Annotated in this window: 106 protein-coding genes, 1 riboswitch and 2 other annotated features (2 of these 109 cut by a window edge); of the genes, 84 read left to right on the top strand and 22 right to left on the bottom strand. The window is 40.4% G+C overall.

Annotation, left to right across the window (positions count from 1 at the left end; translation table 11 throughout):
• The 11 genes from IGI44_RS04915 to IGI44_RS04965 form a co-directional block, all read left to right on the top strand.
• Positions 1 to 976: the 3' portion of a DUF871 domain-containing protein gene (locus IGI44_RS04915; RefSeq protein WP_438786696.1), read on the top strand. 116 nt of this gene lie to the left of the window's left edge; only the last 976 of its 1,092 coding nucleotides appear in the window; the start codon falls outside the window, past its left edge; it ends in the stop codon at positions 974 to 976.
• A gap of 80 nt (positions 977 to 1,056) precedes the next feature.
• Positions 1,057 to 1,282: a binding site (T-box leader), on the top strand.
• Positions 1,283 to 1,482: 200 nt separating this feature from the next.
• Positions 1,483 to 2,124 (top strand): amino acid ABC transporter permease, encoded by a 642-nt coding sequence (locus IGI44_RS04920; protein ID WP_438786697.1) that lies wholly within the window; start codon positions 1,483 to 1,485, stop codon positions 2,122 to 2,124.
• Between the two features lie 13 nt (positions 2,125 to 2,137).
• Complete coding sequence (locus IGI44_RS04925) at positions 2,138 to 2,773, top strand: amino acid ABC transporter ATP-binding protein (RefSeq protein ID WP_438786698.1); 636 nt, start codon at positions 2,138 to 2,140, stop codon at positions 2,771 to 2,773.
• A 25-nt stretch (positions 2,774 to 2,798) separates the two neighbouring features.
• Entirely contained in the window at positions 2,799 to 3,626 is an 828-nt protein-coding gene (locus IGI44_RS04930) for an amino acid ABC transporter substrate-binding protein (RefSeq protein WP_438786699.1), read from the top strand.
• 106 nt (positions 3,627 to 3,732) lie between these two features.
• Positions 3,733 to 6,144 (top strand): DNA translocase FtsK, encoded by a 2,412-nt coding sequence (locus tag IGI44_RS04935; protein WP_438786700.1) that lies wholly within the window; start codon positions 3,733 to 3,735, stop codon positions 6,142 to 6,144.
• Between the two features lie 135 nt (positions 6,145 to 6,279).
• Positions 6,280 to 7,584, top strand: coding sequence for an IS91 family transposase (locus IGI44_RS04940; protein ID WP_438785899.1), 1,305 nt, complete (start codon positions 6,280 to 6,282; stop codon positions 7,582 to 7,584).
• 43 nt (positions 7,585 to 7,627) lie between these two features.
• Positions 7,628 to 7,762 (top strand): hypothetical protein, encoded by a 135-nt coding sequence (locus IGI44_RS04945; RefSeq protein WP_002302374.1) that lies wholly within the window; start codon positions 7,628 to 7,630, stop codon positions 7,760 to 7,762.
• A gap of 311 nt (positions 7,763 to 8,073) precedes the next feature.
• Positions 8,074 to 10,020 (top strand): BglG family transcription antiterminator, encoded by a 1,947-nt coding sequence (locus IGI44_RS04950; RefSeq protein WP_438786701.1) that lies wholly within the window; start codon positions 8,074 to 8,076, stop codon positions 10,018 to 10,020.
• A gap of 4 nt (positions 10,021 to 10,024) precedes the next feature.
• On the top strand, positions 10,025 to 10,486 hold the full coding sequence (locus IGI44_RS04955) for a PTS sugar transporter subunit IIA (RefSeq protein ID WP_438786702.1): 462 nt from the start codon (positions 10,025 to 10,027) through the stop codon (positions 10,484 to 10,486).
• A 23-nt stretch (positions 10,487 to 10,509) separates the two neighbouring features.
• A complete protein-coding gene (locus IGI44_RS04960) occupies positions 10,510 to 10,821 on the top strand; it encodes a PTS fructose-like transporter subunit IIB (RefSeq protein WP_438786703.1) in 312 nt (103 codons plus the stop codon).
• 117 nt (positions 10,822 to 10,938) lie between these two features.
• The gene (locus tag IGI44_RS04965; RefSeq protein WP_438786704.1) at positions 10,939 to 12,030 is read left to right on the top strand and encodes a PTS fructose transporter subunit EIIC; all 1,092 of its coding nucleotides are present in this window, start codon (positions 10,939 to 10,941) and stop codon (positions 12,028 to 12,030) included.
• Positions 12,031 to 12,061: 31 nt separating this feature from the next.
• Here the strand turns inward: IGI44_RS04965 and IGI44_RS04970 are convergent, their stop codons facing one another.
• Complete coding sequence (locus IGI44_RS04970; protein WP_438786705.1) at positions 12,062 to 12,820, bottom strand: DeoR/GlpR family DNA-binding transcription regulator; 759 nt, start codon at positions 12,818 to 12,820, stop codon at positions 12,062 to 12,064.
• Positions 12,821 to 12,994: 174 nt separating this feature from the next.
• On the opposite strand from IGI44_RS04970, the gene IGI44_RS04975 reads away from it, so the two are divergent.
• The 5 genes from IGI44_RS04975 (at position 12,995) to IGI44_RS04995 (ending at position 18,905) form a co-directional block, all read left to right on the top strand.
• The gene (locus IGI44_RS04975; RefSeq protein ID WP_438786706.1) at positions 12,995 to 15,343 is read left to right on the top strand and encodes a formate C-acetyltransferase; all 2,349 of its coding nucleotides are present in this window, start codon (positions 12,995 to 12,997) and stop codon (positions 15,341 to 15,343) included.
• Positions 15,344 to 15,359: 16 nt separating this feature from the next.
• On the top strand, positions 15,360 to 16,142 hold the full coding sequence (locus IGI44_RS04980; RefSeq protein WP_438786707.1) for a glycyl-radical enzyme activating protein: 783 nt from the start codon (positions 15,360 to 15,362) through the stop codon (positions 16,140 to 16,142).
• A gap of 174 nt (positions 16,143 to 16,316) precedes the next feature.
• Positions 16,317 to 17,384, top strand: a complete 1,068-nt coding sequence (gene rlmN / locus IGI44_RS04985; protein ID WP_438786708.1) for a 23S rRNA (adenine(2503)-C(2))-methyltransferase RlmN — start codon at positions 16,317 to 16,319, stop codon at positions 17,382 to 17,384.
• 273 nt (positions 17,385 to 17,657) lie between these two features.
• The gene (locus IGI44_RS04990) at positions 17,658 to 18,473 is read left to right on the top strand and encodes a prenyltransferase (protein WP_438786709.1); all 816 of its coding nucleotides are present in this window, start codon (positions 17,658 to 17,660) and stop codon (positions 18,471 to 18,473) included.
• A 102-nt stretch (positions 18,474 to 18,575) separates the two neighbouring features.
• Complete coding sequence (locus tag IGI44_RS04995) at positions 18,576 to 18,905, top strand: hypothetical protein (protein WP_438786710.1); 330 nt, start codon at positions 18,576 to 18,578, stop codon at positions 18,903 to 18,905.
• 82 nt (positions 18,906 to 18,987) lie between these two features.
• Here the strand turns inward: IGI44_RS04995 and IGI44_RS05000 are convergent, their stop codons facing one another.
• From IGI44_RS05000 to IGI44_RS05030, 7 genes are all read right to left on the bottom strand, one after another.
• On the bottom strand, positions 18,988 to 19,860 hold the full coding sequence (locus tag IGI44_RS05000) for an IS3 family transposase (protein WP_438786459.1): 873 nt from the start codon (positions 19,858 to 19,860) through the stop codon (positions 18,988 to 18,990).
• Complete coding sequence (locus IGI44_RS05005) at positions 19,860 to 20,555, bottom strand: transposase (RefSeq protein WP_438786461.1); 696 nt, start codon at positions 20,553 to 20,555, stop codon at positions 19,860 to 19,862. Before IGI44_RS05005 ends, IGI44_RS05000 begins: the two co-directional genes overlap by 1 nt.
• Before the next feature lie 96 nt (positions 20,556 to 20,651).
• On the bottom strand, positions 20,652 to 21,131 hold the full coding sequence (locus tag IGI44_RS05010) for a DUF2798 domain-containing protein (protein WP_438786711.1): 480 nt from the start codon (positions 21,129 to 21,131) through the stop codon (positions 20,652 to 20,654).
• 182 nt (positions 21,132 to 21,313) lie between these two features.
• Positions 21,314 to 22,141: an NUDIX hydrolase gene (locus tag IGI44_RS05015; protein ID WP_438786712.1), complete on the bottom strand. Its 828-nt coding sequence runs from the start codon at positions 22,139 to 22,141 to the stop codon at positions 21,314 to 21,316.
• A gap of 101 nt (positions 22,142 to 22,242) precedes the next feature.
• Positions 22,243 to 23,172: a peptidylprolyl isomerase gene (locus tag IGI44_RS05020; RefSeq protein WP_438786713.1), complete on the bottom strand. Its 930-nt coding sequence runs from the start codon at positions 23,170 to 23,172 to the stop codon at positions 22,243 to 22,245.
• Between the two features lie 155 nt (positions 23,173 to 23,327).
• Positions 23,328 to 23,711, bottom strand: coding sequence for a YtxH domain-containing protein (locus tag IGI44_RS05025; protein ID WP_438786714.1), 384 nt, complete (start codon positions 23,709 to 23,711; stop codon positions 23,328 to 23,330).
• On the bottom strand, positions 23,712 to 24,146 hold the full coding sequence (locus tag IGI44_RS05030) for an HIT family protein (RefSeq protein ID WP_438786715.1): 435 nt from the start codon (positions 24,144 to 24,146) through the stop codon (positions 23,712 to 23,714). It abuts the gene before it with no gap.
• A 256-nt stretch (positions 24,147 to 24,402) separates the two neighbouring features.
• Between IGI44_RS05030 and IGI44_RS05035 the strand changes: the two genes are divergently transcribed.
• The 16 genes from IGI44_RS05035 (at position 24,403) to IGI44_RS05110 (ending at position 35,924) form a co-directional block, all read left to right on the top strand.
• Complete coding sequence (locus IGI44_RS05035) at positions 24,403 to 25,140, top strand: ABC transporter ATP-binding protein (RefSeq protein ID WP_438786716.1); 738 nt, start codon at positions 24,403 to 24,405, stop codon at positions 25,138 to 25,140.
• Positions 25,133 to 26,341, top strand: coding sequence for an ABC transporter permease (locus IGI44_RS05040; RefSeq protein WP_438786717.1), 1,209 nt, complete (start codon positions 25,133 to 25,135; stop codon positions 26,339 to 26,341). The genes IGI44_RS05035 and IGI44_RS05040 overlap by 8 nt, the downstream gene beginning before the upstream one ends.
• Positions 26,342 to 26,344: 3 nt before the next feature.
• Positions 26,345 to 27,214: a D-amino-acid transaminase gene (dat, locus tag IGI44_RS05045; protein ID WP_438786718.1), complete on the top strand. Its 870-nt coding sequence runs from the start codon at positions 26,345 to 26,347 to the stop codon at positions 27,212 to 27,214.
• A gap of 89 nt (positions 27,215 to 27,303) precedes the next feature.
• Positions 27,304 to 28,086, top strand: a complete 783-nt coding sequence (locus tag IGI44_RS05050) for a phosphotransferase family protein (RefSeq protein ID WP_438786719.1) — start codon at positions 27,304 to 27,306, stop codon at positions 28,084 to 28,086.
• Between the two features lie 100 nt (positions 28,087 to 28,186).
• The gene (trmB, locus tag IGI44_RS05055) at positions 28,187 to 28,837 is read left to right on the top strand and encodes a tRNA (guanosine(46)-N7)-methyltransferase TrmB (RefSeq protein WP_438786720.1); all 651 of its coding nucleotides are present in this window, start codon (positions 28,187 to 28,189) and stop codon (positions 28,835 to 28,837) included.
• Positions 28,838 to 28,929: 92 nt separating this feature from the next.
• Positions 28,930 to 29,880: a competence type IV pilus ATPase ComGA gene (gene comGA, locus IGI44_RS05060; protein WP_438786721.1), complete on the top strand. Its 951-nt coding sequence runs from the start codon at positions 28,930 to 28,932 to the stop codon at positions 29,878 to 29,880.
• Positions 29,858 to 30,853, top strand: a complete 996-nt coding sequence (comGB, locus tag IGI44_RS05065) for a competence type IV pilus assembly protein ComGB (protein WP_438786722.1) — start codon at positions 29,858 to 29,860, stop codon at positions 30,851 to 30,853. The genes comGA and comGB overlap by 23 nt, the downstream gene beginning before the upstream one ends.
• Complete coding sequence (comGC, locus tag IGI44_RS05070; protein WP_438786723.1) at positions 30,850 to 31,116, top strand: competence type IV pilus major pilin ComGC; 267 nt, start codon at positions 30,850 to 30,852, stop codon at positions 31,114 to 31,116. Before comGB ends, comGC begins: the two co-directional genes overlap by 4 nt.
• Entirely contained in the window at positions 31,079 to 31,555 is a 477-nt protein-coding gene (comGD, locus tag IGI44_RS05075) for a competence type IV pilus minor pilin ComGD (RefSeq protein WP_438786724.1), read from the top strand. Before comGC ends, comGD begins: the two co-directional genes overlap by 38 nt.
• Positions 31,533 to 31,814 carry a competence type IV pilus minor pilin ComGE gene (comGE, locus tag IGI44_RS05080; RefSeq protein ID WP_438786725.1) on the top strand — a complete coding sequence of 94 codons (282 nt, stop codon included), beginning with the start codon at positions 31,533 to 31,535 and terminating at the stop codon, positions 31,812 to 31,814. The genes comGD and comGE overlap by 23 nt, the downstream gene beginning before the upstream one ends.
• Positions 31,801 to 32,226 (top strand): competence type IV pilus minor pilin ComGF, encoded by a 426-nt coding sequence (gene comGF, locus IGI44_RS05085; protein ID WP_438786726.1) that lies wholly within the window; start codon positions 31,801 to 31,803, stop codon positions 32,224 to 32,226. The genes comGE and comGF overlap by 14 nt, the downstream gene beginning before the upstream one ends.
• Positions 32,174 to 32,539 carry a competence type IV pilus minor pilin ComGG gene (gene comGG, locus IGI44_RS05090; RefSeq protein WP_438786727.1) on the top strand — a complete coding sequence of 122 codons (366 nt, stop codon included), beginning with the start codon at positions 32,174 to 32,176 and terminating at the stop codon, positions 32,537 to 32,539. The genes comGF and comGG overlap by 53 nt, the downstream gene beginning before the upstream one ends.
• 165 nt (positions 32,540 to 32,704) lie before the next feature.
• Positions 32,705 to 33,712, top strand: a complete 1,008-nt coding sequence (locus IGI44_RS05095; RefSeq protein WP_438786728.1) for a class I SAM-dependent methyltransferase — start codon at positions 32,705 to 32,707, stop codon at positions 33,710 to 33,712.
• Between the two features lie 48 nt (positions 33,713 to 33,760).
• Complete coding sequence (locus tag IGI44_RS05100) at positions 33,761 to 34,957, top strand: acetate kinase (protein WP_438786729.1); 1,197 nt, start codon at positions 33,761 to 33,763, stop codon at positions 34,955 to 34,957.
• 173 nt (positions 34,958 to 35,130) lie between these two features.
• Complete coding sequence (locus IGI44_RS05105; protein ID WP_438786730.1) at positions 35,131 to 35,481, top strand: BMC domain-containing protein; 351 nt, start codon at positions 35,131 to 35,133, stop codon at positions 35,479 to 35,481.
• Positions 35,482 to 35,483: 2 nt separating this feature from the next.
• The gene (locus IGI44_RS05110) at positions 35,484 to 35,924 is read left to right on the top strand and encodes a EutP/PduV family microcompartment system protein (RefSeq protein ID WP_438786731.1); all 441 of its coding nucleotides are present in this window, start codon (positions 35,484 to 35,486) and stop codon (positions 35,922 to 35,924) included.
• A 24-nt stretch (positions 35,925 to 35,948) separates the two neighbouring features.
• Positions 35,949 to 36,122, top strand: a riboswitch (cobalamin riboswitch).
• A gap of 212 nt (positions 36,123 to 36,334) precedes the next feature.
• Here IGI44_RS05110 and IGI44_RS05115 read toward each other — a convergent pair.
• The gene (locus tag IGI44_RS05115) at positions 36,335 to 37,231 is read right to left on the bottom strand and encodes a PocR ligand-binding domain-containing protein (protein ID WP_438786732.1); all 897 of its coding nucleotides are present in this window, start codon (positions 37,229 to 37,231) and stop codon (positions 36,335 to 36,337) included.
• Positions 37,232 to 37,514: 283 nt separating this feature from the next.
• Here IGI44_RS05115 and IGI44_RS05120 point away from each other — a divergent pair, with 283 nt between their 5' ends.
• The 18 genes from IGI44_RS05120 (at position 37,515) to IGI44_RS05205 (ending at position 52,730) form a co-directional block, all read left to right on the top strand.
• A complete protein-coding gene (locus IGI44_RS05120) occupies positions 37,515 to 37,793 on the top strand; it encodes a BMC domain-containing protein (RefSeq protein ID WP_438729117.1) in 279 nt (92 codons plus the stop codon).
• Positions 37,794 to 37,810: 17 nt separating this feature from the next.
• Positions 37,811 to 38,620 carry a propanediol utilization microcompartment protein PduB gene (gene pduB, locus IGI44_RS05125; RefSeq protein WP_016181455.1) on the top strand — a complete coding sequence of 270 codons (810 nt, stop codon included), beginning with the start codon at positions 37,811 to 37,813 and terminating at the stop codon, positions 38,618 to 38,620.
• A 19-nt stretch (positions 38,621 to 38,639) separates the two neighbouring features.
• Positions 38,640 to 40,301, top strand: a complete 1,662-nt coding sequence (locus tag IGI44_RS05130) for a propanediol/glycerol family dehydratase large subunit (RefSeq protein WP_016181456.1) — start codon at positions 38,640 to 38,642, stop codon at positions 40,299 to 40,301.
• A 12-nt stretch (positions 40,302 to 40,313) separates the two neighbouring features.
• The gene (locus IGI44_RS05135; protein ID WP_438786733.1) at positions 40,314 to 40,982 is read left to right on the top strand and encodes a propanediol/glycerol family dehydratase medium subunit; all 669 of its coding nucleotides are present in this window, start codon (positions 40,314 to 40,316) and stop codon (positions 40,980 to 40,982) included.
• 13 nt (positions 40,983 to 40,995) lie between these two features.
• On the top strand, positions 40,996 to 41,508 hold the full coding sequence (locus IGI44_RS05140; RefSeq protein WP_438786734.1) for a diol dehydratase small subunit: 513 nt from the start codon (positions 40,996 to 40,998) through the stop codon (positions 41,506 to 41,508).
• A 38-nt stretch (positions 41,509 to 41,546) separates the two neighbouring features.
• Positions 41,547 to 43,382: a diol dehydratase reactivase subunit alpha gene (locus tag IGI44_RS05145; RefSeq protein WP_438788919.1), complete on the top strand. Its 1,836-nt coding sequence runs from the start codon at positions 41,547 to 41,549 to the stop codon at positions 43,380 to 43,382.
• Positions 43,372 to 43,749 (top strand): glycerol dehydratase reactivase beta/small subunit family protein, encoded by a 378-nt coding sequence (locus IGI44_RS05150; protein ID WP_438786735.1) that lies wholly within the window; start codon positions 43,372 to 43,374, stop codon positions 43,747 to 43,749. Before IGI44_RS05145 ends, IGI44_RS05150 begins: the two co-directional genes overlap by 11 nt.
• Entirely contained in the window at positions 43,746 to 44,357 is a 612-nt protein-coding gene (locus tag IGI44_RS05155; RefSeq protein WP_438786736.1) for a BMC domain-containing protein, read from the top strand. Before IGI44_RS05150 ends, IGI44_RS05155 begins: the two co-directional genes overlap by 4 nt.
• Before the next feature lie 131 nt (positions 44,358 to 44,488).
• Positions 44,489 to 44,779, top strand: a complete 291-nt coding sequence (locus tag IGI44_RS05160) for a BMC domain-containing protein (RefSeq protein ID WP_316402534.1) — start codon at positions 44,489 to 44,491, stop codon at positions 44,777 to 44,779.
• Positions 44,772 to 45,404 carry a phosphate propanoyltransferase gene (gene pduL / locus IGI44_RS05165; protein WP_438786737.1) on the top strand — a complete coding sequence of 211 codons (633 nt, stop codon included), beginning with the start codon at positions 44,772 to 44,774 and terminating at the stop codon, positions 45,402 to 45,404. The genes IGI44_RS05160 and pduL overlap by 8 nt, the downstream gene beginning before the upstream one ends.
• Positions 45,405 to 45,419: 15 nt before the next feature.
• The gene (eutJ, locus tag IGI44_RS05170; RefSeq protein ID WP_438786738.1) at positions 45,420 to 46,256 is read left to right on the top strand and encodes an ethanolamine utilization protein EutJ; all 837 of its coding nucleotides are present in this window, start codon (positions 45,420 to 45,422) and stop codon (positions 46,254 to 46,256) included.
• Positions 46,257 to 46,324: 68 nt separating this feature from the next.
• Positions 46,325 to 46,861, top strand: coding sequence for a PduM family microcompartment protein (pduM, locus tag IGI44_RS05175; protein ID WP_438786739.1), 537 nt, complete (start codon positions 46,325 to 46,327; stop codon positions 46,859 to 46,861).
• Positions 46,812 to 47,075 (top strand): EutN/CcmL family microcompartment protein, encoded by a 264-nt coding sequence (locus IGI44_RS05180; protein ID WP_438786740.1) that lies wholly within the window; start codon positions 46,812 to 46,814, stop codon positions 47,073 to 47,075. Before pduM ends, IGI44_RS05180 begins: the two co-directional genes overlap by 50 nt.
• Positions 47,076 to 47,092: 17 nt before the next feature.
• Complete coding sequence (locus IGI44_RS05185; RefSeq protein WP_438786741.1) at positions 47,093 to 48,085, top strand: cob(I)yrinic acid a,c-diamide adenosyltransferase; 993 nt, start codon at positions 47,093 to 47,095, stop codon at positions 48,083 to 48,085.
• A gap of 1 nt (position 48,086) precedes the next feature.
• Positions 48,087 to 49,472 carry an aldehyde dehydrogenase family protein gene (locus IGI44_RS05190; RefSeq protein ID WP_438786742.1) on the top strand — a complete coding sequence of 462 codons (1,386 nt, stop codon included), beginning with the start codon at positions 48,087 to 48,089 and terminating at the stop codon, positions 49,470 to 49,472.
• Positions 49,473 to 49,486: 14 nt separating this feature from the next.
• Positions 49,487 to 50,605, top strand: coding sequence for a 1-propanol dehydrogenase PduQ (locus IGI44_RS05195; protein WP_438786743.1), 1,119 nt, complete (start codon positions 49,487 to 49,489; stop codon positions 50,603 to 50,605).
• A gap of 141 nt (positions 50,606 to 50,746) precedes the next feature.
• The gene (locus tag IGI44_RS05200; RefSeq protein ID WP_438786744.1) at positions 50,747 to 51,463 is read left to right on the top strand and encodes an MIP/aquaporin family protein; all 717 of its coding nucleotides are present in this window, start codon (positions 50,747 to 50,749) and stop codon (positions 51,461 to 51,463) included.
• Between the two features lie 82 nt (positions 51,464 to 51,545).
• Complete coding sequence (locus IGI44_RS05205; protein WP_438786745.1) at positions 51,546 to 52,730, top strand: acetate/propionate family kinase; 1,185 nt, start codon at positions 51,546 to 51,548, stop codon at positions 52,728 to 52,730.
• 44 nt (positions 52,731 to 52,774) lie between these two features.
• Here the strand turns inward: IGI44_RS05205 and IGI44_RS05210 are convergent, their stop codons facing one another.
• The 5 genes from IGI44_RS05210 to IGI44_RS05230 all read right to left on the bottom strand — a co-directional run bounded on the left by IGI44_RS05210 (position 52,775) and on the right by IGI44_RS05230 (position 57,247).
• Complete coding sequence (locus tag IGI44_RS05210) at positions 52,775 to 53,332, bottom strand: BMC domain-containing protein (RefSeq protein ID WP_438786746.1); 558 nt, start codon at positions 53,330 to 53,332, stop codon at positions 52,775 to 52,777.
• Positions 53,329 to 54,678 (bottom strand): 4Fe-4S dicluster domain-containing protein, encoded by a 1,350-nt coding sequence (locus IGI44_RS05215; RefSeq protein ID WP_438786747.1) that lies wholly within the window; start codon positions 54,676 to 54,678, stop codon positions 53,329 to 53,331. The genes IGI44_RS05210 and IGI44_RS05215 overlap by 4 nt, the downstream gene beginning before the upstream one ends.
• 17 nt (positions 54,679 to 54,695) lie before the next feature.
• Positions 54,696 to 55,907, bottom strand: coding sequence for a phosphotransferase (locus tag IGI44_RS05220; RefSeq protein WP_438786748.1), 1,212 nt, complete (start codon positions 55,905 to 55,907; stop codon positions 54,696 to 54,698).
• A 239-nt stretch (positions 55,908 to 56,146) separates the two neighbouring features.
• A complete protein-coding gene (locus IGI44_RS05225; protein ID WP_438786749.1) occupies positions 56,147 to 56,623 on the bottom strand; it encodes an MGMT family protein in 477 nt (158 codons plus the stop codon).
• Positions 56,624 to 56,719: 96 nt separating this feature from the next.
• A complete protein-coding gene (locus IGI44_RS05230; RefSeq protein WP_438786750.1) occupies positions 56,720 to 57,247 on the bottom strand; it encodes a CDP-alcohol phosphatidyltransferase family protein in 528 nt (175 codons plus the stop codon).
• A gap of 126 nt (positions 57,248 to 57,373) precedes the next feature.
• On the opposite strand from IGI44_RS05230, the gene IGI44_RS05235 reads away from it, so the two are divergent.
• On the top strand, positions 57,374 to 57,940 hold the full coding sequence (locus IGI44_RS05235; protein ID WP_438786751.1) for an NAD(P)H-dependent oxidoreductase: 567 nt from the start codon (positions 57,374 to 57,376) through the stop codon (positions 57,938 to 57,940).
• A 45-nt stretch (positions 57,941 to 57,985) separates the two neighbouring features.
• On the opposite strand, the gene mgrA is transcribed toward IGI44_RS05235, so the two are convergent.
• Positions 57,986 to 58,987, bottom strand: coding sequence for an L-glyceraldehyde 3-phosphate reductase (mgrA, locus tag IGI44_RS05240; RefSeq protein WP_438786752.1), 1,002 nt, complete (start codon positions 58,985 to 58,987; stop codon positions 57,986 to 57,988).
• A 276-nt stretch (positions 58,988 to 59,263) separates the two neighbouring features.
• On the opposite strand from mgrA, the gene IGI44_RS05245 reads away from it, so the two are divergent.
• The 14 genes from IGI44_RS05245 to IGI44_RS05310 all read left to right on the top strand — a co-directional run bounded on the left by IGI44_RS05245 (position 59,264) and on the right by IGI44_RS05310 (position 83,005).
• Entirely contained in the window at positions 59,264 to 60,115 is an 852-nt protein-coding gene (locus IGI44_RS05245) for a DUF368 domain-containing protein (protein WP_438786753.1), read from the top strand.
• A gap of 318 nt (positions 60,116 to 60,433) precedes the next feature.
• Entirely contained in the window at positions 60,434 to 61,873 is a 1,440-nt protein-coding gene (gene proS / locus IGI44_RS05250) for a proline--tRNA ligase (RefSeq protein WP_438786754.1), read from the top strand.
• 1,013 nt (positions 61,874 to 62,886) lie between these two features.
• The gene (locus tag IGI44_RS05255) at positions 62,887 to 64,272 is read left to right on the top strand and encodes a sensor histidine kinase (protein WP_438786755.1); all 1,386 of its coding nucleotides are present in this window, start codon (positions 62,887 to 62,889) and stop codon (positions 64,270 to 64,272) included.
• Positions 64,262 to 65,314 carry a hypothetical protein gene (locus tag IGI44_RS05260; RefSeq protein ID WP_438786756.1) on the top strand — a complete coding sequence of 351 codons (1,053 nt, stop codon included), beginning with the start codon at positions 64,262 to 64,264 and terminating at the stop codon, positions 65,312 to 65,314. Before IGI44_RS05255 ends, IGI44_RS05260 begins: the two co-directional genes overlap by 11 nt.
• 279 nt (positions 65,315 to 65,593) lie before the next feature.
• Positions 65,594 to 72,538, top strand: coding sequence for an InlB B-repeat-containing protein (locus IGI44_RS05265; protein WP_438786757.1), 6,945 nt, complete (start codon positions 65,594 to 65,596; stop codon positions 72,536 to 72,538).
• 210 nt (positions 72,539 to 72,748) lie between these two features.
• Entirely contained in the window at positions 72,749 to 73,858 is a 1,110-nt protein-coding gene (locus IGI44_RS05270) for a hypothetical protein (RefSeq protein WP_438786758.1), read from the top strand.
• Positions 73,859 to 74,517: 659 nt separating this feature from the next.
• Positions 74,518 to 75,198, top strand: a complete 681-nt coding sequence (locus IGI44_RS05275; RefSeq protein WP_438786759.1) for a response regulator transcription factor — start codon at positions 74,518 to 74,520, stop codon at positions 75,196 to 75,198.
• A gap of 74 nt (positions 75,199 to 75,272) precedes the next feature.
• The gene (locus tag IGI44_RS05280) at positions 75,273 to 75,968 is read left to right on the top strand and encodes a WxL domain-containing protein (protein WP_438786760.1); all 696 of its coding nucleotides are present in this window, start codon (positions 75,273 to 75,275) and stop codon (positions 75,966 to 75,968) included.
• Positions 75,969 to 76,030: 62 nt separating this feature from the next.
• Complete coding sequence (locus tag IGI44_RS05285) at positions 76,031 to 77,074, top strand: DUF916 and DUF3324 domain-containing protein (RefSeq protein WP_438786761.1); 1,044 nt, start codon at positions 76,031 to 76,033, stop codon at positions 77,072 to 77,074.
• An 11-nt stretch (positions 77,075 to 77,085) separates the two neighbouring features.
• Complete coding sequence (locus tag IGI44_RS05290) at positions 77,086 to 77,451, top strand: hypothetical protein (protein ID WP_438786762.1); 366 nt, start codon at positions 77,086 to 77,088, stop codon at positions 77,449 to 77,451.
• Complete coding sequence (locus tag IGI44_RS05295; RefSeq protein ID WP_438786763.1) at positions 77,444 to 80,803, top strand: WxL domain-containing protein; 3,360 nt, start codon at positions 77,444 to 77,446, stop codon at positions 80,801 to 80,803. Before IGI44_RS05290 ends, IGI44_RS05295 begins: the two co-directional genes overlap by 8 nt.
• A 70-nt stretch (positions 80,804 to 80,873) precedes the next feature.
• Complete coding sequence (locus IGI44_RS05300; RefSeq protein WP_438786764.1) at positions 80,874 to 81,104, top strand: hypothetical protein; 231 nt, start codon at positions 80,874 to 80,876, stop codon at positions 81,102 to 81,104.
• A 113-nt stretch (positions 81,105 to 81,217) separates the two neighbouring features.
• Entirely contained in the window at positions 81,218 to 81,904 is a 687-nt protein-coding gene (locus IGI44_RS05305) for a winged helix-turn-helix domain-containing protein (RefSeq protein WP_438786765.1), read from the top strand.
• A gap of 135 nt (positions 81,905 to 82,039) precedes the next feature.
• Entirely contained in the window at positions 82,040 to 83,005 is a 966-nt protein-coding gene (locus IGI44_RS05310) for a D-2-hydroxyacid dehydrogenase (protein WP_438786766.1), read from the top strand.
• 44 nt (positions 83,006 to 83,049) lie between these two features.
• Here the strand turns inward: IGI44_RS05310 and IGI44_RS05315 are convergent, their stop codons facing one another.
• Complete coding sequence (locus IGI44_RS05315) at positions 83,050 to 83,985, bottom strand: aldo/keto reductase (protein ID WP_438786767.1); 936 nt, start codon at positions 83,983 to 83,985, stop codon at positions 83,050 to 83,052.
• Positions 83,986 to 84,226: 241 nt separating this feature from the next.
• Positions 84,227 to 84,433 (top strand) — a binding site (T-box leader).
• Positions 84,434 to 84,697: 264 nt separating this feature from the next.
• Between IGI44_RS05315 and hisS the strand changes: the two genes are divergently transcribed.
• The 4 genes from hisS to IGI44_RS05335 all read left to right on the top strand — a co-directional run bounded on the left by hisS (position 84,698) and on the right by IGI44_RS05335 (position 91,058).
• Positions 84,698 to 85,996 (top strand): histidine--tRNA ligase, encoded by a 1,299-nt coding sequence (gene hisS / locus IGI44_RS05320; RefSeq protein ID WP_438786768.1) that lies wholly within the window; start codon positions 84,698 to 84,700, stop codon positions 85,994 to 85,996.
• Between the two features lie 60 nt (positions 85,997 to 86,056).
• A complete protein-coding gene (gene aspS / locus IGI44_RS05325; RefSeq protein WP_438786769.1) occupies positions 86,057 to 87,829 on the top strand; it encodes an aspartate--tRNA ligase in 1,773 nt (590 codons plus the stop codon).
• A 155-nt stretch (positions 87,830 to 87,984) separates the two neighbouring features.
• Positions 87,985 to 88,863 (top strand): YitT family protein, encoded by an 879-nt coding sequence (locus tag IGI44_RS05330; protein ID WP_438788921.1) that lies wholly within the window; start codon positions 87,985 to 87,987, stop codon positions 88,861 to 88,863.
• 326 nt (positions 88,864 to 89,189) lie between these two features.
• On the top strand, positions 89,190 to 91,058 hold the full coding sequence (locus IGI44_RS05335) for an acyltransferase family protein (RefSeq protein ID WP_438786770.1): 1,869 nt from the start codon (positions 89,190 to 89,192) through the stop codon (positions 91,056 to 91,058).
• Between the two features lie 32 nt (positions 91,059 to 91,090).
• Here IGI44_RS05335 and IGI44_RS05340 read toward each other — a convergent pair whose 3' ends face one another.
• Positions 91,091 to 91,366, bottom strand: coding sequence for a GIY-YIG nuclease family protein (locus IGI44_RS05340; protein WP_438786771.1), 276 nt, complete (start codon positions 91,364 to 91,366; stop codon positions 91,091 to 91,093).
• The gene (locus tag IGI44_RS05345; protein ID WP_438786772.1) at positions 91,356 to 92,090 is read right to left on the bottom strand and encodes a tRNA1(Val) (adenine(37)-N6)-methyltransferase; all 735 of its coding nucleotides are present in this window, start codon (positions 92,088 to 92,090) and stop codon (positions 91,356 to 91,358) included. The genes IGI44_RS05340 and IGI44_RS05345 overlap by 11 nt, the downstream gene beginning before the upstream one ends.
• A 75-nt stretch (positions 92,091 to 92,165) precedes the next feature.
• On the opposite strand from IGI44_RS05345, the gene IGI44_RS05350 reads away from it, so the two are divergent.
• The 4 genes from IGI44_RS05350 (at position 92,166) to IGI44_RS05365 (ending at position 100,441) form a co-directional block, all read left to right on the top strand.
• Positions 92,166 to 92,801, top strand: a complete 636-nt coding sequence (locus IGI44_RS05350; protein WP_438786773.1) for a lysophospholipid acyltransferase family protein — start codon at positions 92,166 to 92,168, stop codon at positions 92,799 to 92,801.
• Positions 92,802 to 93,005: 204 nt separating this feature from the next.
• Entirely contained in the window at positions 93,006 to 94,139 is a 1,134-nt protein-coding gene (locus IGI44_RS05355; protein ID WP_438786774.1) for an exonuclease SbcCD subunit D, read from the top strand.
• Entirely contained in the window at positions 94,139 to 97,261 is a 3,123-nt protein-coding gene (locus tag IGI44_RS05360) for an AAA family ATPase (RefSeq protein WP_438786775.1), read from the top strand. The genes IGI44_RS05355 and IGI44_RS05360 overlap by 1 nt, the downstream gene beginning before the upstream one ends.
• Positions 97,262 to 100,441: an SNF2 helicase associated domain-containing protein gene (locus IGI44_RS05365; protein WP_438786776.1), complete on the top strand. Its 3,180-nt coding sequence runs from the start codon at positions 97,262 to 97,264 to the stop codon at positions 100,439 to 100,441.
• A gap of 34 nt (positions 100,442 to 100,475) precedes the next feature.
• Here IGI44_RS05365 and IGI44_RS05370 read toward each other — a convergent pair whose 3' ends face one another.
• Positions 100,476 to 101,195 carry an HAD family hydrolase gene (locus IGI44_RS05370; protein WP_438786777.1) on the bottom strand — a complete coding sequence of 240 codons (720 nt, stop codon included), beginning with the start codon at positions 101,193 to 101,195 and terminating at the stop codon, positions 100,476 to 100,478.
• Between the two features lie 781 nt (positions 101,196 to 101,976).
• Here IGI44_RS05370 and spxA point away from each other — a divergent pair.
• From spxA to IGI44_RS05400, 6 genes are all read left to right on the top strand, one after another.
• Positions 101,977 to 102,375 carry a transcriptional regulator SpxA gene (spxA, locus tag IGI44_RS05375; protein ID WP_010739854.1) on the top strand — a complete coding sequence of 133 codons (399 nt, stop codon included), beginning with the start codon at positions 101,977 to 101,979 and terminating at the stop codon, positions 102,373 to 102,375.
• 235 nt (positions 102,376 to 102,610) lie between these two features.
• Positions 102,611 to 103,255 carry an adaptor protein MecA gene (locus IGI44_RS05380; RefSeq protein WP_438786778.1) on the top strand — a complete coding sequence of 215 codons (645 nt, stop codon included), beginning with the start codon at positions 102,611 to 102,613 and terminating at the stop codon, positions 103,253 to 103,255.
• Between the two features lie 182 nt (positions 103,256 to 103,437).
• Complete coding sequence (locus IGI44_RS05385; RefSeq protein WP_438786779.1) at positions 103,438 to 104,436, top strand: competence protein CoiA; 999 nt, start codon at positions 103,438 to 103,440, stop codon at positions 104,434 to 104,436.
• Positions 104,437 to 104,537: 101 nt separating this feature from the next.
• The gene (gene pepF, locus IGI44_RS05390) at positions 104,538 to 106,355 is read left to right on the top strand and encodes an oligoendopeptidase F (protein ID WP_438786780.1); all 1,818 of its coding nucleotides are present in this window, start codon (positions 104,538 to 104,540) and stop codon (positions 106,353 to 106,355) included.
• A gap of 379 nt (positions 106,356 to 106,734) precedes the next feature.
• Complete coding sequence (locus IGI44_RS05395) at positions 106,735 to 107,916, top strand: class C sortase (protein WP_438786781.1); 1,182 nt, start codon at positions 106,735 to 106,737, stop codon at positions 107,914 to 107,916.
• Position 107,917: 1 nt separating this feature from the next.
• Entirely contained in the window at positions 107,918 to 109,096 is a 1,179-nt protein-coding gene (locus IGI44_RS05400; RefSeq protein ID WP_438786782.1) for a class C sortase, read from the top strand.
• A 31-nt stretch (positions 109,097 to 109,127) separates the two neighbouring features.
• On the opposite strand, the gene IGI44_RS05405 is transcribed toward IGI44_RS05400, so the two are convergent.
• Both IGI44_RS05405 and IGI44_RS05410 read right to left on the bottom strand, forming a co-directional pair.
• A complete protein-coding gene (locus IGI44_RS05405; RefSeq protein WP_438786783.1) occupies positions 109,128 to 109,775 on the bottom strand; it encodes a DsbA family protein in 648 nt (215 codons plus the stop codon).
• Between the two features lie 18 nt (positions 109,776 to 109,793).
• Complete coding sequence (locus IGI44_RS05410; RefSeq protein WP_438786784.1) at positions 109,794 to 110,381, bottom strand: CYTH domain-containing protein; 588 nt, start codon at positions 110,379 to 110,381, stop codon at positions 109,794 to 109,796.
• Between the two features lie 203 nt (positions 110,382 to 110,584).
• Between IGI44_RS05410 and IGI44_RS05415 the strand changes: the two genes are divergently transcribed.
• From IGI44_RS05415 to IGI44_RS05435, 5 genes are all read left to right on the top strand, one after another.
• Positions 110,585 to 111,250: a GTP pyrophosphokinase gene (locus IGI44_RS05415; protein ID WP_438786785.1), complete on the top strand. Its 666-nt coding sequence runs from the start codon at positions 110,585 to 110,587 to the stop codon at positions 111,248 to 111,250.
• A complete protein-coding gene (locus tag IGI44_RS05420) occupies positions 111,222 to 112,025 on the top strand; it encodes an NAD kinase (RefSeq protein ID WP_438786786.1) in 804 nt (267 codons plus the stop codon). The genes IGI44_RS05415 and IGI44_RS05420 overlap by 29 nt, the downstream gene beginning before the upstream one ends.
• A gap of 4 nt (positions 112,026 to 112,029) precedes the next feature.
• On the top strand, positions 112,030 to 112,932 hold the full coding sequence (locus IGI44_RS05425) for an RluA family pseudouridine synthase (protein WP_438786787.1): 903 nt from the start codon (positions 112,030 to 112,032) through the stop codon (positions 112,930 to 112,932).
• Positions 112,933 to 113,384: 452 nt separating this feature from the next.
• The gene (mgtE, locus tag IGI44_RS05430) at positions 113,385 to 114,755 is read left to right on the top strand and encodes a magnesium transporter (protein WP_438786788.1); all 1,371 of its coding nucleotides are present in this window, start codon (positions 113,385 to 113,387) and stop codon (positions 114,753 to 114,755) included.
• Between the two features lie 41 nt (positions 114,756 to 114,796).
• On the top strand, positions 114,797 to 115,243 hold the full coding sequence (locus tag IGI44_RS05435) for an NUDIX hydrolase (protein ID WP_438786789.1): 447 nt from the start codon (positions 114,797 to 114,799) through the stop codon (positions 115,241 to 115,243).
• A gap of 21 nt (positions 115,244 to 115,264) precedes the next feature.
• On the opposite strand, the gene IGI44_RS05440 is transcribed toward IGI44_RS05435, so the two are convergent.
• Positions 115,265 to 115,343: the end of a copper homeostasis protein CutC gene (locus IGI44_RS05440; protein WP_438786790.1), read on the bottom strand. It continues 557 nt past the right edge of the window; 79 of the gene's 636 nt are visible here — the last part of the coding sequence; its start codon lies off the right edge, out of view; the stop codon is at positions 115,265 to 115,267.

A 115,343-nucleotide genomic window follows, 5' to 3' on the forward strand; every position in this document is an offset into this window, starting at 1 on the left:
GGAAGTAACTGAAGGCAAAGAAAAGGTTAGCGAAAAATTCGGCAGCATTATTCATTACGCGAAGGATCTTGGCTTTGAAACAGTCTTGGATATTGCCCCATCAATTTTCGATGATTTAGGCATTTCTTACGATGATTTAAGCTTCTTCGCGGAGCTTGGTGCTGAAGGAATTCGTTTAGACGAAGGCTTTGATGGCAACAAAGAAGCGATGCTGAGCTTCAATCCTGAAGGCTTGGCGATCGAATTGAACATGAGTAACAATGTGGCTTATCTTGATAATATTTTGTCTTATGAAGCCAATGAACCATTTATTTATGGCTGTCACAATTTTTATCCACAAGAGGGTTCGGCATTGCCATATGATTTCTTCATTAGTTGTAGTGAGCGCTTCAAGGGTCATGGGATCAAGACAGCGGCGTTCGTTACCAGTCATGATGCAGAATATGGTCCGTGGGATGTGAATGATGGGTTGCCAACTTTGGAGATGCATCGCCATTTACCAATTGACTTGCAGGCGCGTCATATGTTCGCGACAGGGCTGATTGATACCGTGATTATCGGAAATGCCTACGCTTCTGATGAGGAACTAGAAAAAGTAGCCGCAGTGGATCGTTACAAAGTTAGCTTAGGAATCGAATTTGTACCAGAAGCAACGGAGATCGAGCGTAAGATCGTCGCTGATCCGAAGCATTTCCGTCGTGGCGATATTACTTCTACCGCTGTTCGTTCAACAATGGTTCGGGTGAAATACGCAGATGTCGCAAATCCAGTTCATGATAATACTCAAGAATTTCTGGTGGGTGATGTCGTAGTTGGTAATGATGAATTCGGCAAATACAAAAATGAATTGCAAATCGTCCTAGAACCTCATAGCGATTCACGAAAAAATTTAGTCGGCAGGATTCCGCAAGAAGAACTGATTATGCTGGATTTCTTGAAGCCTTGGGCGAAGTTTCAGTTTGTTCCTAAAAACTAAATTTGAGACGGATGAAAAAAAGATGAAGGTTCGTTATTGACAAACCCTGAAAAGGCGTGTAAAGTATGACTCAACTTAATCAAACGACAATGAAAAGAAGAGTAGCAGTTCATTTGTTCTCAGAGAGTCTCTGGTAGGTGAGAAGAGACAGCAATGTTTTGTGAACCACATCTTTGAGTCGATCAGTTGAATCTAGTAGGCTGATCCGGGAGCGCCCGTTATAGCAGAGGTCAGATTGACCAGTTGAGATCGCTTGTTGTGAGACGGCGATGAAAAAAGGTGGAACCACGTAATTACGTCCTTTAGTCCTAGCGACTAAAGGACTTTTTTTATTTTCACCTGCTGGAACGGCTGACCCGTAGAGGTTCTTTTTGCGAAAAAAGAACAAAGATGAGGTGGAACCGCGTATTTAACGCCCTCTGGTAGAGATACCAGGGGGCGTTAGTTGTTTTTTGAGAAAGATTCGAAAGGCCGTGTAACTTTCGAAAAAATGGAGGGATATTGGGATGAACTATTTGATCGACGTCATGCCGCAATTATTACAAGGGGCAACGACAACACTGAAATTATTTGCTTTTACGATATTGGGCTCATTGCCGCTGGGGATTTTATTATCCTTCGGGTTAGCGAGCAAGTTTAAACCACTACAATGGATTTTGCGTTTTTATGTTTGGATCATGCGAGGCACGCCATTGCTATTACAATTGATTTTTGTCTTTTATGGATTGCCGTTAGTTGGAATCATTTTTGATCGTTTTGATGCAGCGTTGTTTGCTTTTGTATTGAACTATGCTGCTTATTACGCTGAAATTTTCCGTGGCGGGATTCAATCAATTCCTGTTGGACAATATGAAGCTTCAAAAGTGATTGGCTTAACACCGATTCAAACGATTACCCGAATCATTATTCCGCAGGTCGTAAAAATTGTTTTACCTTCTGTAGGGAATGAAGTGATCAATCTGGTTAAGGATACGTCACTTGTGTATATTCTAGGCCTATCAGACGTGATGCGCGCCGGGAAAATTGCGATGGAGCGTGACACAACCTTACTTCCATTATTTGGAGTAGCGATCATTTATTTAGCGCTGACAGGAGTTACGTCAGTTATCTTGAAACAACTAGAAAATCGTTTGAATTATTATCGTTAGGCAGGTGGAAAAAATGATTGAATTAAAAAATGTAAACAAATCCTTCGGCAGTAAAAAGGTAATCAATAATTTGGATTTAGTTATTCCTGATGGACAAATTTTGGCAATCGTTGGGCCATCTGGGGGAGGGAAGACAACGCTATTGAGAACCTTAGCTGGATTAGAAACAGCGGATAGCGGGACATTTTTACTAGATGGTAACCCTTTTGATCCAACCTCTTCGAAGCAACAAGAGCAGGTCGTTGGCGTGGTTTTCCAAGATTTCCAATTATTTCCGCATTTAAGTGTACTGGACAATATCACGATCGGTCCTCGATTAGTTTTAAAACAGGACAAAGATACGTATACCGATAAAGCCAATCATTTGGCGAAATTATTGGATATCGAAGAGTTATTAAATAATTATCCTTACCAATTATCTGGTGGACAAAAGCAACGTTTGGCGATTGCCCGGGCGATGGCGATGAATCCGAAGGTACTGGCATATGATGAACCAACTAGTGCATTAGATCCTGCATTACGTCAGCAAGTAGCGAGTTTGATCTTAGGTTTAAAAGCGGATGGTGTGACTCAGATTGTTGTTACTCATGATTTGGATTTCGCGGAACAAATTGGCGACAAGGTATTGAAGGTAGAACCTATCAAATAAATAAAAAAACATTGGAGGAGTAAGTATGAAATTGAAAAAATTTGTTTTGGGAATGGTAGCTGTTTTAACACTAGTAACATTAACTGCTTGTGGAAAGAAAGAAGCCAGCGGTGACGACAGCTGGAAAACCATTGAGAAGGATAAAAAAATCACGATCGGTTTAGATGATACCTTTGTGCCAATGGGCTTCAAGGATGAAGATGGAAAGATCGTTGGTTTTGATATTGATTTAGCGAAAGCAGTCTTTAAACAATATGATATCAAAGCGGATTTTCAACCAATTGATTGGTCCATGAAAGAAAATGAATTGGACAACGGTACAATTGACTTGATTTGGAACGGGTATACGGTGACAAAATCGCGGGAAAAGAAAGTATTGTTCTCTGATCCTTACGCGCAAAATGAACAAGTCTTGGTTACGAAAAAAGACAGCGGGATCAGTAAAGCAGCAGATATGAAGGATAAAGTCTTAGGTGCTCAAGAAGGTTCTTCTGGCTATGAAGCCTTTAACAATGAGACAAAAACCTTGAAGGACATTGTTAAGGAGAACGATGCCACTTTGTACGCCAGCTTCAATGAAGCGATGATTGATTTGGAGAACGGTCGGATTGATGGTGTGTTGATTGATAAGGTATATGCGGATTATTATTTGAAGAAGGCGAATAAACTAGATGATTACAACATCTTCAGCGTTGGCTTCAAGAATGAGAACTTTGCAGTTGGCGCACGTAAAGGTGATAAGGAATTAGTAAGCAAAATCAACAGTGCCTTCAAAGAATTGCAAGATAACGGTAAATATGCTGAAATCTCTAAGAAGTGGTTTGGTGAAGAATGGTCTTTACCAAAAGAGTAATCAGAACGTCCCCTTAAATTTTAATTAACCAAAAAGAAAAGGCGAGCAAAACTTTTGTTCGCCTTCTTTTTTTTGTATAATGGTACAGAATGGAAAGAGGGATAACATGGCGCAAAAAAAGCGTACAAAGAAAAAAAGAAAAACGAAAAAGCAAAAACAACTACAAGAACAGCGCCTGATAATCGGGCTTGGGCTTTTATTTATTTTATTCACCGTCTTCGCCATATTTAAGTTAGGCTTCTTGGGGAATTTAATTGCGAACGTTTTGCGAATGATTGGCGGCAATACTTACCAATTCTTAGCATTGCTGTTAGGTGGTTATGGCGCGCTACTTGTAGCGAAAAATACGAAGTTGCGGATAACCAAACCGCGTCGTTGGATCGGCATTGGTGTCTTTTACTTAGGAATTTTATTAATTCTCCACGCTCGATTATTTATGAAAGTGGAGAGCCAAGATCCTAATATATTGAAAACCACTTGGGATCTTTTGATGATCGACTTTTTAGGTAACCAAATTAGTCAAAATGTCGGCGGCGGAATGCTCGGAGCGGCACTCTATAATTTGACCCACTTTTTAGTGTCTCAAGTGGGCAGCTATTTGATTGCCATACTTTTATTGACTCTTGGAGTGTTTTTGTTCAGTCAGTTGGAATTCAATCAAGTGACAGATTACTTAGGGCATGTTGTTGATAGAATGCGTGAGAAGTTTTCTGAATCTGATGAGAAAAAAGCACTAAAAGCTGCCAAGAAAGAAGAACGTCAAGCACAAAGAGCACAAGCAAAAGCAGAAAAACAAGCGGCTGAAAAAGCGAAGATGGAAGCTGAACTGGCAGAGCGTGAAAAAAATAAAGTGCGTTCGTTAACACCAGGAGAACAGCTGGCAAAAGAAAGCCAAGAGCATATAGAGAAAGAACCGGAGCAAATGACTCTGGTGCCAATCGAAGGCTTCCAAGAGAATTTAGAACCATTGACAGCAGCGACGGCGCCAATTTCTCCTAAGAAAACAGAGTTTGATGAAGAGGAAATTGATGATCCTGGGGATTTGGAATTTGAAATTAATGCCGAACCAGAGGATCATGATTATCAATTGCCACCTTCAACTTTATTGGATTCGATACCAGCAGCTGATCAAAGCGATGAATACAAAAAAATCGAACAAAATATCAAGGTGCTGGAAAAAACCTTCAACAGCTTTGGTGTGGATGCAAAAGTTGTCAAAGCCAGCTTAGGTCCATCCGTGACGAAATTTGAAGTCCAGCCTGCTGTTGGTGTTAAAGTAAGTAAGATTGTCAATTTAACAGATGATATTGCTTTAGCATTGGCTGCCAAGGATGTGCGGATGGAAGCACCGATTCCTGGTAAATCATTGATTGGGATCGAAGTACCAAACAGCACCATCAGTATGGTTTCCTTCCGTGACATCATTGAGGCACAGCCTAACCATCCGGACAAATTATTGGAAGTTCCATTAGGTCGAGACATTTCAGGAATGGTTCAAACCGCTGATTTATCAAAAATGCCTCACTTGCTAGTTGCCGGTTCAACTGGTAGTGGGAAGTCCGTTTCTATCAATGGGATCATCACCAGTATCCTGATGCGGGCAAAACCCAATGAAGTCAAATTAATGATGATCGACCCGAAAATGGTGGAGTTGAACGTCTATAATGGCATTCCACATTTACTGACACCTGTGGTTACCAACCCGCGAAAAGCAGCACAAGCATTGCAAAAGGTTGTTCAGGAAATGGAAGAGCGTTACGAAAAATTTGCGGCAACGGGTGTACGGAATATTTCCGGCTTCAATGAATTAGTCATTCAGAAAAATTTAGAAGACGGACAAAATCGCCCTATCTTGCCATTTATTGTGGTTATCGTGGATGAATTGGCTGACTTAATGATGGTAGCTAGTAATGAAGTTGAAGATGCGATTACTCGCTTAGCCCAAATGGCACGTGCGGCTGGTATCCATATGATTCTTGCCACTCAACGTCCAAGTGTTGACGTTATTACCGGGATCATCAAAGCCAATGTGCCATCACGAATCGCCTTTGCTGTATCTAGTGGTACAGACTCACGGACGATTATTGATAGCAACGGAGCTGAAAAACTTCTCGGTCGCGGAGACATGCTATTCCTCCCAATGGGGGAAAATAAACCGATCCGTGTCCAAGGAGCTTTCATCTCAGATCACGAAGTAGAACGAGTAGTAGAGTTCGTTTCTGATCAGCAGGAGGCCCATTACGAAGAAAAAATGATGCCAACAGAAGAAACCTCTTCTTCACCTTCAGATACACCGCAGGACGATTTATACGAAGAAGCCAAAGCCTTAGTAGTCGAAATGCAGACAGCCAGCATTTCTCTGCTGCAACGACGTTTCCGTATCGGGTATAATCGAGCGGCTCGTATTGTAGATGAACTAGAAGAACGTGGAGTTATCGGTCCATCAACTGGTAGTAAACCACGAGAGGTCCTCTTACAAAAAGCAGAAGAGGAACCGGAAAATCCTTTAGATGAATAGAGAAAGCTTTGCCAAGTAATTTTGGCAAAGCTTTTTTAACATTAAAGGGAGTATAACATTTTAAGCGGTCAAAGGATTGATACATCAATCTTTTGACCGCTTTTCATCTGGTCTTTTTCCTATTAAACTAGAGACATGAAACCCAATATTTTACACGCCATTTTCTTTGATGAATATCAGAACTGGGAGAAGTTCAATCAAAGGTACACGAGAAGGATTCGATCCGTTGTGAAAAGAGAAGTGAAGAAGTTTCGCGATTGTGGCGACCTTAAAAAAGGTTACCGCCTATTTGTCTGTGAAGGATGCCATGATGTAAAGAAAGTTGCTTTTCGCTGTAAAGGGAAATTTTGTCCAACTTGTGCAACAGGGGAAAGTCAACGGTGGGCAGAGGTTGCGGCGAATGATCTGTTTACAGTGACACATCGGCACGTCATCTTCACGATCGATGAAGGTTTACGTGAGATTTTTCTGAAGGAGAAGTATCGTAGGGAGCTTTTAAAAGGATTAATGGACGAAGCTGCACGGATACTATTAGATTTTTTTAGAAAACACCATATACAAGCTGGGGTTGTGGCAACACTCCACACCTTCGGTTCTCAGCTAGAATACAATCCGCATGTTCATTTAGTCGTCACCATGGGTGGACTGACGAAGGATGGAAAATGGAAGGACTATGACTATTTTCCGTTCGCAATGTTGAGGAAATATTGGCAGAATGCGGTCCTAAAGCTTATTCGAAGAACCTTATCCCAATGGGATAAGGCACGAGTCCAGCCGCTTTTACAAGCGGCGTACACGAAAAATGCAGAGGGCTTTTACGTGCATGCACCCAAAAGGAGCCGAACTTCTCTCAAAAAAATATTAGAATATATCAGTCGTTATATGAAACGTGGTCCCATTGCTTTAAATCGTATCCTTTTGTACGATGGGAAAATAGTGATGTTTCAGTATCACGATAAACGAACTAACACGGATAAGATAAAGACGATGTCGGCAGAGGAATTTATTGGTGCACTGATTCGTCATATTCCAGAGAACCAGTTCAAAACAATTCGTAGATACGGCATTTATAGTCGGCGGATCAAGACAATCATGAAAAAAGTAGTAAGTAATTACCAGAAAGAGATTCAACGAATGCTTGTGAATGTGAAGAAAGCACTTAAACCAAAATCATGGTGTGAACGAATAGCCGAAGAATTCGGAGTAAATCCATTGGAATGTACTAGATGTGGCGAATATTATGAATTTAGTGGAGTTAGTGTGTCTAAAAATGGACGACTTGTAGTGAAATATGCGAAGAATAAAGAATCGGAACGATTCATGCGAGAGGAGAATAAAAAAATTGGGGAAGAAGCATCGAAACGTAAGTATGAAAAAGAAAAAGAAGCAGCTTTTAAAAGCCTTCGATTCCAATGGAGTGGTTCATTACATTTGTCTTGAATGTGGGATAAAGGAAAAAATTCCAAAGGAAGTGGTTCAATTTTTGGATGCAGGAGATGTTGCATTTGATCCTGAGAACGCTCCGCAATTTGATTGCGAAAAATGCGGTGGAGAGATGTATCCAGAATATTATAAGAACGTACTTGGATACGAATTTAGAATCAGTGATCGACAATAAAATGATTCATCTAAACAAAAAGTCCTCAGGAGCGGTTTTCTCCTGAGGTTTTCTTATATGCACATATGTGCAGAATAAAATTGAATTTCACCTGTTTGATTTTTCTCGTTGATCCTTTCAACTATTCTCTATTCAAGAAAGAAGCTTGATACTACAGCTTTTTCGTGAAATCAATGTCTTTTATCTTGCAGAGAAAGGCATAAATGAATCAATTTCAACATTAATGTGTAACGTGTATGTGTTATACAATAGAAAAACCCTGTGCTATCTTTTTGTTAGATTGATAAGCGCTTACAATTGGAGGAATAAAAATGAAGGGATTGAATCAACGGCAGAAAAAATTAATCCATTTGCTTGTACAGAATGAAAACTATTTGCCAGTGGCTTTTTATTCCGAGAAATTAGGAAAATCAAGTCGAACCATTTATTCTGATTTGGAAAAGATTCAGGTCTTTTTAACAAAGGAATCACTGATTTTAGAGAAGAAGCCGCGAGTGGGGATTCAATTACAAGGAACCATTTCGGACAAAATGCAGCTTTTGGAAAAAATTAAAGACAAGGCAACCGAAGGAACTGTTGAAACTCAGGAGCGGCAATGGCAAATCGCTAAGCGTCTTTTGATCGATGATGAAACAGTGACCCAACAGAAGCTTGCTCAACAATTTCATGTGAGTCCAAGCTCGATTGCAAGTGATTTAGAGAAAACGATTGAGCGGTATCGTATCACGCTTATCGCATCAAATCGTGGAACGAACGTTACCGGCAGCGAAGAAGAAATTCAAAACGGTATTTTTCGTTTTTGCGAAGATTACCTGGATTCCCATGGAGTCGATACTGAGGACTTATTTTATGAAGCAACGCAGGAGATTTTGTTTCAAGTATTTCCCCCAAAAATAGTTAAGGCAGTATTTGCTCAGTTAGAAATTATGAAGAATCAAACAGAATTTTATTTCTCGGCTCATTATCTGAAATCGTTACTCATTCGTTTGTTGGTATTCTGTTTCCGCTTAAGCAAGCAAAAGCATATCGAAGAAAAAGAATTTCTATTTGATCAAATCAAAATGATCGATACGTATTTGATTGCGAATGAGTTATTGGCCAATATTGCGAAGAAAACGGCGCTTGATTATAACGAAGACGATATTTCTTACATAAATCGTCAACTAGTCGGTTATGGGGTGAAGCCTGCCACAAAAGAACCAGAAAGCTATGAAAAGTATGCTGTGACGATCCATAAAATTTTAAAAAGTATGAGTGAGATCATGCAGGTTGATTTTTTAGCGGATCATCAATTAGCGGAACGCTTTACGAGTCATTTTATCCCCATGATCTATCGCTTGAAAATGGGTATCGTGATCACAAATCCCTTAGTAGAGGAAATCAGGAATCAGTATGCAATTACGTTCAGTGCTACTTGGTATGCGCTAGCGAATGTGGAAGAAAAATTAGGTGTGCAATTTAATGATGAAGAAGTAGCTCTGGTGGCAATGTATTTTCAAGTTTCACTAGAAAAAAGTCAAAACGGAAAAAAGATTTTGATTGTTTGTCCAAACGGTATAGGAACTTCCGAATTGATCTTTAATAAAATTAAACGCATTCTACCAGCGCAGGACATTGCAGAAGTCACCACAGTCGACAAGCTCTATAAGAAAAATCTAGATAACGTAGACTTGATCATTACGTCAATTAAGCTCAAGGAACTGAATAAACCAGTTATCCAAGTATCTACGCTAGTTACACAAGAGGATATCATCAATATTACTTCGCTTTACTCAAATTTATTTTATTCAGAGGAACCGGATGAACCTGAAATTATAGAGTTCCCATTTTTGAAAGAAGTAATCGATCTGGCATTTATTCACACCCAAAAGTGTTTCTCGGACAAACAGACTTGTCTGCACTGGATAATTGATCAATTAGAGAAACAAAAAATCGTCACAGCCGAGTTTCGTAAAGAAGTTTTTGATCGTGAGGCAATTGGCGAGACCGCACTAGCAACAGGAATAGCGATTCCTCATGCCGCACCGCAAAATGTCTTACAGTCAAAAATTGCGATCGTCACACTGAAGCAGCCGATTATTTGGGATCAAAGGAAAGTTCAATACGTCCTATTGATGTGTATTGCCAAAAGTGATCGAAAACTTGTTCGTGGCGTCATCACGGATATTCATAAAATTGTGCAATCGGAAAAACAGCTGAGTCGTTTTTTTGCCGGAAAAGCAGCGCTAGAAATTTATCACGATATTATTAGGAGGTAGAAATATGCAAGTCATCAATGAAAAGTTAGTCGATTTAGCGATAGAGGCTGATTCAAAAATGACAGCCATCAATGTCTTAGCAGAACGAATCAATCAGGAAGGACGTTTGCACGACTATGCGGGTTACGTCGAAAGCGTAATAGAACGTGAGAATTTAACAACTACCGGAATCGGATTTGGCATTGCGATTCCTCATGGGAAAAGTCGTTATGTGAAAGAAACAACAGTAGCATTTGGTCGCTTAACGGACAAAGTCGATTGGCAGAGTTTGGACGGGGAAAATGTCGGATTGGTCTTTTTACTAGCCGTACCAGAAGAATGTCAAGGAGATCAGCATTTGAAGATCATTGCGGGATTATCAAGAAAACTAGTTCATCAGGAATTTCGCGATACTTTACAACAGGCCGCAAGTGATCAAGAAATCGTCAACTTATTAAACGATAGCCTAGCTGGCGTCGTTGCCTAAAAAAACATGAGGAGAGAGAAATTATGAAATTAATCGCTGTAACAGCTTGTCCATCAGGGGTTGCGCATACGTACTTAGCTGCAGAAAGTTTAGAAGTCGCAGCTAAGAAGAACAATGTCGAAATCAATGTAGAGACACAAGGTTCGATTGGTATTGAGAATGAATTAACGCCGGAACAGATTAAAGAAGCAGAAGCGGTAATCTTGACCAATAATATCGGCATTAAAAATGAAGAACGCTTCAAAGGAAAACCGGTTATTCGAGTGAGTGCTGGCGACTGCATCAATAAAGGAGAAGCAATCGTCAAAAAAATTCAACAAAAATTAGCAAAATAGGGCGTTGCTTCCGTTTTGGGAAAAAGTAATACTTTGGCGGAGTAGTAGGGGTGTTGAAAAGAGGCTCATTTTTCTTTGGAAGATTGAATATTTTAAAGTGAACTAGGAGGAACCGGAATGATTGAACTATTAAAAGATACTAGAAAAAACATGATGACGGGTGTTTCATATATGATTCCATTTGTTGTTGCAGGCGGTATTTTATTAGCGCTGAGCGTCTTGCTTTCAGGAAATGCGTCAGTACCTGATAAAGGATGGTTAGCTGATATTGCCAATATTGGGATCGCAGGACTGGGAATGATGGTACCGATTTTATCTGGTTATATCGCATTTTCAATGGTGGATCGACCAGGACTTGCCCCAGGAATCATCGGGGGCTTGATTGCAAGCAATATTGGCGCAGGCTTTTTAGGTGGAATTTTATCTGGGATCGTGGCAGGCGTCGTCGTTTTTTATTTAAAGAAAATTAAACTGCCTTCAAGCTTACGCTCGCTTGGCCCAATTTTTATTATTCCTTTATTTGGAACCTTAATTGTCGGCGTATTGATGTATTGGGTGATTGGTCAGCCAATCGCCTCACTAATGACCGCTTTAACCAAATGGTTAGAGTCGATGGGAACAGGGAACTTGGTTGTCTTAGGCCTTATTTTAGGAGCGATGATCGCTTCTGATATGGGCGGACCGATCAATAAAGTAGCGTTTAGTTTTGGTTCGGCAATGGTGGGAACGATCAATCCGGCGACAGGCTTACCAAGCGATACTGCCTTGACGATCATGGCAGGAATCGGCGCGGCAATCTGTATCCCGCCACTAGCGATGGGCTTAGCGACGATTGTTGCTCCGAAAAAATTTTCGGTGGAGGAAAGAAATTCTGGTAAAGCTGCGATTGTAATGGGGTTGGTAGGAATATCAGAAGGTGCGATTCCATTTGCTGCGGCTGATCCTCTTCGTTGCATCCCGGCAAATATGATCGGTAGTGCGATTGGTGCTGCTATTGCGATGGTTTTAGGCGCAGGAAATCCAGCACCCTGGGGTGGATGGATTGTTGCTCCGGTAGCGCAGAATCCATTAGTTTATATCCTGGGTACCTTGATTGGCTCGATCATCACCGCAGGTATCGTGGTCATTTTGAAAAAACCAGTCGTTGAGGAAGACTTGCAAAGTATTGGACAGGATGATGATTTCGATTTAGATATTGAGATTATGTAAGGAAATGTGCCGGATTTTTCGGCACATTTTTTTACACCAATAATAATTTTGCGTAGGCGCTGATCATGCGTTCATAATCTAAAGGCAGCCCTTTGCTAGTGATAACGACATCGATTTCGGACCAAGGAGCTACTTGTACCAAAGAGGTTTTTTCAAATTTTGTATGATCAAGCAAAACGATTTTTTTAGTTGTTTTTTTCAACATTTGTCGTTTGGTTTCGGCATCAATCAAAGAAGAAGTACAAAAGCCCTTGCGATTTTTAACACCGCTAGAGCCAAAGAAGCAGAGATCGAATTGAATGTCAGGATAACTCTCGTTCCCGCTATTGCGAAAGGCCATATCCGCGGGAGAGTATTCACCACCAAAACAAAAAAGCTGATGAGGTCCGTTTGCCAATTGGAGGACGGCTGCTAATGAGCTGGTAAAAATTTGTTTCTTTTCTAACGGCATCATTTTTTTTGCCAAAAGCGCTACGGTACTGCCTTGATCCAAACCAAGCGTAAAATCTTCCTCAGAAATAAAGGCTAAAGCGGCGTTTGTAATACGCTCTTTTTCTGAAAGTTGAGTGGTTCGTTGAAAGACAGGTGCTAATTCTTTTTCTTTAACTAGAACGGCTTTGCCATGATGTTTTTCTAAAATACCTTCTTGGGCAAGATAGGCTAAATCTTTACGAATCGTTTCGTCGGAGACATGAAATTTTTTCACTAATTCGTGAACCTTAAGTTCATTTTGTTGATACAAAAGCTCAGTAATCTCTTTACGTCGCTGGGCAATTTCAATGGCTTTCATGGACTTTTCTCCTTTTTGACAAACGTAGCATGAGAATCCAATAAAAACAAGAAAAAACTTGGGAAAAAGTGAACAAATCCAACTTTTCCTGTGATATTCAAAGAATTCTATAGTTTCAAACGAAAAACCTTTCTATACTAAAAGTGAATAAGAGAGAACGAGGAGGAGTTAGAAATGAGCGCAGGAGTTATTAATCAAGATAAAAATATCGCAAATATCGTGGTTAAGGGGAATCCGCGAATTCAACTGATGAAGGAGCATTTATTTAAAGAAAAACGACAGATTTCATTAGAACGTGCGTTGCTTTATACAGAAAGTTACCGTCGGACAGAGGGTGAAGCAACGATCCTTCGGCGTGCAAAAGCAGTAGCACATATTTTAGCAAACGTAGAAATCAGTATTCGAACAGGCGAATTATTGGTGGGCAATCGAACCGTTCGCCCACGCTCAGGAATTCTCTCACCAGAGATGGACCCGTATTGGATCATGCAGGAAATTGACACGATCGCCACACGTCCGCAGGATCAATTTGATTTTACCGAAGCGGACAAAAAGATTTATCGTGAAGAACTGTACCCGTATTGGGAAAAGTGCTCGATGAAGGATTTTATCAATGGAGAGCTGACAGAAGAAGTTACAAATGCCTTAAAAGACGATGTATTCAAATTGAATCAAACGGATAAGGGGCAAGGGCACATTATCATGGATTTTCCTGGTATTTTGTCACGAGGACTAGGAGGCTATCTTGATTTATTAAATAAAAAAATCCACGAGGAACCTGAAAATCTTTTTTTTCAAGCAGGTAAAATTATTTTTAGTGCGATGCAGGCTCATTTTTTACGCTATGCAGATTTAGCAGAAGTGATGAGCAGCCAAGAAAAAAATACTCAACGCCAAGAAGAGTTATTAACCATTTCGTCAATGTGTCGCAAACTGAGCAGCGAAAAACCGACTTCTTTTTATGAAGCATTGCAATTATTATGGATGACCAGCATTGTTGGCCAATACGAATCGAATGCCTCGTCCCTTTCGCTAGGACGAATGGATCAGTATCTATATCCGTTTTACGAGACCTCGTTGCAATCAGGTGTTGATAAAGAGTTCCTATATGAGGTATTAGGTGATTTTTATATTAAGACAAATGACGTAGTACTTTTACGTTCTGAAAGCAGTGCGAAATGTTTTGCCGGTTTCCCTACTGGCTACACAGTTGTTCTAGGCGGTCTAGATGAACTGGGACATGCGGCGGTCAATCCATTGTCGTTCATGATGCTGGAGCTTTATCATGAGATTTTGCTTCCTCAACCAAATTTATCAGTCCGTATGAACGAATTGATCCCGCGTCGTTTTTTATTGAAGACAGTAGAGACGATTCGTTTAGGGACAGGGATTCCTCAGTTATTCAATGATGAAGTTTGTGTTCCGGCTTTTTTAAGTAAAGGTGTGTCCCTTGATGACGCACGGGATTATGCGACAGTCGGGTGTGTAGAAACTTCTATCCCGGGTAAAACATATGGCCTGCACGATATCGCGCTCTTTAATTTATTGCGAATCATGGAATTAACAATGTACGAGTTAAGGTATGACAAGGACTTGACCTATGATCGTTTAGTTGAAAAGATCGAGGAGAAGATCGATTATTATGTGGCATTAGTGGTCAAGGGATCAAATATTGTAGATTTAGGGCATCGTCATTATGCACCAACACCTTTCTTATCTGTTCTAATTGATGATTGTTTAGTAAAAGGGAAGGATGTCACAGAAGGTGGTGCTCGATATAACTTTTCTGGGGTGCAGGGGATCGGTGAAGCCAACCTGAGTGATTCTCTTTATGTGGTAAAAAAAATGGTCTTTGAAAATAAAGAAATGACGTTTAGTGAGCTAGTTGATGCGTTAGAGAAAAACTATTCAGGAGAATATTCAAAACTGCAAAATCATGTAATTCAAGATTTTGAAAAATTTGGCAATGACGATGAAGAACTGGATAGTATCGCAGCAAAACTCTTTCGGCATTATGCGAAAGAATTGGAGAAATATGAAAATGTTCGAGGAGGGAAGTTTATTCCCGGTGCTTATACAGTCTCAGCGCACATTCCATTAGGTGAAGCAGTTGGCGCAACACCAGATGGTCGGAAGGCGCAAGAGCAATTAGCGGACGGCGGTCTATCCCCGATGGTTGGGCGTGATCATTTAGGTCCGACCGCTGTGTTGAAATCCGTCAGTAAGCTGGATAACTATTTAACTGTGAATGGTAGTCTCTTGAATTTGAAGTTTCAACCAAATACCTTGAAGGGTCAGCAAGGCTTAAATAAATTTGCGGACTTCTTAATGGCTTTCACGAAACTGAAGATTCAACACGTTCAATTCAATGTTCAATCAAAGGAAACATTGGTAGCAGCTCAAAAGAATCCAGAAAAATACTCTGGCCTACTGGTTCGGGTTGCCGGATATAGTGCCTTCTTTGTTGATCTAAATAAACAAATTCAAGATGATATTATTGCACGTGTGGAGCATCAATTGTAGAACGAGGGGATACGAAATGAAGCAGGGACTAATTTTTAACATACAACGTTATTCTGTTCATGATGGTGGCGGAATTCGCACATTGATCTTTTTGAAGGGCTGTCCTTTACGTTGTCCTTGGTGTTCGAACCCTGAATCACGAAAAAAAGTTGAACCAACGACTTGGATTAAAAATGGAAGAACCGAAAAAATCGGAGACTGGCGATCAGTAGACGAGATACTAGACGAAGTACTGAAAGATGAAATTTTTTATCGGACATCTGGTGGTGGCGTAACGTTATCAGGTGGAGAAGTTTTACTACAGTCAGAATTCGCAGGAGAATGTTTAAAGGAACTAAAGAAACTGGGAATTCATACTGCCATAGAAACAACTGGCTGTTTTCCCGTTGAACGATTGAAAGAAATTACACCCTATATTGATCAAGTACTGTTCGATTTAAAAATAATGGAGCAGTCTGAAGCACAAAGAATAATTGGGATTGATCCTGAACGGGTTCGCGAAAACTTTGATTACCTTTTAAAACAAAAACAGCTTCAAGTGATTCCCCGCATTCCGTTGATTCCTGGATATACGACTAGTGAAGCAAATATTCAACGTATGATCGAATTTTTGACTGTTCGTCAAATAAAGGAAGTTCACTTGCTGCCTTTTCATCAATATGGCAGCAGCAAATATGACTATCTGGGCTGGGAATACACGATGCGAGATGTGGAGACTTTAAGTCAAAATGAGATATCTGAGATTCAGGATAAGTTCGAAGCAGTAAACATTGCTGCAAATATCGATGGATTAGAATGAGCGGTTAAAGTCGCTCATTCTTTTCTTTTTTCCAAAGTAGATTGTTTTCTCTTTGTGAATCGGTTATAGTATGTAGCGAATGTCTGCCTGTTTTGCATCTATTAACCGGCAAACGTAGTGATAAATTAATCATTGAGAAAATGATTTCGTTTAAATGAATTAGGAGGAAACACCTTGGAAAAACCCTCAATTTATGGTTTAAGAAGAGAAGAATTAGTTGAATGGTTTCTAGAACACGGCGAGAAGAAATTTCGTGCTACCCAAGTTTGGGAGTGGCTTTATCGCAGTCGTGTCAGCGAATTTTCAGAAATGAGCAACCTGTCTAAACAAACGATCGCACTGCTCGAAGAAAATTTCATTATTAATCCTTTAAAGCAATTAGTTGTGCAAGAAGCAAGTGACGGGACAGTCAAATATTTATTTGAATTGCCGGATCACTTAATGATCGAGACGGTCCTAATGCGTCAGGAATATGGTTTGTCTGTTTGTGTGACAACTCAAGTTGGCTGCAATATCGGTTGTACATTTTGTGCATCAGGTCTTTTGAAAAAGCAGCGGGATCTGACTGCTGGCGAGATCGTGGCACAAATTATGCTAGTTCAACATTATTTTGATGAACGTGGTGAGGAGGAACGTGTCTCTCACGTTGTGGTCATGGGAATCGGTGAGCCGTTTGATAATTACACTAACGTTATGGACTTCCTACACGTCATTAATGATGATAAAGGCATGGCGATTGGAGCTCGACACATCACTGTTTCAACCAGTGGATTGGTTCCAAAAATCAAAAAATTCGCGGAAAATGGTCTACAGGTGAACTTGGCAATTTCATTGCATGCGCCAAATAATGAAGTCCGTTCATCGATTATGCGAATCAATCGCAGCTTCCCAATCGAAAAATTAATGGAAGCAGTAGATTATTATATCGAAGAAACGAATCGTCGGGTGACCTTCGAGTACATCATGCTCTCAGGCGTGAATGATCGTCCAGATCACGCACAGCAATTGGCGGATCTGATGAAGAATAAGAAAAAGCTGGTTTATGTGAATTTGATTCCGTATAATCCAGTAAGCGAGCACGATCAGTATTCTCGCAGTAGTAAAGCGGATGTTTTACGTTTCTATGATGTATTGAAGAAAAATGGAATCAATTGTGTGATCCGTAAAGAACATGGTACAGACATTGATGCCGCGTGTGGTCAATTACGCAGCAAGCAAATGAAAAAAGCTACAGTAAAATAAATTAAAATAAATTTCTCTAACTCTCTCAAATTTTTTTGGGAGAGTTTTTTGTCAGTCGAACTTTTACAGTTATTATTTGTTTGAGTTCAATTTTGTTAGCTAAATCAAAAGTTACGCAACAAACAGTTTAGGGCGAGGATAGGGGGAATGAGAATGACGTTGTATACGAAAATACGTTCCCCATTGTTAACTGTTTATGATACACTTAAAAAGAAAGTACTTTGGGCATGGAAAACTAGTTGAACATTAAACTAATTAGAAAAGGAGAAAGAAATGAACGAGGCAGATATCCAAACGATTTTAGGGCATCGTTATGATCAAGGCTGGGACTATTGGACGACAGAGGATAGGCGCTTGGGTAAAGGAGCACCCTTTTCGTGTATAGAATCGGCGGAGTATTTATTGGAGTTGGGGATGGACCCGCAAACGGAAATTTTGCAAAAAGTAGCGGAACTTTTATGGGAAAGCTGGCGTGAACCAGGAGAATTTAAACTTTATCCAAAAGGGGCGGTTTTTCCTTGTCAAACTATTCCAGCGGCGACACTGTTAGTGCGTTTAGGTCATGGAGAAGATCCCCGAATGAAGCAAACATTAGAACATTTACTAGCAACACGCTACAAAGATGGCGGTTGGTGGTGTAAGAAATTCTATTTTGGCAAAGGGTCAGAAACAGAATTTTCTAATCCTTTGCCCACTCTGAATGCGCTAGAATTATTCCGACGGATAAACTTTGTTGAGGAAAATGAGTTAGACGATGCGGTGGAATTTCTCTTGAGCCATTGGGAAACCAAACTACCTCTAGGTCCGTGTCATTACGGCATTGGGACGCTGTTTATGCAAGTAGAATATCCATTTCGCGGGTACGATTTATTTTATTATCTGTATGTTTTGTCTTTTTACAAAAAAGCCCGAGAGGATACCCGTTTCAAAGAAGCCTTTAGGGCATTGCAGAAAAAAACGGTAGACGATCAAATTATAGTGGAACGGGTTGTCCCAAAATTACGCAAATTAAACTTCTGCAAAAAAGATCAGGTTAGCCTATTAGCATCTGAACGGTATCAAGAAATTTTGGCGAATATGGCTGAATAAAAGCTCGTTACATTTTTATGCGTATCTTTCTTAACAAAGGCAGAGGAGGTACGTTATGAAATTAATCAAACTACGTTTTACGGCTGGTTAAAAGAAAATCAAATGATCGTCAAAGAGGTGACGGGGTATGTTGTTGGTCCTAAAGCCCTTGAGGGTATGGAGACAAGGACAAGTCGAAGAGTCAATGATGATGGTGAAGTTTTGATCACGACTCAAGTTATTATTGATAATCAAAAAATCCCTCAATTATTGGAACAGTATGAATCCTCTGGGTTACCAAGACTTTACTCGAACCGAAGAGCGGAGAATGAGCGACAGCGAGCTTCTAATGGTGAATTAGAAAAACGTGTCGAAATTCTAGAGAACCAGCTCGCGATCTTAACGGGACAATTAGCCGTCTATGTAAATCAAAATAACCGAGAGCACCTATGAAGTGAAATGCACCCTGTCAAGTAGACAGCTAAAAAACAAAAATAATGCTATTCAGGAATCGAGTCCTTCGATTCCTGTTTTTTTATGCGGCTTGCTTTCTAAACTCGTTTGGCGAAAGCTCGTTCAACGCTTCGGAATAGCGATAGTTATTGTAGTAACGCATATAACTACTAACAGATTTCTTTAGTTCATCAAAATTTTGATAGCTTTCTTGATAAAATTTCTCTTCTTTAAATGTGCCCCAAAAGTGTTCGATCGGTTGATTATCCAGACAGCGACCAACTCGGGACATGCTTTTGGTGAACCTATAGTTCGTTTCGAGTGCTTTATAGTCATAAGAGGTATATTGAAACCCACGATCACTATGAAGCAGCGGTTTGACGCCAGGATTCTTGCGCATGGCTTTTTTAACAGTAGTCATGACAAGGAGGTTATTATTGGAATGATCGAGCTCCCAAGAAACGATCGAGTGATCATAAAGATCGATGATGGCACTCAAATACGCCTTTCGACCGTTACCGTATCTCAATTCAGTAATATCCGTACACCATTTTTGATTGGGCTTCTCAGCGGTAAACTTCCGGTTTAATACATTTTCTGCGACGTGTGCTTCTGTTGCTTTTACATAGGTCGGACGCTTTTTCTTGATCACTGCTTTGATCCCAAGTGCTTTCATTAAACGGTAATAACGTTTCCGAGAATAGCGCTTCTTAAGTTTTATGTTGAGTTGCATTCGAATTTGTCGATAGCCGATCGCGCCTTTCTTACTGTCGTATTTCTTTTTAATTTCTTTGGCTAGTTTTCGATTCTCAAGTTCTTTCTTGGAGGGTTTCCACTTTAACCATTTATAGTAAGAGGAGCGTGCGACCCCAGCTAATCGACAGAGTTGCGTGATTGAATAATGCTTTTCTTCATGCAATTCAGAAATGGCTTGGTAGAGTTCAACGTTTCTCACTAATGTGAGGGTCGGTTTCGCCGCTGAATCTCTTGTAACTTTTTTGCGAAGTCATTCTCCATTTCTAAATGCCTGTTTCGTGCTTCTAGTTCTTTTACTCGTAATTTCAGCCGTTCTTCTTCGGTTAAGAACTCGCTTGATCTGTTTCGTCCACGGTTATCTTTTAGTGCTTCTTCTCCGTGTTGTTGGTATTTTTTTACCCAAGAATAGACTTGTTGGTATGAAACATCATATTTTTCAATCGCTTGCGTGTAATTCAGCTCGTTAGCGATTGTATATTGAGCGATCTCGATACGCTCTTGATAGGTGGTTTTACGTCCTTTTTTCATGGTTTTGGGTACACAGCCTTTACTGGTAGATTTTGTCGGTTCCCCAGTAGTATAACGTGAAATCCAGTTTCTTAACACAGAAGTCGAAGAAATTTGAAAGAACATTGTGGCTTCTAAAACGGACATCTTCTTATTAATGACAGCCAAAACAGCGGCTTGTTTCAGTGCCTGATCATATCGTTTCCATGTGTTTGATTCTTTCAGCCCTTCTAGACCACCATCCTTATATTTGCGAATCCAATCATTTATAGTTTTCCATGAAAGGGAATGTTTCTTAGCGATACTGTTCATACTACGACGGTCATCTATTACCTCTGAAATGACATAATACTTTTCTTCTGGAGAATAAAGACTTCTCTTAGACATACAAAAACTCCCTATAAAGTAGATTTGGAATTTTTGTTTTTCCTTGTCTACTTTATAGGGAGCATATCAAAGAAGGTGCTCTCGGTTATTTTTGTATTACGCTAAAATTGTGCCGACAGGGAAAAGTCTTCTGAACACTTTTCGAACAAGAGGTCCGGCGATGATTATTTGGAATGGCAATGCCATTCCAAGGTTTTTCAAGATATTTGTGCCCCAAATAATGAACAATTTGTTCCATTCATGTGTATGGCTTAAAATTTCAATAGAACCGTAAAGCGACATGAAAAAGACCATCGGTAAAACCATACAACAAGAAACGGTAATAACCTTACGTACGGGACTAGCGAATGTCGGCATTAATTTGAATGCGACTTTCTTTGCTGTAGTCGAAACGACAAACCAGTCTAAAATTAAGGCGCAGCAATAACCTAAGGGTAATCCAAGCCAGGCAGATTTAAGCACCTCTAAAGTGAGCGTTCCCGAATGTAAATAAATATTGTACAAACTCATCCAGAACACCATCACAAAACACATCATAATCGTATAAACAAAACTTTCTCTTTTATTACTTGGCATAAAAATCCTCCTAAAATTAAATATGGCTAATTCATAAATTAGATATGAATTCCCAGACGCAAAAAAGTGGCAATCGTATAACTCGCTACGATTGCCACTTGGGATCTTCACTGCGTTATGGAAAGCTCTTTTTTGCTTTTTCCATTATATACAGATTTTTATGATTCATGTAAGTAAAATTTTTATTTTTTTTCGCCGATTTCCTCTTTTAAGCGATAAATCTTGGAAGGACGACCGATTCCGACAGGACGTTCGCCAATCTCGTCAAAATATTGCAGCATCGCTTTTTTGAAATTCGAGTGATCAACGGTTTTAAAATCAACTCCTAAGAATTTCGCAAAGACTTTACGTGCTTCAGTGATTGTAAATTCCTCGCCTAAAACCTGCAAGATCAGTGGCTCATGATCCATTTTATTTAGGACACGATTGAAAGCTTTGCGGATAATCTCATTATGGTCAAAGGCTAACGTGTCTTTCCCAATTGATTTTCCAGCTTCCAGCTCAATTTCAATTGAGATATCATCACTCGTTAAGCAAATCGTATCGCCGTGCCGTTCCAGGTTGAACCAGCGGGCATCTTGGGTATCGTCACCAGCTGTTGGTGGCACTTGACCGATAAAGGCGAGATAGCTTACAGTGATTACCCAGCCACGCGGGTCACGGTTCGGTGTACTGAAGGTATGAAGCTGTTCGACACTTTTACGCCCGATGGTTAAGCCGGTTTCTTCAGCTGTTTCCCGACGTACGCTGTCATTTGTTGATTCGTTGCGCTCCACAAAGCCTCCTGGAAGTGCCCATGAATTGCGATAGGGGTTGCCGCGGCGTTGAATCAGCAAGATTTTTAATTGATCCTCTTCTTTGTTATAGCCCATAATAACAATGTCAACTGTGACAGAAGGCTTGTCATACTCAGGATGATCCTGTTCTTTATACCAAGCGATGAATTCTGCTTCATCTGCTTCGTGCTCATAGTAATCTTTTTCTGCTTCTTTAGAGGCAAATTGTTTCATCTATTGTTCACCTATTTTCTTATAAGTATTCGCTACCTTATTGTAGCATGAATCATAAGAAAAGGGGAACTCCGCTTGGAATTCCCCTTGGTTACTCATCATTATTTTGAAGAGTCAGTTGCTTTTTTATTTGAACTATTTGTTGTTAAGAAATCAGACAAGATATTTTCGAATGAATCGTCTTTAATCTTCACATTGGCTTTCTTCAATTCTTTTGCGATTACTTCAGAAGAGAAGGTTTGATCTGCCATTTTAGTATCTTCAGCAATTTGTTTCAATTCTTTTTTGTATTTGTCCATGTCATTACCTTTAGATGAATTTTTTTCCATCTTCACAATGTAGTAGCTTGACTGGTAAGTCGATGAATCCATTGCTGTAATCACATCTGAAACTTCTCCGTCCTTTAACTTGAATGCTGCTTCTTTAACTTCTGAAGGAACGGTAGATGATTGTGAATCAAATTTGATTTCGCCGCCATCTTTTTTCGTTGTTGAATCTTGTGATTTTTCTTTTGCGATCTTCGCAAAATCACCTTTGTCATCCAATTGTTTCTTGATTTCTTTTGCTTCATCTTCGCTGCTAGCTAAAATAATACGTGCAGTTACTTCTGGATGGAATGAATCCCAGGCAGCTTTTGTATCTTTATCAGTAATCTTCACATGCGATTTCAAGCCTTCTTGGAAAGCTAAAGATTGTTTCAAATACTCTTTATATGATTTTTTTGTATAGCCAGCTGATTTTAATTGGCTTTCAAAGCTGTCACCTAATTGTTTTTCTTGTTTCTTGTATTCTTTGTCGATTTGCTTATCGGTTACTTTATCCCCATAGGCATTTTCAAAAACTTTATAGATAATCATGTTTCGTACTAGACTTTGGTTCGATTGTTCTTTTTTCGCTTCATTATAAAAATCTTCGACGGTGATTTTTCCGCCTTTCATTGTTGCGATATCTTGACTAGAACTTCCTGAACAAGCCCCCAACACAATTACACTAAGTAAGCCAGTAGTGGCTAAAAGAATCTTTTTCTTCATTTCTATGCTACAACTCCTAAATTTATAATTTACATCCGTTTGTTATTCCTGTTCAACTATAACACACCTAAAAATGTAAAGGAAAGGGGGTTAAAAATAGTTTCCGAGAAAATTCACAATAAAAGCACAATTATTTAAATGAAATGATTTGATTACTATTCTTCAACGGGACGCTCTAAAGAAAAGCGGCCTTTTTTGATTACCTTTTTTTCTTCTACTTCAGGTAACGCTTGATTGATTTTGTCTAATTGTGCTTGGATCTGCTGGATACGTGGTTCTGCTTGGAAGCGAAATTCCTCGATATCTTTTTCGACTCCCGTCTTAAAGGCCGGAATTAAGGTATCAAAAGTCTCTTTTAAGTTCGATACAGATTCGCGGAAATCTGCTAAATTATCGTTTAATTCGTCTGTTAATACTACGAGTTCGCGTGTGTTCGTGACCAGTTTTTCCCGTGTTTCTTCACCTTTACGTGGTGCTAAGAGGAGTCCGCCTAGTGTCCCAAGACCGGCACCAAATAGAATTCCTTTAAAAAAACTCATTTATTTCACCTGCTCCTTGATCTTATCGGCAATGGCCTGCATTTCCTCTGGGTTCTGTTGCTCCGCGTGATTACCGAAATGAATCGAAAAATCGTCTTTCTTGCTATAGCGTGGCACCAAATGAATATGTGAATGGAAGACAGATTGATAAGCTAATTCTTTATTATTATTTAAAATATTTAAGCCTTCCATTTCAGGAAAAGCCTGCTCAAGTGCACGGGCAATTTTAGGAATGCGTGCAAAGACATCTGCGGCTAAATTTTCGTCATAGTCAAAAATATCATTGACATGTTGTTTTGGTACGACGAGTGTATGCCCTTTAGTAGCTTGTGAGATGTCTAAAAATGCATAGACTTTTTCGTCCTCATAAATTTTGTAGCTAGGGATTTCTTGATTGATGATTTTACAAAAAATACAATTTTCCATTGCAAACATCCTTTCTGATTCACTTGTATTGTTTTATTTTGTGTCGTTACTGCAAAAAGCAAACGACTGTAAATGCTCCTTTTACTTTACCATAACTTGGAATACTTGTGCTGGAAAAGGTCAGGAGAAGATTAATTATTTACGGGATTCTGCTATAATGTTAACTATGAAAATGGATGCTGCTTTATCGTTGTCATATCTGTTACTAAATTTGGCAATTGAGCGGCTTTCTTAAATAGAGTGAAATCGAACTAGGAGGAGAAGTATGAGCTTAGTAATCCAGCATGTTACAGGCGGCTATGGACATTTGCCTGTTTTGAAAGATATTAATTTTGACGTCCACAACGGAGAAATGATCGGTTTGATCGGGTTGAATGGGGCAGGGAAATCCACGACGATCAAAAATATTATTGGTTTGTTGACTCCTCAGAAGGGAACGATCACGGTAGACGAACTGACACTGCAGCAAGATCCAGAAAACTATCGTAAAAAAATCGGCTATATCCCTGAGACTCCTTCTTTATATGAAGAGTTGACATTACGTGAACATATTGAAGTAACCGCCATGGCTTATGGTATTCCAAAAGAGGAGGCAATGAAACGGGCGGAATCATTATTAAAGACTTTCCGTTTAGAAAACCGTCTAGAATGGTTTCCGGTGAATTTCTCTAAGGGAATGAAACAGAAAGTCATGGTCTTATGTGCCTTTTTGATTCAGCCTAGTTTGTATATCATTGATGAACCTTTTTTAGGCTTGGACCCTTTAGCGATCAATGCCCTACTTGAGTTGATGGTAACGATGAAGGAACAGGGGGCAGCGATTTTGATGTCCACGCACATTTTAGCGACAGCAGAGAAATATTGTGATCGTTTTGTCGTATTGCATGAAGGTGAGGTACGAGCCCAAGGAACCTTGCAAGAACTACAGACAGAATTTAAGTTGCCAGGCTCTTCTTTAGATGAAATCTATATCGCGTTAACAAAGGAGAAGGAACATGCATGATTTTTTTCTATTAAGGCGGCAGCGCCATCAGAAAAAAATGATGAAATATATGCGTTATGTATTGAATGATCATTTTGTTTTGGTGTGCTTATTTTTAGTCGGAGGACTAGCCTTCTACTACTCGAATCTATTAAAGCAATTACCTTCGGATTTTCCGTGGAGTCTGCCGATTGTCGGAGTTATTTGGTGGCTTGTCTTACCTTTTGGAAAACTTGCGACGTTAGTGGAACCGGCCGATATGACCTTTCTTTTACCTAAAGAAAGGGAGATGGGCAGCTACTTATCTCGTGGATTGCGCCATTCTATTGCTTTTCCGTTCGTTGTTGAATTACTTGTTTGTGGGGCATTATTACCATTAGTCGTTTTAGCCAAACAAGCGAGTTTTGTAAGCTTTTTCTTTTACTTACTTATGCTTTGGGGCTTAAAATTAGGAAACCTAAGAATACAACGCTTGGCATGTTATCAAAAAACGCGTGAGCAAACACAACGCTTGAGTCTAGTGTGGTTCTGTGTGAGTGGAGTAACCATTTTCATTAGTTTATATGGAACAGCTTGGATTGGTACGCTTCTAGCAATAGCAGCAGCCTTTGGATTCACATCAATCACGCAAGAAGGCGATCGATTGTTGGATTGGAGTAAGATGATTGATCAGGAAAATGCTCGTTTGCATCGAATTTATCAATTCATCAATTTATTTACGGATGTTCCGGAAGTTGAAGCGAAGGTCCGACGTAGAAAGTATCTAGATGGAGTATTGGCAAGAATTCCTTTTAAACAGGAGAATACGTATCTTTATTTGTTTGCACGTAGAGCTTTGCGGGGAGCAGAGTTCGGTGGCTTATTCTTTCGGTTGCTGATTGTTGGCGGTGTTTTATTACTCTCATTGAATGATTTTCGCTTTGTGGTGGGTGTCAGCATGCTCTTTATCTACCTGATTGGTTTTCAAATGATTCCTTTGTATGGCCAATTTGATTACATCAGCGCGGTACAGCTCTATCCTGTTTCTAAGAAGTTCAAAAAGACGGCCTTGCAGCGGTTAATGGTGATGTTATTGTTTGCTGCGGCGATTATTTTTACACTTTGTAGTATGGTCCACTTGTCGATTGTTGGAAGTTTCGCTTTACTTGTGGTACTTTTAAGCGAAATTGGCTTGTTTGCTTGGTTTTATCTCCCAACCAGAATAAAGAAAATGGAGGATTAGTAAATGAAAGTATTATGGAATGAACAAATTGTCGATGAATCAGAAGTGAAGATTGATATAGAAGATCGCGGGTACCAATTTGGTGACGGTATATATGAAGTAATCCGGATTTATGACGGGTACATGTACATGGAAAAGGAGCATTTGGATCGTCTTTGGGTCAGCGCTGAGAAAATTCGCATGACACTTCCATTTACAAGAGAAGAATTGAGTCAACGGCTGCATCGTTTAGCACGAGAAGTTGGACTTGAAAATGCTCGAGTGTATTTCCAAGTCACTCGTGGTACTGCAAAACCGCGGTTGCACGATTTTCCCGATCCGAAAGAAGTTCAGCCGGTCTTGATGGCTGATATTCAACCTGCGTCTCGTCCAAGTGCGAAACAAACGATTGGTATTCGAGCTGGCTTTGTTCAAGACAAGCGGTGGCTCCACTGTGATATCAAATCTATTAGTTTGCTAGGGAATATTTTGGCCTTAGACGAAGCAAAGCAAAAGGGCTATGATGAAGCAGTTTTAGTGCGTGATGGTATTGTAACAGAAGCGTCAGCTTCAAATTTATGGATGGTAAAAGACAACGTGCTTTATACTCATCCAGATGGAAATTTAGTTTTACCGGGGATCGCAAAAATTAAAATTCGCGAACTGGTAAAAGCTTTAGGTATCGAATTGAGAGAAGAGACTTTCACTGAAAAAGAATTATTAGCGGCGGATGAGTGTTTCAAAACGAGTTCAGTAGCAGAAATCATGCCGATCATTGAAATCGATGATCAAAAAATCGGTGATGGGACGCCTGGGAAAATGACCAAGAAGCTTCTAAATGCGTATATTGAAGCAGTGAATTTAGCGGTTCAGGCGCATCGGGATGAAAAATAATCAAAGAAGAACATACATGCCCTTGACGAAGCGACTTTCCCCGACTAAAATAGGAAATACGTTTAAAATGCTAGGGGAGGGCCTTGGGAATGGAGTTTCAGTTGGATAGTGACTGGCGTGTGCAGCCGATCAAAGGCGATACGGGAAAAACGTATATCGGCTACCGTGACGAAGATCGCGTCTTCATTAAACGAAATACCACCCCAATGTTGGCGGCTTTATCTCGTGAAGGAATCGCACCAAAGCTTGTCTGGATCAAACGGACAGGAAATGGTGACACACTGACTGCTCAAGAATGGTTAGATGGTCGAATTCTTGAACCAGAAGAAATTCCGCGTCGAAATGACGTGGTTGATGTATTATATCATCTACATCACTCGCCATCATTGAAAGTGATGTTAAAGAAAATGGGGGGACGTCAAGTCTCACCTCAACAGCTTTTAGCTGATTATGAAGCAAATTTACCAACAATGATTGAGCAAAATGGGTTCATTGAATTGGTGTATGATTATTTGAAAAAGAATATTCCAAGCTATGCCAAGAAAAATTATACCGTCGTTCACGGCGATGTGAATCATCGGAATTGGTTGGTCTGTTCCAATTATTTATATTTAGTTGATTGGGATTCAGTGATGTTTGCAGATCCCGCATTAGATATTGGGACTATCTTGGGGAATTATGTGCCGCTTTCTAGTTGGAGTAAATGGCTTGTCCGATACGGGATTCGCCCAACAGATGAAAATATGGAGCGGGTCTATTGGTATGGCTTGATGAGCTTGCTGTTAGAGATCGCCCGCCAGTATAAGCGTGAAGAGTATCATCATATGAATCAATCGATTTTACAATTAAAACGAATTTTTGCCGGAAGCTGAACGTTTTGTTCAGCTTTTTGTAAGCTCTAGCAACGGTGTATAAAATGGCTAGAATTATTCGAATTGAACAAAATATAGAAGAGATTTTTGGAGGAAAAGAATGCGCGTAAGAAACCGTCCAGGTGCTGCAGAAATGTTAGCAGCTCGTCCTGATTATGTTGTACAAGAACCGGAAGCATGGAAAGGCCGCTGGTCTGAGCGTTTTGGAAATGATCATCCGATTCATATTGAAATTGGTATGGGAAAAGGTCAATTCATCACTGGAATGGCTGCTGCCCATCCGGAAATCAATTATATTGGTGTGGAAATGCAGGTGAGTGTCATTTCTCTTGCATTAGATAAATTAATCGAAGCAGAATTACCGAATTTACAATTATTACATGTGGATGGCTCAGAGCTGACAAATTATTTTGCCGATAGCGAAGTTGATCAAATTTACTTGAACTTTTCTGATCCTTGGCCCAAGAAGAAACATGAGAAGCGTCGATTGACTTCACCAAGCTTTTTAGCGGTAGATGAAGAAATTTTACGACCAGCGGGCGAGATTCATTTTAAAACCGATAATCAAGGATTATTCGAGTACTCATTGAGCAGCTTTTCAAAATATGGCATGACACTTGAACAAGTTTGGCTGGACTTACATGAGAGTAATTATGAAGGAAACATTATGACCGAGTATGAAGAAAAATTTTCAAACAGAGGTCAGCGAATCTATCGAGTGGAAGCTCGGTTCCAAGATAAAACAAAATAATCTAAGAAAGAAGAGGAACCTTTTTGGGATTCCTCTTCTTTTTTTTGAAGCCTTGAAAATTATCTGCGTATATTATTTTCGAGGTGAAAGGAATGGAGATTGAACAGCTTTCAGACGAATTGATCCAATATGGATTCGATCATCAGATGCAGGATTTATATTTATTGCCTCAAGGAGAAAAGTACCGCTACTTTTTTCGTCGAGGTCCCTTCTATGAGCATAAAAACTCAAATCTATCCTATGTTAATAATGAATTGTGTGTGGTTTCTGCCCTGCAACTAATCAATCGTTTCAAATATTTGGGACAAATGGACGTCAGTGAGAAACGAAAAGCTCAACTTGGTGCAATCTCCTACTCCTTGCCTCATGGAGAACAACGACTGCGTCTTTCGACTGTTGGAAATTATTTACAACAAGAAAGCTTAGTTGTTCGTTTTCTGCATCAATTTGGACGTAGTCCTGAAGTCTATCACTTGCCAGAGCAGGTCAAAATCCTGCAGCAGCAGACAAAAAAGCGAGGGCTTTATCTATTTTGCGGGCCAGTCGGTTCAGGGAAAACGACTTTGATGTATAAGCTGGCGCGGGGAATGGAGGGACAGGTGATTACAATTGAAGATCCTGTGGAAATTGAAGAAGCCGCGTTTTTACAATTACAGGTAAATGAAAAAATTCATCAGAGCTATGACGAGCTGATTAAATTGTCCTTACGGCATCATCCCGATGTGTTGATTATCGGCGAGATTCGTGACACAAAAACGATTCAAGGAGCAATTAGAGCTGCTTTGACCGGCCATTGTGTTTATGCGACACTTCATGCGGCTAGCTTAGAATCCGCTCATGCGCGAATTTTTGAACTAGGAGGCGAGGCATCGCTACTTGCTGAGTGTTTGCAAGGAATTGTGTATCAGGAATTACTACCAGTGGATGGAACAGTCGGACTATTGACCAGTTATCGCTTCTATAAAGAGAATTTGGAATTAACTTGGGAAGAAGGGTTAAAACGTGTGGCGCAAAGGCAACATGACAAGAAAACAACGGATTGATTTTGTGCACCTCTTAGGAGATCTGCTGGAAAACGGCTTTAGTTTACACCAAGCATTTGCCTTTTTTGCTAATGCGAATCTTTTTAAACCAGCGATTTTGGAGACGGTACAGCAAGACTTGCATCAAGGTAAAAACTTAGCACTATGCTTTGCCCCATTGCAGTATTCAAATGATCAACTATTACAGATTGAGTTGGCGGAGACTCATGGTGATCTCGCAAAAACGTTATTAGGAATTGCTGAACAAATGCGTTTAGTCCAACGTCAACGAGAGAATTTTTTTAAGGCAGTGTCCTATCCACTACTTTTACTCGTTTTTTTAATTGTGATTCTTATCGGCATGCGCTTATTCCTACTACCTCAGCTATTGACCAGCGGTATGATTCGTGCCGATGATCTTTCTGTACAGCTAATAACACTAGTTCCCATAATTGGCTTGGGAATCATTTTTTTGCTGCTTTTATTAATTTTTGCATGGCAGACTTGGGGCAAGAGACATACATACTTAGTCCGTTTTCGTTTTTTAGCAAAAGTCCCCCTAATTGGGAATTTATTCAGTAACTATTATTCTGCGTATTTTGCACTGGAATGGGGCAAGTTGTTTCAGCAGGGCCTAGAACTGAATCAGATTATTGAATGTTTATTGGTAGTAGATGGAAAATCTTTGATGCAAGAGCTGGCCGCGGATCTGAAAATCCGCTTGGCACAGGGGAATACTTTGGCAGAAGAATTGGAACGTTATCCTTTTTTGACGAAAGAGTTTAGTCGGATTGTGTTTCAGGGCGAAGCACGAGGAAATTTAGCAAAAGAGTTGTTAACTTATAGTCAATTAGTATGGCGTCGCTTTTTTAATCAATTGGAATTTTTAGTCTCTTGGTTGCAACCACTTGTTTTCTTGATTGTCGCACTTTTGATTGTCAGTTTGTATTTAACGATGCTGCTGCCTTTGACAAATATGGAGGGAATACTGTGAAAAAGAAGCTTTCTGGGTTCACTTTGCTGGAAATGTTAGTCGTCTTGTTTATTATCAGTCTGCTTTTACTGCTATTTGTACCAAAATTAATGAATCAAAAGGATAGCGCAACTAATAAGAGCGATGCTGCTATTGTCAAAGTTGTTGAGACACAAATTGAAGTTTTTGAACTGGATTATGGACGTAAGCCAGAGGAAGGTGAATTAGTCAGTAAAGGTTATGTTAGTGAAGAACAGTACAAAAAATATGTACAAAAGAAATAAATTTAGTGGCTTCACCTTACTTGAGACGTTAATTGTCTTAGCTTTGGTCTGTGCTTTTGTATGGCTTCCGACGATCGCCATCAAAAGTTGGCAAAAACAGTTGGAGAAGACTTTTTTTTATTATCAATTCGAAAAATCTACTTTACATTTACAGCAGGTAGCTATCGCTGATCATCAAAGAACACAAATTCATCTCTATGATAGATCTCAGCTGATTGATTTTTATACGAGTCATACTGAGTTACCTTGGAGAAAGTTAGATGTTCCGGAATCAATCACCTTAGGCAGTGGGTATTCAATCTTCTTTAAAGCAGGTAGTGGGAATATTTCTACAAATCAGCCCGGTAATGGAAGCATTCCAAAAGTTGTTTTTATTGATGAGGGAGAAGTTATTACTTATCAGTTTCAGATGGGGAGTGGTCGTTTTGAAAGGAAGTAAAGGATATATTCTATTAGAGAGTTTAGTCAGTTTAACCATTTTATTGATTATTGTAGCCAGTTATGTCGGTGTTACCGTTCAAATGCAAAAAGAAAGTCGCCAACGATTAGCCAGTCTTGAAAATTATCGTGATTTATATACTGAGACAAGACGTTGCCGTTTACATTCTCTGGAATTGCACAGTTCACAAATGGAGATATCCCTAGAACAAGGGAGAGCTATACACCGGCAAGGAGGAATCGTGATTGTCAAAAAATAGCGGCTTCACTTTGTTAGAAAGTTTAGTGGCTCTTTTAATGCTTAGCGGCATCTTACTATTGCTCTCGGGTCTCATCCAACATGCCCATAAAATGGAACAGGCACTCAGCGGCTATCATCAATTGGAATGGGAAGTTTTTTTACTTCAGTTAGATAACGAGTTGGAAGATGTTAATTATTTATCCAGCACGACATATGAAATCAATGGAGAAGTTGAGAATACAGAAGGGAAATTAGTTCCTATAGTAATTAAGAAAAGCAATCATCGTATCGTAAAAAGCCAATCAAACGGCTACCAACCATTATTGACAGGAGTGAAGCAATTTGTCTGCCAAGAAAATAATTACGGAGTGGATTTCGTTGTCACCTTTACCGATGGAAAACAGAAGGAGGGGACATGGATCTTTAAATAGCCGAGGTGGAGTGTTGCTCTCCGTCTTATTGGCTATTTTTTTGTTTAGTTTTTTATTATTGAATTTAACTACAAGTTATCATCAAACTGCTGATTTAGTGGCACGCACAGAACAACTGTATCAAGCTAAAATTGCAAAAGAACTTTTTTTAGCTGATTATCACAAATTAAAAGATAAGAAGGGTGTGTGGAAATTCAATAAAGGTGAACTGACCTACGAAACTGAGCAAGATCATGTGAAAATAATTGTGAAAATTAAAAAGAAAACATATCAATTCTATGAAAAAAATAGCACATCAAATTCGTCTGATTGATATAGTTTGTGGTATGACGCAAATTTGGGGGAATCTCTTGGAAAAGATACCCTATGTTGAATTAGGAAATCAATGATAAAAGAAAGAAAGCGATTGATTAATTGCAATATGTCCGCTAAAATAGAACAGGTATCGTGAGTGTTATATTAGTTTGTGAGGTGCAAGATGAATCCAGAGAAAATTGAAACAGCTTTTTCCCTGATGGAAGAAGCGATCATCGCATTGCAGCGTTCACTAGGAACTTCTTTTTTTGACGCTTACATCGAAAATACGGAGAACTTAGTTGATAATGCAAAAGTACGCGTGCTTGATCAACAACCAGATGCGGATACTGTAGCAAGAGTAGAGGCATTGTATCAGAAATTATTAGAATTAGAGCTTGAGAAAGAAGATTGGCGTAAATTAACCCAATTGATTTTGCTTAAAGGATCAAAAACGGAAGGGTTGCAACCAAACCACCAATTAACGCCAGATAGCATTGGCTTTCTATTTGTTTTTCTGATTGAACAGCTAACGTTGAAAAAGGATCAGTCATTAGAAATCTTAGATATTACTGTCGGTATGGGGAATTTATTGCTCACGACGTTGATTAATTTGCAGGCAGCAGATTATTCCGTCAAGGGAATTGGCGTGGACAATGATGAGACGCTGCTGGCTATTGCAGCTTCAGATAGTTTATTGATGGAAGAAGAAATGAAATTATTCCATCAGGACAGTTTACAGGATTTGTTAGTTGATCCAGTTGATTATGTGATCGGTGATCTTCCAGTAGGTTATTATCCGAATGATCAGCAAGCGGAGAAGTTTGCTACGCACTCTGAAAAAGAGCACAGTTATGCGCATCATTTATTAATGGAACAAGCGATGACCTACGTGAAGCCGGATGGTTTTGGCCTTTTCTTAGTGCCAAGTAATTTTTTAGAAACAGAACAAGGTCCATTGTTACAAAAATGGTTGAAAGATGAAGTATTGTTGCAGGGAATTATTCAATTGCCAGATGAATTGTTTAAGTCTGAACATTCACGCAAAAGTATTTTGCTGTTACAGAAAAAAGGGGAGACAGCAGAGCAGGCTGAAAAAGTCTTACTCGTGCACTTACCTTCACTAAAAGATCCCGCCCAAGTAACAGAATTTTTCAAAAAATTCGAAGACTGGAAGTCTTCTAATTTATAAACTGCTCAAGTGAGCGAAAAAGCAATTTAATTAAAAAGGAGAGTAAAAATGTCAAAAACAATTGCAATCAATGCAGGTAGTTCAAGTTTGAAATGGCAACTTTATCAAATGCCGGAAGAATCAGTTATCGCAAAAGGAATCGTTGAACGAATTGGTTTGAATGATTCAATTTTCACGATCAAATACGGCGACGGACAAAAGTTTGAACAAATTTTAGATATCAAAGATCATGAAGTAGCCGTTCAAATGCTATTAGACCAATTGATTGAACTAAAAATCATTGGCTCATTTGATGAGATTACAGGTGTTGGTCACCGTGTCGTAGCTGGTGGAGAATACTTCAAGGATTCTGTGTTGATTGATGACGATGTCTTAGCAAAAATTGAAGAGCTAAGTGAATTTGCGCCATTACACAATCCAGCGAATGCAATGGGAATTAAAGCCTTCCGTCATATTTTGCCAAACGTGACAAGTGTGGCTGTTTTTGATACTTCTTTCCACGCGACAATGCCAGAAGTAAATTATCTATATAGTATTCCGAAAGAGTACTATGATAAATATGCTGCGCGTAAATACGGTTTCCACGGAACAAGCCACCGCTATGTGTCGGCTCGTGCTGCAGAACTATTAGGCAAACCAATTGAAGAAACAAAAATCATTACGGCTCACATTGGTAACGGAGGGTCTGTAACTGCCGTTGAAGCTGGGAAATCCGTTGATACCTCAATGGGCTTCACACCATTAGCTGGGTTGACAATGGGAACTCGTGCTGGTGATATCGATGCGTCATTATTGCCGTACATCATGGAAAAAGCGGGTATCTCAGACATTAATGAAATGATTGACGTATTGAACAAAAAATCTGGTGTCTTAGGATTAACGGGTATTTCTAGTGATATGCGTGACATTGAAAACGGAGCAGACGAAGGCAATGAAGCAGCAATTTTAGCTTTAGATATCTATTGCGATCGTATCCGCAAATACATCGCTCAATATATTTCAGTGATGAATGGTGTAGATGCTATCGTCTTTACAGCGGGTGTTGGTGAAAATGCTGATCCTGTTCGTCGTATGGTCTTAGAAAAAATGACTTGGTTTGGAATTGAAATCGATGAAGAAATCAATAAGAGCATTCACGGAAAAGAAGCGGAACTTTCAACTGAAAATTCTCGCGTAAAAGTTTACGTGATTCCAACAGATGAAGAAGTAATGATCGCTCGTGATGTTGAGCGTTTAAGTAAATAATTAACCGAAGCCTTTGCCAAACATGGTGAAGGCTTTTTTTATTCTGTGATATGACAAGAGCAAACATTTTTATAGACAGTCAATAAAATCTGAAGGCATAATTTTGTTGTATTAGAACAAAACTATGCTATTTTTTTGTGCTAAACTTTTTTATGAAAGTGAGAGTGACTTTTATGAGTGAAAAGAGAAATATCGAGCGTTCGATTCAAGAATATGTTCCTGGTAAACAGGTCACGCTTGCTCATTTGATCCCCCATGCGAATAAAGAGGTTTTTGAAAAATTAGGACTAGAGCACACAGGTGATGCCATTGGAATTTTGACGATCACTCCGAGTGAAGCATCCATTATCGGTGCGGATATCGCCAAAAAGTCAGGAAATGTATCGATTGGCTTTATGGATCGCTTTAGTGGAGCGGTTGTGATTATTGGTGAAGTATCATCCGTCGAATTTGCTTTGAAGCAGGTAATAAATTCACTTGCAAGCATCTTGAATTTTGATGTTGCGGAAATCACTAGGACTTAATGATGAAACGAGTCATTTTAATTGGAGAAACCGGATCAGGGAAAACCACTTTGATGCAGCTTTTAAACGAATGGGAGATCAAGTATCATAAGACGCAGCAAGTCTACTTTTCAGATAATGTGATTGATACGCCGGGCGAGTTTATGGAAAACCGTTTCTATTATAATGCGTTAGTCAGTTCAGCAGTTGGTGCAGATTGTGTTGCACTTGTTCAAAGTATTACCAATCGTCAGAATTATTTTCCGCCTTGCTTTTCCTCTCGATTTACTAAACCGATGATTGGAATCATCACTAAAACGGATCTTAATCATGGCCCAGCTGATTTGGATTTAGCGGAGAAGCGTTTGCGTTTGGCAGGTGCTAAGAAAGTATTTTCGATATCTAGTGTCAATTTAGAAGGGATTACCGATTTAAAAGAATTTTTGTTAGCAAAAGATTTTTGACAGCGGATACATTCTGCGTTACTATAAGTGTGTGAAAAATTGAATAAGGCAAAAGCATTTGGAACAGGGAACAAGGTGTGAATCCTTGGCAGACCCTTTCTACTGTATGCGCAGACGAAATCTCAAGTAGCCACTTTCGGGAAGGCGAGATGGAGGATGAAGCGAAGTCAGGATACCTGTCCGTTTGCTGAAATAATTGTATTGGGAGAATTATTTCACCATTGAAATAGTCAATTGACGTTTATTTGGTGAGGGGTCTTCCAGACGCCTCACCTTTTTTGCGTATACTACTTTTCACAATTTCTGAAATAGGCTATTAACAGAATCCGATGAGGTTGAAAGATGGCCTTTCTTCAGGGGACAATACGGGCAAATAAAAAACAGCCGTCATCCGACTGTTTAGAATAAAACTACTTTATTTTTCGATAATTAACGGGCGTCATACCAACAAGTTCTTTAAATATTTTACAGAAATAGCTCGTTTGTGAATAACCGATATTTTGCGAAATTGATTTGATACTTAGATTTGATTGCGTTAAAAGAACTTTTGCTTGCTCAATTCTTTGTTGATTCAAATAGGTAATGAAGCTGACACCGATCTCCTTTTTGAACAAACGGCTAAAATAGAATTGGCTAAGATAAACATGATTGGCAACATCTTCAAGTGTCAAATTTGTGGTTAAATTCGTATCGATATAGGAGATGGCTTTACGAATCTCATCATTTTTAGAATTGATGGAATCCTTGGTTTCTTTTTTGCTTGGATGAAAGTTAAATCTAATTTGTTCACGAGGGTCAGAATCACTGAAGTGGTAATCACCAATCGTTTTTAGTAAAGCAGCCGCGGATTCGATTTGAGTCGTGCTGACTGTCTTCACCTTTTTTCTCGCTTGACGTAGCTCTGGAGAAGTTTCCCAATGTGTGACGATTGGATGGATGCGAGTATACGGATTTTTGTCATCGTCAGTAATCTCTACTTGACCAAAAAGAGCAAATCCAATTAGTTGATTATTGCTAATGATAGGTAGGGAAATATCAGTGAGACCGGCATGACAACGATAAATACAAGGATCGCCATTTTTTGAAGCCTCAAGACCGCCAAACGCATCACATTTTTGACAAAGGGATTTGAACTCTGGATTAGAACGCATCAACTGGCAAAAGGGAGAAAAATTATACAGGTCAGAAGTTTCCTTCCCATGTATATCAACAAGGACTGAGCCAAAATCTGCTGCAAGAGCGAAATCCTGGATTGTTTTGGAAAGTTGCAAGGAACTGTGCGAATTCAATGTACTAATATTTTCCATGTAAGCGCCTCCTAGTCATCTATCATTTTACCAGAACATAATTTTATTTTAAATCTTGTTTAGACCAATAACATTATTTTGACCAGCAGAAGACAAAATATTGATATTTTTTGAACTTAATTGACCATCCATTAAGGCTTATTTAGTAGTGTCTTGACACTTTTGCGCAACAAAATTTTTACATTCGAAATTATCCGACTAAAAGATAGGACAAATTTGTTCTATCTTTTTTGTTTATCATTATAAATGTAAGTGCTATCAAAATAATTAGGAGGAATGTTTTATGCAACAGGAAGCGTTAGGAATGATTGAAACTAGGGGGTTGATTGGTGCTATTGAAGCGGCTGATGCAATGGTAAAGGCTGCGAATGTTTCCTTAGTTGGGACGGAAAAAATTGGCTCTGGATTAGTCACTGTGATGGTACGAGGAGATGTAGGTGCAGTTAAAGCAGCAGTTGATGCAGGTGTTTCTGCGGCTAACGCGGTAGGAGAAGTAGTTTCTAATTATGTTATTCCACGGCCACATACTGAAGTTGAAGGCTTGCTCCCTAAGTCAGAATAGAAAGGGTGGGATAGCTGATGGCAAACACAGATCAAAAGATCGAAGAGATCATGAAGCGCGTGCTCGCAAAAATGGAAACCGGAAATGAGATGAAAAACACTAACGGAGGAGATCGAAAAATGATTGAAAAGCAATGTGCATTAACTGAATTTGTAGGAGCAACAGAGTTTGGAGACACAATTGGGTTAGTAATTGCTAACGTCGATTCATCTTTACTAGAAACAATGAAGTTAGAGAAAAAATATCGTTCAATCGGAATTGTTGGTGCCCGTACTGGTGCCGGTCCTCATATTATGGCTGCGGATGAAGCAGTGAAAGCAACAAATACGGAAGTGATTTTAATTGAAATGCCTCGTGATACAAAAGGCGGCGCTGGTCATGGATCAATCGTGATCTTCGGCGGCGATGATGTATCGGATGTGAAGCGTGCCGTAGAGGTTACGTTGAAGGAAGTAGATACACGCACATTTGGTGATGTATATGGAAATGAAGCTGGACATATTGAGTGTCAATATACCGCTCGTGCTAGTTATGCCTGCAACAAAGTTTTTGGTGCTCCAGTTGGTAAAGCATTTGGTATCTTAGTTGGTGCTCCTGCCGCAATTGGTGTTGTGATGGCTGATACGGCGTTGAAATCTGCAAATGTAGACGTTGTTTCTTACGCAACTCCGCAAAATGGACAAAGTTTCTCAAATGAGGTAACGATGACAATCACCGGCGATTCTGGTGCGGTACGTCAAGCGATTATTTCAGCGCGCGACATCGGTTGCCAATTATTGGGAACAATGGGAAGTACGCCGAAGAATGATCAACCATCATACATTTAAGAGTGGGAGTGAAAAATAGATGAAATCAAAACGATTTGAAGAACTAGAAAAAAGACCGGTCAATCAAGATGGTTTCGTAGATGAATGGGTAGAAGAAGGATTAATTGCGATGCAAAGTCCCAATGACCCTAAGCCAAGCATCAAGATCGTTAATGGCGAAGTGGTTGAGCTCGATGGAAAAGACAAAGCGGACTTTGACTTGATCGATTCTTACATTGCTCAATATGGGATCGATTTGACTCGTGCAGAAGAAGTAATGACTATTCCTTCTAAAGAGTTAGCGAATAAAATCGTTGATCCAAACATTTCACGTGAAGAAATCGTTCAATTAACCACAGCAGCTACACCTGGGAAATTGAATGAAGTTGTCGGCTATATGAATGTTGTTGAAATGATGATGGCCGTACAAAAAATGCGCGCTCGTCGTCGTCCTACGACGCAATCTCACGTAACCAACGTTCGAGACAATCCAGTTCAAATCGCGGCTGACGCAGCAGAAGGAGCGTTGCGTGGATTTGATGAACAGGAAACAACCGTTGCCGTAGCTCGTTACGCACCATTTAACGCAGTAGCGATCATGGTTGGTTCACAAACTGGACGCCCAGGTGTGTTAACGCAATGTTCATTAGAAGAAGCAACCGAGCTTGACTTAGGGATGCGCGGATTTACTGCGTATGCGGAAACAATCTCTGTCTATGGTACGGAGCAAGTATTTACCGATGGGGATGATACGCCATGGTCGAAAGGCTTCTTGGCTTCTTGTTATGCTTCACGCGGATTGAAAATGCGCTTTACTTCGGGAACAGGGTCAGAAGTACAAATGGGTTATGCCGAAGGGAAATCTATGCTGTATCTTGAAACGCGCTGTATCTTCTTAACGAAAGCAGCCGGAGTTCAAGGCCTGCAAAATGGGTCAATTAGTTGTATTGGTGTGCCGGGAGCTGTTCCTTCAGGAATTCGGGCAATTTTAGCAGAAAACTTGATTGCGATGTTGCTTGACTTGGAAGTGGCTTCAGGAAATGACCAAACCTTCTCACATTCGGATATTCGTAGAACCGCTCGTTTGCTGATGCAGTTCTTACCAGGAACAGACTTCATTTCATCTGGCTATTCTGCAACACCTAACTATGACAATATGTTCGCGGGTTCAAACTTCGATGCAGATGATTTCGATGATTACAATATCATTCAACGTGACTTGAGAGTAGATGGCGGATTACGACCAGTTAGCGAAGAAGACGTGGTGGCTGTTCGTAATAAAGCAGCAAGAGCGTTGCAAGGCTTGTTTGACAAGTTAGGCTTGCCAACGATTACAGATGAAGAAGTGGAAGCAGCAACGTATGCTCGCGGATCACAAGATATGCCAGAACGTGACATGGTTCAAGATATTAAAGCGGCGCAAGAATTATTAACGCAAGGCGCAACTGGTTTGGATCTGGTAAAAGGATTATCAGAAAGTGGCTTCGAAGATGTAGCAACAAGCTTGCTCAATCTATTGAAACAACGTGTAGCTGGAGATTTCTTACAAACTTCTTCAATATTTGATGCGGATTGGAATGTAATCTCTGCTGTCAATGACAAGAATGATTATGCTGGACCAGGTACTGGGTATCGACTTGATGGTTCAGAATGGGAAAAAGTAAAAGCGATCCCTAAAGCAATCAATCCGAAAGATATTTAAGGAGGAGTAAAAATGACAGAACTAAATGAAAATCTTTTACGCTCCATCATCAAAGAAGTTCTAAGTGAAATGGAAGCGAACACAGGAGATCAACCAGTTGCTTTTGAACAACAAGTAAAATCAGAGCCTGCAGCATCATCCGATTGGTTTAAATCTGTCGGTGTTGCCCAGCCAGGAAACTCTCAGGATGAAGTAGTTATTGCAGTGGCACCAGCGTTTGCAGAATCACAAACAACCAATATTCTTGGTGTCCCTCACAAGGAAATTTTGAAACAAGTGATTGCCGGAATTGAAGAAGAAGGGTTAAAAGCCCGAGTGGTTAAAGTTTATCGTACATCGGATGTGGCTTTTGCTGGGGTCGAAGGGGACAAATTATCCGGCTCAGGTGTTTGTGTGGCAATCCAATCAAAAGGAACCTCGATTATTCACCAAAAAGATTTGCAGCCATTATCGAATCTTGAGCTGTTCCCACAAGCGCCACTGATTACGTTAGAAACGTATCGTGCGATTGGGAAAAATGCTGCAAAATATGCTAAAGGTGAGTCTCCAAATCCAGTACCGATGATGAATGACCAAATGGCTCGTCCAAAATATCAAGCATTGTCAGCTTTGCTCCACATTAAAGAAACGAAGCACGTTGTAATCGGTAAGCCAGCAGAAGAAATTTCTGTAACTTTATAGTGAGGTGACTAGAATGAATGAGCAATCTATCGAAAGTTTGGTTCGAGGAATCTTAAAAGATATGAATAATGGTGCCAGCAGCGCAGCACCAGAAACATCCGTAAGTTCAGGATCGGCAACTGTTGCTGATTATCCAATCGCGAAAAATCATCCAGATTGGATCAAAACAAAAACAGGTAAAACATTAGACGACATTACGTTAGAAAATGTTTTAAATGGCTCGTTGACACCCGATGATCTGAAAATTACGCCACGTATTTTGAAAGCGCAAGGAGAAATTGCGACAAGCGCAGGCAGAAAAACAATCTCTAATAACTTTGATCGCGCGTCTGAGTTGACTGCTGTTCCTGATGCACGCGTATTGGAAATGTACAATGCGTTACGTCCTTACCGTTCAAGCAAACAAGAATTGCTGGATATTGCGAATGAATTAGAAAATCAATACAGTGCAAAAATCAGTGCTGCCTATGTTCGTGAAGCAGCTGAGCATTACGAAAAACGGAAAAAACTTAAAGGTGATAACTAGTTTCTAGTTCGGAATTTCAGGAAGAGGAGCAATGAATGATGAAACGTGTAATTGGGATTGATATTGGAAATTCCTCAACTGAAGTTGCTTTAGTTGAAATTGATAACCATCAACATGTCCGATTCCTAGAATCAGCAATTGCGGAGACGACTGGAATAAAAGGAACGAAGAAGAATCTGTTTGGTATCTATAAAGCGATTAATGAGGCGTGTTCTAAAAATCATTTAAAAATTGAAGACATCGATCTGATTCGAATCAACGAAGCGACACCAGTGATAGGGGATGTGGCGATGGAAACAATCACAGAAACCATCATCACTGAGTCAACCATGATCGGACACAATCCGAAAACACCTGGTGGATTAGGCTTAGGAGTCGGAACCACGCTTCGCTTTGCTGAACTTGAAAAGAGCGGAAAGAAAGCGATCCCCTACATTTTGATTATTGAGAAGTCCTTTGACTTTGACGACGTGGCTCGGAAAATCAATCAATTTGTAGCGAATGGGTACCTTATTACTGCTGCGATCATGCAATCTGATGATGGGGTTTTGGTCAATAATCGTTTGAACAAGAAGATTCCGATTGTTGATGAAGTTTCTTATATCGATAAAGTTCCTGTTAATATGCTGGCGGCTGTCGAAGTGGCTGAGACAGGTCGGGGTGTTTCACAATTATCAAATCCGTATGGAATTGCTACTGTCTTTGATCTTGATTCAGAGGCGACTAAAAATATCGTCCCAGTTGCCCGGGCCTTGATTGGAAATCGCTCGGCAGTTGTCATAAAAACACCAAAAGGCGATGTCAAAGCACGGACAATTCCTGCAGGGAAAATCGAGATTACTGGTGGAAATCGCCGAAGTACTGTTGGAATCTCAGCCGGGGCTGAAAAAATCATGGAAGCTGTATCTGCGTTTGAAGTGATTGACAACGTAACTGGTGAATCGGGAACGAATGTCGGCGGTATGCTGGAGAAGGTCCGCCTGACCATGGCTGAGTTAACCGATCGACCAGTCAATCAAATCTTCATTCAAGATTTATTAGCTGTTGATACCTTTGTACCAATAAGCGTCAAAGGTGGATTAGCAGGTGAATTTTCAATGGAGCAGGCGGTCGGAATCGCTTCGATGGTTAAATCAGACCATTTGCAAATGTCAAAAATCGCTGATGAAATCCAGCAAGATTTAGGAATCAGAGTTGAAATTGGCGGTGCGGAGGCGGAAGCAGCGATCTTAGGCGCACTAACGACACCAGGGACCTCAGCGCCGTTAGCAATTCTGGATTTAGGTGCTGGTTCTACCGATGCGTCTATTATTAAAAAGGACGAGACCATCGTGGCGACTCATTTAGCCGGTGCTGGTGATATGGTAACGATGCTGATTCAATCGGAGTTAGGACTAGAAGATGTTTATTTAGCTGAGGATATCAAGAAATATCCTTTGGCAAAGGTTGAAAATATTTTCTACATCCGTCACGAGGATGGGTCCGTTCAATTCTTTGATCAGCCATTAGATCCTTCTTTATTTGCGAAGGTCGTCGTAGTGACACCAGATGGCTACGTGCCGATCCCAGGCGATGATTCCATTGAAAAAATCCGTTTGGTACGACAAACTGCAAAAGAACGAGTATTTGTCACCAATGCATTGCGAGCACTGCGAAGAGTAAGTCCAACAGGAAGTATTCGTGACATTCCATTCGTGGTTATTGTGGGCGGCTCGGCGTTAGATTTTGAGATACCACAAATCGTGACGAATGCACTCTCTCATTACGGATTGGTCGCAGGACGCGGGAACATTCGTCAAATCGAAGGACCGCGGAATGCGGTGGCAACCGGATTGATTCTTTCTTATTTGAGGGAGGGGTTTGATGGAGCTTGATCTAAATGTTCGTCCTGTAGTCTTGATCTATCTTGATAAACGGGCATCGGCTGAGGATATTCAATATATCTTTTATGGTTTGGAAGAAGAGAAAATTCCCTTTACCTTGGAACAAAAGGATTTTTCCACAGCGACAGAGGCTGCTTATATTGCAGCAAATACCTCCTCGCTAAATGTTGGAATTGGCTATGTAAACAATGAAGTCGCTCTTCATTATAAAAATTTGGCACCAGAAACTCCTTATCAATCGATTCAACGAGTTGTAACTTGTCCACCATTGGTTTTAAAAAGCTTTGGTGGGAATGCGGCACGTTTAGTAAAGGGTGTGCCATTCAAATCAATTGATCCTATGGAGGTGAAAGCATGAAACAAGCAATTGGCTTAGTTGAAGTAAAGGGCCTAGCCAGTGCAATCGAAGTATCGGATACGATGGTCAAGGTAGCCAACGTGGAGCTTTTAGGTGTAGAAAAGGCCAAAGGTTTTGGTTGGATGACTGTGAAAGTGGCTGGCGATGTTGGTGCTGTCAAGGCGGCGGTCGATGCGGGTAAAGCCAAGGCAGTTCAAAATAATGTGTATCTTTCGTCATTGGTGATTCCTCGTCCAGCGAATAACTTGGAGAACTTCTTTTTTAAAAAGGAAGAAAAACCAACTGCTACTCCTGCTGAGAGTATAGAAAAACCAGAAGCAACGATTGATTCGGTTTCTGTGGTCGAGACGGTTGAGGAAAAAACTCAACCGACTGAAAAAGCGGAAATTACAGAGACGATGAAAGAAGAACCAGTGAAAGAAGCTCCAATAGAAAAAGAATCAATAGAGGAACCGATCAAGAAAGAACCGGTGGAAGAAAAACCAATCAAAAAAGAACCGGTGGAAGAAAAACCAATCAAAAAAGAACCGAGCAAAGAACAGCCTAAGAAGAAAAAGAATCCACCGAAAGGATCGAAAAAAGCTTCAGAACCGAAAAAGAAAAAGTAACGACAGACGTTAATAGGATATCTGTCCAACGGCGCACAGATTTACAGAGGATGATGAAATCACTTCTTGCAAATGAGAAAAAAGGGTTCACTTGTTTAGTTGGATGATAGACGAACTTAGGAGGAATAGACATGAATGATGCATTAGGAATGATTGAAACAAAAGGTTTGGTTGGCGCTGTTGAAGCAGCCGACGCAATGGTAAAGGCAGCGAATGTAACATTGGTAGGAACGGAGAAAATCGGTTCTGGATTAGTTACCGTTATGGTTCGTGGCGATGTTGGAGCAGTCAAAGCAGCCGTTGACGCTGGCTGTGCAGCAGCAGAAAAGGTTGGGGAAGTGGTTTCCGTTCACGTAATCCCAAGACCGCATCGCGATGTTGACGATATCTTAGTACCTAAGCCGAAAGTAGGCAATGAATAATTATAGTATTGAGGAAATTAGAAAAATTGTTCGTGAAGTGTTATTGGAGATGCAGGCAGAAACATTTCCAATCGGCATCTCTAACCGACACATACATTTAACGGAAGAACATTTTACCATTCTATTTCCTAATGAAACAATTGAACCTTTGAAACCGTTGAAACAACCGGGTGAATTTGCCGCAAAGCAAACCGTCACGTTAGTTGGACCAAAGGGTGAGATCAAAAAAGTTCGTATTTTGGGACCGTTGAGAAAACGATCGCAGGTTGAACTCTCTAAAACCGATGCACGAAATTTAGGGATTCAACCACCGATTCGCTTGTCAGGAAATTTGGATGATGCGGTTGAGATTACGCTGCGTAGCGAAGCGGCAGAAGTCACTATTCCAGCAGCGATCGTGGCAAAACGCCACATCCATTTGAATGATCAAGATATGAAACGGTTGAACTTAAAAAAAGGCCAGGTTGTTTCAGTCGAAATTTTTGAAGGCTCGCGAAAAACGATCTTTAACGATGTCGAGTTGCGCCCGGGAAAGAATTTTGTTTTAGAAATGCATGTAGATACAGATGAAGCAAATGCTGCGGATATTCAGCCAAATACAAGAGGAAGGATTATACAACTATAATCCAAAGGAGGAAGTATGGAATCAATCGAAAAAGCCAATCAATTATTAACATCTTTTCATGAACTTGTAAATACAAAGCAAGCACAGGCGTTTGATCCTGAAGATGGGTATAAAGTTGGAGTTGATTTGGGTACTTCCTCTATTGTTTTGGTTGTTTTAGATGGAAAGAATCGACCGATTTTTGGAGCTTTTGAGTACGCCGATGTCATTCGTGACGGTTTGGTCGTTGATTACCAACGATCTGTTCAAATCGTCAATCGTTTGCGGGAGCAGGCGGAAGAAACATTAGGCTTTTCCTTAAAGGCAGCATCGGGGGCGATTCCGCCGGGAACGGTCGGAAATAACAAACGTGTAGTGGCAAATGTCATCGAGAGTGCGAATATGCTGGCGGATCAGCTTGTCGATGAGCCAACAGCGGCGGCCTTAGTCTTAAGTGTCGATGATGGGGCTGTAGTGGACGTTGGTGGCGGAACGACAGGAATCAGTATCTTTGAAAATGGTCAGCCGATCATCGTAGAAGATGAACCAACTGGTGGGACGCATATGACCTTGGTGATTGCTGGGAATAATCGAATTTCGATCGAGGAGGCAGAGAAGATCAAACGTGATCCTGCTCGTGATCGAGAGAATTTCATTATTTGCCGTCCAGTCATTCAGCGTATGGCGAACATTACCGCGAACGTTTTAAGGAAACATCCAACGGAACCGATCTATGTCGTTGGCGGTGCTTCCTATCTATCTGAATTTGAAAACGAATTTTCAAATTATTTGAATCAAACAGTAGTTAAACCAAAATATCCTCAATTTGTAACACCCATTGGAATTGCGATGTCGTCTACACCCATTATTTAGTAAACAAGAATTCGCAAACCTCCAATGAAATAGAAACGATATCTGCAATAAGAATTGGGAGTAAGAATATGGACGAGTTAGTGGAGCGTATTATTTCAATTATTAATCAGCGTGAACACAATACCTTATTTCTTTCTTGTCGTACACCTTCCCAGATAGACCAAGGAATTAGAGGCTTTTTATACAATAAGCAGATTCATTTGAGCGAAGTAGATGTCTTATTTTTAGAGCGGTTCGTTAAAAAAGACAGCGAGGATCCTCTAGTGAAATGGCTGTATCAAAGCTATGACTATGATTGTCGTCTAACTTTTGAACTGGCTTTCTCAAACACGGAGTTGATTCCAAATGAATTATTCAACGAATGCAGTGTGACATTGCTTAACAATCAAGGAAAACAATATGTACATTTTCCTAAAAAAGTAATTACCTACCAACAGGCGGCGATGCTGACACAGGAGGATATTCTACTGTTGGCAGCCAATCAATTAGTCACGGATTTGGCAAGGGAGCGATTGCAGGAAAAGAACGTCATTGTTGTAGAAAGGAGTTCACCCTATGCTGATGGCAAAAGTAATTGGGAGCGTAGTTTCGACCCAAAAAGATGAAACATTGGTTGGGAAAAAATTGATGATTATTCAACCGATTAACGCTGAGCAACAGGATATTCGTTTCCAACAGGTGGCAGCGGATACAGTAGGGGCTGGCATTGGGGATTATGTCTTATTGACCAGCGGTTCTTCTGCCAGAAAACTGTTTTCGACTCCTTCAGATGCTGTTGATTATGCAATCGTTGGAATTATTGACACGTTTGATTTTTAGGGAGCTGAGGAAAGTTTATGGCGATTTATACGAAAACGGGAGATAAAGGAACAACGAGCCTTTTTGATGGGACACGGGTAGAAAAATCAGATTTACGCGTGGATACCTATGGAACGTTTGATGAATGCTGTGCGCAAGTCAGTGTTGCCCAGAAATTAGCGAAAGATTCAGAAACAATCGAACACTTAGAATGGGTCCAGCATAAATTATTTCAACTAAATGCAGAAATCGCAACCAAGCAAAACAGAGAAAAATTGGAAGCGAAGAGTAAGCTGGTCGCAGAAGCGGATATCCATCAAATGGAGGAGTGGATCGATCAGTACACCAAGCGCTTACCAGAACTGCACAGCTTTATTTTACCTGGACAAACACTTTCAGCTGCTCAGCTTCATGTGGCGCGCGCAATTTGTCGCCGCGGGGAACGGCTCTTAACAGAATTGTCCAAGTCCGCTGAGATTCGTGAAGAAGTACGGAAATTTGTGAATCGATTGTCCGATTGCCTGTATATCTTTGCTCGTATGGAGGATCAGGTGGAGACAGAAAAAAAGCTAATCGATGAGATTCTGAAGCGTTATCTGGAACAAAGCGGCGCGCAACTGAAAGCCAGCTATCTGGATAAAAATCATGCGATTTTTCAAGCTTGTGAAGCACAAGCAAAGAAGATCAACGTGCCGGTTTCAATGGCCTTAGTCGATAAAACAGGCAATCTAGTTGGTTTTTATCGAATGCCTGGCGCATTGCTGGTTAGCGAAGCGTTGGCTCAGAAAAAAGCCTACTCAGCCGTTGCCATGAAGACGGATACGCATCAGCTAAAGGACTTAGTGCAGCCAGAGGCCGATCTGTATCAGTTGGAAACATTGACTGACGGACAAATCGTCACATTTGGCGGCGGACTTGTAATCAGAGATGCGGCTGGTGAAGTAATTGCCGGTTTAGGCATCAGCGGCGGTTCGGTGGAAGAAGATAGGGCGATTGCTCAAAAAGGTTTAGAGAAGTTGAAGGAGATTTGATATGCGTGAAGAAGAGATAAAAGAAGTCATCAAAAAAATTCTTCAAGAAGCTCAAGCAACAACATCTCCAACGAAGGAATTTGGTGTTTTTGAGACCGTTGAAGAAGCCATTCATGCGGCGAAATTTGCCCAAGAATGTTATGAAAATCAAACTTTAGAAACGAGAAGAAATGTGATCGAGGCCATTCGTTGCGGGATGCGTCCGCATGTTGAAAAAATTGCTCGTGATACGTTAGATGAAACAGGAATGGGGCGATACGAAGACAAGATTCAAAAGCTGCAGCTAGCGATCAATAAGACCCCAGGTGTGGAGGATCTTCGAACAGAAGCGTTGACGGGCGATAATGGGATGACTTTATACGAGTTGTCACCTTATGGCGTTGTCGGGGCGGTGACCCCTAGTACCAATCCAGCGGAAACTCTGATTTGTAACGCGATAGGAATGTTAGCCGCCGGAAATGCCGTTTATTTCAGTGTCCATCCAGGGGCAAAAAAAGTCTCTCGTTGGGTCATAAGTAAAATGAACGAGCTTGTTTATGACGCCTGCGGGATTCAAAATTTGATCGTAACCATTACAGAACCTTCTATCGAGGCGGCGCAAGAGATGATGGTTCATCCAGATGTTCCATTGTTGGCAATCACCGGTGGTCCTGGGGTCGTACGCCAAGCGCTGAAGAGCGGCAAGAAAGTCATTGCAGCCGGCGAAGGCAATCCGCCATCGCTAGTTGATGAAACAGCGAATATCGAGAAAGCCGCGAAAGACATTGTTATTGGCGCATCGTTTGATAACAACATTTTGTGTACAGCTGAAAAAAGCGTCGTGGTAGTGGAACAGGTAGCAGATTATTTGATCCTGCAAATGGAGAAGAATGGAGCCTATCTGCTTCGAGATGAAGCAGTCATTCAAAAAATGATGGACATGACGATCATGGAAAATGGAGCGCCGAGCCGGAAATTTATCGGAAAAGATGCCAACTACATCTTAGCTGAGGCAGGTATCAAGGTAGATTTTGATGTACGGGTGATTATTCTGCGTGCGGACAAGATTCATCCATTTGTTGTGAAGGAAATGCTGATGCCGATTCTGCCAATCGTTACAGTCAACGACTTTGATGAAGGATTAGCGACAGCACTTCAAATTGAGAATCGCCGCCATCATACAGCGACGATGCATTCTCAAAATGTTGGCCGGATGAATCTGGCTGCGAAGAAATTTCAAACATCGATTTTTGTTAAGAATGGGTCATCGTTTGCTGGTTTAGGCTTTGGCGGTGAGGGTCCAACGACCTTCACGATCGCAACACCGACTGGCGAGTGTACAACTTCGGCACGAGATTTCGCCAGAAGACGTCGTTGCGTGTTGACTGATGGCTTTTCAATCCGCTAGAGGAGGGATTCTTTTTGAAAAAATGGTCTATGAAACCAGAGATCTATTCTGGCTTTGCCAGTCTGGAACGACTGCAGCAATTTGAAAAAGAGAACCTCTGCTTTGTATGTGATCCTTATTTAGCTGAATCGGATAGTCTAAAGCGAATTTTGGGTTATGTAAAACGAACCAATACCGTTGAGATTTATTCTGATATTATCCCCGATCCTCCGATCGAAACGGTCGTGGACGGAATCGAAAAGATGACTAAACACCAGCCAACTGTGGTGATCGCAGTTGGCGGGGGATCGGCGATTGATACAGCAAAGGCGATGCTTTTCTTTTACAAACGAACCACCGGTAATAAGGTCAAGCGATTTGTGGCGATCCCGACGACAAGTGGTACGGGTTCAGAAGTAACTAGCGCATCAGTGATTACCGATACGCAAAATAAAATAAAATATCCGATTTTCCATGAGGCGATTATTCCCCACGAGGCGATTTTGGATGCGAGTCTGGTTATGTCTAGTCCGCCGTCAGTCACCGCCTTTAGTGGACTGGACGTATTGACACATGCGCTTGAATCTTTGGCTTCTGTCAATCGGACCAACTACACAAATGCGTTGGCTGAAAAGGCGACAGAATTGGTTTTCCAATATTTACCTACGTGTGTGAATCAAGGGATGGAGCTAGATGCACGAATTCAAATGCATGAGGCATCCACTTTGGCTGGCTTGGCCTTTGATGCAGCAGGCTTAGGGGTGTGTCATGCGATTGCTCATCAAGTCGGTGCGAATTTCAAAGTTCCTCATGGCTTGGCGAATTCGATGTTGCTGCCGTATGTGATTTTGGCAAATAGCAAGGATAAAGAAACTAGAAAAAATTATGCGCGAATTTCTCGAAAACTAGGAATTTGTCCTCCGAGTTTACCCGATCATTTAGCGGTTTCCAATCTTTCTCAGGCCGTTCAGCAATTAGCTATCGAATGCAAGGCGCCGATTAAACTGAATAGCTTTGGGGTTCAAGAAGAAGCGGCATTATCAGTCGAAGATATTATCGCAAACAATGCATTAAATGATACGACCTTTAAAACGAATCCTATTCAGTTTTCAGTGGAGGAGATTAAAGCTATCTATCGAAATATTATAAAATAATCATCATACCTGACAATAATTTATCACTTTAATGAGCAGAAAACCGTTATAATTAGGATAGGTAAATTGTCGGGAGTCAGTCGCGAAAGTTAGGTTAGTTTTTTTGCAAAAGTACTTTAAAAAGAAGAAGGAGGTCTCATTATGAATAGTCCTGTATTTGGTGAATTTTTTGGTACGGTTGTTCTGATTCTTTTTGGTTCAGGTGTTGGGTGTTCGGTCAATTTGAAAGGTACCTTGGCGAAAGGTGTCGGAGCTAGCTGGTTGTACATTGCTATGGGTTGGGGTGTGGCAGTTATGCTAGGTGTTCTAAGTAGTGGACACTTTGGCTCTCCAGGTCATTTGAATCCAGCGGTAACGATTGGTTTTGCTGTTGCTGGTTCCTTCGAGTGGGGACAAGTAGCACCATTCATCTTAGCGCAAGTGGCGGGAGCATTTGTCGGCGCGTTAATCGCCGCGATCCACTTCTGGCCGCATTTCCAAAATACAACGGTTGAAGAAGGGAACAGCGTTGGAATTTTTGCTACCGGACCAGCAATTCCAAGCACAGCATTAAACTTAGTAAGTGAAATCATTGCTACTTGTTTCTTTGTATTAGCGATTCAATTAATGCCTGCGGATATTCCTCCTGGCTTACAACCATTGATGCTTGTGTTCGTCTTGATCGGAATTGGTCTATCACTTGGATCAACCACTGGTTATGCCATCAACCCTTGCCGTGACTTTGGTCCACGGTTGATGTATGCGTTGATGCCTATTCCAAATAAAGGGGACGCAAATTGGGGCTATGCATGGATTCCGATCGTTGGACCAATTATCGGTGCATGTATTGCGACGTTATTAGTGAAAGCTGTAGGATAATTTTTAAACAGACCATTGTGAATTCGCTGGCCTCTCAATGAAATGAGTGGTTGGCGATTTCCTTATATTAAGGGGGAAAAATATGGCGAAAAAAATCATGTCAATCAATGCCGGCAGTTCCTCATTGAAATTTCAAGTATTCGAAATGCCTGAGGAAACGCTGCTAGTAAAGGGCTTGTTTGAACGGATCGGATTAGATGAGGAGATGGGTTTTTCTTATTCATTGAAGGATACGAAAGTAAAAACGACAGTGAAAGGAAAAACGCATGAAGCGGCAATCAATTTTCTGTTGGAATTTTTAGTGGAAAGAAAGGTTTTATCAAGCTTGCAGGAGCTAACTGGTGTGGGCCATCGTGTCGCTCATGGCGGCGAAGATTTCAAAAAATCTAGTTTAGTCGATTCCGAGGCGTTACAAAAAATCAAGGAATTAGGAAAATTAGCACCTTTGCATAATCCTGTGAATGTGGTTGGTATTGAAGCCTTGCAAAAGGATTTGCCGGATTGTCCGCAAGTCGCTGTTTTTGACACCTCCTTTCATCAGACGATGGCGGCCAAAAATTATGTCTATCCATTGCCTTATCACTTTTATGAAGAGGATAGTGTTCGACGCTACGGATTTCATGGAACAAGTCATCAATTTGTAGCTTCCGAAGCAGCGAACGGTCTTGAGAAACCGTTGGAGTCCTTAAAGATTATTTCCTGTCATTTAGGAAATGGGGCAAGTATTTGCGGAATCAAGGACGGAAAATCGGTCATTACCTCCATGGGCTTTACACCTTTAGCGGGGTTAATGATGGGCACGCGCTGCGGTGATATTGATCCTTCGATCATTCCCTTTTTACAAAATGAGAAAAATCTTTCTGCTAGTGAGATGGACAAGCTGATGAATGCGGAATCTGGTTTCAAGGGGATCACAGGTTTCAGCAGCGATACGCGGGATATCATTAGTGAGGCTGAAAAAGGCAATGACAGAGCAAAGCTGGCGTTAGACATGTTTTGTGGTCGTGTGAAGCAAACGATTGGTGCCTACGCAGCAGAGCTTGATGGGGTGGATGTCTTGATCTTTACCGCTGGAATCGGGGAGAATTCCTCTGTTATTCGAGAAAGGGTCTGTGAGAACTTGACCTTTTTAGGCATTGAGCTGGATCAGCAATTGAATCAGCAAAATAACAGAAGAATCAGTACAGAAGCTTCCAAAGTTGAAGTATTAGTGGTGGAAACCAATGAAGAATTAATGATTGTCAGAGATACCTTTAATTTGATTTAAAAAATCGCCTTCCAATTCTTTTTTAGAATGGAAGGCGATTTTTATTATTGCAGTAAGCTATCAATTAATTCTGGACGGGGATTGGATAAGACGATTTTATTAATGAGCATGGCCTGATCCTGTGCCCCATTGGCACCAGCTTCAACGGCGGCTTTGACAGCAGCCACGTCACCGGTTAATACAACAAAGGATTTTCCGGCGATCCCTGTGCCCAGCTGAATGGCAATGAGTTCAACGTCTGCTGCTTTAACAGCGAAGTCAGCGGCGATGATGGAGCCAGTAGCTGAATAATATTCCAAGACCCCAACTGCATGAACGTTTTCTGGAACTTGTGCCATATTGATCGCGTGAATCACGGACTGATTGATCCGAGGAATCAGCAGCTCACCCACGACATAACGGCCACCCATCTCCACGCCGACTTCCATGGAGCGTTCAATCGCTGCGACCTGTCCGCAGATCATGATGTAGTATTTTCCAGGACAACTTGCCCGTGCCATAATCAAGGTTGCGTCTGCGGCTTTCAGCATATAGTCGACGACTTCAATTCCTTTAGCAATGCTGTTTAGTTCTAAAAAGCCAATTGTATCCATTAGTTTCATTCGTTGTCCCTTCTTTCAATCGTAATGTTAGCGGCAACCGCTGTTACAATACCATCAATGCTGGCATGAATATCCGCACCTAAGGCTTTTTCCGGTTTTCTGCCAATTAGTTCTCCAACGTTTACGTGATCCCCAACCTGTACGACTGGCTCGCAAGGAGCACCGATGTGCATTCTCAGCGGAATGTTCACCTGCTTCGCTTCATATTTCTGAAACTCTTCAATCGTGAAGTCAGCGTATTGCTTTAGACCATCCTTCAATAAGATTTTTACTGGCGGGACCAATTGGTATTCTCGCATAGGCGAAGGCGTCAGTGGACGTTCCTCTTTCTGATAGCGAATCCCTTTTTCCGCTAATCGCTGTTTGACGTATTTATTGACCTGCCTTGGCAAAAGGCCCATCGGACAGGCAATCGCTTCACAAATTCCACATTCGCAGCAAAGCAGCGCTTCTCTCCAAATCGGATCGTCATCAATATCCTCTGGGACATCCGTAATCGTCAGATGCCGCATTACACGGTGAGGATGGAGCGGATGCCCGATTTGATAACGAGGACAAAGCTCCGTGCACAAGCGACATTGAATACAGGAAGAACGCGCTTTATTGATCATTTGCGGGATTTCTTTTTCATGCAGCTCATAGAGAAATTCGCGCTTTTCCATAATAATGATTCCAGAGGTTGTTTTCGTAACGACTTGCTGTGAGAAGTCGTCCTTTGTTCCTGTTTTCCCCATCATCGGGCCACCATTGATGTACATGAAATCATCCAGCGTCGTGCCGCCAGCAAGGGCTAAGCAGTCATCAAAGGAGGTACCGATGGGCACTTCCAAGATTTTGGGATTGGTAACGGCACCAGTGATGGTTAGGAGTTTATGTGTGACATTTTTTCCATGTTGCGCCTGATAGATGTTTAACATGGTGGCAATGTTTGAGATGACACACCCAACCTCAATAGGAATACCTCCGGGCGGAACGGTTCGTCCGGTCACCTCATATACCATGATTTGCTCATCCCCGGCAGGGTAAAAGTTCTTCATTTTGAACACTGTAACAGGAACGCCTAACGCTTGAATGGCGTTTTCTAAGGCCGTGATCTCTTTTGTATAATAGGCCTTTGTGGCGATCACGATCTGTTTTGCCTCCAGCATCTCACCGACTGCCGCGATGGCTTCGACACATTCCTTCGCATAATTGTTCATCACATAATGATCGGTCTTTAGCAACGGCTCACATTCCGCGGCGTTGATAATGAAGTATTCGGCTTTCGTGTTGTATTTAACAGCAGTAGGGAAGCCCGCACCGCCGCAGCCGACAATACCAGCCGCAGTGATTTGATCCAATAGCATACTCGTTCCTCATTTCTTTAAGTTAAAATAAGAGCGTTTTCATTTATAAATAGATTCGTTAAGAAATCGTTACGGGTCGCACGAAGCAATTCGCAAACCGCTTCTGGTGTATCTAATTGCCGGCGATTTTTTAATAGCTTCTGTGCCAGCATCATGGAAAGACCTTTGGCTAAGAAGCTTTCTTGTTCACTAGAAAAATTATCAAAATCTGGAAACTCACCTAAATTGGCGATGCGATTAATATTCGCCATTGCTAAGTAACCAAGCGAGTCTTGGAGAATCTCTGTAAATTGCTTCTGTTGATTCCCCGGCAGATGATCAGAAAAATAAGTGAAATACGTTTTGTAGGTATCCTTGATTACTTGCAGTAGATACGCGCACATGGAGATATCACCTCTGATAGTGAAGGCCGCATATTGCGAAAGAATATTCGCTAAGAAATACCCGATATCATAGGAGAAGGGTCCGGTCATCGTGTATTCCATATCAATCACTTTAAAGGATGTCTGTGAAACAAAAACGTTGGAAGAGTGGAAATCGCCATGGATCAGACAGTCATCTTTGTTAGAGATATCTTCGATCAGGTTCTGCCAATCGTCTTTTACTGCAACATCCTGCAAGATTATTTCTAGAATGGCCAGTAGCGCTTCCTGATAAATGGTCATCGTGGGATGGCTTCTTAGCGGCGGCTTTAAAATGAAATCAGTGATAATCATGCGCATATCCGTATTTTTGAAATAGTTCGATAAAACCTGCCAATCGTTGTCAGATAACTTCATTTTTGAAGTCGCCACATGTGTACGTGCAAGATACTCACCGACCTGTTTACCTAATCGAGGAAACTGGTCTCCACGACAAAGGGCAAAACGTAAAACCGTTAAGTAAGAAAGATCCTCCATAATAAATAAATGAGCAGACGAATCGGCAAAATAGGTTTCAGGAACCATTTGTGGAGCAAGCCCTGCTCGTAATTGATACGTCATATATTCCAAATAATTGCGTTTAGGATCAATCGGTGCCAAAGAAATCCCACTGGAAATCGTCTTTTTTGAGTGCTTAGCAATATATTTTTTATGACCCTGCTTAAGGATATAGAGATAATTTAAATAGCCATCTACGTACTTATCCTTTTCATTAGAAAGAACAGTCACGAAGAGAGGACGTGTTTGATCAAAAAGGGTGGTACGCTGAAGCAAATAATCGGCAAGAGTGTGCTCACTAATCTCCATCATATTCCTCCTAACAATTGATACGATGGGGCTTTTCGTGCAGAGCGTTGTTTAAACAGTCTTCACAAAAATCCTATCCTAATATTCATTTTAGCGAATCACTTGGCGAAAATATATAATAAAAATATGCACTCCAACGCACTTCTGGAAAAAGCCTTTGAACACTTGGATTAAGGAAAAAAGAGACGAAAAGTGAGCAAAAAAATACAATAAAAAAACCGTTCTCGAAACGAAAACGGTTAGAGTACATACATAGATTCTTCAAAATCCTCCACGTAATAACGGAAGTTTTTTCTCCCTCGACGAACGATCGTGTGACCTTCCGCTTCGAGTTTTTCAATCTGAGCTTCAACACCGCCAGGGAATTTTGGATTGATCTCACCCTTATTTTTTAGGGTTCGCCAATAAGGAGTCAAATCGGTGTCGCGCTGTTCGCTCGCCCAAGCTGCGATGGAAATAAACGCGCCGGCCGTGATGGGCTCGGTAAAGTCGCCATCGTTTTGCTTCGCCAAATACTCTCTGATAGCACCAGTCGTGATAATTTTTCCATACGGGATTTTTTTCATGAGTGCATCGTAATCTAACGGTGGTGCAAAGTACATTTTTGTTCCGCCGTAACGCTTGATCGTTGCTTCATCCGTCACGATCTGCATTTTTGGCATCCCTTTATCTTCGTTTAACATTGCGTTGAAATCTTTTTGATCCTCATTTGCCATGAGGGCCACCTCCTAATTTCTGGCTATGGTAGTTATTACGCGCGCAATTCCTACCTTTAGTTTACCTAGTTTAAAATGAACCTGCAATGAGGCTGTTTATTTTTTATCAAAAAAAGTCGTCACATTTTTATCCAGTTTCTGGGTAGTGGAGACGATAAATAATTCTTCACTGGATGATCCAACCGCACAGATCAAAAGGATGACGCCAAAAGGCTTAATAGGAACAACTAGTAAGACAATAGGGGATAAAAAGAGCAATAGACCGGTTAATTTGTTCCCGTAGGTATGTAAACTGGTGAATTGATGGAAACGAAAAAATCCAATTGTATAGGAAATACAACGAATAAGGAGAACCAACAATGCGCCCCAAAGAAGAAAAGTGGGCAGCTTGATGGTTCCCACAACTTTTAGGATCACTACCACGAAAAAAATTAAATCTGCTATGCTGTCTAACAATGTACCAAAAGCGCTCGTCCACTTCATCTTGCGAGCCAGCCAACCATCTAAGATATCCGTGAGCCCAGCAAAAAAATATAACGGAAAAAAGAGATTGTTGGGAAGAATGAGCATGGCGAACGAAGCTAGAATACGAAAAATTGTTATAATGTTTGGAATATAATTCATGCGACAGCTCCTTACGGTAATATAACTTAACTTTATCACGTTCTTAGTTGGATTGACATCAAACTGAAATCAAACTGCAATGAATTTGTGCTATTTTTTAATAAAATAGGCATAGAGGAGGTTGACATGGCGACGACACTGATTATTGATCATCCGTGGAAGGGCAGCTTTAATCACGGAATCTTGAATAAATTGGTTACGGGCTTAGAACAGGATCAAAAACTTTTTCAGGTGATTGATCTAAACAAAGACGGGTTTAATCCAGTGATGTGTGAAGAAGAATTGGCTGGCTATCAAAGCGGGTCGGTACTAGATCCCTTAGTTTTGCATTATATGAGTTTATTACGCGAAACAACACAGCTGGTACTAATCTTTCCGATTTGGTGGTATAGTTCTCCAGCAAGTTTAAAGGGCTTTCTTGATAAGGTACTGTTAAATGAATTCGCTTTTTTCGATGGCGGGAATGGGATTCAGCCGCTTTTATCCGTTGATTCCGTCGTTGTCTTTACGACCTCAGATCAGCCAACAGAAGGTTTAGAGCAACGCTGTACCCGCAGCTACAAGCATCAGCTGACGACTACGTTACAAGATATCGGGATGCGTAATATTTCTTGGCATCATCTTGGATCGGTGAAATATTTGACGGATGAGGAACGAACAGCGTACTTGGAGTCGGTTTATGATAAACTCTAAAAAAGATTCGAAAGCCTTTTAAGCAAAAGGCTTTCGAATCTTTTTCTATTTAGTAGTCAATTCCGATAAGATCTTATCGATTTTCTTCAATTCATCCGAGCTAAAGTCTAAATGATTTAAAGCGTTTAAATTGTCCTCCAACTGACTCACTCGAGAAGCACCGATCAAGACACTGGTTACTGTTTCTTGCCGGAGATTCCACGCTAAGGCCATTTCAGCTAAGGTTTGTCCACGTTTTTCTGCTAAATCGTTCAATTGTCTAACGACATCCAGTGTCGCTTGGACATTTTCTTCTGTTAGAAACGGGCTGTCTGAACGATGGGCACGAGAATCAGCGGGAATGCCATGCAAATAACGATTGGTTAGCATCCCTTGAGCCAAAGGACTAAAGGTGATCGCGCCTACTCCTTCTTCTGCTAAAACATCGGTCAAGTCCTCTTCGATCCAATGGTCGAACATATTGTATCGCGGTTGATGAATGATAAAAGGTGTTCTTAGTTCTCGGAAAATCTTGCTGATTTCAGCTGTTTGTTCCGCGGAATAATTTGAAACCCCGACATATAAGGTTTTTCCCTGACGAACGAGCTGATCTAAAGCAAGAGCGGTTTCTTCTAATGGCGTATCTGGATCAGGACGATGTGAATAAAAAATATCGACGTAATCAAGTCCCATACGTTTCAGACTTTGTTCGCAGCTGGCGATGAGGTATTTTCGTGAGCCCCATTCACCATAAGGTCCCGGCCACATATAATAGCCGGCTTTTGACGAGATAATCAGCTCATCGCGATACGGCAGCAGGTCTTCTTTTAAGATCCGACCAAAATTAATCTCGGCAGAACCAGCAGGCGGACCGTAATTATTAGCCAAGTCAAAGTGGGTAATCCCATGATCAAAAGCCGCGTGAACGATCGCTCGCTGATTGTCTAAAGTGTCTACATCACCAAAATTGTGCCATAAGCCTAGAGAGATAGCAGGAAGTTTTAATCCAGATTTTCCTACTCGACGGTACAGCATGTTTTCATACCGGTGTTCATTTGCAAAATACATAGAAAACCTCCTAAATCGTTTTTGAAAACGCCTACTTTAATTATCTGCTTTTTCTGAAGAATGTAAAGGGAAAGGAATTTATGAGTGTGCTAGTTTTTTATTTATTTAAATTCAAGACGAAGTTTCATTTTTTTATTAGACAAATGATTTAAAATTTCATCAAATTCTCAAAAGTTTCTTTAAGTTTTCCCTCGAACGTCCGGGGTTGGTCTTGCGTCAGTTTCTTTTTATCGTTACACTGGCTAAGATACAAAAGAAAGATGAGGATTATTTTTTATGGAAAACGAAAAAGTAACACAGCCGAATAAAAGCGACTGGTTTTTACGCTTCATCAAAGGGATGTTCATCGGCTCTGGATTTATTTTACCAGGTGTCAGCGGTGGGGCGCTGGCGGCAGTATTTGGTATTTATGAACGAATTATTTCATTTTTAGCCCACATTACGAAGAACTTTAAAGAGAATGTACTGTTTTTTATTCCCGTAGGATTAGGCGGATTAGCAGGAGTGTTTGTGTTATCTTTTGCTGTCAGCTTTTTGCTTGGTGAGTTTGAGACAATCATGTTGTGGTTCTTTGTTGGTTGTATTATTGGAACGGTGCCAGCGTTATGGAAAGAAGCTGGGAAAAAGGGGCGGGATACGAAGGACCTGATTATTATTGCAGTTAGCTTTGTATTAGGCTTCTTGTTCTTATGGAAGGGCTCCAGTTTATTTGGAACGGTTGATCAAAACTTTGTTACGTGGATGATCGCCGGTGGATTGATCGGATTGGGGTTGATCGTCCCAGGCCTCAGTCCTTCAAACTTTTTAGTTTATATGGGCATGTATAAAGCCATGGCTGATGGTTTTAAGACGATTGATATGGGTGTGATTATCCCGATCGGAATTGGTGGTTTGGTGACTGTTTTAAGTTTATCCAAAGTGATGGATTGGGTGTTCAGTCGTTATTACGCACCGATGTATCATTTTATTTTGGGGATTGTTTTCGCTTCGACCGTCATGATTGTCCCGACAGATTATAGTGGAATCGGGCTCCTTGGATTCCTTGGTTGCGCGGTTTTATGTGTTTTAGGTGCCGCTCTTGGCTGGTGGATGAGTCGACTGGAAGAACGCTACGTTCCAGAAGATTAGAAAAAAATTTGACATTTGGGCTTGCATTTTTCATGAGAAGTCTTTAATATGGTGTTAAGCATTTGGAATAGTAATAAATTTTATCGGCAGCAGAGAGTTGATTCACCGTCTGAAAGATCAACACGTCCTCTGGAATTTATGAACCTACCAAAGTTGATTGCTGTGAAAGCAGCACGCGACTCTAGCGTTATTGGAGCTGAAAGTTGGGTCAACAAAGTTTTGGCCAAGCAAGGTGGTACCGCGAAATTATCCGTTTCGTCCTTACAATTTGTAGGGATGGAACGGTTTTTTTTATTTATATTTTAGGAGGAAGCATGGATGACTAATTTACAAAAAGAAGATTTTTCAAAATGGTATTTACAAACAATTCAAAAAGCGGATTTGATGGATTATTCACCAGTTCGTGGTTGTATCGTTTTTAAAGCCGATGGATATGAACTTTGGGAACATATTCAAGAAGACTTTAACAAATGGTTGAGAACACAAGATATTCGTAACGTCTACTTCCCAATGCTGATCCCTAAACATTTCTTAGAAAAAGAAGAAGAACACGTTGAAGGGTTTGCGCCAGAATTGCCATGGTTAACCAAAGTTGGCGATGAAGATTTGGAAGAGCCATATGCATTACGTCCGACTTCGGAAACATTGATCGGTGACGCATTTGCAAATTGGATCAACTCTTACCGTGATTTGCCTTATGAAATTAACCAATGGGCGAATGTTTTCCGCTGGGAGAAAAAGACGATGCCATTCTTACGGACGTCTGAATTCTTGTGGCAAGAAGGACATACGGCACATGAAACGGAAGAAGATGCACGTGAACGTACAATGAGCGCTTTGGAAGCTTATGCGACATTGATTGAAGATACACTTGCAATTCCAGTTTATCGCGGACAAAAAACACCGTCTGAACGTTTTGCCGGAGCTGTAGATACGTATTCTGTTGAGGCTATGATGCGTGACGGGAAAGCCGTCCAAGCAGGAACGTCTCATTACCTTGGCCAAAACTTTGCAGAAGCATTCGATATTAAATTCTTGAATCGTAACAATGAGCATGATTTTGTGTATACCACTTCATGGGGAATCTCAACCCGTTTACTTGGGTCATTGATCATGGTTCACGGAGACGAACAAGGCTTGGTATTACCGCCAAAAGTTGCGCCAACCCAAGTGATCTTGATCCCTGTTGGGCCTTGGCAAAAACAACCAGCAATCTTGGACCGTTTACACGAATTAAAAGCATCATTAGCTGAAAAAGGCTTACGTGTTCGTATCGACGAAACAGACAACACACCAGGCTTCAAGTTCAACGAATGGGAGCTGAAAGGTGCGCCACTACGAGTTGAATTCGGACCTCGTGACTTAGAAAACAACCAAGCAGTTATCAAAATGCGTGATCTAGATGAGAAGGAATCTGTTTCATTAGACGGCATTGAAGATTATATTGTAGAACAACTAGATGTGATGCAAAAACGTTTATTCGAAAGCGCGATGAAACGCTACGAAGAAAACGAACATACAGATATTGATACGCTTGATGAGTTAAAAGCGCATATTGAAAAATCAAAAGAAGCCGGCGAAACCCCAGGATTTGTCTTAATCGGATGGGACGGCACAGACGAAACAGAAGCTAAGATCAAAGAAGAAACTGGCTTCACGACACGAAACATTCCATTTAACCCGCCTGTTGAAAAAACAGTCGATATCGTTAGTGGAAAACCTGCGAAGCATACCGTTTGGATCGCTCGCGCATACTAATTTGAGGAAGTCCGCAACAGAATCACTTTTATATAAAATGAGTTTTTGCAATTACTGTTTAATCAATCAGCCACCAGTAAGCAGGACGGTCGGGAATTTGGTTTCCCAAAAAGGTTGATCTGTGCGGTTATATTCTTAGAGCCTGAGGCGATCAAAGACATTTGATCGGCTCAGGCTTGTTTTTGCCAGTTTTTCTTCCTGCTTTCAGCAGGTTAGAAAAATGGTATGCGTACGAAGATAAAGTCTTTTTTCCGGTTTTTGGAAAATAATTTCTTTACTAGTGAGCTAGCTGCCCTGCAAATGGCGACTATATTATGACCGCATATGTACGAAGATAAAATTCATTTTTCGTGGTTTTCGAAAAATGAATTATCATTAAAATGATCTAGCTGTCAGTCCAACTTTTCGCAGTTGCTTAAAGTCGGACTGACAAACTAAAAGCTCGAGGCTGTATATTCGTTTGTGGTAGATAGTTGGATGATATGCGTGACGAAAATTAAACGAACTTATTTCGTTTTTTGAAAAAAGTTAATACCTTAATAAGAGCTAGCTGCCCTCTAAGTTACCACTGCAATTCTTTATTTTATTAAGTGGTAACTGTTAGTCCATTTTCTGCTTTTAGTTGGTTAAAGCGAATCTGCGTGAGGATGATAAAACGACTTTTTCTCGTGTTTGAAAAAAAGGCTTATATTTTGAAGTTAGCGGACATGAAAATATGTTAATTTAAAGGCAACACCACCTTTCGTGACAAGTTGCCTAGTTTTATACCCTTGATTGATGCGACCTCGTGAAAACGAGCAATCAAGGGTCTTTTTGTATTTACCAGAATTCTTCCGTCTCAAATTAACGATTCAGAAGATCCAGTTTTCTCCATTCGCGTCTTGTAAATATGTTTACACTAGAAAAATTAACATATTATTTTAGAAGATAAAATTTTATTATATAAAAATAATTACTATCAATATAATTAGTGTATTATAATAGATGATATAACAAAAAAATGGAGAAGTTGAATGAAGCAAAAAAATTTATTTAGCAAGCGTATTTTATTCGTCTCAGTAATTATTTATTTGGTTTTTGCTGGTGTCATCGTACAAAGTGTCTATGTCTTCCGCAATTTATATCGCGATGCAGAGGATACCTATATTGAAGGTGTACAAAAGAAGGTTAACGACTCTTTAGAATCGAAAGATTGGGAAGCGAAGTTGGATGAACTGATTGAAGATACGGCGATCGAGATCGTGGTGCGTGATGCATCAGGAAAACGGTTGTATTCAACCATTGATTTGGCTGCTGACGCAAAAATCAAAGGAGTGGTGAATGATAACGCAAAATTTCTAGAGTACTTTGAACAGACTAAAATCGGGTCACAAGAAGGATCTGTTTGGTATGTCATCTATCAAGTTCCGTTTATCAAAGTACTGCAGGATTTCATGTTGAAATTCAATATTTTTATTTTGTTCATTTATATTGCATTAGTACTGATTATTATTTGGTTACAGCGCAAGCTTTTAGCCCCGTTATACCAAATATCTAATTCTTTGGAAAGAGCCGAGCGTAATGAACTGGATGAACGTTCACTTGAAGAAGTTGATGATCAGTTAAATGAGCGACTAAACAATTTCTTTTTGAAGCAAAAACATACACTGAATACCGTATATGGAAAAAATACGAATCTTGAGATTGAGTTAGCTCTGGAGCGTGAGCATCTGGAGAATACGATCAATCTTTCAAAAGCAATGGTCCATGATTTGAAGGGGCCCCTGCATAATCAGTTATTAGATAGTGAAATGAAAATGTTGAATACAAAAGCAAGCGAACAACGTGCTTTTTTGAAAAAAGAAGTTGAGGTCTACAATCAATTGTTGCTGGAGATCAATGATATTTTGCATCAATTAAGAGAGAACGTGTATCAATTTGATGCAGGACTTGAATTGTTTGATTTAGTTGAGATGGTACGGACTTCGCAGCTATACCAAATGAATGAACTGAAGCATAAAAAGTTAAGCTTCTTTTTTGACGGACCAGAACAAGCAATGATTTATCAAAACAAGGTTGCCGTGCGTTTACTTCTTCATAACATTAGTTCAAATATGGTTCACTACACATTAGAGAACTCAGAATTAGAAATTTCACTTGAATTTATTGAAAACGAAGCACATCTTACCTTTAAGAATGCTGCAGAAAAACACCACATTCAAACAATCATGGAAAGTAGTCAATCGCCATTCATAGGACCAAATACGACAAAAGACTACTCCTACAGTAGTGGAAACGGCATCTACTTGATAAAAGATTTAGCAAAATTCTTACATGGCTCATGTGAGTATCAAATAGAAGAAGATTACGTTGTTACGAGGCTAGTGATCCCTAATGAGGAGAAATGCGATGAAAAATAGTGGAAAAGCAACAATGCTTTTATTTTTGTTGGTATTCTTACTGTTTCCCGTTCAGGCTCTCGCTGAAGAGGAGAGCAATACTGCTCTTTATTCAGGTACCTATTTTCCGAATCTGACGGTGAATGACCAAAGTAAAAAAAGAATCCTTCCTTTAAAGGTAACGATTCTTTCAAAAAATGGGGAGATCAATAAAGAAAAGCAAGTTGGGATCGATGGACGAGACTTTGAATATCCTAAGAAAGAAAATTTACTAGGTTTAAAGAAAGAAAAATTAATTGAACTTGCTGAACTCCGGATCTGGTCATTAGAGGATGGGAAGCCTTTAAAAATTGATGAATGTAAAATAGAGACCAAAGACTACGTAGAGAGTCAGATCACTTTTTATAATTTCGAAAAAAATATTAGTAAAACCATTCGCGCGTATAAGAGCGGTGATGAGATTTATGCCAGTAAAAAGTATACAAATGTCGAAATACAAAAGTATCACAATATTTCTGGTGGGCCAAAGGAACGAGATTGGAACATTGAGTATCGTAGCCTATTCACTTACATGATTCTTCTATTATCAGTGTGTCCTGTAATTTTAGTGATCGTCTTAATTGTTTTTATTTATTTACAAACGACTGAACTTAATAAAATAATTGTTAAAAAGGTCAAAAAGAAACATTTGTTATGGTTGATTTTGCCGACCTTGTTTACATTTGGCGGCGAGGCTAGAGCAAATGAGTATAATCTTCAGGAGGTCTTTCTCACGCAAGAACAGGCAACCCAATTAAAGGAAGAAAATCAATTAGAAGCCTATCTAATAGAAAAATCTGGGATCCAAGATCAGATCGAAGAGAAGTCTTCGGTTGAGATCGATACCACAGAGCTAGTAGCAGGGTTAGAATTACCTAGAAAGCGTTCTGTAAAGGTATACCATTCACGCACGTTGATCGTAGGCGATTATGAAAACTACACCGCTTATGCTGCCATCTTGTTCTGTGCAATGATTGTCCTGCCGCTGATTTATTTCTTGAACAAACGAATCAAAACTGAATAAAAAGATGAGACTATTAAACAATTCTTTTATGAAATGTTTGATAGTTTTTTTATTTTATAAAATAGGTTATTTTTACGAACAAAAAACACAAAAAACACAAAATTAACAGTAAAATGTTTGATGAACTTAAAAACAATTGATAAAATGATATTAAATTTATTATATTTTTGTTATCATAATTATATTAACAAAAAAATAAATGAAAATATGGGGAGAATCAATGGAGTAATACAAGCTGAGTATGAGAGAGCCAGAAGAAAGTAACAGAGGAGGATATTAATGAAGAAAAAGCCAATCGCATATGTCGGAACGTCGATCCTGTTGTTTAGCACGCTATTACCAACGGGGATCGTATTTGCGGAGTCCATTTCTATTGAGGCGCCGACGGAACAAACGGGGAAAACGTTAGAGTCTGTCCAAAGTAAGGTGGGTATCCCTGAACAATCATCAACTGCAAATCAAGTCGCACCAGAATCCAGCGAAGAGACAACCAGTGAATCAAGTGAAGCACCAGTTGTCGAAGAGACACCTCAGGAGGAAAAGGAAGAGACGATCACACCAAATGTGACCTTTAAACAAAAGACGAACCAAGCAATCAAAGAAGACGAAAAGGTTGAATTCCAACTTTTCGGAAACCTGACACAGGTAACGCTTGCCTTACCAGAAGGACTTACTTTTGATGTACAAGACCATCTTGATCGTGATGATAAACCAAGCGAAGACTATGCTTGGAACGAAGAAAAACGTGAATTAACGATCAAAAATATTTCCGAAGAAGAAGATGCGGCGAAAGCTTTGATTTTAACAGCTGAAAAAGCTGGTCACTATGAGTTGACTGTATTTGACAAAGAAGCCAACTACGAAAGTGAAATGATTGGTTTTGATGTAGCGGAAAAAGAAAAGAAAACAGAAGAATCAACGAAGGAATCCAAAGAAGAAACCACGGATTCAAGCAAAGAAGAAACAAAAGACAGCGAGAAAGCTGTGACGAAAGCGAAGAAAGCGCCACGAGCAAATGATGTGACTGTAGGAATCAAGGCTGAAGCGAGTTTCAGAACTTACACTGATCCATTAACTGGATTAGCACCATCGGAATATGCGGTCGCTGTTCCATTGTCAGTCAGTACCGCAGGACTCACGGGGGTAACGGTAGAAATCCCTTATGGCTTTACACCTGATCCAACAAAGGAAAACTTTAAACATTTTACAATGACTGATCCAATCTTTTCATTTATTGATCCTGGTGTACCCGCAGCCGAGTCAATCGTAGATCATTACGAAGATGATACAGTAAATCAAAAATTGATCATTCATTTGAAGGAAACGAAGACCACGGTTGAAACGTTGAACCTTCGCTTCAAGTTCAATGAAGATTACGATGCGAAGATTCCAGCGAACCAAGTGATTTGGCAGGATTTACAGGCTACGGTTTATGATTCTACAAGTACACAAATGTCACAATCAGGTAAAGTACAACTCAAAAGCGAAACAAAAGACGGTTTATATCCAGATGTTCAAAAATTTACTCCCACTGGAGACGACTATTCCAATGGAGCAATAATCAATCGATTGACACTTTATAACAACAATAACAAGCTTTGGCTTTTGGATGAATCATACAATAACCGCTTCTTCATTGAAGTACCGACTGGTTCTACTCTTTCATCCGAAGTTACAGATTACTTTGGTACAGATGGAAAAATAACTAGCGATGATTCTAGTATTCCAACAGGCTATACAAGATATTATCGGGCGGTCACCGATGATAGTTCTCATTTCAATTATTGGCAGCTATCTGGAAGTGTGAATTCTAACCGACATCAAATAACTAGCAGAATCACCCCCCCCAGCTCTATTTTAGAAGATGATACTTTCTCGATTACTCTTGGAATGATCACTAAGAAATTCAATGAAAAGGCTAAAACTGTGACTCATTCAGCTACGTATACCAAAAAAGAGCAGGCAGATTGGGAAATAACAACGGGTCGTAATAATCATGACACTGGAACAGCGGGTAATAGAAAAGCAGCAGTCGTTCAAGGAGCTTCTTCTTCAACTAGTTTAGCAAATTATGCTGTTGGATATAGTAATTATGGGAATGTAAGAACATACAAAAACACCGGAAAACGTGATATTACAGGTACGAGTTTTACTTTGTATCATAAAGGAACAGGTTCTGAAAAGGTGAATTTTAATTCAATCACTGTATATGGTACAGTCCTTGATGATTCAACGGTAGCAAGTTATTATAAAGCCAACATTGAGATTGTAAACATGACTGGAGGAAGTCGAGTAGTTTCGACAACAGCTAGAAAAGGGACACATTCGTTAGCTTTACCAGTACTTAATCCTGGTGAGTACATCAATAAAGTGACTGCAATTCCAATGGGAACAGATGGAGAAACTCCAGGGGCTTGGCCAACTGGAAATGGCGTAGGTTTCGGCTATACGGCAAAGAACTGGGACAGCGACAAATGGCCGGATGATACAAAGATACCAACCGATAAGCTATCAAAGGTCGAAATGGGAGCTTCTCTAACCTATGACAATGAGGAGAATGGTCAGGCACCTACACCAATGACTGTTGAAATGGACACAGGAGAAGTAATTTACACACCGAATCATGTAACGGATGCTTATGCGACGTTTGTTAGTAATAATGCAAATAGTCGTCAGCCTGGCGATACTGTTAATTATGAAATTCAAGGTTACAACACGCTACATGCCATTGGCGACTGGAAAAACCCTGAAATATCGATAGCTATTCCTAAAGTATTGGTAATGGAAAATCCTGGAGCAAATAAGGATTTTTATGATGAGAAAACTGGCACCAATTATCCTGGGGTTGTACAGGTCGAATTGTTAGGGTCAGATACTACCAATAACTATTACCGATTCAAAGTAACAGGTAATGGTCAAAAAGTAGATAACGGTGTGTCATTTAAGATACCCATTACTTTTAAGGTAGCTTCTGGAACCCCAGTAGGAAATGACTACACAATACCAGCAGTTGCTGCTTCTGGGACAGATTTCTTACAAATGGATCAGGAAACGAATAATTTTTCAGATGCGTTAGCTAGCAAGTTGAATTTGGATAATACAATAGCCGGTTCATATACAGGTAAAGATAGTAGTAAAAATACGACTTTGTCCATCGTCTACGCTACAAAACTAAACGGGGACTCAGCTGGACGTTCAAGCAGCACCGACGCTTGGACCGAGACCACCCACTTTGCGGTTGAGAAAAAAAGCACACCGCAGATGAAGGCAACGGTTAGTAATATCGGCAACACAAGCTTTAACAATGTTCGTCTATACGACATTCTGCCATCGTCATCAGATGGACGGGGTTCTACTGGCAATATCAGCTTCACTGGTTTAGAAAATGCTGGGGGTACAGTGTATTACACCACTGACGCAGTAAGTACTTTGCCGGATTATACAAGTGACTTGCAAACATGGAACGCTGCCAAATTAGCGAGTCATGGTTTTAGCACAACGAAACCATTGGATATGACAAAGGTTACGGCGATCTACATTGATTTTGGTACTAAAGTAGTCGCGCCGAATGAAGATTTAGATACGGTCTTGAATTTCTTGGTACCAGATGCGGATAATCAAAAAGCGATCAATCAATTCCGATATTCCGCAAAAGAGGTTGGCTCAGGTACTCCCTTGAATGCGAATAGTTCTGAAATTACCTTTAGTACGGAAATGGCAAAAGTTGCTTATGAAGAAAACTTGCCAAGCTTCCTCGCACCAGGTGTGACAGCTGCTGGCGATATGCCAACAACTCAATCCGTTCTTTTGGATGCGAGTGGAAAAGGTTCAATCAAGCTTTCAGATAAAGTTCCTACACTAACCGGCTACACGTTTGTAAAATGGCAGGATAAAGCAAATCCAAGTAAAGACTATCAGCCAGGGGCCAACATCGACTTTACTTCAGCATCCACTGAGTTGAATCTGAAAGCAATCTGGAAAGCAGTGTCGGTGGATGTGACTTACAAGAAAAATGATGGCACAGCAGCAAACGTGGATGTGAAAACCTATAGTTTTGGTGACACAGTGAACGTGTCACCAGTGACAGAGCCAACACGTACCGGCTACACATTTAAAGGCTGGGGTACAACAGAGAAGGCAACGACTGCAGATTTCGTGAATGGAACAACCGTTGATTTTGTAACGGATAAGACGGTTTATGCAATTTGGGAAGCCAATACGTATGCTGTCCAATTCGATAAGAATGGCGGAGAAGGTACGATGACCAATCAAGCCTTTACGTATGATACGACTGCTAAATTGAAGAAGAACGCCTTCACTCGTCCAGGCTATGCGTTTAAAGGTTGGGCAAAAGTCAATAATGCGGTGTCAGCGGAATTTGTTGATGAAGCACCAGTGGATAATCTAACCACAACGGATAAAGGCACAGTGAAACTGTTCGCCGTGTGGGCAGCGGAAGATCAAGCGATCCAGTTCGATGTCAATGGCGGTGACGTATCAAGCAAACCAGACGACATCATACAAAAAACCGATACAACTGTTGATATTGATAATGTCAAGAATCCAACACGCACGGGGTATGCCTTTGATGGCTGGTATGATGGTACGACAGAGATCACTGGAACGATCAAAATGCCTGCTGGCGGCAAGACCTTAATTGCGAAATGGAAAGCAAATCAATACAAAGTAACCTTTAATGCGAATAAGGGAACAGGGACGATGGCGGCACAGCAGTTCACTTATGGTGCTACGCAAATGCTAACTGCCAATACCTTTACCCGTTCAGGCTATACTTTTGTTGGGTGGGCAACGACTGCTGGTGGTACTTCGGCGTACGTCGATCAGCAATCCGTGTCGGATTTGACCGCTAAAAACAATGAGACGATTGCTCTTTATGCGGTATGGTCCGCGAATCCGCAAGTCTTGCAGTTTGATGTGAATGGTGGAGATATTTCCAGCAAGCCAAAAAATATTGATTCAACAACCGATGCAACCGTGGACATCTCATCAGTCAAAGCACCAACGAAAACAGGCTACAAGTTTACTGGCTGGTACGATGGAGCCACAAAAGTTGGCAATTCGATCGTAATGCCTGCCGGCGGCAAGACCTTACGTGCTGAATGGGAAGCGATCACGTATAAAGTCAATTATGATGCCAATACCGGCAGCGGAGTGACGATGGCGCAACAATCGTTTACCTACGATCAAAAACAAAACTTAGCGAAAAATACGTATGTCAAAGCAGGATATGCTTTTGAAGGCTGGATTACAGCGAAAAATCATACCACAAGTGACTATGTGGACGGACAAGATGTAGTAAATCTGAGTGATACGCAGGATGCAGAAGTGACATTGTATGCTTCATGGCGCGCTGAGAATCAAACAGTCAACTTTGACGTGAATCAGGGCGATGTGACGACACGACCACTAGATATTGTCCAACCGACCGATTCTACAGTGGATATTTCTACTGTGGCTGCTCCGACTAGAACCGGCTACAAATTTGCTGGCTGGTACGATGGTGCAAGTAAATCAACGAACACATTTACCATGCCTGCCGGCGGCAAAACCTTACGTGCGGAGTGGACGCCAATCAAGTATTCAATCGAGTTTGATGGAAACAGTGGTAAGGGAACGATGTCTGCACAGAGCTTCGACTATGATTTGAATCAGGCGTTAAGCAAAAATATCTTTACCAAAGCAGGTTATAGCTTCACTGGCTGGTCAATGAAGAAAGGCGATCCAGTTGTTTATTCCGATGAACAAGATGTTCAAAACTTAACGACAACCGATGGCGACAAGATCAAGCTGTTTGCTAATTGGAAAGCGGATGACCAAACAGTCACCTTTGATATCAATGGCGGAGATGAAGCGACAAAACCAGCCAACATCGTTCAACCAACTGATTCAACGGTTGATTTGACGAAAGTGAAAGAGCCAAAACGGACCGGCTACATTTTCCAAGGCTGGTATGAGACATCAACCAAAGCGGAGGATACTTTCACGATGCCAGCAGGCGGGAAGAATCTTCGTGCGGAATGGAAAGCGATCAAGTACGCCATTGAATTTGATGGCAATAGTGGTGAAGGTACGATGAAGGATCAAGCCTTTGAGTACGACTTAAGTGAAGCACTAAGTAAAAATAAATTCACCAAAGCAGGTTATAGCTTCACTGGCTGGTCAACGAAGAAGGGCGATCCAATTGTCTACACGGATGAACAAGCGGTTAAAAACTTAACGACAACCGATGGCGATAAGATCAAGCTGTTTGCCAATTGGAAAGCAGATGACCAAACAGTCACCTTTGATATCAATGGCGGAGATGAAGCAACAAAACCAGCCAATATCGTCCAACCAACCGATTCAACGGTTGATTTGACGAAAGTCAAGGCACCATCACGTACAGGTTATATCTTTGATGGTTGGTACGAAGCGTCTACGAAATCCGATGACAGCTTTACAATGCCAGCAGGCGGTAAAACATTGCAAGCCAAATGGATCGCCATCACGTATTCAGTGAAATTCGACAGTAATAGCGGAACAGGTAAGATGTCAGATCAGACTTTTGAATACGATGTAGAACAAAAGTTAACGAAGAATGACTTTGCGAAAGCAGGGTATAGCTTCACTGGCTGGTCAAGTAAGAAAGACGGAGAGGTCGAATACAAGGACGAAGCAGCTATTAAGAATCTGACGACAACGAATGATGAAGTGATCACCATGTACGCTATCTGGCAAGCAGAGGATCAAACCATCAAATTTGATGTCAACGGCGGGGATAAATCATCTAAACCTGCGGATATTGTTGCAAAAACAGATGAAAAAGTTGATATCGATAAAGTTGAAGATCCGACGCGTGATGGCTATGACTTCACAGGCTGGTACTTGAAGACGGAGAAGATCAGCGGCGTGATTGATATGCCGGCAGGTGGCATGACCTTAGTTGCGCAATGGACTAAAAAGGATGCTAAAGGGGATGGAGATGGCAAGTTACCGGGTACAGGTGATTCTGGAACGGGAACTTCAAACTCGAAGACTACCATTGTTTCAGGACGTGTCTATCGTGGCGGAACGACCAACAATAATTCTGGCACCTCAGCTAAGAATCTACCAAAAACAGGTTCAGAATATCAAAGCCCACTGACAGCATTAATGGGACTTTGTCTGGTGGCTGGGACCACCGCGTTAGCATGGTTCAGAAGAAATAAAAAAGACACAGAATAGTAAGAGTTTAAGCGATCAAACGACAATTATACTGTCGTTTGATCGCTTTTTTTTTAATTCATTTTGATAATAAAAATCCAAAAGATAGAGTTTATTTTTTTGTCGAAGCTATTAATTTTTAATTTCTTCTGGCGTATATTAATTACAAAGAGATAAGTCGATTAATAAAAAATGAAAACGCATACTAAAAAATAGCGAGGAGCGAGTGTTATGTCAGTCAAAAAACTAAGTAGTCGTCAAATTTTTGGAGTTAAAAGAGAGTCAGTTGAAAGAAGAATTGAAGCATACTTTGAAGAAACCAATGATGGAAAGACGGTAGTGCAATACGCATTCGCTCTTCTGTTACGTAATGCGTTATCAGTCACTGACTTTTCAGGGATGTTGGCAACGATTATTCAACAGATTTTTCTTTCTTCTCAACCCGATGACACGCTGTGCAGCCTTGCTCCGTTCTTTAAAAGCTATTTCTCTGGTGGAGAATGGGAAAACGTTGTTACGCGATTATTTGGCAATAAGAAAAACTATCATGCCTATGATGCGACGATCACTCACTATAAAAAGTATGTCTTTGAAAAGACGACACCGATTGATGAATTGAGAAACCAACAATATAAATACACTTCTGTCTTTCTAAAGGAGAATGGCGAGACGCATACATGGAGTATGCGCGATGCCGATCCGAATATCTCTGAGGAGAAGTTCCAAGCAATCATAGAGCTATTAAGTATGTTGACGGTATTTGAAAAGGATGGAAACCGTCTTTTTGTCGAAGTCGTTAGTTCAGATTTAATGAATTGCACACGCCGCTCATTGATCAAAAAGAAAAAGGCACCAAAGAAAAACGCTGAAAATGAAGAACCAGAAATAATCGAAGAAAAGCCACTCCCTTTTGGATCAACCTTAGCGGATCTTATTCGCCCTGCAGAAAGTGAAGAAGAGGAAATGAAGATTACTTTACCAGCAGGAATTCAATTGGAAGATTTGAGTGAAGAAGAGCTGCTGAAGATTGTCACAGAACAATTGCCAGAAGGAGCCACTTTGACAGGTCTTCGCCTTGATCAAAAAGAGGACTCGCAGCAGGAAACAAATCATGAGCCGACTGATGTATCGAATCAACAATCTGACTCGATTCTTTCGGCGATGTCTACAATCGAAGAGCCGCCTAAACAGAAGGGAAAACAACCGACGAAATCACTAGTCAAAAAGAATAAAGAGATTCGTAAACGGAAAAAGGAACGCTCACCAGAAAATGAGTTGAAGGAAAAGTATTTTAAAAAGAGGAGAAAGAGCGAGATAAAGCATAAAAAGAAGAAAAGGTAGCAGAAGGAGCAAGTGACGCTTAAAATCATTGCTTGCTGTATTTGCTATGCTCACTAAATGGAAAAGATTGTGCCTGTACTTCGTAAGGGAATAAGAGCTATGGGTTTACCCACCTTACAGCAGTTGCTGTAAGGTTATTTGGCATGTGTGAAAAAGAGAGGAATGTTAGTTTTTAGCCAAATACCACTTTCTCATTTTCGAATAAAAAAATATGTGTTTTTAAACCGAAAAAATAAGAATTTGTCATAAGATATATTTTTCGAAAGCATGCATATAAAAACGAGTGTTTTTAAAATTAAGCGATTATTTTAAGAAATGATTGTCAAAAAATAAACATTGTTTGTTTTGTTAAAAAACAATGTTTATTTAACGTGAAAATTAGATATAAATTTCTGTCGAGAGAATGTATTTGTATAATTTTCGCCATAAACACACAAAACGCACAAATTTAACGATAAAAATAATAAAAATATATAATAATGTTTTGAAAAGTTGTTTAACTTTTGTTAAGATTATAATTAGCTAGAAACGTTATTTCAGGAGTATTTAATTAATTTTTAGTGAACGAGCTTAAAACGTTGTTATATAAACAGAAAATGTGTTGCCAAGAAAATTAGACAACTATATTTTGAATCAGAGTTTTAATGGAGGTATAAAAATTGGGGAAACGAATTATGTTAGTAGAAGATGATGAAAAGTATGCGGAGAAATTAAAGCAGGCGATTATTCGTGAAGGATATGAAGTGAGCTATTTTTCTACACCGATTAAAGCGGTCGCTGATTTTACGAAAAACAATTATGACTTAGTCATTTCCGATTTTTGTATGAAAGATATGGATGGCGTAAAGTTGCTAACGATTTTGAAAGAGATTAATCCATGTATACGCAGCATTATCTTGACGGCCTTCCCAGAAGAAGAAGTTGAGATGGAAGCAATTGATATTAACGTGGATCATTATCTGAGCAAGGACAAAAGTTTAACGATCATGCTCAAGTATATTCAATATTTATTAAAAAGAGAAGTAAACACGGGAGTGACTGCTTCATACAGATTAAGTTCTTCGATTGAACAAATCACGATTGATACAAAAAAACGAGTAGTTGAGAAAGAAAATGAAGTTGTTTCTTTAACTAAGAAAGAATACGACTTATTGGTTTTATTCCTTAAAAATAAAGGAACTGCTTTAAGTCGTGAAGACATCGCAGAACAGCTTTGGAGTAACGATATTGAAAATATTGATTTGCGAGTGATCGATGGTCATATCAAACGTTTGCGATCGAAGCTGTCACTGTTCAGTATTTCTTCCGTTCGCGGCTACGGCTACAAATGGAGTGAGTAAAGCAACACCCAACCTATGGGATTAAAGCATTCATGCTTTTTTTCAAAAATAAAAATTTATTGGAGGAACAAATAATGAAAATGAAAAGAGCTTTGGTTACTGCATTGACAGTGACAACACTAGGGGCAATCGGCGTAGGGAGCGCCTATGCTGCGGAAGTAGACAAGGGAGAAACAGAAGTAGGAATCGGCTTCGTAGATGCACATATTCCAGGGGAAAAAGATGGTGACTTGCAATTACGTTGGGTACCAAAAAAATTAGACTTCGGTAAATACAACGATGTAAACGGCAAATACACAGAATTCTCTGAAGTAAGTGGCAATAGCTATTATGTAGTAGTACGTGATACACGTAAAGACGATCCAACAGGTACTTCTAATGATACCAATGAATGGAAAGTTAAGGCTAAATTGGGCGAAATTACGAATGCAACTACCCCAACTAAAAAATTAACAAAGGCTCAATTATACTTTGATTCTAAAGCAAAAGGATATGTTGGCGAAGATGATCCGAACACTGTTGCTTCTACGATTAAAGATGCAACAGATCATGCTACTAGTACAGGTAGTAAAGTTCCAACCGTCCAAGCTAAAACGCAATTAGAAGCAGGTGGAGCTGAGAAAGTATTAGTTAGCCAAAAAAACCAAGATGCTTCAGCTGACTGGGCGTCCTCATTAGAAAACCTTAAACTAGGTGTTGGTGGTAAACAAGGTGAAAAAGGCTTGTCTTACTCAGGAACACTTACTTGGACACTAGAGGATGCATTTTAATCACGGGATAAGGATAGCGTAGTCTATCCTTAACTCATTTCAAATTGACGGAGGTTTGTACGTTGAAAAGGATAGTTGCTAGTTTACTCGTTTTCATTACGATGTCACTTTCATTCTCATCAGCAGTGTTTGCGGATGAGGCTGAAGACAAAAAAAATCGGGATACGATGGGGTTCACTGTAGAGACAGTGCTTCCTTCTAATCAAGTAGACCCATCACGAAGTTTTTACTTTTTAAAGGTTACACCAGGAGAAGCTCAACGAATTCAGTTAAAAGTTATCAGCACCAGAAAAGAAGCACGTACGGTAAAGGTATCCTTGAACAATGCGATGACTTCAACAGAAGCATCCATTGACTATGGTGTAGATAAACCTAAGCTAGATGACTCTTTAAAAAATCCTGTGACAGAGATCGTGCATGTGCCAGAGGAATTTAAAGAAGTGACTGTTGAGAACTATGAAGAGAAGACGATCGAGCTAGAGATTAATCCTCCGCAGGAAGAATTTGCGGGGATCAAATTGGGTGCGATTCGTTTGATTGGAGTACCTACTGGCAGTGAAAATAAAAAAACTGGATTGAAAGTGGAAACGGGTTATACGATCGGGATGGTATTAACAGAAGATGCAGCTCAATACAATTCAGGTGGCGAGTTGAATTTCAAAAATGTTGATGTCTTACTTTCGAATGGGAGTAAAGTCGTTGGCGTTTCTCTTCAAAACGATCAGCCTAAAATGATTGATCAATTGAAGATGAACATCAAAGTGCGAAAAAAGGGCTCAAATAAAGTGCTCTATGAAAAGAAAGGTGAAGATCTTTCAGTCGCACCCAATACGAATTTTACCTATCATGTTCCGCTTGGTTTAGAAAACGTTGAAGCTGGTAAATATTCCGTAGAAATCAACGCTCAAAATGCAGAAAAAACTTGGAAATGGACAAAAGAGGTTTCGATTACCAATGAAGCTGCTAATAAGCTAAACGAAGAAACTGTTGATAAAGTGATCACATCTAGTTGGGTACCGATCGCAACGATTGCTCTTGGCTTAGCTTTGATCGTGTTAGTAGTTATGGTCAGTAATCGACATCGTTCCATTCAAAGAAAGAAGTAAAGGAGAAGAAAATGAAAAAGAAAATGACGTTCATATCTTTCCTTCTTTTAGCAGTATCTTTTCTTACACTATGTGTTCAGCCATTTGCTGCAAGTGCATCTGAAGTAGATAAAGCCGAAACTGAAGTAGGGATCGGCTTTAATGACAAGGATGAGCCAACGCTGCCAAGTACGAATAAAGAAGAACCAACGCAGCCATCGAATGTCCGCACACCAAGCGTGCCATATGTAAGAAGTCAATCCAGAGTTTACCGAAGATTGCCGCAAACAAATATGCCAAAGCAATTCTTGATGAGTCTGGTGGGAATGCTACTAGTAGCATTGATTCTCATTGTCATTACCCATAGAGATAGAAAGAAGGTGCGCCCCGTTGAATAAACGTCTAACAAAAGTAGCTAGTTTCGCATTGCTCGTTTTATTGACGCTGGGCGAGGGCAGCCAGTTCGTGTATGCTGTGACGGAAGAATCAACTTCTTCTACAGTTGCAAATGAAAAAGTCTTACCAGCAAAGGATACAGTTGATTCAGCTGAAAAAACTGTCGATTCATCATCCGAAGTAATCAAGGAAGAAACATCGTCAAGCAGTGAAGAAAAAACGACTGAGTCATCGACAGAGCAGAGTGAGGAAAAGAAAAAAGAAAAATCGAAAGCAACAAGAGCAGCGGATACTCCAGTGAATATTCCAGATAATAATTTGTATCAAATGCTCAGAGAAGTATTGAACAGATCTCCAGGATATGATCAGAATATTTCAGACGGTACCCCTATTACAGAGGCACAAATGGAGATGTTGACTCAATTTAATAGAACAGCATTGTATTCTTCTTTAGATTCTGCGGTCATTAGCAATCTAGAAGGACTTCAATATGCAACGAATCTTGAATCATTCGTTTTAGATGGTAAGTATGTACAGGATACATTTACTTCACTTCCTGCTGGATTTAGCAATTTAAAAAAACTAAAGATTCTAAGATTCTCAAAGGGCGTTCTAAAAAACATTGATGAGTTAAAAGACCATCCGACACTATCAACATTTTCGGCTGAGCAGAATGACCTAGATTCTTTAAAGGGACTATCGGGCTGTACTGAGTTGGAGTATTTAAATGTTAATGGTTCAGATAATCATACGTATAGACAAAACGCAAACATTCAAAGTTTTGAGGGGTTAGAACAATCCACAAAGTTGAAAGAAATTCATTTTTCTAAATATGATGAGAGTCAAGGGAACAGTCTAGCAAAAGTAAGCCAACCTGAAGCTAGTTATGTTGGTTTTGGATTACAGACTTTGAACGGATTGAATTGTAAAGACACTTTAGAAATCTTGGATTTGAAAGGCCATCCTGGGTTGCACTCACTATCTGGACTTGAAAATTACAATAAATTGACACAATTGAGCGTAATCGGAGCTCCAAATTATAATGGACGAGATTCCTATTATTCAAACCCAGGGGGGATTGATGCTATAAGTTTCGACCCTGCTATTCATACACCAACTTATCATAAGCGAGGTCTTAGAGGACCAAATGCGATTGATGCTTTAAGTAGTTGTGATTCTTTGGAGACTGTTAATTTATCTAGGCATGCAATTGAAGACATAAGTCCATTAGCAGGGAAGCCAACGATTAGTAATTTAAATATAAGTGTCAATCTAATAGAAACCTTGCAGCCTTTGGCAACAACCAATAATTTAGTAAAATTGTATACTGAACATAATTTATTACAAAATTTAAAGGGTTTAGATGGTATGAGTGTGCTTGAGCATCTGAACGCTTCAAGTCAAAATGCTGGTGCGTATAATATGATACTAGCAAGTGGTCAACAAAACATCTATTATACTCTGAAAGGATTATTAGATGATGTTACAGCACTTAATTCAACAAGTTTGAAGGTGTTGGATGTAAGTGACAATAGGCTAGAGGATCTTAGCAGTTTGAAAAATGCCAACAATTTGACAACTCTTTCTGCGAGTAATAACAGTTTTTCAGATATTAAAGGAGATCTAGCAGGTTGTTCTAGTTTGAGCGTAGTGAATTTCAACAATAACCGATTCGTGAACTTTGAGGATACAGGACTTGAAGACGCCAAAGATTCTCTAAAGGAGCTCTATATGAGGGCGCAGGGATTGAGGAGTAATTCTGCCGGAAATACTACAAGTGAAGGTGCTTTACTAGAGAATTTAGAGGGGTTGAAAAACTTTACAATCATTGAAACAATCGAAATGGTTAGTAATCAAATCAAAGACAGTGAGATGAAACATATTCCAGATTGTATTATCTCTCTGAATGTTAGTCACAATGAGCTGCAAGATGAAGCATTCTCTAGCTTTAGTCCAACTACACATACTCGCTTGAAAGAGATTTACGGGGGATATAACGCCATTAGTGATATTAGACCATTGGAAGCATTTACGACATTGAGCAGAGTATATATTCCTAGTCAAAGGATAGATGTCCCAGAAGACGGTGGTGTATTGACTAAGAAGACATCTCCGATAGGATTTGAAGTAGATGTATTGAAAAGCGAAGAGGGAGTAGGTTTCTCCTATAATCCTAGATCTGGGTGGAATGGAACGACACCTACAATACAGGCTGGGTCGTATATCATTGATGTTGAAGATCCTGACTATAAGTTAGATGGGCGTAACCCAACAATGGAATTTAGCTTTACAGGTAATAATAAGATTAATGGACTGACTTATGATGGAAGAATCGTATTCGGAGTGGACTATGGTATAAAGACTTCAGCGAAACTCAATTTTGTTCCTACAGATATTGAAGGCAATCCTATTGATGAAATTGAGCCAGGAGGTATCGTGTATTGGCGTGCAGTATTCGAAGGGGCTGAAGATCAAGTTTTGATCAAACCAGAATTTAAACACGATTTACAAAATACCTCCCATGGGATAATGAGTTCCTACACACTTGCAGAAGATACACAAGCAAGTGAGTATACTAACGGTGTTAGAGTGGATGTTAATGGTTCTCTTGTTTCGACTCCATCTGGTTTTTGGCAACAAGCAGACGTACTAAATAACCGTGTAAATAATGTCAATAAGGCTAATATTACTATTGTTACAAAGGTTGATGATGACGCAGAAATAGGTAAAACGGCTAATTTTCGTATTCAAGTAGATGGAGTGAATTTTTCTAGGTTGATTCTAACGAAGTTTGTGTGGATTAAATCCGGTGCTCCTCAAGAATTGAAGCTATCAGTTCCTGATCGTTTTGATTTCGGAAAAGCCAATGAAGCGACTAAGAAAGACAAAACGTATACGCCTGCTGCAAAAAGTTACACGTCTCAAGAACAAACAGATGGGTTTAACGTTCGAGTAACCGATTCTAGGAAAACAACCAACCGTACAGATTGGGAAGTGGTCGCTCAATTAAGCGATCTAACCAATTCGAAATCAACCGCGTTAAAAGCCGGTTCAGTAGCACCGAAATTAGCGTTGAGAGATATTGATCTGTATAAGATAGACCCTGGAACAGGAGCAGGGATCCAAATTGCTCATGGTTCGACGGGAAATCCTACTTGGGATCGAGATGTTCTTTTGACCGCTGGTGGTCCCTCAGTAAAAGTTACTGGTGCGGATAGTGCAAACGGCGAAGGTGTCTGGGATTATCGCATTCCATTTAACAAGGTGGAACTAAATATTCCTAGTAACGTCAACGATCAAGCAGGCTACACCTTTAAGGGAAAACTTACTTGGACGTTAGATAATACTTTATAACGAAACGCATTGATTCAAGGGGATGCGCAACGTGACAAAAAGATAAATGAAAATGATTAAGGATGTGCAAATGATGAAACCAATGTATTGGGTATTTATTCTTGGGGCTATCGGAGTTTTATCTTTGATTGCTTTTGTGACGTACTATATAAAAGACAAAGAATTGAAGAAAGAACAAGGGCTGAAGGAGAATTTCTTGGTTCTCGACTGGATGCTGCTATTAGTGACGGTGGCCTCGTTTGCCTGTGCAGTCTTTGTCTACTTGGATATCCAAAATCAAATTAGTAGTTTTACTCTGTAATTGAATATTGAGGTACTTTTTAGTACCTCAATTTTTTTACCAAAAATAGGGAAATTCATACTTAAAAAATAACGCAGTTTATATAAAAGATGTAGAGAGAGGGGAATTCTCATATGGGAAATGTACTAATACTAACCCGAAATATTCTATCCGATGGAGAATTACAGAAGAAATTGCAATATTTGAATTACGAGATATTTTGTTCGTCTAGTTTGTTCGAATACATCATTCAAGAGCAAAAATATCCTGAAATGATCAACCATTTTCAATTCATCATATTCAGCGAGACTGTATCAAGTGCGGAAATCAAATTTCTGTTACCTGTTTTTGAAAATAGAAAAAATTTGTTGTTCCGTAAAACGGTAGAAGACGCTGAGTCGGAGGAAGTGATCAGCACAGGGAAATTAACAGTGATCAATTTGACCATGGATTCAGTACGAGAAAAGCTGATGGAAGCTCGGCTTTCACATTCTGATTCCGGCAGCTTCCGTAAGGTTCGGATAGATTCTGGTATTGGTGAGAAGATTAAAATACCAGAGCAGCTCGATCAGTTGAATCTTTCTAAGCTAGAGGAGAAAGTATTTAATGAATTGTATTATTCAAATGGTGAAGTGATCACACGGGAAGCCCTCTGTGATAAAATTTGGGGAACCGGAGTAACCAACTCCCATCTGTCCCACCTTTCTTCCATTGTGAAGAAGCTAAGAACGAAAATAGAGCAAATGAATTTATGTGAAGAAGCGATTAAAACGGTCTGGGGCGAAGGGTATCAGTTGTCAGCGGATTTTTTCACGAAATAGTTATCGGAAGTGATTAGGGGATGGAAGCGGCTATCTTTTAATCACTTTTTTTGATTTTCTAAGCTTTCTTCCCATTTGCAGAGTGCTAAAATCAATGCTATTGTTTAGTGGAATACTAGATAGAGGAGGGCTATCATGAAAATTGTTGTACTAGATGGGTATGCACTAAATCCAGGGGACTTAAGCTGGCATGGATTTGAAGCGTTCGGGGAGGTCACTGTTTACGAACGGACTTCTTTTACGGATAAAAAGGAGATCATTGAGCGAATTGGTGAGGCAGAAGCGATATTAACGAATAAAACGCCGATTGATGAGGAAGTGTTGGCGGCTGTTCCCAAACTGAAGTACATTGGCGTGCTGGCGACCGGTTATAATGTGGTGGACATTGAAGCGGCCAGAAAGCGCAATATCCCTGTAACGAATATTCCAGCTTATGGAACAGATGCAGTGGCCCAGTTTGCCTTTGCCTTATTACTGGAAATTACGAATCAAGTTGGCGTACATAATACTTCTGTTCAGCAAGGAGAATGGCAGGAAAGTGTCGACTTCACTTATCAGAAAACGCCTTTAATTGAATTACAAGGTAAGACATTGGGACTGGTAGGCTATGGTGAAATCGCTCAAGCAACGGCGGCCATTGCCCATGGCTTCAACATGAAAGTAATCTATTGGAATCATCGTCCAAAAGCACCACAAGCTGAGTGGGCGCAGCAGGTCTCTTCTATAGAAGAACTTTATCAACGAGCGGATATCATCAGTCTGCATGTTCCGCAAACATCAGAAACACAAGGAATGATTAATCAGGAAACCATTGCTAAGATGAAGGATGGGGTCATTTTATTGAATACTGCCCGTGGTGGACTGTTGGATGAAGCGGCAGTGGCCCATGCATTAAATGAAGGGAAAATTTTTGCGGCGGGTGTGGATGTTCTTTCCAGTGAGCCGATGGCGAAGGATAATCCTTTGCAGGGAGCAAAAAATTGTTTTATCACCCCACATATCGCTTGGCGTCCGCTAGAAACGCGTGAACGCTTAATGAATATCGCGGTAGATAATTTTGCTGCTTTTATCGCAGGAGAAGAGAAAAATGTTGTAAATTAAACATCAGAGCATGACGTTGGTAAAAACGTCATGCTCTGTTTCTTCTATTGAAATAGTTGATCGATGGTTTCGAAGTCTGCACTTGATAATCGAATATCAACGGCTTTGGCATTGGCTTCAACTTGCTCGGGTCGTTTTGCGCCAGGAATGACAACATCGATTTGGGGATGCTTCATGTACCATGCCAGAATCAATTGTGCCACCGTCGCATCGTAAGTTTTAGCGATCGGCTTTAATTGATCGACTTTTTCGATGATCTCAGTGAAACGTTCTCCGTTAAAGTCAGGCCGTTTGCTTCTAGGATCAGAGTCGTCAAAACGATCTTCTTTATGATATTTTCCTGTAAGCAAACCGGAAGCTAATGGGAAGTAAGGGACAAAACTGATTTTCTTTTCCTTTAAATAAGGGAACAGTTCTTGCTCCAGTTCGCGATGAATCAGGCTATATCGTTCTTCAACGATATCGACATACCCATCCTGATTGGCTTCCTTTAATTGCTCTAATGAGAAGTTTGAAACGCCGATCGCACGGATTTTTCCTTCTTCCTTCAGTTGATGCAAGGCTGCTACAGCTTCATTTTTTGGCGTTGTCTCATCAGGAAAATGAATATAGAAAATATCAATATAATTTGTTTGAAGTCGTTGAAGCGCTTCTTCGACAGATTTTCGCAAAAATTCTGGCGAGTTGTTGAATTTGTACTCATTCTCTGGATCATGTGCTGCTTTTGTAGCAATAATAATTCGTGAACGATCAAATTCAGGTTCCTGCAAAACTTCACCGATTAATTCTTCTGAACGGCCATAGCCATAGGCAAAGGCCGTGTCTAAAACGGTAATTCCATTGTTAATCGCTGTACGAATCACATCTTTTCCAGTTTCGTCATTTAAGTTCGGAAAAAGATTGTGCCCGCCAACAGCATTTGTTCCTAAACCTAGATCACTTGCGTAAACGCGTGATTTTCCAATTCGTACATCTGACATATCGCATTCGCTCCTTTTAATGATGCCACAGTACAACCATGGCTATTCTTTTTCAAGTGTAAGTGAAAGTTGAAAAAAAAGCGACTAATCCATTTTCTTCCATTATGAAATACAAAAAATCATTCCATTTTCTATGACATGATTATAATAGTAGAAAAAAGCGTTAACTTCTTTTTATCACGGGAAATTGCTTGACTTTCAGGTCTTTTTTTAGTAGCTTAAGAAGAGTAAAAACATCAAAGCAATATCTATGAAGGAACCAGTAAATTACGAAAAAACGTACAGAAAAAATTGCCTTGGCTGAAAGCAATTTCGTGAAAAGTAATTGAAAGACAGTCTGGAGATGAGCGCGTGCAAAGCCGCTCCGTTACGCAAGCGTTAATTGCTAGAGAAAAAGAGTAAAACTCTTTTTAAAAATAGGTGGTACCGCGATACTTTCGCCCTTGTTCAGACGAACAAGGGCTTTTTTGCCAGTTCTGCTTTTCGCAGTCCTTAAAGCTTGAGTTGAAATTATTGAACTCCGACTAGTTGTAAAGAACAAGGCGTTTAGCAGAATGGTATGCGTACGAGAATAAGCTCATTTTTCTGGTTTTTAGAAAAATGAACTTCCATTAATAAGAGCTAGCGGCCGATCACATGCGTACCATCAAATGGAGAATAATTAGCAGAACAGACTTAATAACAAATTAAATATAATAAAAGGAGATATACCATGAGTTATCAGCGACCAAAAGGGACCAATGATATTTTACCGGGAGAAAGTGAAAAATGGCAATTTGTCGAGGAAACCGCCCGATTAGTATTCAATGACTACCAATATCAAGAAATCCGCACCCCGATTTTTGAACACTATGAAGTGATTGCCCGCAGTGTCGGGGATACGACGGATATCGTATCGAAGGAAATGTATGATTTTCATGACAAAGGCGACCGTCACGTGACGCTTCGCCCAGAAGGAACTGCGCCGATCGTGCGTGCCTATGTCGAAAATAAATTATATGGGCCAGAGTTTAAGAAGCCGTATAAAGTTTATTACACAGGTCCGATGTTCCGTTATGAACGTCCCCAAAAAGGGCGGTTGCGTCAATTCCATCAGATCGGTGTCGAAGCCTTTGGTAGTGAAAACCCAAGCTTGGATGTCGAAGTGATGGCGATGGCGATGGATTTCTTCAAGCAATTAGGAATCAATCAATTGCGACTTGTAATCAATACGCTGGGCGACAAAGAAACACGAGCCAATTATCGTCAAGCGTTGATCACGTATCTTGAAGCTCATGAAGAAGAATTGAGCGAGGATTCACGTCGTCGTTTACATGAGAATCCACTGCGCGTATTGGATAGTAAAGACCGTAAGGATCAACCAATCGTGGCGGATGCACCAAGTATTTTGGATTATTTGAGTGATTATGCGAAGGAATACTTCGATGGGGTTACGAAAACTTTAGAATACTTGAACATTTCCTACAAAATCGATCACCGGATGGTTCGAGGATTGGATTATTACAATCATACGATCTTTGAAATCATGAGTGACGCGCCTGGAATGGGGGCTCAAACCACTATCTGCGGCGGCGGACGTTATGATGGCTTAGTAGAAGAGCTTGGCGGACCAGAGACACCAGGGATCGGCTTCGCGATGGGAATCGAACGTATCTTATTAACGCTGGAACAAGAAGATGTATTGATTCCTGATTCATCAAGCTTGGACGCTTATGTTGTCGGACTTGGTGAAGCGACCAATATGGAAACGTTGAAGGTCGTACAAGCGATTCGCGGCTTTGGTTTTTCTGCTGACCGTGACTTCATGGGACGTAAAGCAAAGGCTCAGTTTAAAACGGCCGATAAGGAAGGGGCGAAGCTTGTCCTAACTTTAGGTGAAGATGAGTTGTCCAAGGGTGTGATCAACGTAAAGGATTCTGCGACACGGGAAGAAAAGGCGTTTCCTTTAATGGATGTCTATGAAGATTTTGCGACGATCTATGATGAAATGACCATGCCAAAGCTTGACTAAAATAAAATCAATCTTACCGATAACAGGGAAGATGACTTAAATAAATGGAGGAATGAAAAAATGGCTAGACGTACAGTCTATTGCGGACGAGTGTCCGAGGAGTATTTGGATCAAAAGGTAACATTAAAAGGGTGGGTACAAAAGCGCCGTGATTTAGGTGGCTTGATCTTTATTGATCTGCGTGACCGTGAAGGTGTCGTGCAGGTAGTCTTCAATCCAGAAGAATCGAAAGCGGCTTGGGAAATCGCGGATCAATGCCGCAGCGAGTATGTAGTAGAAATTACTGGTACAGTCATTCGTCGGGATGCGGGTGCGGTAAACAAAAAAATGTCTACAGGCGATTTCGAAGTAAAAGGTGAAGAAATCATTATTTTAAATAGTGCCAAAACACCACCATTTTCAATTGAAGATGACCAAAATATCAGTGATGAAGTGCGCTTAAAATATCGTTATATGGATTTACGTCGTCCGAAAATGACACAAAACTTGATGATGCGTCATCGCTTGACGCAATCCGTTCGTCGTTTCTTAGATGACAATGACTTCTTGGATATTGAAACACCATACTTGGCTAAATCAACGCCAGAAGGTGCTCGTGATTACTTGGTTCCTTCACGTGTTCATCCAGGACATTTTTATGCATTACCACAATCACCACAAATCTTGAAACAATTATTGATGACGGCTGGCTTTGACCGTTACTATCAAATCGTTCGTTGCTTCCGTGACGAAGATTTGCGGGGAGATCGCCAACCTGAATTTACGCAGGTCGATATTGAAACCAGCTTCTTATCAGCGGAAGAAATTCAAGATTACACAGAAGCGATGATCGCACAAGTCATGAAGGATGTCCGCGGGGTTGAAGTAACGTTGCCATTCCCACGAATCACTTGGGATGAAGCAATGGAACGTTATGGTTCTGATAAACCTGATACTCGTTTTGATATGGAATTGATCGATGTGACGGATATTGCTTCTGCGACTGATTTCAAAGTCTTCCGTATGGCTTCAGACAACGGCGGAGTTGTTAAAGCGTTAAACGCTAAAGGAGCAGCGGATAAGTATTCTCGTAAAGAATTGGATCGTTTAGGGCAGTTCGTAGGTCAATTTGGCGCTAAAGGCTTGGCTTGGATCAAAGTGGACGAAAACGGGGAATTAACTGGACCGATCGCGAAATTCATGGGCGGTGTCAGCGAAGACTTGAAGAAAGCGACAAATGCCGAAGCAGGCGACGTGTTGATGTTTGCGGCAGACCAATTCTTAACGGCTGTTACAGCTCTTGGTGCGGTTCGTTCGAAAGTCGGAAAAGAATTAGGCTTGATCGATGAAGACCGTTTCGATTATCTATGGGTAGTGGATTGGCCACAATTTGAATTTGATCAAGAATTAGGTCGCTACGTTTCTGCTCACCATCCATTTACAATGCCGATGGAAAAGGATATCGAAAACTTGAAGGAGCATCCAGAAAAAGTGTATGCGCAAGCCTACGATATCGTCTTAAATGGCTACGAATTAGGTGGCGGCTCACTCCGTATCAATACCCGCGAATTGCAGGAACAAGTTTTTGAAACTTTAGGCTTCACTCGTGAAAGTGCCAATGAACAGTTCGGCTTCTTATTAGAAGCGTTGGATTATGGCTTCCCTCCAATTGGCGGAATCGCACTTGGCTTGGATCGTTTCGCGATGCTGTTAGCAAACGAAGACAATATTCGTGAAGTCATTGCCTTTCCTAAGAATGGGAAAGCAGCAGAACCAATGTCTGATGCACCAAGCACGGTGTCACCTTTGCAGCTTTATGAATTAAGTATCGACGTAACGAAAATCGAAGAGTAAAGTAGCCGGCATTAATTTGCTGCTTTTCTGAAGTTTTTACGTGAACTCTAAGAATATACTAAGAGAAGCGCCTGCCTTTATGGTAGGTGCTTTCTTTTTTTCATGAAAATACGTATAATGTGAGTGAAATTTTGAAATGAGGCGGACAGTACATGATGAAAAAGAAGATAGAGGAGTGGCCCCATCACGATTATGCCACCCGATTATCTGTCGCAGTGGTTTATGCATTTTTAGCGGCGATTGCCGTAAACTTTTTTTACCAGCCAGGACATATTTATTCCAGTGGAGCCACCGGCTTCGCGCAAATTTTAACGACTTTGTCGGATCGGGTTGTCGGTTTCACTGTTCCCGTATCGATCACCTTATTTTTGATTAATGTGCCATTATTTTTCTTGGCATGGTTCAAGATTGGTCATAAGTTTACGATTTTTACCTTCATCACTGTTTTTTTAACGTCATTCTTCATTCACATCATTCCCCAAACGACGTTGACGAAGGACCCCATTATTTGCGCAATTTTTGGTGGAGCAATCATGGGTGTTGGGATCGGATTTGCGTTAAAGAATGGCTTATCCTCTGGCGGATTGGATATTTTGAGTATCGTGATTCGCAAGCGCACGGGCTCCTCAGTAGGATCGATCTCAATCATTTTCAATGTGATGATCATGCTGATGGCGGGAATTTTGTTTAGCTGGCAATACATGTTTTATTCTGCTTTAGCTATTTTTATGAGTGGTAAATTGACCGATGCGCTCTATACGAAGCAACGGAAGATGCAAGTGATGATCGTTACCAAATGCCCTGAGCGAGTTATTAATGGGATTCAAGATCAAATGCGACGCGGAATTACCATCATCAATGAGGCCGAAGGAGCCTACAAGCATGACAAACAGACCGTTCTATTCACTGTGGTAACACGCTTTGAACTTCCTTTATTAGAATCAATCATGAAAGAAAACGACCCAGACGCCTTCGTCAGTATCTCTGAAAACGTACGGATCATGGGCCGCTTTTACGAAGAATCAATGGATTAAAATAGCTCTGTGTCAAAATGAGACGGATAGAAAAATTTTGAACATCTAAGGTAGGAAGAGTCGCCTACTTTAGATGTTTTTTAGAAGAAAAATTCCTATAATATGGTAGAATCAATATCACGGCTCTGTTAAGAATGTGCCATGCCTGTGAAAATAATCCACCCAAAGCAGCCAAATGAAGCCACGCTCTTGGAATTATTTCAAGGAAAAAACTTAAATATTTAGGAAATGCTTTTTTTATTGAGAAATTGTTGCAGTTTGCAAAAAATATACGTATAGTTAATTTGATATTCTGATATTTTAAAGTAAAGTTGGAAAGTAAACTTATGGGAAAAAGACTAAAGCATAGTCGCTATATTACTGGATTTGATGGGCTTCGCTCACTAGCGGTAATTGGCGTAATTTTATATCATTTGCTGCCTACTCAAATGCGAGGCGGCTACTTAGGGGTTCCTGTTTTTTTTGTGGTTTCAGGCTATTTGATCACTGATTTACTCTTGCAGGAATGGAAGCAAACAGGTCGTATCGACATCAAGCAATTCTATTATCGGCGGATGAAACGCTTATATCCGGCGTTGGTTGCGATGCTTGTGGGAGCTTCAGCGTACATAACGTTGTTTCAGCGGAATCTGTTAAATAATTTGCGGGGCAACGTCATCAGCAGTCTGTTTTACGTGAATAACTGGTGGCAAATCAATCATGGGATGTCTTATTTTGATCGATTTTCTGGTGAATCGCCATTTACCCATATTTGGTCATTGGCGGTTGAGACCCAAAACTATATTTTTTGGCCAATCATTTTCGTCCTCTTGATGAAGCTGGTGAAAAATAAGGGGAAGGTTTTTCTCGGAATTCTTGGCGCGGCCTTGCTTTCAGCTATTTTGATGGCTGTTCTATACGTACCAGGTCAAGATCCTACGCGGGTTTATTATGGAACAGATACTCGGTTGTTCTCCATTCTTTTAGGAGGAGCTTTAGCGTTTATTTGGCCCAGTACTCGTTTGAAGGCACAGATTCCCTCACAAGCGAAACGAATATTGAATGGGATCGGTCTAGGGGCATTGATTCTACTAATTTTGGCATTCTTATTCATGCGGGATGACTGGTCATTCATTTATTATGGGGGAATGTTTTTAGTAAGTTTCATAAGTGTTGTATTGGTTGCTATTACGGCACATCCTGGAGCCAGCTGGAATCGCTGGTTGACGAATCCGGTGTTTTCTTGGATCGGCAAACGTAGCTACGGAATTTATCTCTATCAGTATCCTGTAATGATTTTTTATGAAGCAAAAGTCAATGTGGCGAATCATACCTTCCTCCACACAATTATGGAAATCATTTTGATTCTTTTTGTAACAGAACTTTCTTATCGCTATATTGAAAAGCCATTACGTGTGTTCAATTACCGCAAGACGTTTGCATCGTTAAAACAATCGTTCTGGGCGCCAATCAAGAGTCGTAGAAAAATCGGCTTCATTTTTTCTAGTCTGATCACGGTGATTGCGCTAGTGGGTGTGATTATTGCGCCAACGAATAAAGTCGATGCGAATCAACAAGCCTTGCAAAAGCAAATCGAGCAAAATCAGCAGGCTGCCAAAAAGACGGAAAAACCGTCGCCAAGTGCTTCTAGCGGAACGGCAGAATCGACGACGAGTTCTGAAGCACCAACCAGTTTAGCGGATAAATACAGCTTAAGTAATCGCGAAGTAACGAAAGCGAAGAATTTGAAGGTAACCGCGTTTGGGGATTCTGTATTATTAGCAGGCTCGAAAGGTTTAACGGAAATTTTCCCTAAAATGGTCGTTGACGGAGAAGTTGGGCGACAATTAAAAGACAGTCCGCCATTGTTGAAGGCGTTAAAAGATAAAGGAGAATTGAATGACACGATCCTCTTGAGTCTAGGAACGAATGGTCCTTTTAATATGGATGACTTTGCTCAGATCATGAATGTTCTGGGAGAGAAGCATCAAGTCTTCATTATTAATACTCATGTTCCGACGCGTCGTTGGCAAAATGATGTCAATGCGAACCTTGAAACAGCGGCGAAGGAGTATAAAAATGTTCATTTGATCGATTGGTACAATTTCAGTAAGGATCATCAAGATTGGTTCTATGATGACCAAGTTCATCCAAATGATGTCGGATCGATCCATTACTGCCAATTGATCGCTAAGGAAATATTGAAGGGTGAGTAATCAGAAAAAGATAAAAACGTTTTGTGAGAGAATCACAAAACGTTTTTTGCTTGGTGCTCACGCAAGTATTTTTCTTTTTGTTTGCGTGGTAGTTTTTTAAACGCAGATTCGGCTTTGGTTGCTTCACTGCGAGTTTCAAAGCGTTCGGCGTGAATCATTTGGACGGGCCGTCGACTTTGCGGGTGGGTATATTTAGCCCCCGTACCGGTATTATGCTCGGTCAGCCGTCTGGCTAAATCGGTGGTGTAGCCGCCGTAAAAGCTTTGGTCATTGCATAATAAAACATAAAAGAATTGATCAGTTGCCATAAAGCATCTCCTGTAAGTCGGCAGAGTAGCTGCCAGATTGATCATACGTATATAATGGTGGAAGAAAACGCAGGCCTTCACTCTTTCCGTCTTTGATTCCTTCAATCAGAAGGGTATTGGCTTCTTTTCCCGGTTTGGGATAAACGAATTGAATTCGTTTCGGAGCAAGCCGATGTGCTCGCAAGCAATCCACGATTTCTAAGAAGCGATCCGGGCGATGGACCATTGCAAAACGTCCGTTCATTTTTAATAATTTTGCAGATACGTTGACGACATCCTCCAGTGTTGCGTGGATTTCATGGCGTGCAATGGCTAAATGTGGATTTGGATTTTTCTGGCTAGTTGGTAATTCCTTGAAATAAGGGGGATTACATACAACTAAATCGGCAGAATCGGCTCTGAATACGTCAAATGTATTTTTCAGATCTAGTTCATGCATCGTCACTTGATCTTCTAATTGATTGAGAAGAATACTCCGTTTTCCCATATCAGTTAAGCGGGGTTGAAGTTCAATTTGATCAATCAGTGCCGTTGTTTTCTTGCTTAAAAAAAGACCAATCGCACCGTTCCCAGCGCAAAGATCAATGATTTTTCCGCGTTTTGGCACACGGGCAAAATTCGCTAATAGAACGGCATCAATGGAAAACGAAAAAACTTCCGAGCTTTGGATAATTTGGATATCTTCAGCATAAAGCTGGTCGATTCGCTCACCTTTTTTTAACAATTTCTTTTGCCCCCTTAAAAAAATCATACCGTTGTATTATACTACGTTTAGTTAGTTAACTGAAAGGACGAAACTATGTTTTTTAAATTTATTCGCGTCATTGCTCGAACGATCTTGGCGGTCGTTAACGGCAATGCTCACTATCAAAATCAAGAAAAATTACCAGAAGGGAATTACATTCTAGTTGCGCCGCACCGTACCTGGTGGGACCCCGTTTATATGGCACTGGGCGCATCGCCAAAGCAATTCAGTTTTTTAGCAAAAGCTGAGCTGTTCAAAAATCCGATTTTACGATTCATTCTAGTGCATTTGAATGCCTTCCCTGTGGATCGCGACAAACCCGGACCAAGTGTGGTCAAACGACCAGTTAAAATGTTGAAGGATTCGGATAAGAGTTTGATTATGTTCCCAAGTGGGACGCGTCATTCTTCCGAGCTGAAGGGCGGAATGGCCTTGATCTCTCGTTTATCGAAAAAACCAATTGTGCCTTCTGTGTATCAAGGCCCAACGAAATTTTCCCAGCTATTTAAACGAACACCTGTCATTATCCGTTTCGGAGATCCAATCGATCTTTCGGATATCAAAAAAATGGATAAAGAGGGCTTAGCCGAAGTGGAGCGACGTGTGCAAGGAGCTTTTGATCAGCTAGATCGGGAGATTGACCCGAATTTCAAGTATGTTGCTAAGCCTAAAAAAGATGAATCCATTTAAACGAGTTATATTTCAGGTTCTAAACTCACTTTCGAGTTTAGGACCTGTTTTTTTCATTTGGTGACAGTGTTTCTTTATTTCTTTTTCAATTGGGTAGAGACAAAAATAAATCGTTCATCGATCAACCTCTACTTGCTTTGCAGAAAAAAATGGCGAATCGTGTTATACTTTTGGGAAGGACTTAATTAGGAAAAGGGTGGATCAATGAAAGTTTTACATACTGCTGACTGGCATATTGGGAAAAAATTGCATGGTTATGATTTGTTGCCAGATCAAGCATACATTCTTGATCAAATACTAAAAATCGCAAAGGACGAGGCAGTAGATGCCATCGTGATCGCGGGCGATTTATACGATCGCTCAGTCCCTTCAGAGGATAGCGTTCGGTTATTGAATCAAACGATCGCCGAATGGAATTTGACGCAACAGTTCCCCTTAATTGCGATTTCTGGCAATCATGATAGTGCCACTCGCTTGGCAACTGGTGCGCCGTGGTTCAATCAAGCGAAATTTCATTTACATACACGTCTGCAGGAAGCTTTTACTCCTGTGGAAATGGAAAATGTTCAATTCTATTTGTTGCCTTATTTTGAACCGGTAGATGCGCGGATTTATTTTGAGGATTCAGACTTGCGAACGATCCAACAGGCGATGCCGAAAGTGATCGAAAAAATGCAAGAAAGCTTTGATCCGGCAAAAAGGCATATTTTGATTAGTCATTTTTTTGTTGCTGGCAGCAGTAAAACAGACTCTGAAACGAAGATCGAAGTTGGCGGCCTTGATGGAATCAATGGGCGTTTGCTTGAGTGCTTTGATTATGTGGCATTGGGGCATCTTCATGGAAAGGATGCGTTAAAAATTGCGAATGCCCGTTACAGTGGCTCGCCGTTAAAGTATTCTTTGTCGGAAAAAGATCAAACAAAGGGTGTCTGGATCGTAGATACGGAAAACGGGGAATTTACTTTTCGACCATTGACTCCGCTGCATGAGATTCAAGAAATCCAAGCTAGTTTTACTGAATTGTTGAATCCAGCTTTTTATTCGACGATTGACCGTGAAGCATACTTGTCGATTTTGTTGGAAGATCGAGCGGTCATCCCGAATCTAATGAACCAGTTACGGCAGGTCTATCCTCGCATTATTCAAGTAGAGCGTGCGAATGGGTTTGAGACAGCAATGACAACGCGGCTAAAAAAGGAAAATATCAAAGAAAAATCCCCGATTGCATTGACGAAGGATTTCTTTGCAGAAGTTTCCCAAGATGAGTTGACGATGAAGCAAGAAAAATGGGTCGAAGAGGGATTACACGCCATTCTGAAAAAAGGAGGCGCAGAATAATGCTTCCCAAAAAAATTATTATGGAAAACTTTGGTCCGTTTGTTCATGAAGAAGTCGATTTTGACGAAATGACGGAAGCTCCGCTATTTTTGATTAGTGGGAAAACGGGTGCTGGTAAGACAACAATTTTTGATGCAATCACGTTTGCTTTATATGGGGATGCGTCTGGTGGCGTTCGTTCCTCAAATGAAATACGCTCTTCCTTTGCCGAGCCCACTGAGGAAACGCGGGTTCAGTTTATTTTTGAGCATCAAGGAAGGCAGTACTCGATTGAACGCTGGCCCAAGCAGACGTTAGCCAAGAAAAATGGCAAGGGCGAGACGACTAAAAATCAAAAGGTTCAATTGAGTATTTTCAACGATGCGGGTCAAGAGGCGGAAGCGTATACCAAAGTGGATGCGGTGAACGAAGTGATCTATCAAATTTTGAATTTGCAAAAGGATCAATTTCGTCAAATCGTGATGCTGCCGCAAGGGGAGTTTCGAACATTCCTTAATGCGAATAGCACCGAGAAGGAGACGGTTTTACGAAGCCTATTCGGTACGAATTTCTATCGACATTTTACAGATAATTTAAAGCTTCAAAAGCTTGAACTGGAGAAATCAGTTAGTGAGCTGACTACCCGGATTGACCAACTATTTCAGCAGGTGGCTGCTGAAAAAGGGGTGACCTACGAAGAATCGCTGAACTTTGCTCGTGAATATTTGATCCGCGAAGAGCACGCTTTAGTGGACAGTCAAGCTGAATTAGTCAAAAAGCAAAATAAGCAAAAGGCGCTTCAACAGGACTATCAAAAAGCTCAGGAATTGTCCGAACGTTTCCGTCAAGAGCAGGAAACACGCCACCAGCTTCAACAATTGGAAGTGCGTTTGCCAGAACAAGAAGAAAAGAAACAGCAATTGGTTCGAGGCAAAGAGCTGGAAAAAGTTCGTCCGACGTACGATCGAGTGCAGGAATTAAAAAGACAGCAGCTTCAACAGACGCAAGAAGCTCATGAGAATCAACAACGTGAAGAGGAATTGGAGCAGCAATACACAGCTTGTCAAAAGCAAACGAGTACGTTTGAACAGCAGCGTCCGGAGTGGCAAGCGCAAGAAAAAGAACTGCAAAGCTTGAAGGCCTTATTACCTTTGGTGAAGCAAAAACAGCAGCTGGAGCAACAAAAAGCGGAGCTGGAAAATAAGCAAGCCAAACAACAAGAGCAATTATCTGAGATTATTCAGCAAATGAAGGTTCACGAAGAACAACAGCAGGAACTTGAAGCTAAGCAGAATACAGAAAAATATTGGCAGGATCGTCGATTTGAAGAATTGCAATTTCAGCAGCAGGTAACGCAATTACAAACAGCAGCGAAAGAAATTTTTGATCAGCAGGAAGAAGAAGAAGATCAGCAAATCAAATTAGCACAGCTGGTTGAAAAGGCTAGCCGTACAAGCAATCAATTAACGAGTGAATTGGCGGATTATAAGAAGTTAAAAAGCCAATGGGCTGCAGCGGAGATTGCTCGTCTAAGCATGGACCTGCTTCCCGGAGAACCTTGTCCCGTTTGTGGATCAACAGAGCATCCGAATCCAGCCCAACATAAGGAATTGACCACTGATAATTTGGGGCAATTGCAGGTAGCGCTGGAAACACAGGAGGCTCGTATCAAGCAATTGGAATTGATTCGAGAACAGGCAGAGGCTCAGTATGAAGTCGCGATAAAAGCCTTCGATAAATTGCAGGAGTCCAGATTAGCGGCACAAAAAAATCAAGAACAACAGCTTCAAACGCTTCAAAGCGCTTTAAGTGCCTATTATCAGCAAGAAGTTGACGCTGAATTAATGGGTCTCAGTGATTTTCTTACGAAACGGCAAGAAGAAACAGCAGAGGCGATCGCTGAGATCAGAGAAGTGAAACAAGTCCTGCTTAAGTTAAAGACAGAATTAGCGAATGACCAAGAGAAGAAAAAGGAATGCGAGACGATCTTAACTACCGTAACTGGCGAGCTGCAAACGTTAGAGGGCCGATTATCCAGTATTGAGGAACAAACCAAGGACTGGCAGTTAACGACGTTGGAAGAACATCTTGCTGGGTTGCAGGAAAAGATTGAAGACGATCATGCGAGATTACAGGCTCATCAAGAGCTAGTAAAAGAAATTGAGCAACAGCGAATTCGTTTACAGGAAAATCAAAAGCTTTTAGCTAAACAACAGCAAGAGACAGAAGTACAGCTGCACAAGTACCAAAGCCTATTGCAACAACAATTGTCAGAAGCAGATTTGACCATTGAACAGTTAGCTGAAGCGCCAATCGATCTTTCTGTTTTGGAGCAAGAAATCACTGATTTTGATCAACAGCTCTTCGTGCTAAAAGATCGTCAAACACGCTTGGCAGAAGCGATCAAGAATCATGAAAACCCCGAGTTGGAAGAATTGCAACAACAGGTGACCGCTTGTGAAGCTGAAGTGACGCAGCTTCAACAGCAGCATTATATGAAAGAGAATCAGCTGCAGCAGCAACGCGAATTGGTTGATAAGATCGAAGCATTACAGGAGCAAAGCAAGGAGCAGTTGGACGAATTGAGCCAAATGATCCAGCTCTATCAAACGATGAACGGCGATAATCCGCAAAAAATCAGTTTGGAGCGTTATGTTCTGCAATGGTATTTGGCTGAAGTGCTGCAAAGCGCCAATCAGCAGCTGCATCAGTTAACGAAAGGTCGTTATCGCTTTGAATTGAAGCAGGAAACGGGACGCTCCAAAGGGAATACCGGCCTTGAAATCAATGTTTATGATGACAACGCGGGTGCCACTCGCAGCTCTCACACCTTATCCGGTGGGGAAAGCTTCATCGCAGCCTTATCGTTGGCATTAGGATTGGCTGAAGTGATCCAGAGTCAAGCCGGTGGCGTTGCAATCGAGGCACTGTTCATTGATGAAGGCTTCGGGTCACTAGATGAAGAAGCATTGGAAATGGCAATGGAAGCATTGGAAGGAATTGAAAATGCGGGGCGGATGATCGGCATTATCAGTCACGTAAGAGAATTGAAAGAACGTATCCCACAACAAATCATTGTGGAAACTAGCGGAACGGGTCGCAGCAGCATTCGTTACCAGCTAGAAGGATGGAGTGAAACGTAGATGAGATGGAGTATTCCAGAAAAAGTGATCGAACGCGGCAGAACGTATTTAAAAGAAGGGCGGGTCTTATCCGTTGAGGCAGATCCGGCTCGGCGTGTTTGGCATGGTGAAGTATTAGGCAGTGAACTTTATCTGGTTGATTTAGATGGCAGTGGAAAAGAAAATGATATTTGTGCGTGCCCGTATTGGGAAGAGCATGGTTATTGCAAACATACGGTTGCGGTTGAGTTGTATTTGCGGGAAAAAGGACTTTCTCGAGTAATCAAGCCAGAGACCGTTTTACCGAAAAAAATGGAAAGCAGTATTTCCTTTGCAGATTTATTGAATCAGGGCTTTACTAGGTTGGAGAAAGAAGCAGAACCGCTGCAGTCGCTATTTGTTGAATTTGTCGTTGAGGCGGTACCGACGAACCCTTACCATCCAGAACTGGATGTATTAGCGGTTTCATTACGTATCGGCAGTCATTTGACTAAACGCAGCTATATCGTTAAGAACTTATACGATTTCTTACATGCCTATCAGACGGATTCGGCATACACCGTGAATAAGCAGTACAAATTTCAAATTGAAGCGGGTGCCTTTGATCCCAAGTGCCGTGATTTGATCGAAGATTTAGTCGGTGTCAGTGAAACGTATCAGCTTTTAGGAAAAGCCGGGCTGCAGGTGAAGGGCAAGCTAGATAAGCGCTACCTCCTATTGCCCGTGCATCGGATTCAAGAGTTATTGGAAGCAATGGAAAAAACAGGGAATTTAAACATCAAATTAGGAGAAAAAACGTATTCTGAGGTTCATGAAGGTCAAGAATTGCCGCTATCCTTTACTTTGGAAAAACGCGGAGAGGATGATTATGGTCTAACGATCGAGGATGGTTTTACCAATTACTATAGTAATTATTTCTTAGGGTTTGTCGAAAATTCCTATTATTTGATGACTCATGAGCAACAGGATACCTATATTACTTTGAAGCAACTGATGAAACGCTTGAAGGAACCTGTTATTACTTATGAGCAACGACAACTTTCGCAATTGTTTACGGATGTCTTCCCCTATTTACGGAAAATTGGCCGAGTGATTGTGAAAGATGAGGTGGCTGAAATCATGAAAGAGGAGCCATTGCGAGCAGTGGTGATCTTTCGAAAAATTAAGGGAATGATCAAGGCAGAGGCCGAATTTCATTATGGAAACGCCTATTTCTCTACAAATGAAGCGCATCAGCCAAAGCTTCCCAATAATGTCGAGATTTTAAGAGATCGGAAAAAAGAAAAACAGATTTTAGATCTTTTTGATACGTATCGCTATCAAAAGATTGAGACGGGCTTTGAGAAGAAATTGCCGATCAAAGACAATCTTTATTATTTCTTCAAAGTAGAAGTCGAGGAGTTTAGACGCCTTGCTGAAGTTCGCATGGGTAAAAAATTGCGTCAGCTATTTCTAGATGGGGAAGAATATCAGCCAACGATTGAGGTAGATCAAGAAGGTTCATGGCTGGATATCAAATTCGACGTGACCGGGATTAAGGACAATGAAATTGATCAAGTCTTGAACAGTTTGTTACGAAAAGACCGTTTTTATACGTTGGACAATGGTGAAGTTCTATCTTTTGATTCAGAAGCTTTCCAGCAAACCAGCGAAATGATCGGTCAACTGCGGGAGCGAATCAGTGCGAAGAATGGCTTGATTCGTTTGCCGAAGAGCCAAGGGTTGATGCTGGAGCAACGCTTGAAGGAGAATCCGCAGGCGCAGTTTAGTGAAAGCTTTACTGCGATGGTACAGGATTTGACGCATCCGGAAGCCTATCAAGTTGCGTTGCCGGAAAACCTCAATGCGACATTGCGTCCATATCAAGCAGCAGGTTTCCGCTGGCTGAAAATGCTAAGTGACTATGGTTTTGGCGGCATTTTAGCCGATGAAATGGGTCTTGGTAAAACGATTCAAGTAATTACGTTTCTATTAGCAGAAAAAGAACAGCAGCCAATCAAAGCGGTCATTGTGACACCTGCAAGTTTAGTTTACAATTGGCAGGCGGAAATCAAGAAGTTTGCCCCAAGCCTAAATTCTGTAGTCATTTCAGGAAATCGCAGTGAACGTGAGCAAATGCTTGAGGATGCTGATGAGATTATTATTACATCCTACGCAAGTCTCCGTCAGGACATTGACTTACATGAAAAGATGGGCTATCAGTATATGATTCTTGATGAGGCACAAATGGTAAAAAATGCGTCAACTAAAACATCAAGTGCATTAAGGAATTTATCAATTCCCCATCGCTTTGCGCTGAGTGGTACACCGATCGAGAATAATCTCGAAGAACTGTGGTCGCTGTTCCAAACGGTCATGCCAGGATTCTTCCCACCGATTGGACGGTTCCGTCAAATGGCTGTCCCAGAGATTGCCAAGATGATCCAGCCATTTGTTTTACGTCGTGACAAAGATACCGTCTTGCAGGAATTACCAGAACGAATTGAATCAAATGTCTTAAGCAGTTTGACAGAAGAACAAAAGACGGTCTATCTGGCTTACTTAAAACGCATGAAACAAGAAGTCGATCAAATGGACTCGGCAACGTTCCGCAAACAACGGGTTAGCATTTTGGCTGGTTTAACTCGTCTGCGTCAGATCTGTGATGATCCTCGTTTATTTATGGAGGGCTACGAAGGTGGTTCTGGGAAGTTGGATCAAGTGAAAGATTTGATCCAAGCCGCGAAGGAGAATGGTCGACGAGTGCTATTGTTCTCACAATTTACCAGCATGCTCTCAATTATTGAAGAAGAGTTCGCAGAAGAAGGAATTACCAGCTTCTACTTACGAGGTAGCACCAAAGTTTCTGACCGCCTGAAAATGGTGGATGCCTTTAATGCAGGGGAGAAAGATGTATTCTTGATTTCCTTGAAAGCCGGCGGTACCGGTTTGAATCTGACTGGCGCAGATACTGTGATTCTTTATGATCTATGGTGGAATCCTGCAGTAGAAGAGCAGGCCGCTGGACGGGCGCACCGAATTGGTCAGAAGAAGGTCGTTGAAGTTTGGCGCATGATCGCTGAAGGAACGATTGAGGAACGGATGAATCAGCTGCAGCAAGAAAAACGCGAGCTGTTCCAAAAAGTCATCCAAGGAAATGAAGAACAAACCAACAAACTTACAGAAGAAGATATTCGCATGATTTTGAGCTTAGGCGAATAAAACATTGTTTTGATGCAAAAAGAGTATGCAGCGCTTAGCGTTGCATACTCTTTTTATTCGTAAGATTCGTAGCCAATTCTTCAAAGCTCGTAAGTTCTTTTTCGTAAATGGCCGTTTGTCCAGTGGGGAGAGGACGATTTTGATGATTGAACCACCAGACAGACCAGCCGGCAGCTTTCGCACCGATCACGTCATTCTCAAAACTATCGCCGATGTATAATAGTGCATCCGACGCTAAACCCAATCGTAGCTCCATCAAGTGAAAGACTTCAGGATCAGGCTTTTGAATCCCGACTGCATTAGAAATGATGATTTTTTCTGGTTCAATCCATCGCGTTAATTGGAGGGCACGGATCTTCTCTTTTTGGCGTGAGACAGGCCCATTCGTAATGATCCCAAGCGGAATTTCCTGCTGCTTCAAAAAAGTAAGCAAGGCAATGATTTCAGCAGGCAAGGAGATTGTCTGCAAAGCCTGATCGTAGGCATCTTGAAAGGACGCCAATTTAGAGTCGTCTGAAACAAAATCAAAATCGGCTAAGGCCAAGCGAATTCGCTCATGGCGCATTTTTTCTAAAGACCATTCTCCTGTGATTGATTTCATGTAGTGGAGATCACTATAATAGCGAAAACGAATAAACAGGGCGTTCATCTCTTTTTTGGGAAATGTTGGGAAAAGCCTGCTAATAGCCGAAGCAAAGGGAGCCTGCTGTTCATATAGAGTATCATCTAAATCAAATACTATTCCTTGGATCAATTCAACCACTCCTAAGTTTTCAATAGATTTATTATAGCAAAAAAGTAATGATTTTATTTAGAATGAGCAAAAAAGTGGCATGGATATATAATTCCTGTTATGTTATCCAGACGGTACAGTAATGAAAAAAACATGGAATGGAATCAATCAAAAATATTCTTGCGAAAAAAAATAATGATTGAGAAGGCGAAAACGCTAAAAAGTTTAGGTCTACCAATTTTCGGAAAGTCTATAAAAGTTTTGTTTATTTTTGATTAATTGAAAGCTGTATCTATTTATTAGGAGATATTTTAATGGAAAATTTGATACAGAAAATTTACTTAAAGCAGAAAATAAAATAACTATAAAATAATAACCACTGTCCTTTAATGTATTTTCTATTTTACATCTATTCTTATAAAGACTTGATATACAGAAGTTTTATGAAAATATCTATATTTTTAATATAGATTGGTTATCAGTTTTTAAAAGATAAAAAAATTCTTTTTTTTAATTTGATATAATAAATTTGCATAAACTGTATTATAAATAATACAGTTTTTTTATCTGTTATATTACTGCTCCGAATGAGAGTTGCCCCATTAGTTTCTCATCTTGACAACTCGCGACTGTCCTGACAGTTGTTATGACGTGGGATCAAATTAAATAACGTTAATATTTGTAAAAAAAAAGACAACCAACTCTTTTTTTTGTTACCTTTTTTCTGTATAATAGAAACAGATAGCAGGAGATAAGTATTACCTGTTACAAAAATTGAGAGTCAAGAAAAGGAGTGATATGCATGTTAACACTATATACTTCCCCTAGTTGTACATCATGTCGGAAAGCACGTGCTTGGCTACAGGAACATGAGATTCCTTATGTTGAACGAAATATCTTCTCTGAGCCATTGAATATCGATGAGTTGAAGGCTATTTTGCAAATGACTGAGGATGGAACGGAAGAAATCATTTCGACCCGTTCGAAAGTTTTCCAAAAGTTGAACATGGATTTAGATGAATTGTCCCTAAAAGAATTGTTGGATTTAGTTAAAGAAAATCCTGGATTGTTACGTCGTCCGATTATGATTGACGAGAAACGTTTACAAGTTGGTTTCAACGAAGATGAAATTCGTCGCTTCTTGCCTCGTGATGTTCGCCAATATGAATTGCGTCAAGCCCAATTAATGGCTGGATTATAGAATAATTACCCTGCGGATGCAGGGTCTTTTTTTTGAAAACCCTCGTCTTCAATCAACGAATACAGCGAAGTTTCAACCTTTCCATGTGGTTTCTAATCCGAAAATCAAACGAGGTCAAAGCAACGATTTCTTTTTTGTTTATAGGATTTTAATAAAATTCGACGGCTTTCTTTACTTTTAAGCGGAATCAGTTACAATGAACATATAATCTATCTTTAAAGTGAGGTGTGCCAAGATGGAGATGGAACACATCAATGAGAATACAATCCGAGTCATTATTGAAAATGAAGATTTAGCGGAACGAGGAATTACTTTTCTTGATTTGTTAGGAAATCATCGTGAGATTGAATCTTTCTTCTATAGTATTTTAGAGGAAGTCGATATCGAGGATGAATTTAAAAGTAGTGAAGCGGTTACCTTCCAAGTCCTTCCGAAAAATGATGGATTGGAACTATTTATCAGTAAAAATCTGACGCCAGAAGACATCAACAAAATGAACAATTCGACAGAATTTGAATCAAGTGATTTTGATCAATTGATTCGTCAGCAGATTTTAGCGAATTCAGAAAGTCTCGAAGAGGATGAAAAGAATAATCGCTTGCGAGTGTTTCAATTGAATAGTTTTGAGGATATGATCGAATTAGCAAGCTATCACTTTTTAGATGAAGCCTGGTGTGATTTATATCTATTGAATGAGAAGTATTACTTGCAGGTTTACTTTGATCCAGATATTTTTGGTGAGTTCGGCTTATCAGATGTGATTGCAGAAATCCTGGAGTATGCTGAGAATTCCTCTGTTTCAACAGAAATGTTAGAAGAATACGGGAAACTTTTGATGCAGCGGGATGCGATCGAGATCACTCGTGCTCATTTTAATTAAACCATTCAAGACCCATCGTTCATAGAGACGGTGGGTCTTTGCGTTGCCCATTTTCGTCAGTAAAACGAAAGCTATCTTTACACATCAATCTGTAGGTAAGGGAATCGCCTTTTTGTTCAGTAGATTTTTCTAAATAAGAAAAAAATTCGTCTTAGCGCGTATCTTTTTTCGAGGTGAGAAAAATGTTATTTGCTTACACAAAGGAAAAAGATATGGTTGATGCTGCTGACGCTGGGGATCGACAGTCGTACTTTTGTCCAGATTGCGGCGAGCGGTTGATTCGCAAAGCGGGAAAAATCAAGATTCCTCACTTTGCTCATAACCAGAATACGGAATGCCAAGGATTGAGTGAGGGGGAGACACCAGAGCATCTACAATTAAAACGGCTGTTTTATGAATGGGGAAATCGTTTTGAGAACAATTGGCAGCTTGAACAGCCGTTAGTTGATTTGCCGCAGCGCCCCGATTTATTGCACGAGCATTTCGCAGTTGAAATTCAGTGTTCCTCGTTGAAAAGTGCTCGTCTGCAAGAACGGATCAATGGGTATGCTGAAAAAGGTTATCAAGATTGGTGGTTACTTGGAAAACCACTTTGGCCCAAAGAAAAATTTACTCATCTACAAAGGCAATTTTGCTCCTTTGATAAGGAAAAAGGCGTGCATTTATGGTTGGTGGAAAAACAGGGGATCCGTTTGCTTTACCATATTCATGAGGTTGACGGTTTGATTTATTGCGAGGAACGATGGCCTGATTTTTCTAAACCGTTAAGAGAAATATTTTCTTCTGCTGTTACAAAATGTCCGCCACGTCTTTTTCCTACGACAGAAAGTGTGAAGGCGCGAAAAAGGGAATTGAGTATCAAGTTAGTCCAAAGTAATCCGCGAATTCGCGTGTTGCAGCAATATTTTTATCAAGAGCGGAGACATGTTCTGTATTTGCCGGATTGGATGTACTTTCCTAGTCGCTATTTCTTTTTTTATCAAGAAGATCTTCTTGTATTTCGCTATCTATTTCAAAAAGAAGCAAAGAATGCAACGTTGATTTTTCAAAAATTTTTAGCTTACCGTGAGGAAAATCAGAAAGAATGGGAATTCTACCAGATTAATCAGCAGGAGATCTTGGAACGATTGTACCTTGAAGCCATTTTTTGTCAAAGAAAGGCTAAAGTTTCATTGGCTTGACAACTTTTAAAAATTACTTTTTTCAAAATTGTGGTACTATGGAGAATGATTAATAGTTATTCTAAGAGAAAAAAGTATCTTAACGAGTTAGGAGAGTATTTATGAGTGAAGCAAAACAATTGCCAAAACGCCAAGAAGTTCCTGTTGAATTAACTTGGGATTTAACGAAAATTTTTGCAGATGACGTTGCTTTTGAGGAAAAGTTCCAAGCATTATCAGCTGAGTTAAATGAAGTTGATAAGATTAAGGGAACTCTGGGTCAAGGAGCGACAGAATTTTTATCAGCGATTGAGTATGTCCTAGATATTTATCGTAAAGCAGAAGTCATTTATGTGTATGCTCATCTGAAAAATGATGAAGATACTGCTAATACAACAAATCAAGCTCTATATGCTCGAGCATCTAGTTTGATTGCTCAGGTCAGTGAAGCAGTCAGCTGGTTTGAACCAGAAATGCTGGAACTTTCGGACAATGAAATTTGGGCCTTTTTCGAGCAAGAACCAAAATTGGCTTTGTATCGTCATTTTGTTGAACAGATCATTTCTGAAAGAGCACATATTTTACCAGCAGAACAAGAAGCGTTATTAGCTGGTGCTAGTGAAATTTTCGGTAGTTCTGCGGATACATTTTCTGTTATGAACAACGCGGATTTGAAATTCCCAATCGTAAAAAATGATGCTGGTGAAGATGTACAGTTAACGCACGGGGTTTACGGGCAGTTGTTAGAGAGTACCGATCGAAAGGTCCGGGAGCAAGCCTTCAAGGCATTATATTCTGTTTATCATCAATTCAGAAATACCTTCGCATCAACTTTAAGTACACATATCAAAGGGCATAATTACAAAGCCAAGGTTCGCGGGTATACTTCTGCGCGAGAAGCAGCATTAAGCGGGAACCATATTCCAGAAGATGTCTACGAAACACTGACATTGGTGGTGAATCAATATCTGCCACTACTGCATCGCTATGTGGAATTGCGAAAGGAATTGCTAGGATTAGAAGAACTTCACATGTATGATCTATACACTCCGCTTTTGGCAGAAGCGCCGGTCAAGTTTACTTATGAAGAGGCCCAGGCTAAGGCACTCGAAGCGTTGAAACCGTTAGGCGAGGAATATTTAGACGTTGTGAAGAAGGCTTTTGCTGAACGCTGGATTGACGTCGTTGAAAATCAGGGTAAACGCAGTGGGGCCTATTCTTCTGGGGCTTATGATACGCAGCCGTATATTCTTTTGAATTGGCATGATCGACTAGATGAACTATATACGTTAGTTCATGAGATGGGACATAGCGTTCATAGTTACTTCACGCGCCATACACAACCTTATGTTTACGGTGATTATTCAATCTTTTTAGCAGAGATTGCTTCAACGACGAATGAGAATCTTTTAACGAGTCATCTATTAGAAACAGAAAAAGACCCCAAAATTCGGGCCTACATCATCAATCATTACTTGGATGGGTTTAAAGGAACCATTTTCCGTCAAACACAATTTGCTGAGTTTGAACACTTTATTCACACTGAAGATGCGGCAGGAAACCCATTGACGAGTGAACATCTAAGCAAGTTTTATGGTGAATTGAATGCGAAGTATTATGGACCAATCGTTGTTAATGATGAAGAGATCAAGGATGAATGGTCTAGGATTCCACATTTTTACTATAACTATTATGTTTATCAATATGCGACTGGTTTCTCGGCAGCAAGTGCATTAGCCAAACGGATTGTCGAGGGTGAGCCAGATGCTTTGACGAAATACTTAGCTTATTTGAAATCAGGCAGCAGTGATTATCCAATTGAAGTCATGAAAAAAGCAGGTGTCGATATGACACAACCGACATACATTGAAGACGCGATGGAAATTTTTGCTCAACGACTTGATGAGTTGGAAGAGCTAGTAGAAATTTTAAAAAATTAACAATCAGTGAAGCAGGAGTTGACGCTCCTGCTTTTTTGTTTGCTCTGCGTACCACGTTAAGCAACGCAAAAAGATGTAGGATCTATTCGTTTAAAGCGAGCGTCATTTTGAAGTACACATTTTTTTGTTAATCATTGATTATAAAAACATAGAAATATATTTAATTTTATTAAAGATTGATCTTCTGTAATGTTTATTTATGGAAGATGATTAGCAAAACTTCAGCAAAAAAAATTGTTGATACGAGTGGGATTGGTGCGTAAAATCTCATTAAATTGGCCCTTTGGATTCAAATATTTGAAAGAAATTTTACAAATGGAATTTCTCTTTTGATAATTATTATGCGAAAATTGGCATAAGTAGAGGGGGTGGAATCATAATGAGTAAACCAAATAAAAGAGATAAGATTGACTTACTATTAAAGTTGTCAATTGCTGTCATGTTTATTACAGGTTTTCTGATTTTTATGTATCCCTTCGTCGTGGATTCGATTAATAATTATGTCGACCAGCAAAGGCTCGAAGAAGTCCAAGATAAGATGGAAGCACGTTCGGAAGCTGAGAAGAAAAAGCGACTGGCGAAGCTTGAAAAGGAAAATAAAAAGTTAAAGACAATTATTCCAGGCGCCGGAAGTTTCGATGATCCTTTCGAGTCCTCGTTGCAAGGAACCAAAAGTCCGAAAAAGGAATACTATGAAAAACATATGATCGGTGCAGTATTCATCCCTAAAATAAAAGTGAGTCTGCCAGTCTATGACGAGACAAATGATTTTTTGTTAGACAAGGGGGCCACAGTCCTACAAGGAACCTCCTTTCCTGTTGGAGGTAAAGGAACCCATTCAGTTATTACCGGACATACTGGACTACCAGAAAAGAAACTTTTTACTGATTTAGAACTGTTAAAAAAGAAAGACAAGTTTTTCTTACATATAGAAGGAAAAAAATTAGCTTATCAGGTTGAACGCATTAAAATCGTGAAACCTGATAAGTTTGATGCGCTTAAAATTGAATTGGATCGTGACTTGGTGACGTTGCTGACCTGTACGCCTTATGGGGTAAACAGTCACCGTTTATTAGTTACCGGCCATCGGATTGCCTATCCAGTTGAGGCAGCGAAGAAAATCAATGAGACTGAAAAGTACCATCGTCGGCGTGTCTACTATTTAATTGCTGGCTGTGCCTTCTTCTCATTGCTCTTTGGCTATTTTGTCTGGCGAAAAATCATTCTCTATCAATCGAAGAAACGCAACTACACCTTTGTTTTCTATCTATACGAAAACGGCGAACCTTTGCCTGGAGTACGTGCATTGCTTACCCAAAAACGGGATGTTGTTCGCATCAACGGCAAGCTTGTTCATACAGTCAGTGATCAATTCGGAAAAATCGAGTTTAAAGACATACCAGGCGGCGTTTATCGTGCGGAGACAGAAAATGGCTTGAGTGTGAAAGGAAAAATTTGGCGATTGAAGGATCGGAAGTTCAAGATTCTGAAGCGTCGGGGATATAAGAATATCAAGCAAAAAATTACCCACTTTATTATAGAAAGTAAGAAGGTGAACTAGCGTGAAGAGATCACCTAAACCAAAAAGTGCCAAAAGGCAAATGCTTAGTAAGATTTTCATGATTTTAGTGTTTTTGGTCGGTGTACTCGTGATGATGTATCCATTTTACATTAATGCGGTGAATGATTTTATCGATCAAAAACGGATGGAAGAGGTTCAACGACAAAATAAAGAACAAAATAAGGAACAAGTACGTAAAGCCAAGGAACGTATGAAAAAACGGAATGAGGAGCTGAAAAAGAATGGTCTTGTGCCTAAAGCTCCGCAATTTACAAATAATAATGAACGAAAAATCGTAAGCGACGATTACATTCGTAAGCATTTGATCGGAGCGATCAGCATCCCTGCGATTGAAGTAACGTTGCCTTTGTTCGACACGACCAATGAAAAGCTGCTTCAAGAAGGAGCAACAGTTCTACAAGGGACCTCTTTTCCAACAGGCGGGGAAAATACGCACTCAGTTATTTCTGCTCATAGCGGATTGCCCGAAAAAAAATTATTCACTGATTTAGAAGATGTGAAGATAGGTGAGGTCTTTGTGATTACACTGTTCGAGGAAAAGCTGGCTTACGAGGTAGATAAAATAGACATTGTTGAGCCAAAAGATACCTCAGTAATCAACATCGAACCTGGACGTGATATTGTCACTCTTTTGACTTGTACTCCGTATATGATCAATAGTCATCGCTTATTGGTAACCGGTCATCGGGTGCCCTATACGGAAAAAATGGCGAAAGCAATCAAAAAAGCGGACGATTCAAGAAAATTAAAGCAACTACTGATTTTAGTCGGTGTCGGATTGACCATCTTCTTATTACTAATCGGCATCTATCGCGCGATCCACATCTATCTCTTGAGGAAACGTCGCTTTAATCTGAATCTTCTTCGCACAGATCGCCTGGAAAATGCGTTAGCGGGACGGGAATTTGCGATGTATACGAAGAATGGTAAGCGACCCGTGCAGAGACAGGGAATTCCGCTGGTGACCGTGACAGACGAGGAAGGACGGGCACGGTTCGAAAATATTCCCGGCGGCGTTTATTGCATCAAAGATAGTGAGGGGATTGGATTCAATGTCGGTATTAAAAAGCTACGTCAAGAAAAAATAAGTCTCTATCTAACCAAACAACAAAAGGGATATATCTTTACGAAAGAGAATGCTGTTCAGATCAAAAAATAAGGTCATTGCCAACTGGCAATGACCTTTTCCTTTAGATTAAGGATAAATGATTATCCGCATCTTGTTGTCTGATCGTTGTATTTTTACTTTGTGATTCTAAGAACGCAATCAGTGATTCTTTTGTGTTATATGTATCTAGAATGTGATGGATGGTATCACAGCCTTCAATGCGAATCCCCGCATCATTATCACTACCATAATTATAAATAACTGCTGAAGGATGACAGGTAATCTGCATTTCATGAGCAATTTGCTGGTCTGTTAAAAAGGCTTCCTGAACAAACGCAGAGCGACGGTCTTCTAAAAACATCTCTAAGTCTCCGCCGACCTTTGAGAACAGTTGGATCGCCAACTTTTTCGAGTAAGGCTGTTTTTGCTCGCCGACCGTTTTTTGCAACTCGACTAAGAAGTCACGTCCCCGTTTTTTCCCTTGGAGATGCGCGGCTTTAACGTCCAATGCAGCTGAGTGAATCTCCTGCGACAGCTCCGTTCGCAAATTGAGGTCCTTTTCAGAGGCGCCAATACGCTGCATGAATTCTGAAACGGTTTTTAGATTCATGATAGGAATTAAGCGTAATTGGATTTTCATGTCATATTCATTAATTAAATCAATAATTCTACGTTCGATCGATAAACATTTTTTTCCAATTGGATTTACAAATAAATAAATTTCGATCACTGGGGCCCCTCCGTTTCTTTATTTTTTTCCTTGCTGAGCACCGACGGCTCGAGCAATTTTGTTTTGTGTTTTTCGATAAGGAAGCTCAAACTTATTAAGGAAGCGGCTAAAATCAGCTTCAGCAAAGCTAGAATCAGGGACTTCCAACTCTAATTCGTAATCATGCTGATCACTGTACCAGCTTTCATCCAACGCAAGTTTTCCTTCAGGAATGATAAATTCGGCACGTTTTGTGATTAATTTCCCAATCATAGTCAAGTCTAAGAGTCCGATAGTTAATTTTTGGATTTGACCTAAAATTTCAACAGCTTGCGGCGTAAATTGCTCTTTGCTCACTGCTAGGTCTGCTTCATCCAACGATAAATCATCAGTGATTTCCAATAATCCGACAGCTTGCGGAACCTTCAAAGTAGCTTCGGCTCTATCGGCAAAGCATCGAATTCTCAACCCCATACCTTGCTGCTTTAATTGAAAGTCAGCGGTATCGAAATAGAGATTCGTTTGTATTACAAATTGATCATCTGTAACATTGTAGTAATGTAACAATTCCTCGTAGTCATTTTGAGTTAACATACTCTTGAATTCGATTTCAATTTCTTTGCTCAATCTTATTTTACCTCTGATCTTGGAAAAATCCTATTATAAGACATCCTCACATAGAATAACCTATATAGTCAAACGATTAGAACTAATTCCATGAAAATGTTAGTATTTTGTAATATTTGTCAATGAAGAAAAATGTGACAATTCTTTCTATCGAAAGTTTATGATAAGATAAGTAAGAATGGAAAAAGATCGGGGGATTTGCGATGGAGAGAGATTGGGAAACATTTCTTGCACCCTATGAATTAGCAGTTGCTGAACTAAAAATAAAATTACGCGGATTACGTAAACAATATCGAACAAGCGGTGATCATGTTCCGATTGAATTTGTGACCGGACGGGTGAAACCGGTAGAGAGTATTCTTAACAAAGCAGAACTTCGAGGGATTCCTTTGAATCGTTTGGAAGATGAAATGTCTGATATGGCGGGAATGCGCATTATGTGCCAGTTTGTAGAGGACATTCCGCTAGTTGTAGATATTTTACGGCGGCGAAATGACATGAAGATTATTCAAGAACGAGATTATATTACGAATCGAAAGGCCAGTGGGTATCGTTCCTATCATTTAGTCATCGAGTACCCGGTTCAGATGTTAGAAGGCGAGAAGAAGCTGCTGGCAGAGATTCAAATCAGAACGTTGTCAATGAATTTTTGGGCTACGATTGAGCATTCGATGAATTATAAATATAAGGGACAAATACCGGAAGATATTCAAAGACGCTTATTCCGTGCGGCTGAAGCAGCCTATCAGTTAGATGAGGAAATGTCTAGCATTCGTGGTGAGATTCAAGAAGCACAACATGTATTCAATCGTAAGGAACAGAAAAAGGAAGTGGGATTGCATGGGGTTAAGGATCGGAATCATCCATAATCAAGAAGAAAAATCGATTCGAGTCCTACAGCGCTTACGCGGGCTGTTGGCAGATAAGGATGACTTAGAAATCGTAGATCGTGACCCGGAATTGGTGATTACGATCGGTGGAGACGGGACGTTACTGTCGGCATTTCATCGATACAATCATCGCTTGGATGAGGTTCGTTTTTTAGGTGTTCATACAGGACATTTAGGTTTTTATACGGACTGGCGGGACTATGAACTGCCTGAATTAGTGAATAGTTTGAGTTGTGATCAAGGCAAGAGTGTGAGTTATCCATTACTGGATGTCGTCTTAACAACAATAGACGGGGAGCAAAAACACTTTTTGGCTTTAAATGAGTCTACGATTCGAAAAGGGAGTCGTACGATGGTAGCAGATGTTTATATTAAAGAAGAGTTATTCGAGCGTTTTCGAGGGGATGGCTTAGCGATTTCTACACCAACTGGCTCGACAGCTTATAATAAAAGTGTTGGTGGAGCAGTAGTCCATCCTAGCATCAATGCGATGCAATTAGCGGAAATTGCTTCACTGAATAACCGCGTTTTTAGAACACTTGGCTCGCCTAGCATCATTGGGTCGCATGAATGGATTGATGTTCGGCTGAAAAGCAATGAGCAGCACTTAATTACTATTGATCAATTGGATATCAATCGAAAGGGTATCACGTCGATCAAGTATAAAATCGCCGAAGAACGGATTCACTTTGCTTCGTTTCGGCACATGCATTTTTGGCATCGAGTAAAAGATGCCTTTATTCGAGAGGATTAATTTTGTGGAATTCAAATGGACTTACCAAGAACCAACGGAATCGCTTGTACGAACCTTCTTAAAACGCCAAGGAATCTCAAAAAAATTACTGGCGAAAATCAAATTTCAAGGTGGAAAAATTTTAGTAAACGAGGAAGAACAAAACGTCTTGTTTTCTTTAAAGCCCCATGATATTGTAACTGTTGTGATTCCGGATGAGGAACCCCATGAAACACTATTGGCCGATCATGTGCCGATTGAGATCGTTTTTGAAGATGAACATCTATTAGTAGTCAATAAACCAGCAGGCATTGCATCTATTCCCGCGCAATACCATCCTCGAGGAACCATGGCAAACCGAGTGAAAGCTTATTATGTGGAGCAGGGTTATGCTGATCAGGTGGTGCATGTCGTTACCCGCTTGGATCGGGACACCTCTGGCTTGATGCTTTTCGCAAAGCACGGCTTTGCCCATGCGAAGCTGGATCAAAGTCTGCAAAAAAAACAATTCATCAAAAAGTACCAGGCGTTGGTTTCTGGTGAAGTGGAGACACTAAAGGAACACGGAAATATTTCGTTGCCAATCGGTCGAGATTTATCGTCCTTATTAAAGCGCCAAGTGATCGAAACCGGCCAAAAGGCGGAAACGGAATATTGGTTGAAGAAACGAAATGCTTTGTGCGCATTGGTAGATGTCCAATTACATACAGGACGTACGCATCAAATTCGTGTTCATTTTTCAGCCATTGGGTGTCCTTTACTAGGTGATGAGTTATACGCGGGTGCGATGGATCAAGGAATCGATCGCCAAGCGTTACATTGCTATTCATTAACTTTCCCTCATCCCTTCAAGCGTGAGCAGCTTTCTTTTGAACTGCCACTAGCCGCTGATATGTTAAAAGTAGCAAAAGGGATTCAGACGAATTAGTTATTAAGCAATGTTTTACGTATGAGTAAAGAAAAATAAATAAATAGGATATATGAAACAAGCAGTTTAACAGAATGGTATTCGAAACGAGAAAAGGTTTATTTTTTCAACGAAAAAATAATTCATTAAAACGAGGTAGGTTGCCAGTTCTTCTCTGAGCAGTGAGGTGCGTATGAGTAAAGAAAAGCAAATAAAAAGGGATACAAGAAACAAGCAGTTTAGCAGAATGGTATCCGGGTCGAAAATCGAACTAATTTTCCCAGGGAAAATTAATTCTTAAAAATGAGCGAGGTTGCCAGTTCTGCTTTAAGCAGTGATTTGCGTATGAGTAAAGAAAAACAAATAAAAAGGGATATAAGAAACAAGCAGTTTAGCAGAATGGTATCCGAAACGAGAAAAGGTTTATTTTTTCAACGAAAAAATAATTCATTAAAACGAGGTAGGTGAGATTGATGGATGAAAACCAAGAAGAGCTAGAAATACATTTCCAACAATTACGGGAGGAACTGGATCAGAATGATTTACAGGCTTTCCGTGATCATTTTTTGGAAATGCATTTTTATGATCAGGGACAATTTTATCAATCATTAAGCCAAGAGGAACGTCAACTCGTTTATTCTTATCTATCACCCAAAGAGTTGGCAGATATGTTTGACGTCATTGAAGAGGACGATGAACATGTGGATGAATATTTGAATGAAATGCGTCCGCAATATGCTGCAGATATGCTTTCTGAGATGTACACAGATAACGCGGTGGATTTACTGAATGAGCTGGATAAAAAGACAGTAGCGAAGTTTCTAAGCTTAATGGATTCTGAGCATGCGAACGAGGTTCGAGAGCTCCTCCATTATGAGGACGATACAGCGGGGTCATTGATGACCACCGAGTTTGTTTCAATTGTTGCGAATCAAACTATGCGCTCTGCCATGTATGTTTTGAAAAAAGAGGCCCAAATTGCTGAGACAATCTATTATACTTATGTAGTGAATGATGATAATCAGCTAGTTGGGGTTATTTCTTTGCGTGATTTGATCGTCAATGATGATGACACAATGGTTTCTGATGTGATGAGTGAACGGGTCATTTCTGTTCATGTTGGTGATGATCAGGAAGATGTTGCTCAAACTTTCCGTGATTATGACTTTCTTGCGCTACCGGTAACGGATTACGACGATCATTTATTGGGAATTGTAACGGTTGATGATATCATTGATGTTATTGATGATGAAGCGGCTAGTGATTACTCTGGTTTGGCGGGGGTCAATGTCGAGGAAGTGGATGAAAATCCCGTAAAGGCAGCCTCTCGGCGTTTGCCATGGCTGATTACGTTACTATTTCTTGGGATGACGACAGCAACTTTGATCAATCATTACGAAGCCCTTGTTAGTAAGGCGAGTATCTTGGCAGTATTTATCTCGCTAATTACTGGAACAGCCGGAAATGCTGGAACACAGTCCCTTGCAGTCGCGGTAAGACGACTGGCGATTTCTGATGATGATGAGAAAAATTTTGGAAAATTGGTTGTAGGCGAAATTTTAACGGGATTAGTGACCGGATTCGTAACCGGAGTAACGATCTTTATTATTGTCGGGATTTGGAAGCATAACTTTATTCTTGGTTTTGTGATCGGGACCGCAATGATGGCGGCTATAACTGTCGCGACGTTAGCCGGCAGTTGGATTCCAATGATTATGGAGAAGCTAGGATTTGACCCGGCTGTAGCCAGCGGACCATTCATTACCACCTTGAGTGATTTGACGAGTGTACTGATTTATTTCAATATTGCAAGCCTCTTTATGGAGCGATTTATCGGACAATGATTGATGAGTAAAAAGACATATGCTGAAAGTAGTGAAAAAATTTGAAAAAAGCTTATGCCATTGTTATACGTAATGGGCTAATTTTATTAGTCCGACGCCAAGGTGTGCCAGTCTGGGATCTGCCAGGTGGCGATCTTCTTCCTAATGAAAATGAGCGTGAGGGCATACAGCGCCTAGTTAAGGAGCAGCTTTCATTTGACAGTACAATTGAAGATTTAATTGGCATTTATACAAAAGAGCATCATGATGATGTGACCTATGTCTATAAGGTGAAAGAGCAGGTTTCACAAAGCAAAATGGAATCCCAAGATTACGTGGCGTTTAATTTCTTCGATCTTCAAAATTTACCCCTTAATATTTATCCAGAGAGGCATCGTCAGATTAAAGATTATAAAAGTAGACGTTATCCTGTGCGTCTGCGTTTTAAGGAAAATCGCTGGTTAATCCGCATTGAAAAATTTATCAAAGAACGAAAAAAAGAGAAGTGACTCAAACGAGTCGCTTCTCTTTTAAATAGTCACGATTTTTGTACCATGAAGTTCACTAACCCCTATCGCGTCTGCAATTCGTTCCGCGTTATCTGCAGTG

It is taken from the genome of Enterococcus sp. DIV0756, from assembly GCF_051710745.1.
In the GTDB taxonomy this organism is placed as follows: domain Bacteria; phylum Bacillota; class Bacilli; order Lactobacillales; family Enterococcaceae; genus Enterococcus_A.

What these genes read in the sequence shown, in the direction of transcription:
- IGI44_RS05010 (WP_438786711.1), bottom strand. Translation starts at nt 21,131, where the DNA reads ATGCCAAGTAATAAAAGAGAAAGTTTTGTTTATACGATTATGATGTGT.
- mgtE (WP_438786788.1), top strand. Translation starts at nt 113,385, where the DNA reads ATGGATGAAAACCAAGAAGAGCTAGAAATACATTTCCAACAATTACGG.
- IGI44_RS05200 (WP_438786744.1), top strand. Translation starts at nt 50,747, where the DNA reads ATGAATAGTCCTGTATTTGGTGAATTTTTTGGTACGGTTGTTCTGATT.
- IGI44_RS05215 (WP_438786747.1), bottom strand. Translation starts at nt 54,678, where the DNA reads ATGCTATTGGATCAAATCACTGCGGCTGGTATTGTCGGCTGCGGCGGT.
- IGI44_RS05115 (WP_438786732.1), bottom strand. Translation starts at nt 37,231, where the DNA reads ATGGAAAATATTAGTACATTGAATTCGCACAGTTCCTTGCAACTTTCC.
- IGI44_RS05305 (WP_438786765.1), top strand. Translation starts at nt 81,218, where the DNA reads ATGGGAAATGTACTAATACTAACCCGAAATATTCTATCCGATGGAGAA.
- hisS (WP_438786768.1), top strand. Translation starts at nt 84,698, where the DNA reads ATGAGTTATCAGCGACCAAAAGGGACCAATGATATTTTACCGGGAGAA.
- IGI44_RS04935 (WP_438786700.1), top strand. Translation starts at nt 3,733, where the DNA reads ATGGCGCAAAAAAAGCGTACAAAGAAAAAAAGAAAAACGAAAAAGCAA.
- IGI44_RS05210 (WP_438786746.1), bottom strand. Translation starts at nt 53,332, where the DNA reads ATGAAACTAATGGATACAATTGGCTTTTTAGAACTAAACAGCATTGCT.
- IGI44_RS05035 (WP_438786716.1), top strand. Translation starts at nt 24,403, where the DNA reads ATGAGCTTAGTAATCCAGCATGTTACAGGCGGCTATGGACATTTGCCT.
- proS (WP_438786754.1), top strand. Translation starts at nt 60,434, where the DNA reads ATGACTAATTTACAAAAAGAAGATTTTTCAAAATGGTATTTACAAACA.
- IGI44_RS05180 (WP_438786740.1), top strand. Translation starts at nt 46,812, where the DNA reads ATGCTGATGGCAAAAGTAATTGGGAGCGTAGTTTCGACCCAAAAAGAT.
- IGI44_RS05365 (WP_438786776.1), top strand. Translation starts at nt 97,262, where the DNA reads ATGAGATGGAGTATTCCAGAAAAAGTGATCGAACGCGGCAGAACGTAT.
- IGI44_RS05330 (WP_438788921.1), top strand. Translation starts at nt 87,985, where the DNA reads ATGAAAAAGAAGATAGAGGAGTGGCCCCATCACGATTATGCCACCCGA.
- IGI44_RS05140 (WP_438786734.1), top strand. Translation starts at nt 40,996, where the DNA reads ATGAATGAGCAATCTATCGAAAGTTTGGTTCGAGGAATCTTAAAAGAT.
- IGI44_RS05310 (WP_438786766.1), top strand. Translation starts at nt 82,040, where the DNA reads ATGAAAATTGTTGTACTAGATGGGTATGCACTAAATCCAGGGGACTTA.
- IGI44_RS05230 (WP_438786750.1), bottom strand. Translation starts at nt 57,247, where the DNA reads ATGAATTATATTCCAAACATTATAACAATTTTTCGTATTCTAGCTTCG.
- IGI44_RS05340 (WP_438786771.1), bottom strand. Translation starts at nt 91,366, where the DNA reads ATGGCAACTGATCAATTCTTTTATGTTTTATTATGCAATGACCAAAGC.
- spxA (WP_010739854.1), top strand. Translation starts at nt 101,977, where the DNA reads ATGTTAACACTATATACTTCCCCTAGTTGTACATCATGTCGGAAAGCA.
- pepF (WP_438786780.1), top strand. Translation starts at nt 104,538, where the DNA reads ATGAGTGAAGCAAAACAATTGCCAAAACGCCAAGAAGTTCCTGTTGAA.
- IGI44_RS05350 (WP_438786773.1), top strand. Translation starts at nt 92,166, where the DNA reads ATGTTTTTTAAATTTATTCGCGTCATTGCTCGAACGATCTTGGCGGTC.
- IGI44_RS04940 (WP_438785899.1), top strand. Translation starts at nt 6,280, where the DNA reads ATGAAACCCAATATTTTACACGCCATTTTCTTTGATGAATATCAGAAC.
- IGI44_RS05270 (WP_438786758.1), top strand. Translation starts at nt 72,749, where the DNA reads ATGTCAGTCAAAAAACTAAGTAGTCGTCAAATTTTTGGAGTTAAAAGA.
- IGI44_RS04965 (WP_438786704.1), top strand. Translation starts at nt 10,939, where the DNA reads ATGATTGAACTATTAAAAGATACTAGAAAAAACATGATGACGGGTGTT.
- IGI44_RS04995 (WP_438786710.1), top strand. Translation starts at nt 18,576, where the DNA reads ATGATCGTCAAAGAGGTGACGGGGTATGTTGTTGGTCCTAAAGCCCTT.
- IGI44_RS05025 (WP_438786714.1), bottom strand. Translation starts at nt 23,711, where the DNA reads ATGAGTTTTTTTAAAGGAATTCTATTTGGTGCCGGTCTTGGGACACTA.
- IGI44_RS05300 (WP_438786764.1), top strand. Translation starts at nt 80,874, where the DNA reads ATGATGAAACCAATGTATTGGGTATTTATTCTTGGGGCTATCGGAGTT.
- IGI44_RS05225 (WP_438786749.1), bottom strand. Translation starts at nt 56,623, where the DNA reads ATGGCAAATGAGGATCAAAAAGATTTCAACGCAATGTTAAACGAAGAT.
- IGI44_RS05135 (WP_438786733.1), top strand. Translation starts at nt 40,314, where the DNA reads ATGACAGAACTAAATGAAAATCTTTTACGCTCCATCATCAAAGAAGTT.
- IGI44_RS04980 (WP_438786707.1), top strand. Translation starts at nt 15,360, where the DNA reads ATGAAGCAGGGACTAATTTTTAACATACAACGTTATTCTGTTCATGAT.
- IGI44_RS04990 (WP_438786709.1), top strand. Translation starts at nt 17,658, where the DNA reads ATGAACGAGGCAGATATCCAAACGATTTTAGGGCATCGTTATGATCAA.
- IGI44_RS05280 (WP_438786760.1), top strand. Translation starts at nt 75,273, where the DNA reads ATGAAAATGAAAAGAGCTTTGGTTACTGCATTGACAGTGACAACACTA.
- IGI44_RS04960 (WP_438786703.1), top strand. Translation starts at nt 10,510, where the DNA reads ATGAAATTAATCGCTGTAACAGCTTGTCCATCAGGGGTTGCGCATACG.
- IGI44_RS05395 (WP_438786781.1), top strand. Translation starts at nt 106,735, where the DNA reads ATGAGTAAACCAAATAAAAGAGATAAGATTGACTTACTATTAAAGTTG.
- mgrA (WP_438786752.1), bottom strand. Translation starts at nt 58,987, where the DNA reads ATGTATTTTGCAAATGAACACCGGTATGAAAACATGCTGTACCGTCGA.
- IGI44_RS05415 (WP_438786785.1), top strand. Translation starts at nt 110,585, where the DNA reads ATGGAGAGAGATTGGGAAACATTTCTTGCACCCTATGAATTAGCAGTT.
- IGI44_RS05315 (WP_438786767.1), bottom strand. Translation starts at nt 83,985, where the DNA reads ATGTCAGATGTACGAATTGGAAAATCACGCGTTTACGCAAGTGATCTA.
- IGI44_RS04925 (WP_438786698.1), top strand. Translation starts at nt 2,138, where the DNA reads ATGATTGAATTAAAAAATGTAAACAAATCCTTCGGCAGTAAAAAGGTA.
- IGI44_RS05255 (WP_438786755.1), top strand. Translation starts at nt 62,887, where the DNA reads ATGAAGCAAAAAAATTTATTTAGCAAGCGTATTTTATTCGTCTCAGTA.
- IGI44_RS05205 (WP_438786745.1), top strand. Translation starts at nt 51,546, where the DNA reads ATGGCGAAAAAAATCATGTCAATCAATGCCGGCAGTTCCTCATTGAAA.
- IGI44_RS04955 (WP_438786702.1), top strand. Translation starts at nt 10,025, where the DNA reads ATGCAAGTCATCAATGAAAAGTTAGTCGATTTAGCGATAGAGGCTGAT.
- pduM (WP_438786739.1), top strand. Translation starts at nt 46,325, where the DNA reads ATGGACGAGTTAGTGGAGCGTATTATTTCAATTATTAATCAGCGTGAA.
- IGI44_RS04950 (WP_438786701.1), top strand. Translation starts at nt 8,074, where the DNA reads ATGAAGGGATTGAATCAACGGCAGAAAAAATTAATCCATTTGCTTGTA.
- IGI44_RS05120 (WP_438729117.1), top strand. Translation starts at nt 37,515, where the DNA reads ATGCAACAGGAAGCGTTAGGAATGATTGAAACTAGGGGGTTGATTGGT.
- comGA (WP_438786721.1), top strand. Translation starts at nt 28,930, where the DNA reads ATGGAGATTGAACAGCTTTCAGACGAATTGATCCAATATGGATTCGAT.
- dat (WP_438786718.1), top strand. Translation starts at nt 26,345, where the DNA reads ATGAAAGTATTATGGAATGAACAAATTGTCGATGAATCAGAAGTGAAG.
- IGI44_RS05110 (WP_438786731.1), top strand. Translation starts at nt 35,484, where the DNA reads ATGAAACGAGTCATTTTAATTGGAGAAACCGGATCAGGGAAAACCACT.
- IGI44_RS05020 (WP_438786713.1), bottom strand. Translation starts at nt 23,172, where the DNA reads ATGAAGAAAAAGATTCTTTTAGCCACTACTGGCTTACTTAGTGTAATT.
- IGI44_RS05005 (WP_438786461.1), bottom strand. Translation starts at nt 20,555, where the DNA reads ATGTCTAAGAGAAGTCTTTATTCTCCAGAAGAAAAGTATTATGTCATT.
- IGI44_RS05335 (WP_438786770.1), top strand. Translation starts at nt 89,190, where the DNA reads ATGGGAAAAAGACTAAAGCATAGTCGCTATATTACTGGATTTGATGGG.
- IGI44_RS05220 (WP_438786748.1), bottom strand. Translation starts at nt 55,907, where the DNA reads ATGGAGATTAGTGAGCACACTCTTGCCGATTATTTGCTTCAGCGTACC.
- aspS (WP_438786769.1), top strand. Translation starts at nt 86,057, where the DNA reads ATGGCTAGACGTACAGTCTATTGCGGACGAGTGTCCGAGGAGTATTTG.
- IGI44_RS05100 (WP_438786729.1), top strand. Translation starts at nt 33,761, where the DNA reads ATGTCAAAAACAATTGCAATCAATGCAGGTAGTTCAAGTTTGAAATGG.
- IGI44_RS05290 (WP_438786762.1), top strand. Translation starts at nt 77,086, where the DNA reads ATGAAAAAGAAAATGACGTTCATATCTTTCCTTCTTTTAGCAGTATCT.
- IGI44_RS04920 (WP_438786697.1), top strand. Translation starts at nt 1,483, where the DNA reads ATGAACTATTTGATCGACGTCATGCCGCAATTATTACAAGGGGCAACG.
- IGI44_RS05050 (WP_438786719.1), top strand. Translation starts at nt 27,304, where the DNA reads ATGGAGTTTCAGTTGGATAGTGACTGGCGTGTGCAGCCGATCAAAGGC.
- IGI44_RS05265 (WP_438786757.1), top strand. Translation starts at nt 65,594, where the DNA reads ATGAAGAAAAAGCCAATCGCATATGTCGGAACGTCGATCCTGTTGTTT.
- IGI44_RS04975 (WP_438786706.1), top strand. Translation starts at nt 12,995, where the DNA reads ATGAGCGCAGGAGTTATTAATCAAGATAAAAATATCGCAAATATCGTG.
- IGI44_RS05030 (WP_438786715.1), bottom strand. Translation starts at nt 24,146, where the DNA reads ATGTTTGCAATGGAAAATTGTATTTTTTGTAAAATCATCAATCAAGAA.
- IGI44_RS05245 (WP_438786753.1), top strand. Translation starts at nt 59,264, where the DNA reads ATGGAAAACGAAAAAGTAACACAGCCGAATAAAAGCGACTGGTTTTTA.
- IGI44_RS05145 (WP_438788919.1), top strand. Translation starts at nt 41,547, where the DNA reads ATGAAACGTGTAATTGGGATTGATATTGGAAATTCCTCAACTGAAGTT.
- IGI44_RS05040 (WP_438786717.1), top strand. Translation starts at nt 25,133, where the DNA reads ATGCATGATTTTTTTCTATTAAGGCGGCAGCGCCATCAGAAAAAAATG.
- IGI44_RS05360 (WP_438786775.1), top strand. Translation starts at nt 94,139, where the DNA reads ATGCTTCCCAAAAAAATTATTATGGAAAACTTTGGTCCGTTTGTTCAT.
- IGI44_RS05160 (WP_316402534.1), top strand. Translation starts at nt 44,489, where the DNA reads ATGAATGATGCATTAGGAATGATTGAAACAAAAGGTTTGGTTGGCGCT.
- pduB (WP_016181455.1), top strand. Translation starts at nt 37,811, where the DNA reads ATGGCAAACACAGATCAAAAGATCGAAGAGATCATGAAGCGCGTGCTC.
- IGI44_RS05260 (WP_438786756.1), top strand. Translation starts at nt 64,262, where the DNA reads ATGAAAAATAGTGGAAAAGCAACAATGCTTTTATTTTTGTTGGTATTC.
- comGB (WP_438786722.1), top strand. Translation starts at nt 29,858, where the DNA reads ATGACAAGAAAACAACGGATTGATTTTGTGCACCTCTTAGGAGATCTG.
- trmB (WP_438786720.1), top strand. Translation starts at nt 28,187, where the DNA reads ATGCGCGTAAGAAACCGTCCAGGTGCTGCAGAAATGTTAGCAGCTCGT.
- IGI44_RS04970 (WP_438786705.1), bottom strand. Translation starts at nt 12,820, where the DNA reads ATGAAAGCCATTGAAATTGCCCAGCGACGTAAAGAGATTACTGAGCTT.
- IGI44_RS05130 (WP_016181456.1), top strand. Translation starts at nt 38,640, where the DNA reads ATGAAATCAAAACGATTTGAAGAACTAGAAAAAAGACCGGTCAATCAA.
- IGI44_RS05380 (WP_438786778.1), top strand. Translation starts at nt 102,611, where the DNA reads ATGGAGATGGAACACATCAATGAGAATACAATCCGAGTCATTATTGAA.
- IGI44_RS05150 (WP_438786735.1), top strand. Translation starts at nt 43,372, where the DNA reads ATGGAGCTTGATCTAAATGTTCGTCCTGTAGTCTTGATCTATCTTGAT.
- eutJ (WP_438786738.1), top strand. Translation starts at nt 45,420, where the DNA reads ATGGAATCAATCGAAAAAGCCAATCAATTATTAACATCTTTTCATGAA.
- IGI44_RS05385 (WP_438786779.1), top strand. Translation starts at nt 103,438, where the DNA reads ATGTTATTTGCTTACACAAAGGAAAAAGATATGGTTGATGCTGCTGAC.
- IGI44_RS05155 (WP_438786736.1), top strand. Translation starts at nt 43,746, where the DNA reads ATGAAACAAGCAATTGGCTTAGTTGAAGTAAAGGGCCTAGCCAGTGCA.
- IGI44_RS05190 (WP_438786742.1), top strand. Translation starts at nt 48,087, where the DNA reads ATGCGTGAAGAAGAGATAAAAGAAGTCATCAAAAAAATTCTTCAAGAA.
- IGI44_RS05355 (WP_438786774.1), top strand. Translation starts at nt 93,006, where the DNA reads ATGAAAGTTTTACATACTGCTGACTGGCATATTGGGAAAAAATTGCAT.
- IGI44_RS05185 (WP_438786741.1), top strand. Translation starts at nt 47,093, where the DNA reads ATGGCGATTTATACGAAAACGGGAGATAAAGGAACAACGAGCCTTTTT.
- IGI44_RS04930 (WP_438786699.1), top strand. Translation starts at nt 2,799, where the DNA reads ATGAAATTGAAAAAATTTGTTTTGGGAATGGTAGCTGTTTTAACACTA.
- IGI44_RS05105 (WP_438786730.1), top strand. Translation starts at nt 35,131, where the DNA reads ATGAGTGAAAAGAGAAATATCGAGCGTTCGATTCAAGAATATGTTCCT.
- IGI44_RS05420 (WP_438786786.1), top strand. Translation starts at nt 111,222, where the DNA reads ATGGGGTTAAGGATCGGAATCATCCATAATCAAGAAGAAAAATCGATT.
- pduL (WP_438786737.1), top strand. Translation starts at nt 44,772, where the DNA reads ATGAATAATTATAGTATTGAGGAAATTAGAAAAATTGTTCGTGAAGTG.
- IGI44_RS05235 (WP_438786751.1), top strand. Translation starts at nt 57,374, where the DNA reads ATGGCGACGACACTGATTATTGATCATCCGTGGAAGGGCAGCTTTAAT.
- IGI44_RS05015 (WP_438786712.1), bottom strand. Translation starts at nt 22,141, where the DNA reads ATGAAACAATTTGCCTCTAAAGAAGCAGAAAAAGATTACTATGAGCAC.
- IGI44_RS05095 (WP_438786728.1), top strand. Translation starts at nt 32,705, where the DNA reads ATGAATCCAGAGAAAATTGAAACAGCTTTTTCCCTGATGGAAGAAGCG.